Source organism: Pseudoalteromonas rubra, assembly GCF_000238295.3.
GTDB classification, from domain to species: domain Bacteria; phylum Pseudomonadota; class Gammaproteobacteria; order Enterobacterales; family Alteromonadaceae; genus Pseudoalteromonas; species Pseudoalteromonas rubra.
The window spans coordinates 115,343-230,685 of record NZ_AHCD03000020.1; the positions used below are offsets into that span (position 1 = coordinate 115,343).

At 49.8% G+C, this 115,343-nt stretch carries 96 protein-coding genes, 1 pseudogene and 1 riboswitch (2 of these 98 running past the window's edge); of the genes and pseudogenes, 52 read left to right on the top strand and 45 right to left on the bottom strand.

Annotation, left to right across the window (positions count from 1 at the left end; all coding sequences use genetic code 11):
• Positions 1-788, top strand: the 3' portion of a protein-coding gene (locus PRUB_RS00650; protein ID WP_010383394.1) for a TolB-like translocation protein. Its footprint begins 73 nt before the window's first position; only the last 788 of its 861 coding nucleotides appear in the window; its start codon lies beyond the left edge, outside the window; it ends in the stop codon at positions 786-788.
• A 110-nt stretch (positions 789-898) separates the two neighbouring features.
• The gene (locus PRUB_RS00655) at positions 899-1,051 is read left to right on the top strand and encodes a hypothetical protein (protein WP_155946254.1); all 153 of its coding nucleotides are present in this window, start codon (positions 899-901) and stop codon (positions 1,049-1,051) included.
• 64 nt (positions 1,052-1,115) lie between these two features.
• On the opposite strand, the gene PRUB_RS00660 is transcribed toward PRUB_RS00655, so the two are convergent.
• Together PRUB_RS00660 and PRUB_RS00665 are read right to left on the bottom strand one after the other, a co-directional pair.
• Positions 1,116-1,433: a putative quinol monooxygenase gene (locus PRUB_RS00660; RefSeq protein WP_010383391.1), complete on the bottom strand. Its 318-nt coding sequence runs from the start codon at positions 1,431-1,433 to the stop codon at positions 1,116-1,118.
• Positions 1,423-1,644, bottom strand: a complete 222-nt coding sequence (locus PRUB_RS00665; RefSeq protein WP_010383390.1) for a DUF2798 domain-containing protein — start codon at positions 1,642-1,644, stop codon at positions 1,423-1,425. The genes PRUB_RS00660 and PRUB_RS00665 overlap by 11 nt, the downstream gene beginning before the upstream one ends.
• Before the next feature lie 86 nt (positions 1,645-1,730).
• On the opposite strand from PRUB_RS00665, the gene PRUB_RS00670 reads away from it, so the two are divergent.
• Positions 1,731-2,585 carry a LysR family transcriptional regulator gene (locus PRUB_RS00670; RefSeq protein ID WP_010383389.1) on the top strand — a complete coding sequence of 285 codons (855 nt, stop codon included), beginning with the start codon at positions 1,731-1,733 and terminating at the stop codon, positions 2,583-2,585.
• A 161-nt stretch (positions 2,586-2,746) separates the two neighbouring features.
• Here PRUB_RS00670 and PRUB_RS00675 read toward each other — a convergent pair whose 3' ends face one another.
• Entirely contained in the window at positions 2,747-3,775 is a 1,029-nt protein-coding gene (locus PRUB_RS00675; protein ID WP_010383388.1) for a TonB family protein, read from the bottom strand.
• A 284-nt stretch (positions 3,776-4,059) separates the two neighbouring features.
• Between PRUB_RS00675 and PRUB_RS00680 the strand changes: the two genes are divergently transcribed.
• The 3 genes from PRUB_RS00680 (at position 4,060) to mutM (ending at position 7,084) form a co-directional block, all read left to right on the top strand.
• Positions 4,060-5,703, top strand: a complete 1,644-nt coding sequence (locus tag PRUB_RS00680) for a methyl-accepting chemotaxis protein (RefSeq protein WP_010383387.1) — start codon at positions 4,060-4,062, stop codon at positions 5,701-5,703.
• An 83-nt stretch (positions 5,704-5,786) separates the two neighbouring features.
• Positions 5,787-6,275 carry a hypothetical protein gene (locus PRUB_RS00685; RefSeq protein ID WP_010383385.1) on the top strand — a complete coding sequence of 163 codons (489 nt, stop codon included), beginning with the start codon at positions 5,787-5,789 and terminating at the stop codon, positions 6,273-6,275.
• Positions 6,275-7,084: a bifunctional DNA-formamidopyrimidine glycosylase/DNA-(apurinic or apyrimidinic site) lyase gene (gene mutM, locus PRUB_RS00690; RefSeq protein WP_010383384.1), complete on the top strand. Its 810-nt coding sequence runs from the start codon at positions 6,275-6,277 to the stop codon at positions 7,082-7,084. The genes PRUB_RS00685 and mutM overlap by 1 nt, the downstream gene beginning before the upstream one ends.
• Here mutM and PRUB_RS00695 read toward each other — a convergent pair.
• Positions 7,081-8,211 carry a M20 family metallopeptidase gene (locus PRUB_RS00695; protein WP_010383383.1) on the bottom strand — a complete coding sequence of 377 codons (1,131 nt, stop codon included), beginning with the start codon at positions 8,209-8,211 and terminating at the stop codon, positions 7,081-7,083. The genes mutM and PRUB_RS00695 overlap by 4 nt on opposite strands.
• A 189-nt stretch (positions 8,212-8,400) precedes the next feature.
• Between PRUB_RS00695 and PRUB_RS00700 the strand changes: the two genes are divergently transcribed.
• The 5 genes from PRUB_RS00700 to PRUB_RS00720 all read left to right on the top strand — a co-directional run bounded on the left by PRUB_RS00700 (position 8,401) and on the right by PRUB_RS00720 (position 16,444).
• Positions 8,401-9,348 (top strand): ATP-grasp domain-containing protein, encoded by a 948-nt coding sequence (locus PRUB_RS00700; protein WP_010383382.1) that lies wholly within the window; start codon positions 8,401-8,403, stop codon positions 9,346-9,348.
• A 58-nt stretch (positions 9,349-9,406) separates the two neighbouring features.
• Positions 9,407-10,801, top strand: coding sequence for an ATP-grasp domain-containing protein (locus tag PRUB_RS00705; RefSeq protein WP_010383381.1), 1,395 nt, complete (start codon positions 9,407-9,409; stop codon positions 10,799-10,801).
• 75 nt (positions 10,802-10,876) lie between these two features.
• Entirely contained in the window at positions 10,877-13,468 is a 2,592-nt protein-coding gene (locus tag PRUB_RS00710) for a M14 family zinc carboxypeptidase (RefSeq protein WP_010383378.1), read from the top strand.
• An 82-nt stretch (positions 13,469-13,550) separates the two neighbouring features.
• Positions 13,551-16,025, top strand: a complete 2,475-nt coding sequence (locus tag PRUB_RS00715; RefSeq protein ID WP_010383377.1) for a cation:proton antiporter domain-containing protein — start codon at positions 13,551-13,553, stop codon at positions 16,023-16,025.
• 245 nt (positions 16,026-16,270) lie between these two features.
• Entirely contained in the window at positions 16,271-16,444 is a 174-nt protein-coding gene (locus tag PRUB_RS00720) for a hypothetical protein (protein WP_155946253.1), read from the top strand.
• Between the two features lie 59 nt (positions 16,445-16,503).
• Here PRUB_RS00720 and PRUB_RS00725 read toward each other — a convergent pair whose 3' ends face one another.
• The 6 genes and pseudogenes from PRUB_RS00725 to PRUB_RS00760 all read right to left on the bottom strand — a co-directional run bounded on the left by PRUB_RS00725 (position 16,504) and on the right by PRUB_RS00760 (position 22,415).
• Positions 16,504-16,959: a DUF3299 domain-containing protein gene (locus PRUB_RS00725; RefSeq protein ID WP_237113831.1), complete on the bottom strand. Its 456-nt coding sequence runs from the start codon at positions 16,957-16,959 to the stop codon at positions 16,504-16,506.
• 52 nt (positions 16,960-17,011) lie between these two features.
• Positions 17,012-17,728 (bottom strand): annotated as a pseudogene (locus PRUB_RS00730) (ABC transporter permease); the annotation flags it as partial.
• A gap of 452 nt (positions 17,729-18,180) precedes the next feature.
• On the bottom strand, positions 18,181-18,636 hold the full coding sequence (locus PRUB_RS00740) for a DUF3299 domain-containing protein (protein ID WP_237113831.1): 456 nt from the start codon (positions 18,634-18,636) through the stop codon (positions 18,181-18,183).
• A 52-nt stretch (positions 18,637-18,688) separates the two neighbouring features.
• Positions 18,689-20,257: an ABC transporter permease gene (locus PRUB_RS26360; protein WP_242065207.1), complete on the bottom strand. Its 1,569-nt coding sequence runs from the start codon at positions 20,255-20,257 to the stop codon at positions 18,689-18,691.
• Complete coding sequence (locus tag PRUB_RS00755) at positions 20,155-21,732, bottom strand: ABC transporter permease (protein WP_242065201.1); 1,578 nt, start codon at positions 21,730-21,732, stop codon at positions 20,155-20,157. The genes PRUB_RS26360 and PRUB_RS00755 overlap by 103 nt, the downstream gene beginning before the upstream one ends.
• Positions 21,729-22,415 carry an ABC transporter ATP-binding protein gene (locus tag PRUB_RS00760; protein WP_010383374.1) on the bottom strand — a complete coding sequence of 229 codons (687 nt, stop codon included), beginning with the start codon at positions 22,413-22,415 and terminating at the stop codon, positions 21,729-21,731. The genes PRUB_RS00755 and PRUB_RS00760 overlap by 4 nt, the downstream gene beginning before the upstream one ends.
• A gap of 195 nt (positions 22,416-22,610) precedes the next feature.
• Between PRUB_RS00760 and PRUB_RS00765 the strand changes: the two genes are divergently transcribed.
• The 6 genes from PRUB_RS00765 to PRUB_RS00790 all read left to right on the top strand — a co-directional run bounded on the left by PRUB_RS00765 (position 22,611) and on the right by PRUB_RS00790 (position 29,392).
• Positions 22,611-23,714, top strand: a complete 1,104-nt coding sequence (locus PRUB_RS00765) for a phosphoribosylaminoimidazolesuccinocarboxamide synthase (protein WP_010383373.1) — start codon at positions 22,611-22,613, stop codon at positions 23,712-23,714.
• A 150-nt stretch (positions 23,715-23,864) separates the two neighbouring features.
• Positions 23,865-24,650, top strand: a complete 786-nt coding sequence (locus PRUB_RS00770) for a methylamine utilization protein (protein ID WP_010383372.1) — start codon at positions 23,865-23,867, stop codon at positions 24,648-24,650.
• Positions 24,640-26,955 carry a putative bifunctional diguanylate cyclase/phosphodiesterase gene (locus PRUB_RS00775; RefSeq protein WP_010383370.1) on the top strand — a complete coding sequence of 772 codons (2,316 nt, stop codon included), beginning with the start codon at positions 24,640-24,642 and terminating at the stop codon, positions 26,953-26,955. The genes PRUB_RS00770 and PRUB_RS00775 overlap by 11 nt, the downstream gene beginning before the upstream one ends.
• Positions 26,942-27,784, top strand: coding sequence for a DUF3034 family protein (locus PRUB_RS00780; protein ID WP_040644772.1), 843 nt, complete (start codon positions 26,942-26,944; stop codon positions 27,782-27,784). The genes PRUB_RS00775 and PRUB_RS00780 overlap by 14 nt, the downstream gene beginning before the upstream one ends.
• Positions 27,785-27,793: 9 nt before the next feature.
• A complete protein-coding gene (locus tag PRUB_RS00785) occupies positions 27,794-28,246 on the top strand; it encodes a group I truncated hemoglobin (protein ID WP_010383367.1) in 453 nt (150 codons plus the stop codon).
• Between the two features lie 501 nt (positions 28,247-28,747).
• Complete coding sequence (locus PRUB_RS00790; protein ID WP_010383366.1) at positions 28,748-29,392, top strand: hypothetical protein; 645 nt, start codon at positions 28,748-28,750, stop codon at positions 29,390-29,392.
• Between the two features lie 90 nt (positions 29,393-29,482).
• Here the strand turns inward: PRUB_RS00790 and PRUB_RS00795 are convergent, their stop codons facing one another.
• Entirely contained in the window at positions 29,483-30,292 is an 810-nt protein-coding gene (locus PRUB_RS00795) for an FkbM family methyltransferase (protein WP_010383365.1), read from the bottom strand.
• Positions 30,293-30,536: 244 nt separating this feature from the next.
• Positions 30,537-31,550, bottom strand: coding sequence for a glycosyltransferase family 9 protein (locus PRUB_RS00800; protein ID WP_010383364.1), 1,014 nt, complete (start codon positions 31,548-31,550; stop codon positions 30,537-30,539).
• Between the two features lie 517 nt (positions 31,551-32,067).
• On the opposite strand from PRUB_RS00800, the gene PRUB_RS00805 reads away from it, so the two are divergent.
• The gene (locus PRUB_RS00805) at positions 32,068-32,898 is read left to right on the top strand and encodes a sulfurtransferase (protein ID WP_010383362.1); all 831 of its coding nucleotides are present in this window, start codon (positions 32,068-32,070) and stop codon (positions 32,896-32,898) included.
• Between the two features lie 12 nt (positions 32,899-32,910).
• Here the strand turns inward: PRUB_RS00805 and PRUB_RS00810 are convergent, their stop codons facing one another.
• Positions 32,911-34,092, bottom strand: a complete 1,182-nt coding sequence (locus tag PRUB_RS00810; protein ID WP_010383361.1) for an ROK family transcriptional regulator — start codon at positions 34,090-34,092, stop codon at positions 32,911-32,913.
• Between the two features lie 294 nt (positions 34,093-34,386).
• On the opposite strand from PRUB_RS00810, the gene PRUB_RS00815 reads away from it, so the two are divergent.
• The 7 genes from PRUB_RS00815 (at position 34,387) to PRUB_RS00845 (ending at position 45,704) form a co-directional block, all read left to right on the top strand.
• Positions 34,387-35,472, top strand: a complete 1,086-nt coding sequence (locus tag PRUB_RS00815) for a substrate-binding domain-containing protein (RefSeq protein WP_242065202.1) — start codon at positions 34,387-34,389, stop codon at positions 35,470-35,472.
• An 8-nt stretch (positions 35,473-35,480) separates the two neighbouring features.
• A complete protein-coding gene (locus tag PRUB_RS00820; protein ID WP_010383359.1) occupies positions 35,481-36,449 on the top strand; it encodes an ABC transporter permease in 969 nt (322 codons plus the stop codon).
• Entirely contained in the window at positions 36,442-37,215 is a 774-nt protein-coding gene (locus PRUB_RS00825) for an ATP-binding cassette domain-containing protein (RefSeq protein ID WP_010383357.1), read from the top strand. Before PRUB_RS00820 ends, PRUB_RS00825 begins: the two co-directional genes overlap by 8 nt.
• A gap of 197 nt (positions 37,216-37,412) precedes the next feature.
• Positions 37,413-39,011, top strand: a complete 1,599-nt coding sequence (locus tag PRUB_RS00830; RefSeq protein WP_010383356.1) for a glycoside hydrolase family 3 protein — start codon at positions 37,413-37,415, stop codon at positions 39,009-39,011.
• Positions 39,012-39,177: 166 nt separating this feature from the next.
• Positions 39,178-41,088 carry a TonB-dependent receptor gene (locus tag PRUB_RS00835; protein WP_198452301.1) on the top strand — a complete coding sequence of 637 codons (1,911 nt, stop codon included), beginning with the start codon at positions 39,178-39,180 and terminating at the stop codon, positions 41,086-41,088.
• On the top strand, positions 41,030-42,988 hold the full coding sequence (locus PRUB_RS00840; RefSeq protein ID WP_242065208.1) for a TonB-dependent receptor: 1,959 nt from the start codon (positions 41,030-41,032) through the stop codon (positions 42,986-42,988). Before PRUB_RS00835 ends, PRUB_RS00840 begins: the two co-directional genes overlap by 59 nt.
• Positions 42,989-43,529: 541 nt before the next feature.
• Positions 43,530-45,704: a carbohydrate-binding protein gene (locus tag PRUB_RS00845; RefSeq protein ID WP_010383354.1), complete on the top strand. Its 2,175-nt coding sequence runs from the start codon at positions 43,530-43,532 to the stop codon at positions 45,702-45,704.
• A gap of 340 nt (positions 45,705-46,044) precedes the next feature.
• On the opposite strand, the gene PRUB_RS00850 is transcribed toward PRUB_RS00845, so the two are convergent.
• Positions 46,045-47,013: a class 1 fructose-bisphosphatase gene (locus tag PRUB_RS00850; protein ID WP_010383353.1), complete on the bottom strand. Its 969-nt coding sequence runs from the start codon at positions 47,011-47,013 to the stop codon at positions 46,045-46,047.
• 159 nt (positions 47,014-47,172) lie between these two features.
• On the opposite strand from PRUB_RS00850, the gene PRUB_RS00855 reads away from it, so the two are divergent.
• The gene (locus PRUB_RS00855; RefSeq protein WP_010383352.1) at positions 47,173-49,599 is read left to right on the top strand and encodes a zinc-dependent metalloprotease; all 2,427 of its coding nucleotides are present in this window, start codon (positions 47,173-47,175) and stop codon (positions 49,597-49,599) included.
• A 57-nt stretch (positions 49,600-49,656) separates the two neighbouring features.
• On the opposite strand, the gene PRUB_RS00860 is transcribed toward PRUB_RS00855, so the two are convergent.
• The 6 genes from PRUB_RS00860 to argE form a co-directional block, all read right to left on the bottom strand.
• Positions 49,657-50,634, bottom strand: coding sequence for a heme-binding protein (locus PRUB_RS00860; protein WP_010383351.1), 978 nt, complete (start codon positions 50,632-50,634; stop codon positions 49,657-49,659).
• A 170-nt stretch (positions 50,635-50,804) separates the two neighbouring features.
• Positions 50,805-52,778: an alkaline phosphatase family protein gene (locus PRUB_RS00865; RefSeq protein WP_010383350.1), complete on the bottom strand. Its 1,974-nt coding sequence runs from the start codon at positions 52,776-52,778 to the stop codon at positions 50,805-50,807.
• Between the two features lies 1 nt (position 52,779).
• A complete protein-coding gene (locus PRUB_RS00870; protein WP_010383349.1) occupies positions 52,780-53,868 on the bottom strand; it encodes a ferritin-like domain-containing protein in 1,089 nt (362 codons plus the stop codon).
• 13 nt (positions 53,869-53,881) lie between these two features.
• Positions 53,882-55,717, bottom strand: a complete 1,836-nt coding sequence (locus tag PRUB_RS00875; RefSeq protein WP_010383348.1) for a GMC family oxidoreductase — start codon at positions 55,715-55,717, stop codon at positions 53,882-53,884.
• 10 nt (positions 55,718-55,727) lie between these two features.
• Positions 55,728-56,216 carry a hypothetical protein gene (locus PRUB_RS00880; RefSeq protein WP_010383347.1) on the bottom strand — a complete coding sequence of 163 codons (489 nt, stop codon included), beginning with the start codon at positions 56,214-56,216 and terminating at the stop codon, positions 55,728-55,730.
• A gap of 413 nt (positions 56,217-56,629) precedes the next feature.
• Complete coding sequence (argE, locus tag PRUB_RS00885) at positions 56,630-57,793, bottom strand: acetylornithine deacetylase (protein WP_010383345.1); 1,164 nt, start codon at positions 57,791-57,793, stop codon at positions 56,630-56,632.
• 173 nt (positions 57,794-57,966) lie between these two features.
• Here argE and argC point away from each other — a divergent pair, with 173 nt between their 5' ends.
• The 6 genes from argC (at position 57,967) to PRUB_RS00915 (ending at position 64,594) form a co-directional block, all read left to right on the top strand.
• A complete protein-coding gene (gene argC / locus PRUB_RS00890) occupies positions 57,967-58,977 on the top strand; it encodes an N-acetyl-gamma-glutamyl-phosphate reductase (RefSeq protein ID WP_010383343.1) in 1,011 nt (336 codons plus the stop codon).
• Between the two features lie 3 nt (positions 58,978-58,980).
• Positions 58,981-59,763 carry an acetylglutamate kinase gene (gene argB / locus PRUB_RS00895; protein ID WP_010383341.1) on the top strand — a complete coding sequence of 261 codons (783 nt, stop codon included), beginning with the start codon at positions 58,981-58,983 and terminating at the stop codon, positions 59,761-59,763.
• Positions 59,764-59,771: 8 nt separating this feature from the next.
• Positions 59,772-60,692: an ornithine carbamoyltransferase gene (locus tag PRUB_RS00900; RefSeq protein WP_010383340.1), complete on the top strand. Its 921-nt coding sequence runs from the start codon at positions 59,772-59,774 to the stop codon at positions 60,690-60,692.
• A gap of 31 nt (positions 60,693-60,723) precedes the next feature.
• On the top strand, positions 60,724-61,938 hold the full coding sequence (locus PRUB_RS00905; protein ID WP_010383339.1) for an argininosuccinate synthase: 1,215 nt from the start codon (positions 60,724-60,726) through the stop codon (positions 61,936-61,938).
• Positions 61,939-61,962: 24 nt separating this feature from the next.
• Positions 61,963-63,828 (top strand): argininosuccinate lyase, encoded by a 1,866-nt coding sequence (gene argH, locus PRUB_RS00910; protein ID WP_010383338.1) that lies wholly within the window; start codon positions 61,963-61,965, stop codon positions 63,826-63,828.
• Between the two features lie 247 nt (positions 63,829-64,075).
• Positions 64,076-64,594, top strand: coding sequence for a hypothetical protein (locus PRUB_RS00915; RefSeq protein WP_052026417.1), 519 nt, complete (start codon positions 64,076-64,078; stop codon positions 64,592-64,594).
• Positions 64,595-64,643: 49 nt separating this feature from the next.
• Here the strand turns inward: PRUB_RS00915 and PRUB_RS00920 are convergent, their stop codons facing one another.
• Together PRUB_RS00920 and coaD are read right to left on the bottom strand one after the other, a co-directional pair.
• Positions 64,644-66,008, bottom strand: coding sequence for a capsule assembly Wzi family protein (locus tag PRUB_RS00920; protein WP_010383336.1), 1,365 nt, complete (start codon positions 66,006-66,008; stop codon positions 64,644-64,646).
• On the bottom strand, positions 66,005-66,487 hold the full coding sequence (gene coaD / locus PRUB_RS00925) for a pantetheine-phosphate adenylyltransferase (protein WP_010383335.1): 483 nt from the start codon (positions 66,485-66,487) through the stop codon (positions 66,005-66,007). The genes PRUB_RS00920 and coaD overlap by 4 nt, the downstream gene beginning before the upstream one ends.
• A gap of 176 nt (positions 66,488-66,663) precedes the next feature.
• Here coaD and PRUB_RS00930 point away from each other — a divergent pair, with 176 nt between their 5' ends.
• The gene (locus PRUB_RS00930; protein WP_010383334.1) at positions 66,664-67,320 is read left to right on the top strand and encodes a TetR/AcrR family transcriptional regulator; all 657 of its coding nucleotides are present in this window, start codon (positions 66,664-66,666) and stop codon (positions 67,318-67,320) included.
• A 125-nt stretch (positions 67,321-67,445) separates the two neighbouring features.
• The gene (thiI, locus tag PRUB_RS00935) at positions 67,446-68,903 is read left to right on the top strand and encodes a tRNA uracil 4-sulfurtransferase ThiI (protein WP_010383332.1); all 1,458 of its coding nucleotides are present in this window, start codon (positions 67,446-67,448) and stop codon (positions 68,901-68,903) included.
• A gap of 51 nt (positions 68,904-68,954) precedes the next feature.
• Here the strand turns inward: thiI and PRUB_RS00940 are convergent, their stop codons facing one another.
• From PRUB_RS00940 to PRUB_RS00970, 7 genes are all read right to left on the bottom strand, one after another.
• Positions 68,955-69,968: a twin-arginine translocation signal domain-containing protein gene (locus PRUB_RS00940; RefSeq protein WP_010383330.1), complete on the bottom strand. Its 1,014-nt coding sequence runs from the start codon at positions 69,966-69,968 to the stop codon at positions 68,955-68,957.
• Between the two features lie 3 nt (positions 69,969-69,971).
• Positions 69,972-70,904 carry a hypothetical protein gene (locus PRUB_RS00945; protein ID WP_010383326.1) on the bottom strand — a complete coding sequence of 311 codons (933 nt, stop codon included), beginning with the start codon at positions 70,902-70,904 and terminating at the stop codon, positions 69,972-69,974.
• Positions 70,905-70,974: 70 nt separating this feature from the next.
• The gene (locus PRUB_RS00950) at positions 70,975-72,669 is read right to left on the bottom strand and encodes a thiamine pyrophosphate-binding protein (protein ID WP_010383325.1); all 1,695 of its coding nucleotides are present in this window, start codon (positions 72,667-72,669) and stop codon (positions 70,975-70,977) included.
• Between the two features lie 17 nt (positions 72,670-72,686).
• On the bottom strand, positions 72,687-74,180 hold the full coding sequence (locus PRUB_RS00955; RefSeq protein WP_010383324.1) for a flavin monoamine oxidase family protein: 1,494 nt from the start codon (positions 74,178-74,180) through the stop codon (positions 72,687-72,689).
• Between the two features lie 24 nt (positions 74,181-74,204).
• Positions 74,205-75,035 (bottom strand): alpha/beta hydrolase, encoded by an 831-nt coding sequence (locus PRUB_RS00960; RefSeq protein ID WP_010383323.1) that lies wholly within the window; start codon positions 75,033-75,035, stop codon positions 74,205-74,207.
• A 588-nt stretch (positions 75,036-75,623) separates the two neighbouring features.
• Positions 75,624-76,538, bottom strand: coding sequence for a ketopantoate reductase family protein (locus PRUB_RS00965; RefSeq protein ID WP_010383322.1), 915 nt, complete (start codon positions 76,536-76,538; stop codon positions 75,624-75,626).
• The gene (locus PRUB_RS00970) at positions 76,531-76,884 is read right to left on the bottom strand and encodes a VanZ family protein (RefSeq protein ID WP_010383321.1); all 354 of its coding nucleotides are present in this window, start codon (positions 76,882-76,884) and stop codon (positions 76,531-76,533) included. The genes PRUB_RS00965 and PRUB_RS00970 overlap by 8 nt, the downstream gene beginning before the upstream one ends.
• A 169-nt stretch (positions 76,885-77,053) precedes the next feature.
• Here PRUB_RS00970 and PRUB_RS00975 point away from each other — a divergent pair, with 169 nt between their 5' ends.
• Positions 77,054-77,536, top strand: coding sequence for a YajQ family cyclic di-GMP-binding protein (locus PRUB_RS00975; RefSeq protein WP_010383320.1), 483 nt, complete (start codon positions 77,054-77,056; stop codon positions 77,534-77,536).
• A gap of 105 nt (positions 77,537-77,641) precedes the next feature.
• A riboswitch (cobalamin riboswitch) is annotated at positions 77,642-77,823 on the top strand.
• A gap of 38 nt (positions 77,824-77,861) precedes the next feature.
• Positions 77,862-79,733 carry a TonB-dependent receptor domain-containing protein gene (locus PRUB_RS00980; protein WP_010383319.1) on the top strand — a complete coding sequence of 624 codons (1,872 nt, stop codon included), beginning with the start codon at positions 77,862-77,864 and terminating at the stop codon, positions 79,731-79,733.
• 59 nt (positions 79,734-79,792) lie between these two features.
• Here PRUB_RS00980 and msrA read toward each other — a convergent pair whose 3' ends face one another.
• The 3 genes from msrA to PRUB_RS00995 are packed head-to-tail and all read right to left on the bottom strand — an operon-like array spanning position 79,793 to position 84,489.
• The gene (msrA, locus tag PRUB_RS00985; protein WP_010383318.1) at positions 79,793-80,326 is read right to left on the bottom strand and encodes a peptide-methionine (S)-S-oxide reductase MsrA; all 534 of its coding nucleotides are present in this window, start codon (positions 80,324-80,326) and stop codon (positions 79,793-79,795) included.
• The gene (locus tag PRUB_RS00990; protein WP_010383316.1) at positions 80,326-83,436 is read right to left on the bottom strand and encodes an efflux RND transporter permease subunit; all 3,111 of its coding nucleotides are present in this window, start codon (positions 83,434-83,436) and stop codon (positions 80,326-80,328) included. The genes msrA and PRUB_RS00990 overlap by 1 nt, the downstream gene beginning before the upstream one ends.
• Positions 83,437-83,439: 3 nt before the next feature.
• A complete protein-coding gene (locus PRUB_RS00995) occupies positions 83,440-84,489 on the bottom strand; it encodes an efflux RND transporter periplasmic adaptor subunit (RefSeq protein ID WP_010383315.1) in 1,050 nt (349 codons plus the stop codon).
• A 245-nt stretch (positions 84,490-84,734) separates the two neighbouring features.
• On the opposite strand from PRUB_RS00995, the gene PRUB_RS01000 reads away from it, so the two are divergent.
• The 5 genes from PRUB_RS01000 (at position 84,735) to PRUB_RS01020 (ending at position 89,064) form a co-directional block, all read left to right on the top strand.
• Positions 84,735-85,451, top strand: coding sequence for a DUF2982 domain-containing protein (locus tag PRUB_RS01000; protein ID WP_010383313.1), 717 nt, complete (start codon positions 84,735-84,737; stop codon positions 85,449-85,451).
• 12 nt (positions 85,452-85,463) lie between these two features.
• Positions 85,464-85,796, top strand: a complete 333-nt coding sequence (locus tag PRUB_RS01005) for a hypothetical protein (protein ID WP_010383311.1) — start codon at positions 85,464-85,466, stop codon at positions 85,794-85,796.
• A gap of 141 nt (positions 85,797-85,937) precedes the next feature.
• Positions 85,938-87,623 carry an Lcl C-terminal domain-containing protein gene (locus PRUB_RS01010; protein ID WP_010383310.1) on the top strand — a complete coding sequence of 562 codons (1,686 nt, stop codon included), beginning with the start codon at positions 85,938-85,940 and terminating at the stop codon, positions 87,621-87,623.
• Complete coding sequence (locus PRUB_RS01015; RefSeq protein ID WP_010383307.1) at positions 87,623-88,162, top strand: Lcl C-terminal domain-containing protein; 540 nt, start codon at positions 87,623-87,625, stop codon at positions 88,160-88,162. The genes PRUB_RS01010 and PRUB_RS01015 overlap by 1 nt, the downstream gene beginning before the upstream one ends.
• A gap of 167 nt (positions 88,163-88,329) precedes the next feature.
• On the top strand, positions 88,330-89,064 hold the full coding sequence (locus PRUB_RS01020) for a YggN family protein (RefSeq protein ID WP_052026416.1): 735 nt from the start codon (positions 88,330-88,332) through the stop codon (positions 89,062-89,064).
• On the opposite strand, the gene PRUB_RS01025 is transcribed toward PRUB_RS01020, so the two are convergent.
• Genes PRUB_RS01025 through PRUB_RS01055 form a run of 7 tightly spaced genes read right to left on the bottom strand, consistent with a single transcriptional unit; the run spans position 89,051 to position 94,190 of the window.
• Positions 89,051-89,893, bottom strand: coding sequence for an amidohydrolase family protein (locus PRUB_RS01025; protein ID WP_010383303.1), 843 nt, complete (start codon positions 89,891-89,893; stop codon positions 89,051-89,053). The genes PRUB_RS01020 and PRUB_RS01025 overlap by 14 nt on opposite strands.
• A complete protein-coding gene (locus tag PRUB_RS01030) occupies positions 89,890-90,618 on the bottom strand; it encodes an SDR family NAD(P)-dependent oxidoreductase (protein ID WP_010383302.1) in 729 nt (242 codons plus the stop codon). Before PRUB_RS01030 ends, PRUB_RS01025 begins: the two co-directional genes overlap by 4 nt.
• 9 nt (positions 90,619-90,627) lie before the next feature.
• Complete coding sequence (locus tag PRUB_RS01035; protein WP_010383301.1) at positions 90,628-91,122, bottom strand: FKBP-type peptidyl-prolyl cis-trans isomerase; 495 nt, start codon at positions 91,120-91,122, stop codon at positions 90,628-90,630.
• Positions 91,123-91,163: 41 nt separating this feature from the next.
• Positions 91,164-92,657, bottom strand: coding sequence for a transglycosylase SLT domain-containing protein (locus PRUB_RS01040; RefSeq protein ID WP_242065203.1), 1,494 nt, complete (start codon positions 92,655-92,657; stop codon positions 91,164-91,166).
• A gap of 49 nt (positions 92,658-92,706) precedes the next feature.
• Entirely contained in the window at positions 92,707-93,675 is a 969-nt protein-coding gene (locus tag PRUB_RS01045; RefSeq protein WP_010383299.1) for an MBL fold metallo-hydrolase, read from the bottom strand.
• Positions 93,676-93,963: a cell division protein ZapA gene (locus PRUB_RS01050; RefSeq protein ID WP_010383298.1), complete on the bottom strand. Its 288-nt coding sequence runs from the start codon at positions 93,961-93,963 to the stop codon at positions 93,676-93,678.
• A complete protein-coding gene (locus PRUB_RS01055; protein ID WP_010383296.1) occupies positions 93,963-94,190 on the bottom strand; it encodes a cell division protein ZapB in 228 nt (75 codons plus the stop codon). Before PRUB_RS01055 ends, PRUB_RS01050 begins: the two co-directional genes overlap by 1 nt.
• A 223-nt stretch (positions 94,191-94,413) precedes the next feature.
• On the opposite strand from PRUB_RS01055, the gene PRUB_RS01060 reads away from it, so the two are divergent.
• The gene (locus PRUB_RS01060) at positions 94,414-95,250 is read left to right on the top strand and encodes a 23S rRNA (adenine(2030)-N(6))-methyltransferase RlmJ (protein WP_010383295.1); all 837 of its coding nucleotides are present in this window, start codon (positions 94,414-94,416) and stop codon (positions 95,248-95,250) included.
• A 3-nt stretch (positions 95,251-95,253) separates the two neighbouring features.
• On the opposite strand, the gene PRUB_RS01065 is transcribed toward PRUB_RS01060, so the two are convergent.
• A complete protein-coding gene (locus PRUB_RS01065; protein ID WP_010383294.1) occupies positions 95,254-96,057 on the bottom strand; it encodes a substrate-binding periplasmic protein in 804 nt (267 codons plus the stop codon).
• A 149-nt stretch (positions 96,058-96,206) separates the two neighbouring features.
• Between PRUB_RS01065 and PRUB_RS01070 the strand changes: the two genes are divergently transcribed.
• Positions 96,207-97,484 carry an EAL and HDOD domain-containing protein gene (locus PRUB_RS01070; protein WP_040644771.1) on the top strand — a complete coding sequence of 426 codons (1,278 nt, stop codon included), beginning with the start codon at positions 96,207-96,209 and terminating at the stop codon, positions 97,482-97,484.
• Between the two features lie 25 nt (positions 97,485-97,509).
• On the opposite strand, the gene PRUB_RS01075 is transcribed toward PRUB_RS01070, so the two are convergent.
• The 3 genes from PRUB_RS01075 to PRUB_RS01085 form a co-directional block, all read right to left on the bottom strand.
• Complete coding sequence (locus tag PRUB_RS01075) at positions 97,510-98,997, bottom strand: Ppx/GppA phosphatase family protein (protein WP_010383292.1); 1,488 nt, start codon at positions 98,995-98,997, stop codon at positions 97,510-97,512.
• A 10-nt stretch (positions 98,998-99,007) separates the two neighbouring features.
• Positions 99,008-101,095 (bottom strand): polyphosphate kinase 1, encoded by a 2,088-nt coding sequence (gene ppk1, locus PRUB_RS01080; protein WP_010383291.1) that lies wholly within the window; start codon positions 101,093-101,095, stop codon positions 99,008-99,010.
• A 209-nt stretch (positions 101,096-101,304) separates the two neighbouring features.
• A complete protein-coding gene (locus PRUB_RS01085; RefSeq protein WP_010383290.1) occupies positions 101,305-101,808 on the bottom strand; it encodes a glycine cleavage system transcriptional repressor in 504 nt (167 codons plus the stop codon).
• 453 nt (positions 101,809-102,261) lie between these two features.
• On the opposite strand from PRUB_RS01085, the gene PRUB_RS01090 reads away from it, so the two are divergent.
• From PRUB_RS01090 to PRUB_RS01125, 8 genes are all read left to right on the top strand, one after another.
• Positions 102,262-104,496: an ABC transporter permease subunit gene (locus tag PRUB_RS01090; RefSeq protein ID WP_010383289.1), complete on the top strand. Its 2,235-nt coding sequence runs from the start codon at positions 102,262-102,264 to the stop codon at positions 104,494-104,496.
• Between the two features lie 15 nt (positions 104,497-104,511).
• Entirely contained in the window at positions 104,512-106,161 is a 1,650-nt protein-coding gene (pstA, locus tag PRUB_RS01095; RefSeq protein WP_198452302.1) for a phosphate ABC transporter permease PstA, read from the top strand.
• Positions 106,162-106,190: 29 nt separating this feature from the next.
• Positions 106,191-107,018 carry a phosphate ABC transporter ATP-binding protein PstB gene (pstB, locus tag PRUB_RS01100; protein WP_010383287.1) on the top strand — a complete coding sequence of 276 codons (828 nt, stop codon included), beginning with the start codon at positions 106,191-106,193 and terminating at the stop codon, positions 107,016-107,018.
• A gap of 86 nt (positions 107,019-107,104) precedes the next feature.
• A complete protein-coding gene (gene phoU / locus PRUB_RS01105) occupies positions 107,105-107,806 on the top strand; it encodes a phosphate signaling complex protein PhoU (protein ID WP_010383285.1) in 702 nt (233 codons plus the stop codon).
• A 94-nt stretch (positions 107,807-107,900) separates the two neighbouring features.
• On the top strand, positions 107,901-108,053 hold the full coding sequence (locus PRUB_RS01110; protein WP_155946234.1) for a hypothetical protein: 153 nt from the start codon (positions 107,901-107,903) through the stop codon (positions 108,051-108,053).
• A 303-nt stretch (positions 108,054-108,356) separates the two neighbouring features.
• Positions 108,357-109,034 (top strand): TIGR00153 family protein, encoded by a 678-nt coding sequence (locus PRUB_RS01115; RefSeq protein ID WP_010383283.1) that lies wholly within the window; start codon positions 108,357-108,359, stop codon positions 109,032-109,034.
• Between the two features lie 50 nt (positions 109,035-109,084).
• Positions 109,085-110,353, top strand: a complete 1,269-nt coding sequence (locus tag PRUB_RS01120; protein WP_010383282.1) for an inorganic phosphate transporter — start codon at positions 109,085-109,087, stop codon at positions 110,351-110,353.
• 77 nt (positions 110,354-110,430) lie between these two features.
• Positions 110,431-111,351, top strand: coding sequence for a hydrogen peroxide-inducible genes activator (locus PRUB_RS01125; protein ID WP_010383281.1), 921 nt, complete (start codon positions 110,431-110,433; stop codon positions 111,349-111,351).
• A gap of 67 nt (positions 111,352-111,418) precedes the next feature.
• On the opposite strand, the gene PRUB_RS26365 is transcribed toward PRUB_RS01125, so the two are convergent.
• Together PRUB_RS26365 and PRUB_RS01130 are read right to left on the bottom strand one after the other, a co-directional pair.
• The gene (locus PRUB_RS26365; RefSeq protein WP_010383280.1) at positions 111,419-111,622 is read right to left on the bottom strand and encodes a hypothetical protein; all 204 of its coding nucleotides are present in this window, start codon (positions 111,620-111,622) and stop codon (positions 111,419-111,421) included.
• A 164-nt stretch (positions 111,623-111,786) separates the two neighbouring features.
• A complete protein-coding gene (locus PRUB_RS01130) occupies positions 111,787-114,297 on the bottom strand; it encodes a GGDEF/EAL domain-containing response regulator (RefSeq protein WP_010383279.1) in 2,511 nt (836 codons plus the stop codon).
• Between the two features lie 267 nt (positions 114,298-114,564).
• Here PRUB_RS01130 and queA point away from each other — a divergent pair, with 267 nt between their 5' ends.
• Positions 114,565-115,343, top strand: partial view of a tRNA preQ1(34) S-adenosylmethionine ribosyltransferase-isomerase QueA gene (gene queA, locus PRUB_RS01135; protein ID WP_010383278.1) — the 5' portion only. It continues 262 nt past the right edge of the window; 779 of the gene's 1,041 nt are visible here — the first part of the coding sequence; its start codon is at positions 114,565-114,567; its stop codon lies off the right edge, out of view.

Sequence of the window (115,343 nt, forward strand, 5' to 3'; positions counted from 1 at the left end):
TATCTGATGTGCTGACAGGCCCCTACTTGGGTCAAGAAAAGCCAGGCACGACGCCACAAGTCTTCGCCCCGGGTGCCGTCTCCACACAGCATCGTGACTACAATGCGTTCTTTTCACCCGACATGACGGAGTTTTATTTTACCCGCAGGGATAACCATACGGGGAGGTGGACGTTAATATCCTACATCCAACGCGACAATCAGTGGCACGAGCTGGTGGTGGGTCCACGGGTGGGGCGTCCGTTTTTAGCGCCTGACGGGAAAACCATGCACCTGGGAAAATACTATATGACGCGCACAGCCTGTGGCTGGGGGTCGTTGCAGGTATTGGGCCCAATGTTCGACAAGGACGACTGGGGGATTATGCGTCTGACATCATCCAGCAATGGCACGTATATACTGGATGATTACAAGAGTGGTGATGTGATCCGCGTCTCTGAGGTTGTCAACGGAAAGCGCCAGCCGCCGAAGGCTTTGGGTCCCGAGGTGAATACGGGTAAATATAATGCACATCCGTTTATAGCGCCTGATGACTCGTACATTATTTGGGATGGCCAGAGAGACTCCGGATATGGAGAGAGTGATTTGTATGTCAGTTTCCGTCAAAAAGACGGTAGCTGGGGTGAGGCTATCAACCTGGGGGATAAAGTGAATACGTCCGGCCGGGAAGCATCAGCCAGCGTGACCCCGGACGGTAAATATCTCTTTTTCAATCGTGATGCGGGCGATGAAGAAGGGGATGTCTACTGGGTTGATGCTCAGGTCATTGAGGTGCTCAGGCCTCAATAAGATCCCGGCGGAGTAGGATATGTTTGTTCTTTTTTTGTACCATTTTGCTCAGGCCTGTGTTAAATCTGGATGGCCCTCTGAGGCACTAACATTAAGATTAAGGACAGAATATGAAACTGAAATTAAATAAAAAAGCAGTGAAAACCTTACAGAGCAAAGGGTTAAATACAGAGCAGACACAAGCGATCGCGGGCGCTGGCAATCAGGCCAGTGTTGATATTTGCTGGACACACCCGGCCTATGCCGCTTGTCGAATGCACTAAGTTGTAGATGCGATGAATTAACTAAAATGCCCGCGATTTGCGGGCATTTTAACGTGCGTTATACCTAGGCTTCTGTCAAAAAGTGCAGTTCCGGAGGACACGTTAACGCATCCTGATATAGTCGATATACCGCCTGGGTGTACGGCTGGCGGTGATGCAAATCAAATGCGCTTTGCCGGGCAAATCGTTCTATCAGGATCAGCTGAGTGTGCGTTGTGTTTTCATACAATTCAAAGCGCTGGCACCCGGGCTCCTGTCGAGTTATTTCCATGATCTCTTCTATCGCAGACTTACAGTTTTGGTAGTAGGCGGCTTTTGGATTAATATAAGCAACCAAATTGATTGCCTCGTTGTTCGGGGTGTGTTCAGTGTCATTTGACATGGTTTCGCTCCAGAATAAAGTGAGTGAGGGAGTGGATTGGCCCGCTGAGCAGATAAGCCGTGACTAAAGCAATGGGCCAGGCATGAACAAACGCCCTGAACCAGTGCTGCAAAAATCCGGGCGCTACACCCAGATTGACATAGGTGACCCAGCCCGACATCAGTGTCGACAGGCAAAATGAAAATAAAGTCGTGAATATCAGTTTTCGCATCGCGTTCCTCCGTTTCATACCCATCATAGCGGGCGCGAGCAGAAGCGGAATGTCAGAATAAGCAAGCTAAGATTAAGGAAAACCACATGCTCGATGATCTGCTGCTCTTTGTTGAAGTGGCTCGCCGGGGCAGCTTTGCGAAAGCAGCTGATGCGTTAAGTCTCAGCGCACCAACCATTTCTAAACGGATTGCCGCGTTGGAAGCTCGGCTTGGTTATAGTCTGTTGAATCGCTCAGCACGCGGTGTGTTAGCCACATCTCATGGCCAGGCCGTCTATGAAAAAATGGCCCCGTCGTTGCTGGCCCTGCAAGCTGACTGCACCGCGTTGTTAAGCCCGCAAGTCAGTGCATTTCACTTATTGTGTCCGCAGAATTTGATCAATGGCCCTTTATATCCTGTGGTTGAGTCTTTTCAGCGCACCCATCCGGACCTTGTGTTGCACATTGAACCGGACAATACTAATGTGTTGCTGAGCCAGAAGCGTTTCGATGTGATTATTCGGGTAGGCACATTGCAGGACTCCAACTGCTATCACACGCGTATCGGCGAGATTGCACTAAAGTGTGTGGTGCCTGAGCAGGCTAAAGAAACGAGCACCTTGTTCATGCCATTTAAAAAGGAACAAATTCCGGATTCTCCACTGTGGCGCGATCTATTGTCCCGCTTTGACCAGTTCTCTTACGTGGGAGACATCACGTTAGCCAGGCAAATGGTTGCATCCGGCCTCGGAGCGGCCGTCTTGCCGATGACAGAAGTCGCTGAACTGGACAAACCGTTTTGCTATGTGGGCGAGTGGCAACATATGCGCCCGGTCTATGCATTGTGGGCCAACGTACAGCAACCGGCCCCTCTTACGCAGGCGTTTATTACTTTGTTGCGTCAGGCGAGTCAGTGCTCAGCTGTGCTTCGGGGTAATCTGGTTGATGTGGTGAGCAAATAAGTTTTTATCGGTTTGATAAAAGAGAAAACGCGCACTTAAAGTGCGCGTTTATCAGTGCCGTCGCGAAGGGGGTAGTTTGGTACACCGTACCGCGAACCCTTCATCTTATAAAACGAGCGGTCTGGATATCCGGATCACTCATTTTTCATTTTTTGTCAAATTTACAGATAAAGTCCAAAGCGGGCATCACCCTCTTCGCGATAGGTGATTTGAGTATCTGTTTCACCTTGCACTGCCAGATAGCAGCTCCCGAAAGCTTCAGGAACTTGATAGTTTTTCACCGGCAGCTCGTTAAAGCGCTGATAGCCATTTTGACAGTACAAAGCGACAGTGCTCAGGCTACCTTCTGCACTGAATGAAATGGTGCTGCGGTTAAGCGTATGGCGCCAGGTGCGTAATTCAGCCAGTTTGGCAGTGACCGTAATGACTGGGTTGGCGTCAATTTGTTCCTGCAGCTGCGCACTAAACTCATTGATAGTTTGCTTAGACAGCTGTTTATTTTTGATCCCTCGCATGTTGAGCAGGGTGGCAAACGCATTACCGTATTGCTTCTGATAGACTTCCAGGTTCATCAGGCTTTGCATCGACATCAATGCCAAATCTGGCGTAAGAAAGTGATGTAGGTGTACAGCTTCTCTCAGGTGATATTCGTACTGGTGCCAGTCTTGTACGTTGTAGAAATAGGCGCTCAATAACCAGGCGCTATAGGCACGTTCTGTGAGGTTTTTAGTGTGATCCTCAACCAGGCTATCGAGTGCGGGTTTGGCTTTGGTCATTTGGTTACTGACCACTAATGCCTTTGCCTCGTCAAAATACTTGCTAAACACAGTGGAGACATTGTCGTTGGTGTATTGCTCAAACACCTTATTGAATCTGATCGGTAACTGACTGGCAGAAGAGATTGTCTCTCCACCCAGCCGGGCAGGTTGATAAGTGCGTATTGTCAAAGCTGATTTAGCTCTGTGAACAGACTTGGTAGAAGAGGCTTCGACCAGTGTATGTATGGGTTTGCCGTTCGGGTCTACCATGTAGTCGACAAAAGCCCAGTGTTCGCGTCGACTGCCCTCTATCGCTTCTGAAGGGCGTATTGAACTACCGTCTTCAATTAATTTGGCCGACACAAATCGCGCATCAGCGAATACGGGTGAGGAGAGTAGGCCTGCAAACAGGCAAAGTAGTGCTTTATTCATTGTGAGTATTCCAATTTCTGGCTCCGACAACCATATCAGAGCATTGCGCCTAAATAAGTCGATTAAGCGCGAAGCGAAAATTATACACGTGTCATCCGTGCGTGATAAGGGCAACTCGTGGGTGAGTCCCTGATATGGTTTCAAATGAATATGACTGTTGTATGTCTGTGGCTAAAGCAACCTGCTGTTTTTTCCATCATAGTAATTCGTTTTATCCGCTTTACAGCTTCATTTCCTGCGACTAACTTTGAACTTTCAGTATGTTGCTATCATGGAGGCACAATATGGTGCAGTGGTTAATGGGATTGTCGGTCAAGAGCCGATTAGTGGTCGGGTTTGGTATTGCGCTGGCATTATTGGTCGTGATGACCATTATTGGCAGTAATCGCGTAGCATTTATCGATCAGACGCTCACAGAGATCACGGACGTCAATTCGGTGAAGCAACGTTATGCAATTAACTTCCGAGGCAGTGTGCACGACAGGGCGATTGCTATTCGGGATGTTGCGATTGCCAGAAGTGCTTCCGAAATAGCTGAATATGAAAGGGAAATCGAACAGCTTGCCCGTTTCTATCAGGATTCAGACGCAAAAATGACGCAAATGATCAATTCAGGCGGGCACTTTAGTGCTCAGGAACGTGAGATCCTGACTCGAATAAAGCGCATAGAAGCTCGGACATTGCCGCTTATCCGCACCATACTGAGCAATAAAAAAGCAGGCCAGAGCGTCGATGCTCTGGTACTGGATGAAGCGCGCCCGGCCTTTATCAGCTGGCTCAATGTGATCAACGAGTTTATTGATTACCAGGAGCAGCAAAATCAAACGTTGACTCCCGCAGCGCGTGAAGCCGCGGGTGGATTTTCCCAGCTTATGTTGTGGTTTACCTTTATTGCCGTGGCCATCAGTGTGCTGGTGGGTTGGGCGATAGAGCGCAGTTTCCAGCGCTCACTTGGCGGTGAGCCTCAAGATGCGGCGGCTGCGGTGACGCGGATCGCAGGGGGCGATCTGACTATGCAGATTGACACCGACTATCCCGATAGCATGCTGGATTCTGTCTGTCGAATGTCTGGTGAATTAACGCGGATTGTCACCAGCATTAAAGAGGTGTCTGAGCAGCTTTCTGTGCAGGCCAGCGCCGTGACAGGCGCATCGGGTGAGATTTATGATGCCGCGCAGCATCAGGCAGAAGCCACCAGCAATACGGCACAGATGCTCGACTCGTTGCGGGAAAATATGATGCGGGTAAGTGACATTGCCAAGCAAACGGAAGAAAATTCAACACAAACGGTGGCTTTTGCTGATCAGGGACGCCAGGCCATTCGTAATACATCTGATGCAATGGATACTATAGCCCAGACGGTTGATGGCACAGTATCGCAGATCCAAAAGCTGGCAGAGCAGACCAAACAGATAGGTGGCATCGCCAATGTGATCAGTGGTATCTCTGAGCAGACCAACTTGCTGGCACTGAACGCTGCCATAGAAGCGGCACGAGCCGGTGAATCAGGACGCGGGTTTGCGGTGGTGGCAGATGAAGTCAGGCAGCTGGCACGCAGAACCTTTGAAGCGACGGATCAGATAGAGACCATGATCCGGGAAGTGCAAAGCGAGACCGCTGCCACGGTTGCTGCGATGGAAAAGACGCAGCCTCAGGTAGAGCATGGCCGTACACTGACGTTTGAAGCCACAGAGTTACTAGAACAAATAGATAATCAGGCACAAAATTCACTGTCTCAGGTGGGCGAAGTGGCCAGTGTTGCACAGCAACAAGCATCGGCCATTAATGACGTGGCATCGAATATGGAAGAGATCACTCTGGCAGCTCAGGATGCGATGAGCGCTTTGAATGACAATAAACAGGCCACTGGAAAACTGTCGGAAATGTCTGGTGTATTGAGTAAAAACATCGGCTTCTTTCGGATCTGAGTGTACTTACCAGATTGTGCAGGATATGATCCAGAGTCTCATCAGCCCGCCGTGTTGCGGGGTAAGCAAGCCGTGGAGTAGTTATGCGTTTGAGCCGTAAAGCATGGAATAATGTGGTGATCTTCTCTATGTTGATCATGATCTTTTTCCTTAACGGCATACATCAGAAAATTAATCCGCCAGCGGAAGAGCGCGGGAGTATGCCGCTTTTTGAACAGCAAAGCTTCGTACTGGCACTGGGTTTTCCTGGCTATAAGATTGAGCGTATAGGTACATCCTGGCGACTCAGTGCCGATGCTCAGGCCGATTGGCAGGCGCAACCGAGCACCTTAGAGGCGTTGATCACCCAGTGGCAGGAAAGCGAGCTGACTGTCACTGACAATCCAGGCCTGCCAGCGAGCGCCGCAGTGAGTGTGGCTCAGTTCTGGCTGGCTGGCAGTGAACTGCCGCTCAGCTTTCAGCTGTATCACCAGCAACAAAGCTATTATCTTTTTGCCAGACAACCACAGCGTTGGTTTAGTGTCAGTAAAGCACAGGCGCAACAGCTATTTGCCCCAATTGAGTTGAAGTAATGCCAGAATTACCAGAAGTCGAAGTCAGCCGTTTAGGCATTGAACCCCATATCCTGAGTCAGGGTGTCAGTAAAGTTATTGTGCACCAGCGTCAGTTGCGCTGGCCGGTCCCTGAGCAGGTAAGCCTGTTAGAAGGGCAAGTCATCAGTGCCGTGAAGCGGCGGGCAAAATATTTATTGCTGGAAAGCCCGTTGGGCACGGCCATCTTACACCTCGGCATGTCGGGCAACCTGCGCGTTGTGGCGCAGGATACGCCGTTAAAAAAGCACGATCACATTGAATTTCATTTTACCAATGGGCTGGCATTGCGCCTGAATGACCCGCGGCGTTTTGGCGCCTGCCTGTGGCAAGGGGCCGCTGAGGAACACAGCGTATTTGCAAAACTGGGACCGGAGCCGCTTACGGAAGCGTTTACCGCCGATCACTTGTATGCAGCCAGTCGTGGAAAAAAGGTGGCAATCAAACAGTTCATTATGGACAATCATGTCGTCGTCGGGGTGGGTAATATCTACGCCAATGAATCTTTGTTTAAGGCCGGGATCCACCCTAAACGGGAAGCCGGTAAAGTGTCATTGCAGCGCTACCAGCGCTTAACTCCCATCATTAAGGAGACCCTAGCGAGTGCCATAAAACAAGGTGGCACCACCCTGAAGGATTTTGCGCAAAGTGACGGTAAACCGGGCTACTTTGCGCAAGAGTTACTGGTCTATGGACGCAAGGGCGAACCTTGTGTCAGCTGCGAAACAACCCTGAAGGAGATCCGCCTGGGTCAACGCAGCACCGTATATTGCCCACAGTGCCAGCGTTAATCGTTGTCGCTTAGTGCAGCTTCTGGCTCGGCCTGATAGCACAGGCTGGCCAGGATCTGTGTTACTTGTTCAATACGCAGTGCAAAGCTGGACTTCAGTGCCCGCTCATGGATGGTGTGATCGCCATCGCCGTAGGGCCCAAAACCATCCAGGGTAGGCGTCCCAGTTGCGGCTGCGGTGTTTGCGTCGGATACCCCACCGCGATGTTCCACTGGCAATTCGTATCCCAGGATCTCATTGATCTCAGACAGTAAAGCGGATTGTTCATCCGTTGGTGCCATCACACCGCGTTGCAACCCGCCCTCTAACTTAACGGATACACCGGTCACTTCAATGGCCAGACAAATGTTCTCTATGCCTTCGAGTAAGCGTTGCTGTTCAGAAGCTTTGGTGAAGCGGGCTTCAACGACCATAGTGGCGGACGGTGAAATGGTATTGGCACCAATGCCACCCTGGATTTTGCCCACATTGACCGTGCTGCCTCGTTTCAGGTCGGTCAGGGCGGACATTTCCATTAACATGTTTGCCAGTGCGAAGTTGGCATCAATGCCATCACGATAGTGGTTACCTGCATGGGCTGCTTTGCCGCTAATGGTGATGGTAAAGGTCGCAATGCCTTTGCGGGCCACAACCAGTTCATGATTTTTACCAGCAGCTTCAAAGACCAGGCAGGCATCATATTGCTTGGTGATTTTTGTCGTCAGCGCTTTGCTGTCATCGCTGCCAATTTCTTCATCGCTGACCAGCAACCAGTCAATGTTATGGAGCTTGCCATATGTGCGTTTAAGCTGGCGCAATGCGTTCAGTGCAACCCAGTTGCCGCCTTTCATATCACAGACACCGGGGCCATAAACACACTCTTCGTCCTGGCTAAATTCGACAAAAGTTTCTGGCGGATACACAGTGTCCAGATGGCCCAGCAACAGGATCTGTTTGCCTGCGCCTCTGGGGGCGCGCAATAACAGATGATCGCCAATATGCTCCCTTTGATATCGAGTCAGTGTGTAGCCCAGAGGGGCGGCCAGTTCAATCATCTGCTCGCCGTGTGCATCGACACCCGGTTTGTGTTTACTGTAAGAATTACAACGAATTAAAGACGCGAGCTCATTAAAGTCAAGACTATCCATAACAGGTCCCTGCGGTAATTTTGGGCCCATCGTGGCGATTTTCGATGACAGTTGGGTGACGGAATTATGAACAGTTTTTGGATCCCGGGAGGTACAGAGGAACGATCAAAAATCTGTCACACAGTGCCCTGTAGAATAGCCTTCCTGACCAAATTTTATGCACCTGTTCAAGGACCAAGGAGACACTTTATGACACGCTCTGTTGCGGCGCCGCACGTTGGCATCTGGATGTACGAAAATGGTGGAGGGCGCGAGATTGAGCAGCGCCTGGTTCACGCTCTGGCTGAGCGCGGGATCCAAACCAGCACCGGGCTCAATTTACGAGATGCCCGGGCAAAAGATGGCCAGATAACCTGTAATGGTGTCGTGATGGAACAGCTGGATACGTTTTTGAGTTACAACGCCGGCCAGCAAACCCAGTTTCAGGTGTATCTCTATCAGGCGCTGAGCCAGGCCATTCCCACGCTAAACAACTATGATGCGTTTGCGCTTGCCGAAGACAAATTTCGCACCTCACACCTACTCAACAGCCAGGGGATCTGCACCGCGGACTATCGTCTGTGCCATAAAAACGACATGGATGGGTTAAAGCACGCACTCAGAGACTTTGGTGGCAAGCTGATTTACAAGCCCACTGATGGCTGGGGTGGCGTTGGCATTGTCAAAATCGACAGTGAGCAGGCGCTGGACATGTTGTTGCCATTTCTGAGTCGTACCGACTTACGTTACTTTTATGTTGAGCGGTTCATTGACTACGATAATACCGACTTCCGTATCGATGTGGTGGATGGCAAATTTGTCGGCTGTTATGGCCGTAAAGCGCCCAAGGATGACTGGAAAACCAATATCACCAGTGGTGGCTCTGTGTTTGTCCGTGAACCCGACGACGAAGTGGTCGATCTGGCGATCCGCGCCGCGAACACATTAGGTCTGGAGATAGCGGGTGTTGATCTGATCTACGATCGGGAGCGGGAAGAATATGTGGTGCTGGAAGTGAATACCATACCGGCTTTCGCAACACCTGAGCAAGAAGCGCTGGGGATCAATTTTAACCAGGCCAAGATCGACGCCATGGTGGATTTGATTGAGCGCACTGCGACTCAAAAGCATGCCCTGCATACGCACAAAGTGGCCTGATGGCCATATTACTGACCCATTTTACTAACCCATTAATTTTGCCAAGGTGGCCCGAGCAATGACTGCAAAACCCAAACTCCCAAAGATTGGACTTCTCTATCTGGATTACGTGTTACGTTTTTTTGATAAATCCAACTTCAAAGGTTGGCCAGATAAAATCGAAACTGTGGTATATCACTGGGGCAATGACAAAGCGCGCTTTATTGCCGAAGTGAAGCAAAAGCAAATTGATGTGCTGATTGGCAATATACCCGCAACTGCCTATGAAACGTTCCGCGAAATTGCCCGTGCATTGCCGCATGTACGCTTTTTGCCCTCGCTGGACAGTCAGTTTTCTAATAAATCAAAAGAGAACGTGACGCATTTTTGTCGTAAGTACAAGTTACCGGCACCGCATACGGAAATCTTTTACGTACCTGAAAAAGCAAAGCGTTATCTCAGCCAGGCCACGTACCCTAAGATCATCAAGCGCTCGTATGGTCCGTCAAATTACGGCGGCTACTTTGTGCATAAAGTCGATAACTACGACGAAGCGATGGCATTACTGACAGAGAAAAAATACTACCCGGCTTATGTACAAGACTTTGTGCCGATGGAAGCTGATATTCGCGTTATGCTGGTGGGTCACAAACCCGTATGTGCTTTCTGGCGTCGTCCTCCTGAAGGAGAGTGGTTAACCAACACCAGCCAGGGTGGCAGCATGGATTATCAGGCAGTCCCTAAGTCGGTACTTAAGCTGGCGACCGCCGCCTCAAAAGCAGCCAACGCGGAATACTGGGCCTGTGATATTGCGCTGGGCAAAGATGGCAAGTTACGCATTTTAGAATGTGCCACGGCATTTGCTGCGTTCCCTTATATTCGAGATTGGATAGGCCAGTATCTGATGTGGCTGCTCTCGGATGGTCACTTCCGCAAGCCAACGATCCCGCTGTATAACTGGGAAGAGCTTGGCAAAATTGATTCACGTCTGCTGCGCACGATGCGCCATATCGGCTTTTCCAGTTACACACCAAGTCAGGACTGTGGCGAGGTATTTCATGGTATGGATGAGCAGCATTTTCCTATCCTGGATACCCAGTACCAGCGCCTTGAAGAGTGGCCAAGTGAGATCTGGAATTTGCAGGACAACTTTGTGTTGCACGCTAAATCGGCCGCAGCCAAAGCCTGCCAGCCTATTCCTGGCAGTGATGAGCATGCTGGTCTGGAGCTGAATAGTTATCCCGCGCCTGTGTTCGATGATGCTCAGATCCGGGAGATCCTGGCACAGGTGAAAGGCATTGGCGACAAGATGATCGATGAGATCATGTCGACCTTTGGTGCACATGGCGTCGTTGAAGCGCTAAACACTGAGCCGCAACAACTTTGTGTGGTGAAAAACCTTAAGGACAAAAAATTAGAAAAGATCGTCGCACACTGGCAACAAGTCATGCCGTCTGGAATGACCACACATTAGTGTTTCTTGCTGTACCGGATCAGGCAGGCCTGATCCGGGTTATAGCTTTTCGTTTTCCGCAACTGAGCAACCGCTATGAAAATCCAATACGCGTCCTATCAGGACACCATAGAGTTCCTGCAAAGCGCCATGAGCGCGCATCCCCATTTGATCCGTTTACAGAGCATAGGTGAAACCTGGGAAGGCCGACCGATCATGCTGGTGACCATCTCGCTGGATGTCACCTACGCCGACGATAAACCGGCGTTACTGTATACCGGATCAATTCATGCGCGGGAGTGGATTGGCAATGAGTTGGCGGTGAAGTTTGTTCAGTATGTGATTGATAACTATCGTTTCAACCCGAAGCTACAAAATGCTTTGACCCGTAATACTTTGTATATGGTGCCGTGCCTGAATCCGGATGGCTTTGAGTATTCCCGCAACCACTTCTCATTCTGGCGCAAGAATCGGCGTAACAATGGTGATGGGACGTTTGGGGTGGACTTAAACCGCAATTTCGATGCGAAGTTTATGCGTAATCAGAACACAGGATCGAATACCTATGGCGGGCCTCACGCGTTTTCTGAGCCAGAAACCTGTGCTATTCGTGATTTTGTAGAAAGCCACGAGAACATTCGTATCGCACTGGATTATCACTCCCAGGGCAATGTGTTTTTTCCGGCACATAAGTTCAATCATGAAGTAGAAATCGAAGGGACCGACTTGAATGTGCTGTGCGCTAATATGAACCACGAAATCAAAAAGGTGACTGGTCGCCAGTACGGGATCCATCGGGGCAAACCGCCAGCTCAGCTGATCCACGGCAGTGGCCGTGAGTACTATTATCGCAAGGGGATCATTGCCACCGTGGTGGAAGTGGGCACGCGTAACATTCCGGATTATATGAAAAATATGTCCGAGAGTGTGGCCGAGAATATTCCAGCCGTACAATATGCGCTGAGTGAGGCGATCAATTACTCGCCGTTGGCACCCAAGCGAGTGGCAGGCTTTACCATCAAATCCGTGGCCCATGACAGTGTTGAGCTGGAATGGCAATATGAGGATCGTGATGATATCTATTTTGAAGTCTATCGCAGTCAGCATAACAAAAACCCATGTGGTGAAGAGACCTTAGTCGCCATTACTAAAACGCTGAGCTTTACGGATAGTCAGCTGCTCAGCGGACACAGTTATTTTTACAACATTCGTGCCGTGGACAAGGTGACTAAGATAAAGTCGCCATTCAGCCCGGAGCTGCGGCTGAAAACCCGTCTGGCACGAACTGAAAGTGCCCGTACTTTGTTCCCTGCTCGTGAGTCGGTGGGCTACTTATCGCAAAATAATCAGGTCAAAAATAAAGAACACTTTGGTTATAACTCTATGTTTATTGGGGTTGATAAGAAACGTGGTGTCAGCATGGGCGTGGTGCAGTTTGATCTCAGCAGTATCAACGCAGGATCGCAGATCTTAAGCGCCCAGTTCTTTATATATCCTATGAACCGGGTAGCAGCCAAAATTGAAAAATATGGTGAGTGGTCGGTGGCGATCCTTGATGCTGAGCAGATTGAAGACATCTATGACTACGCTGCCATTGCAGAGGCTAAGCCTTTGCATACGCTGGGGCAAACCATTGAGTCTGACAAACTGACTCAGGGGATCTGGCTGAAATGGCAATTTAATGGCGTTGAGCGTAGCTTGCTGGCCAAACTCTTAAAACAGCAGCGTCTGTTACTGCGGTTGCAGGGCCCTAAAAAATTGCCGCTGGGCAAAGACTCTCAGGTGATGCAGTTTGATATCGGCTATGGGCCATTTGGTAGCGGTTTACATTATCGGCCCAATCTGGAGCTGGTTTATCAGTTGCCCGAACAGCAACTGGTCCTGAGTCCATTGGCCTGTAATACCATTTATAAAGACAAGGTGGTGGCCGAAAAATTGGCATCCGGGTTCGATACCGAAGGCGATATTGTGTACGGACAGATGTCGTTTGACTTAAATGTGGACTTGCCTGTGGAGCGTACCGTGTTTACTAATGCCTGTCTGACGGTGCGCTCGTGCAATTCCATCGCATCTGCGCGGGATGTGCGCTTTACCATAGAGTTGGTGGAATTGCGGGACGTGGATTATCAACACGTTAAGCAACGTCAGAAAATAGAGTATATCGGCTATGAGGTCAGCAATGAGCAACTCAGAGAGCGCGCCGAGCATCACTTTATTTTCGACAGCTATAGCTTGCAGGAGCTGGAGCGTTTACATCAGGCACAGACACCCTTTTACTTTATTATTCGCGCTACGGCGGAGTCGCAGGCAACGGATGCACTGGTAAACTGGACCAACTGTCAGGATCAGCAACCCGCTCAGCTGAAAATAGATTACATTGCGCGACGCAAACATCCGGTGGCCGCACCACATAATCTACAAACTCAGGTCGAAAACGGCGTAGTGAAACTGACCTGGGACAATGCAGAGGATGAAGATCTGGTGGGCTTTTTCGTGGTACGCAACCGCTTCCATCCGCCACGTTCCCCATTTGATGGCGTAAAGCTATATGGCGGTCGGGACAACTATACCCTGGATAATTTTGGTACGCCGGATATTGCTAAGTATTATGCGGTGTTTAGCTATGATGATGTGCCCAATTACTCGCAGCCGGTGACGATTTACTATCCGGGCAAAACTGAGGGCTGAGTTTTTTGCCCATAAACTAACAGGGCCAGTCTGAGTGGACTAAGCTTACTGCATTCTGAGCGCATCGGTTAAGGTGGCTGGTATGCAGTTTGAGTCTGGCATTCTGGTCCTGGTATTTTTGATTTTGGCCCTGTTTATTGGGGCGCTGACCCGTCATGTCCTGAAAAATACCCAGATCCCCTATACCGTAGCGTTGCTGGTGATTGGGATCTGTATTGGCCTGGCACAGCGTGGCGATGTCTTTAGTGGTGACACTCAGATGGTCGGCGATACCTTAACCCTGGTTGCCGACATCGACCCGCACCTGTTTTTATTTTTATTCCTGCCGACACTTATCTTTGAGAGCGCTTTTGCGATGGAAGTGCATTTGTTCCGCCGCATGTTTACCCAGATAGCTATTTTAGCCGTGCCTGGCCTGATGCTGGCCATCTGGCTGACGGCCGAATTATTACATATGAGCGTGCCCGAGCACTGGCAATGGAGCTGGGCCATGTGCCTGATGTTCGGTGCCCTGATCAGTGCTACCGATCCGGTTGCTGTGGTGGCTTTACTGAAGGAAGTGAGTTCGCGTAAACGCCTCGAAACCCTGATTGAGGGCGAGTCTTTGCTCAATGATGGTACCGCCATCGTGTTTTTCAGTTTGTTCTATGTCTGGGTGCTTGCCAGCAGCGGCGGAGAGGGAGCCATGATGGCTTCACCGGTGCAAGCTGTCGGGCAGTTTGCCGGTGTGGTACTGGTCGGTTTGGCGATAGGTCTGGTACTGGGTGGGTTATGTATTATGTGGATCGATCGGGTGTTTAACGATCCTATGATAGAGATCACGCTGACCATCGCGGCAGCATATTCAGCCTTTTTTATCTCCGAGTCGTTTCATGTTTCCGGCGTGGTGGCTGTGGTGACGCTGGCACTGGTGCTGGCCAGTGTGGGGCGGACTCGGATCAGCCCCGAGGTGGCGGGGTTTTTACATCACTTTTGGGAAATGATGGCGCACATTGCCAATACCTGTATTTTTCTGCTGGTGGGGATCCTGGTGGCCATTCGGGTGCCGCTGGATGATCTACAGGCGTGGCAAACACTGGGTATTTTGTACGTCGGGATCATGCTGATCCGCGCGACATCCATCACTGTGTTTACGCCATTGTTGAGCCGCATAGGGGTCGGTATTACCTTCGAAAAAGCCAGTGTCTTATGTTGGGGCGGGTTGCGAGGGGCTGTATCTCTGGCGCTGGCTTTGACGGTGGCAGCGAGCGAGGCGATCCCAAAGGAGATCAGTGATCGCATGTTGTTTTTATGTGCCGGGATTGTGGTCCTGACGATTTTAATCAATGGCGGCACTATGGGCATGTTGCTGAAGTTCCTGCGCCTCGACAGTCTGCCCCCGGCCAAACAAGCCACGGTCGACAAAGCCAATCAGCAAGTGGCCAATACCCTGCAAACCATGCTGCCGACTATGATGGATAGCCCCTTCTTGCGCGGGGCTGACTGGCAACAGGTGAAAGCCCAGGTCAAGCTCGGAGCTATGGCGCAAACCGATCCGGATGCGCCGATCGACCAGGCGGATTTAGACACGGCTTTTTTGCGCCGCTTACTGGAAACCGAACGCAAACATTACTGGACTCAGTTTGAGCAAGGCACATTGGGAAAACGGGCAACCAATTTGCTGGTTGAAGCGGTTGAACTGGCGCTGGATGGTGAGCCCTGCATTGGTCAGCGTGATAGCTTGCTGGCAACCTGGCAAGTACCCGGCTGGCTGGAGCGAATGCGGGGTATAGCCTGGTTAGAGCGGACGTTATTACGATTATACTTTGAGCGTCTGGTGGTGGGGTATGATGTGGCCAGGGGCTTTATTCAGGCGCAGGAAGCGCTGGAAAGTCATATTGATACCTTATCGCCGAACGCCCAGATAGCGGCACAGGTGCGCCAGCAGGTGCAGGATAACATGGCTCAGACCATCGCACGCATCAATGAGCTACAGGAAACGTTTCCGGATATAGTGCAGGCGCTTCAGTCACAGGCTGCAACCCGGCTACTGCTGAACCGTGAGCGTGCTGTGATTAAAGAGCAGCTCAAGCTGGCAGTGCTCGACAAACCCGAAGCCAGCCGGTTGCTGGAAGACGTCGAAAAGCGTATGGCGGCGCTGCAACAGGCATCGATTTTTCGCCAGACGGAGGCGGCACAATTGGATCAGCAGATCCCCTGGTTACACGGCGTCACACAGAGCACCCGTGAACAAATTAGCAGTTGTCAGGAGCGCGGTATTTACGATGTGGGTCAGGTGCTGATAAGACAAGGTAAATCGCTGAGTAAACTGGGTGTGATTTACCGGGGCAGTGTGCGAGAAGTGGTTGCGGGTGGACAGGGCAATAGCCAGGTTGTTGTCAGGGGGCCGGGCGAGACGCTCGGCATAACGGCTTTATTAACGGGCTCATCTGCCCTGGATTATCTGGCTGAAACGCCCTGTGAAGTGGTGTGGATCCCAGTTGATAAACTGAAAACACTGATGCAGGAAGACCCCAAATTGATGCATATCCTCTGCCAGCAATTGGCACTGTGGTAGCTTTGCATTTGGCTAAAATATATGCAATGGTGGTAGGGTGCTAAAAAGCACGTCTTTCAAAATAATACCAATTTCACTTAATACCTGGTCTATTTGAAGGAGCAAATAGGACGCTAACAGCGTTAAAAATTTCTCATTTAGAACAACTAAATAGCAAAATTTTTGCCTTGTTATCGACCCTATTTTCTCGCCTCAAAATAGATCACTTAATTAAGCAAATTGGTATAACAATAAGGAAATACACTATGAAATTAAAATTAAACAAAAAATCGATGAAGCAGTTGGGTGGCCAGGCGCGTTCACTGGATGGTGCACAAACACCGCAGGTTGCCGGTGGCGTAAGGTATACTGAGCGCGACTCGTGTAACACGGTTGCCGTTATATGCGATACCTATCATTTCAGAAGCTGTCTTTGCTAAGGCTGGACTGGCTATCTAGTGGCTCATCATTGAGCCACTTTCAGACAGATAACCTACGTTTATAATTCAAACGGCGCGACGCCAACCGCGTCCATCTTATAACCGGTTTGCGCCAGATCACCCTTCCAGGTTGCGACCTTCATAGTACCCGTTACAGTAATTGCATCATACAGGCTGTCGATGGGCACCCCATTCTTGATTTTGACATGTACAATCTGGTTGGGCGGTGGGGGTGGTACATGAATACATGCCCCGAAGTAAGGCACCAGTAAGAACTCAGTGATCACTTCACTGTCTCCTTCAAGCGGCACTACAAACCCGGGCAAGCTCACTTGCTTACCATCTAAGCTTTTCACGACCGGGGCATCAAGATCCGGCTGTACCCAGTTTTGCTGATCGCCATCATGACTGGCCGCGGCGTCCTGATTGCTGATTTGGACATGGCCTTTTGGGATCAGATCATCCCAGAAAATTTCTTTAGGCGGTGCTGCCTGTGCCTGCACGCAAAACAGCATCAGCGTTGTGCATAGCCAGAAAATAGTGCGTAATGGTGTCATTCAAAACCTCTTATAGCTTAATGCTCATGCCATCGCTGAGCGAATAGAAATAGGCCCGGGTTGCAGGCAATATGCCCATCAGTGTGCCGGCCGCCATAATAACGCCGATCAACATGAGTTCATAGTGACTGAGCAGTGAAATGCTCAGGCTAATCCCGAACTGACTTTGTAGCGTACCTTGTGCCAGTGCAATCAGGGCGTAAAACAAGGCAATGCCTAATGTGCAGCCTGCTGCAGTAATTAAGATAGCCTCGCTGCTCATTAGAGTGAAAATGTGTCGTGGTCGCGCGCCCACAGAGCGCAAAATGGCCAGTTCTCGGCGGCGCTGGTTGAGCGTCGCCAACAAGGTGGTCAGCATGCCCAGCAGGCTGATCAAAACCACCACGGCAGAAAACAGTAGCAGGATCTTTTCTACCAGGCCCAGCATGCGCCACAGCTCACGTAATGTGACGCCGGGCATGATGGCCAGCAGCGGCTCTGCTTTGTAATTATTGATATTCCGGCGGATCTGCAAGGTGTATAACGGGGAGTCCAGCCCCATTAAAAATGCCGTGATCTGTTTGGGTTCACCAATCAGATCGCCATGCAGATCTGCGGGTGCTGGTACCGCAACTGCGATGGTGTCGGGCTTATCGTGTCCGTGACCGTGGTCATGGCTGTCATGGTGCTTATGTTCATCTGCATGGTCGTGGTCATGGCTGTCATGGTGCTTATGTTCATCTGCATGGTCGTGGTCATGGCTGTCATGGTGCTTATGTTCATCTGCATGGTCGTGGTCATGGCTGTCATGGTGCTTATGTTCATCTGCATGGTCGTGGTCATGGCTGTCATGGTGCTTATGTTCATCTGCATGGTCGTGGTCATGGCTGTCATGGTGCTTATGTTCATCTGCATGGTCGTGGTCATGGCTGTCATGGTGCTTATGTTCATAATAAGGAAATACACTATGAAATTAAAATTAAACAAAAAATCGATGAAGCAGTTGGGTGGCCAGGCGCGTTCACTGGATGGTGCACAAACACCGCAGGTTGCCGGTGGCGTAAGGTATACTGAGCGCGACTCGTGTAACACGGTTGCCGTTATATGCGATACCTATCATTTCAGAAGCTGTCTTTGCTAAGGCTGGACTGGCTATCTAGTGGCTCATCATTGAGCCACTTTCAGACAGATAACCTACGTTTATAATTCAAACGGCGCGACGCCAACCGCGTCCATCTTATAACCGGTTTGCGCCAGATCACCCTTCCAGGTTGCGACCTTCATAGTACCCGTTACAGTAATTGCATCATACAGGCTGTCGATGGGCACCCCATTCTTGATTTTGACATGTACAATCTGGTTGGGCGGTGGGGGTGGTACATGAATACATGCCCCGAAGTAAGGCACCAGTAAGAACTCAGTGATCACTTCACTGTCTCCTTCAAGCGGCACTACAAACCCGGGCAAGCTCACTTGCTTACCATCTAAGCTTTTCACGACCGGGGCATCAAGATCCGGCTGTACCCAGTTTTGCTGATCGCCATCATGACTGGCCGCGGCGTCCTGATTGCTGATTTGGACATGGCCTTTTGGGATCAGATCATCCCAGAAAATTTCTTTAGGCGGTGCTGCCTGTGCCTGCACGCAAAACAGCATCAGCGTTGTGCATAGCCAGAAAATAGTGCGTAATGGTGTCATTCAAAACCTCTTATAGCTTAATGCTCATGCCATCGCTGAGCGAATAGAAATAGGCCCGGGTTGCAGGCAATATGCCCATCAGTGTGCCGGCCGCCATAATAACGCCGATCAACATGAGTTCATAGTGACTGAGCAGTGAAATGCTCAGGCTAATCCCGAACTGACTTTGTAGCGTACCTTGTGCCAGTGCAATCAGGGCGTAAAACAAGGCAATGCCTAATGTGCAGCCTGCTGCAGTAATTAAGATAGCCTCGCTGCTCATTAGAGTGAAAATGTGTCGTGGTCGCGCGCCCACAGAGCGCAAAATGGCCAGTTCTCGGCGGCGCTGGTTGAGCGTCGCCAACAAGGTGGTCAGCATGCCCAGCAGGCTGATCAAAACCACCACGGCAGAAAACAGTAGCAGGATCTTTTCTACCAGGCCCAGCATGCGCCACAGCTCACGTAATGTGACGCCGGGCATGATGGCCAGCAGCGGCTCTGCTTTGTAATTATTGATATTCCGGCGGATCTGCAAGGTGTATAACGGGGAGTCCAGCCCCATTAAAAATGCCGTGATCTGTTTGGGTTCACCAATCAGATCGCCATGCAGATCTGCGGGTGCTGGTACCGCAACTGCGATGGTGTCGGGCTTATCGTGTCCGTGACCGTGGTCATGGCTGTCATGGTGCTTATGTTCATCTGCATGGTCGTGGTCATGGCTGTCATGGTGCTTATGTTCATCTGCATGGTCGTGGTCATGGCTGTCATGGTGCTTATGTTCATCTGCATGGTCGTGGTCATGGCTGTCATGGTGCTTATGTTCATCTGCATGGTCGTGGTCATGGCTGTCATGGTGCTTATGTTCATCTGCATGGTCGTGGTCATGGCTGTCATGGTGCTTATGTTCATCTGCATGGTCGTGGTCATGGCTGTCATGGTGCTTATGTTCATCTGCATGGTCGTGGTCATGGCTGTCATGGTGCTTATGTTCATCTGCATGGTCGTGGTCATGGCTGTCATGGTGCTTATGTTCATCTGCATGGTCGTGGTCATGGCTGTCATGGTGCTTATGTTCATCTGCATGGTCGTGGTCATGGCTGTCATGGTGCTTATGTTCATCTGCATGGTCGTGGTCATGGCTGTCATGGTGCTTATGTTCATCTGCATGGTCGTGGTCATGGCTGTCATGGTGCTTATGTTCATCTGCATGGTCGTGGTCATGGCTGTCATGGTGCTTATGTTCATCTGCATGGCCGTGGTCATGACTGTCATTGTGGTCATGTTCATCTGCATGATCATGCGTGTGTCCAGCTGGCTGTTTTGGTTTACCTATCATGCGGGGGGTTGATTTAGGCTGGCTATGCATGGCCTCGATGGCCGCCAGTGGCACATGCACGGTTTTATCGACCGGTGTGCCGGTCGGTGCCAGGATCCCAACTATGGTCATCGGATTATCATCGTGGTGATGGAAGCTGGTATTGCCCATACCGTGTGAAATCACAATTTGCTGACCAAGCTGGTAATGCATTTTTTGGGCGACGTCACTGCCCAGCACCACTTCCTGCGCATTAACAAAAGCGCGGCCTGCGGCGAATGCCAGCGTTTGTTTCTTACCATAGCGAAAGTGTTCAAAGTAAGCGCTGTCGGTGCCCAGTACTGCATGACAATAACGCCGATCAACATGAGTTCATAGTGACTGAGCAGTGAAATGCTCAGGCTAATCCCGAACTGACTTTGTAGCGTACCTTGTGCCAGTGCAATCAGGGCGTAAAACAAGGCAATGCCTAATGTGCAGCCTGCTGCAGTAATTAAGATAGCCTCGCTGCTCATTAGAGTGAAAATGTGTCGTGGTCGCGCGCCCACAGAGCGCAAAATGGCCAGTTCTCGGCGGCGCTGGTTGAGCGTCGCCAACAAGGTGGTCAGCATGCCCAGCAGGCTGATCAAAACCACCACGGCAGAAAACAGTAGCAGGATCTTTTCTACCAGGCCCAGCATGCGCCACAGCTCACGTAATGTGACGCCGGGCATGATGGCCAGCAGCGGCTCTGCTTTGTAATTATTGATATTCCGGCGGATCTGCAAGGTGTATAACGGGGAGTCCAGCCCCATTAAAAATGCCGTGATCTGTTTGGGTTCACCAATCAGATCGCCATGCAGATCTGCGGGTGCTGGTACCGCAACTGCGATGGTGTCGGGCTTATCGTGTCCGTGACCGTGGTCATGGCTGTCATGGTGCTTATGTTCATCTACATGGCCGTGGTCATGGCTGTCATGGTGCTTATGTTCATCTGCATGGTCGTGGTCATGGCTGTCATGGTGCTTATGTTCATCTGCATGGCCGTGGTCATGACTGTCATTGTGGTCATGTTCATCTGCATGATCATGCGTGTGTCCAGCTGGCTGTTTTGGTTTACCTATCATGCGGGGGGTTGATTTAGGCTGGCTATGCATGGCCTCGATGGCCGCCAGTGGCACATGCACGGTTTTATCGACCGGTGTGCCGGTCGGTGCCAGGATCCCAACTATGGTCATCGGATTATCATCGTGGTGATGGAAGCTGGTATTGCCCATACCGTGTGAAATCACAATTTGCTGACCAAGCTGGTAATGCATTTTTTGGGCGACGTCACTGCCCAGCACCACTTCCTGCGCATTAACAAAAGCGCGGCCTGCGGCGAATGCCAGCGTTTGTTTCTTACCATAGCGAAAGTGTTCAAAGTAAGCGCTGTCGGTGCCCAGTACTGCATGACCTTTGTGGCTGTCGCCCAGGCTGATGGGAATAGTCCAGCTCACACCTCGCTGAGCTTTTATGTCCTGATAGCTGTCCCAGCTCACACTGTTATTGGCATGACCGATGCGAAAGACACTGGAGAGCAGCAGCTGGATGTCGCCACTGCGGGCTCCGACGATAAGATCGGTACCTGATACGGTATTGCTAAAGCTGCTTTTCGCTTCCTGACGCACCCTTTCAATGGTCAGCAGTAGCATCACACTGATGGCAATGGTGAACAGGGTCAGCAGCACGCTGGCTTTGCGGTTGAGCATACTTTTGCTCGCCAGACTGATTAATCTCATTGGCTTGCTCCGTTTAATTCAACCAGACTCAGGTGTTTGTCGAACAAAGGAGCCAGGCTGCTGTCATGACTGACGAATAAAATGGTTGCGCCATATTGGCTGGCTTCTTTGAATAACAACTCGATAAAGGTATTGCGATTGTCGGCGTCCAGTGCGGAGGTGGGCTCGTCAGCAATGATCAACTCAGGCTGACCGATAAAGGCCCGGGCTGCGGCAACGCGCTGTTGCTGGCCAATACTCAGCTGAGCCACTGAACGTGACATAATGCTGGCATCCAGGCCAAGTTCCTGTAACAACAGTTCGGCCTGCTGAGCCAGGGTTTTGCCCGACGTCTTAATACGGTCGGTACGGCTGCGGGAAAAATGGCAGCCGAGCATGACATTTTCAACCGGACTCAGGTAAGGCAGTAAATTGAAGTTCTGAAAGATTGTGCCGATGTGATCGGCTCTGAATTTGTCTCTGGCGGCATCGCTGAGCTGTGCCAGATCACTGTTAAGCAAGCGGATGCTGCCGGCTTCTGGCTTGTTAATTCCGCTCAGCAGTCCCAGCAGCGTTGATTTACCACTGCCGCTTGGGCCATGTAAAAAGACCCGCTCACCGGCGGCGACTTCAAGTTTGGGTATGTTGAGGGTGGCGTCGGCGGCACCGGGCCAGCGAAAAATCAGGTCGTTAATCTCTAACATAGTCTCACATCAATGGCGGATCACGCCCGCATCATAAAATACTTGCGCCGTAAGCTAAACCCACCTGCGGCATATCGCCGTTCAGTGCGGTAAAGCAATTGTGATTTGTTGGCTGCTCGACTATCATACACCGCTCTAACCCCCTCTGTATTTTGCGTCCTTTAGCAAGACGCAGCCGTTCTCTATGGAGATACAATGAGTAGCTACAAAGTTCTAGACGTCAATGACGATCTACCCATTCGCACCAAAGGTGCTGTGCACAGTGGTAAAGTACGTTCAGTTTATTGGTTAACCGACCAGGACAGTGCCCGTTTGATCGAAGAAAAAGGCTATGATGTGCCTGCCGGGACAGAGCTGGCGATCATGGTGATCTCGGATCGCATCTCGGCCTTTGACTGCATCTGGCAGGGCGAAAATGGCCTCAACGGTGTACCGGGCAAAGGTATCGCACTGAACAGTGTCGCCGCCCATTGGTTTAAACTATTCGATGAAGCGGGTCTGGCTGGTAATCACATTGTGGATATACCTCATCCATACGTGTGGATCGTGCGTAAAGCCAGCACCGTGCGCGTCGAAGCCATCGCCCGCCAATATATCACCGGCAGCATGTGGCGCGATTACAGCAAAGGTGTGCGCGAGTTCTGTGGGATCAGTTTGCCAGAAGGCCTGACTGCGCATCAAAAGCTTGATGATGTGCTGATCACGCCGTCAACAAAAGGGATCATTCGTGGCCTGCCAGATGTGCCGGAAGTCGATGATGTGAATATCACACGCCGCAATATCACGGATAACCTGGATGCGTTTAACTTTAAGTCAGACGCCGATGTGGCTCGCTATGAGCAGCTGCTGAGCGAGGGCTTTGCGTTGATCTCTAAAGAGCTGGCCAAGCTGGATCAAATCTTTGTGGACACCAAATTTGAATTTGGTTACGTAGAAGATAAAGATGGCAGCGAACGTTTGATCTACATTGATGAGGTAGGCACGCCGGATTCATCACGGATCTGGGATGGCCCGGCATACCGTGACGGTAAAATTGTGGAAAACTCTAAAGAGGGCTTCCGCCAGTTATTGATCAACAATGTACCGGACAGCGATGTTTTGCTGAACAAAGACCGCATGAGCGAGCGCGAACAGCTGGCTGCCAGTTATAAGTTGCCAGAGCAGGTGATGATGTCGGTGTCAGATACGTATGTGGGCATCGCCAGTAAAATTGTTGGCCAACAGCTTAGTATTCCTCAGAACCCACGTGATGAGGTGATTGCCGTACTGGATAAAGAGTATGGTCTGATCGACGCCTGAGCCGTCTGAAAAACATAAAAAAAGCGGCGATAAGCCGCTTTTTTTATGGCTGTTTAACCGCCGGATGCAGGCGTGAATGTGTATTCGTCCTTGCTTTTCTTTTCAGCGTCACTTTTACTTAAGGTAAGCAAGTGGCTCAGGCAAATTTCCATGAACGTCAGCGGGCATAACCCGGTAAGGATCGCACAAGGGCACCTGATCGTGATCAGGCGAGCGCTGGGGTGTGCACGAAAGATAGTTGGCCTGCGTATTTTTGCCTGGCCAGTGTACGCTTGGATACTTGCCGGCTTAGGTGGTCCTGTTTATGGGGCTGATAATGCACTCGACAATGGGGCTGGTAAGGGTGTCGGTAACGGATCCGGTAACGGGTACACTCTTCAATTGCGTGATCAGCACGGTGCACCCTTATCCGATGTGGTGGTTGAAGTGGTTGCCCCCTTACGTGCGGGCCAGGTGCAGCAAGTCGCCGTAATGGATCAGGTCAATAAGCAATTCCACCCCAGACTACTGACCATAATGCAGGGTCAGGCGGTGAGCTTTCCCAACAGTGATGATATTCGTCATCATGTCTATTCTTTTTCTGAGACCAAGCGTTTTGAGCTTAAATTATATGCGGGTACACCTATTCAACCGATACGATTTGAACAACCGGGTGTCGTTGTTCTAGGATGTAATATTCATGATTCAATGGTGGGCTATATCTATGTTTCTCAATCAAAAGACGTGCTTACCAGCGATCAATCGGGCACAGTGCAGTTACCTGCTTATGCGCAGCAAGTGGCTATCTGGCATGCATTACAAACACAGGATATCGACACTCGCAGGATAGTGACGGTGACAGAATTACAACAATCCGGGTCTGCTATTGTAGAAACACAGGCACCGGCACCCAGAAACACATTCTCAGAGATGTTTAAGGATCATCATGGGCACTAGTTTTAAAAATCGTATTATCGCCTTGTGCGTCGGGTTGGTACTGCTGACAGCGGTTGCCAGCTTAGCCAGCTTCTGGTGGTCTACCAGCCAGTTCAATGAGCGCAAGGTGCAGCAGGATATTCAGACGGCGCAAAATGTCTATCAGCAATATCTCAGTGCCAAAGAGCGTTTGCTGGTGACCGCCGCGACGGTACTGACGCAAGATTTTGGCTTTAAACAGGCGGTTGCAACACGCGATGCACCGACCATTGAAAGCGTGCTGTTTAATCATAGTCAGCGTATCGATGCTGATCTGATGTTGCTGCTGGACGTGCGCGGTCAGCTGATCTCTGCCAATCAGGCCGAAATTGAGCTGGCTGAAGATCTGCGCCCGTTGCTCAGAGAGTTGTTAAATCATACCGAACAGTCTGCTTTTGTCAGCCTGGATAAGCAATTGTATCAGGCGATTATTTTGCCCGTGAAGGCACCGCGTACCATTGCTTTTGCGATTGTTGGCTTTGCGGTTGATACGGAAGTAGCAGGGCAGCTACGTGAGCTGACCGGGATGGAAATGAGCTTTATTGGCCATGGTGAACAGATCAAGGCCAGCTCGTTGCGTTTACCCGAATCCCAGGATCTGTTCGCGTATCTGCATGAGCAAAAAATCACCCGCTGGCTGAGCGAGTTTCCGGTTTATATTAATGCGGAGGTTGCTTTGCCCGCGTTAAACTCTTCTCCGGTTAGCCTGGTATTAAGTGCTGATATGACCAAAGACTATCAGGAGTTCGATCAGCTGGTGTTAACCATTATTTTGTCGTCCTGTGTGACTATGTTGTTTGGCTTTGTGGCCAGTGGCTTTTTAGCACGGAACCTGGCTACCCCGTTACAGCAGCTAACGGTGATGGCGCGTCGATTTGCTCTGGGTGACTACGAAGCCACCGTACACGAGTCACGACCGACTAAAGAGATCTGTCAGCTGGTGGATGCTTTTCATGAAATGGGTGATGACATCCAGGCGCGGGAAAAACAAATTCGCTATCAGGCCAGCCACGATGGTCTGACACGCTTTTACAATCGCGCAGCCGCCATGGAGAAGCTTACCCGCTTGTTGCAAGATGGTCGCGTTTATTACCTGCTGGTTGTGGACATAAAAGGCCTCAGACACATTAACGATAAGCTGGGTCCGCGTGTGGGTGACAGCTGTATTCAGGCCGTTGCACAGCGGATTGAACAAATCGGTGCCTGTTTTGAAGGACTGAATGCCCGGCTCGGTGGAGATGAGTTTTTAACTGTGCTGGCGGCCAAAGAGGACAGTTCAATGGAAGGTTGTGTCGCTGGGTTTCTGAGTGCGCTGAATCAGCCTTACCAGGTACAGAAACTGGAGATCAACCTGCGTTTTAGTGTGGGGGTGGTCCATTACCCCGAGCAGGCAGACGATCCGGAAGATCTGGTACGTCGTGCTTTGATTGCAGCAGACAACGCGGCGCAGCAGGGCAGTAATTCGGTGTATTTTTACCAAACCGGTGAAGACGAAGCCTACCTGGAGCGCTTGTTGATCATTGATGAGCTCAAAGCCGCACTGCAAAGTGACGACGGCCAGCTGTTTATGACCTATCAGCCTAAGCTCAACATGCACAGTCAGCAGGTCGATAAGGTGGAATCACTGATCCGCTGGCAGCGGCGCAATGGCGAGTGGGTCTCGCCTGAATTTTTTATTGATTTGGCAGAGCAGTCTGGCCTGATCGTTGAGCTGACTCAGTGGGTGCTTAAAACGGTGGTGGCGCAGGTCGCTAACTGGGTCGAGCAGGGGATCACCATGAAAGCGGCCATCAATGTGTCGGCACAGGATATTGCGGATCCCGATTTTGTGCCCCACCTGGAAGCCATGCTGGATCGCTATCAGATATCGCCTTCCTTGATCACCATAGAGCTGACAGAGCGGGATATGATCGAGAACGAAGAGAAAGGGATTGCTGCGCTTAAAGTACTCAAAGAGATTGGCGTACATATTTCTCTGGACGATTACGGTGTCGGTCAGACTTCATTGGGTCGCTTAAAAATGCTACCGATTGATGAGCTCAAGCTGGATAAAGTGTTTATTCTGAAGCTGGCCGAAACGCATCAGGATCAGTGTATTGTGCGTTCCACCATCAGCCTGGGTCATCAACTTGGTTTCTCTGTGGTTGCTGAAGGGGTAGAAGATAAAGCGTCTTTGGAGCTGCTCAAAGAAATGGGCTGTGATTATGCTCAGGGGTATTATTTGAGTAAACCACTGAAGGCGGAGCTGTTGACACAATGGCTTGGCCAGTATCATGAAGCGGGTTAATCCGTGTTTAGTGGTTTTGTCAGGTTGCGCATTAGGAATAAGTGCCACCTGCATGGCTGGTTCCGGTAAGTTACTGGCCACACCCGGTGTTTCTCAGGTAGAAGGCAGCGCAGGTGGGGGCATTGTGCCCTGGGCTCAGCTGGCAGGGTATGCCAGTGACGAGCAATGGAGTCTTGGCGGCTTTTGCAGCCGCGCCAGCGTCGATGATTACCGACTGGATGTGTGCGGTATTCAGGCCAACCTGTTTGACCGCGTAGAGCTGAGTTATGCTGAGCAAACTTTTGCCGTACCAGCACTCAATACTGAGATCGAGCAGTCGGTAAGCGGCGTTAAAGTGCGTCTGTATGGGGATATCGTCTACAGTGCCTGGCCACAGGTGAGCCTAGGTATGCAGCACAAATCACTCAAAGATGATGCCGTTGCCGCTTTGCTCGGCGCCGAGGACGACAGCGGCACCGATATCTATCTGGCTGCCAGCAAGCTGCACCTGGGAGCACTGGGTGGCTTGAACGCATTTTGGAATATCACGGCGCGCCATACCGAAGCCAATCAACTTGGTCTGTTGGGCTATGGTTCTCAGCAAGGCAGTGAACGCATTTACCTCGAAGCCAGTGCGGCCATTTTTCTCAGCCAAAACCTGGCGCTCGGTTACGAGTACCGAGAAAAACCCGACAACCTGGGGCTTGGCGAGCAGGCGTGGCGGGATGTGTTTGTCGCCTGGTTTATCAATAAACAGGTCAATATCACCGCGGCCTGGCTGGATTTGGGCAGCATTGCCGGTCAGCCGGATCAGACTGGCTGGTATGTCTCTGTCACCGGATACTTTTAAGGAGGCGTGATGTTGAATGGAGTAAAGCGCAACGCTCGTCACTCTCTGTCCGCGCTCGTTATCATATTGGCCAGTCTATCTCTGATGGGCTGTCAGACCAGCGTTAAGCCAACCCTGTTTCAGCAGATTGGCGGTCAAGCCGGGCTTGAACGCCTGGTCGATTTGTTCATTCAGCAGATAGGGCGTGATAAAGCCATTCTGCCTTATTTTGCCAAAGCCAATGTGAGCCATTTTCGCCAAGGCTTTATCACGCATTTGTGCGACACCCTGGATGGGCCCTGTGAGTATCAGGGCGACTCTATGGTACAAATCCATACTGGCATGCAGATCACTGAAGCTGATTTTAACCGTGTGGTTGAGTTGCTGATCAACGTCATGATCGAAGCAGGCATTGCGCATACCACACAAAATCAGATCCTGGCCAGGCTGGCACCGCTACGTGGTGAGGTGATAAAGATCTGAGTGTACCTCTATTTGTGCTTACCAGAATCTGGGGTCTCCGTAAAATTGCGCTAAAAGTGCTATGCCAATCCCTGCCTTACTTCGTTGTTACAACACGCACAGCGTAGATAAAAGCTGTTCATCATCCACTTAAGAACTGAATGCCATGAGTGTGTTGTGGATTTTAGCTTTTACACTGCATTTTTCTCCATCTTGGTTTCGACGTTTAAACTGACTTTTTAATTTTTGTATGAAGCAATAAATTAAGCCGAAAATGACGGTTTTTGGAATAATAGAGGGTGACTTGTTTCTGGTTTTTACTCTTTTATTTTAATTATTTTATTTTAATTATTATTTCAGATTTAATTGTTGTTTATTTGTTTTTATTTTGCTTATCTCATTGTTGTTATTTGTGTTTTTGTTGTGTTGTTTTTGTTTTAAAATTGTCTTTACTTTGTAAATTGTGATTTGTAGAGTTGGCCTGCACTATTTAGTGCCTTAACGAAATAAAAGGATATTAATATGAATCTTAAAAAAGTAGCTGTGTCTTTGTTGATTGGTTGTGGATTTGCAATGACTGCCACAGCACAACCTGCTGAAGAATTTGTGACTGTAAGCAACGGCTCAAAATATAATTTTAGAATTGGTTTACAGGCATTGGATGACGCTGGCAGAGATCCGGGCAGAGTTGAATATACTAAATATTTATCTGCTGGTTCAAATGTACAATCTGAGTGGGCAGTTGACAGAGACGCCTATGATCCTGATGCGTTAAAACTTCACCTTTCCATACTGAATCATCTTCCCTCGGATCGAGATTTCCGTATTGCTATTCAGGCTGCAGACCGCGGTGGTCGCGGAGATTTTGGTTACTGGCAATATACGCCCTGGGCGAGTGAAGGTGGCGGTTGGTCAGGCATGGCATTTGATACTGACCGGTTTGACCCGGATGCATTCCGTATTCGAATCGAAACGCGTACCTGGAGTGGTAGCCACTCATTCAGTGATTTTCGTATCGGTCTGAGAGTATCTGATCGTGGAGGTCGTGAAGTGGGTAATGCGACTTACACACCTTGGGCTTCTTATGGTGGTGGCTGGACTGGCCTGGCTACGGACAACGATGCATATGATTTTGATGGTTTTGAAGTAAATCTGGAAGTGCGCTAGACCAGAGTACTTCAAAGTAGATAATATTAGCTCAACAATAATATTATAAGTTATTGTTGAGCTTTTTTAATTGTTGTGTTTTTTGATTTTCTATTTAAAGGCAATATTATAATCCGGTTTTTTCGGGTTGTTTGGGAAGTCCAGCCCCTCTACAGGGTAGCTGTGTTGAGAAGGCGCTGGATCTGACATCAGGCTTTTATTGATAAAGGTGATTTCCACCGTCTCAGGAAAATCAATCGCGTCGACGTATTTGCCGTAGTTGTTACCATGAATATGCACGACATGGAAATACTCAGACATCGCTGTAATAAAATCATTGAATTGCGTCGTTTTTGTATCCAAGTGATGAAACTCTGCCGCCACCACATTGATCCTGTTGGCATGTTTACACAGGTCTTTGATAATCTGATATTCAGCCCCCTCAATATCCATTTTCAGGAAAACGGTATCTTGGTGATCGCCACAGTGGTGCTCGATTAACTCATCCAGGCTGATATCCAGCTGACCTGATGTTTCGCTGACACGGCGTTGTAAATGGCTATTTTTACCACGGAAGAAGCTGTAAAAGAACACACAGTTTAATAAACGGGTCCAGTACTTCTGGCGTTTGTCATGGCGGAGTAGCAGCGTATTGATCAGCGATTTGACGCTATTTTGCAGGGTTTTGCGTACAATGAAGTTAAGCCCAACAGTATAATCTACGCCAACAACCCGGCAGTCCGGGTTAAGCGCCTGGAACTCTTTATCAAACCGCCAGTCATCATTGATGCCCAGTGAGAGTAACACGTTAGTGTCTTTGATATGGGTTTTGGGGATGACATAGCCCCCGTCAAATTGGTTACCCATACGGATAAGATCCGCGCTGTGTTTAGGGTGCAGTTCTTTCTTTTTGATTTTCATGCAGACATTCCAGTAATTTATTATTACGTACTCGGCTTTATCTTCTGCTTTATGAAAACATTTTTATATTAAAGTTCACCTATGTTTTTATTATTTTAATTATTTGTTTCAGTGTGTTTGAGGAGCGTGTTGACAGCTCATTTTTGTTCTGGGAGAATTTTTTAGATTGTTGATTTTTATGTTTTTTCTTTTGTAAGTCCCCTTCATCACCCTTGGAATAGGCAATGAAGGAGGTGTATGCTTATTAACTTTTTGGTTTTTCGAGCAGTGCAATATACTGACGTGCAATCATTTCGGGGCTGATATCATTGATGATCTCATGCTCGATCATGCTGGTTGATGGACTTTCCAAAGCTATGAGGTTGTTTTGTAATGGCCTTACAATAGACCAGGGGGAAGTCCCTAACCCGACCAGGGCCAGACAAGGTACGTTACAGGCAGCTGCAATATGCATAGGACCTGAGTCTATGGAGATCATGATATCCATCGCGGCGATCGTATCAACTAATTCTCCAAGCGTGGTTTTGCCGGCCAGATTCGTGGCAGGAACCTTATTCTCTGTCAACGCTTGAGATAAACGGACTGCGTCTTCTGATTCAGATGGATCCCCCAGAATGTAAAAGTGAGTTTCTGCAGATTTTGCTATGCATGTGAGGGCATCGACACTTTTTGCGACGTCATAGTGCCGGGTCCCTTTGTTCTTACCGCCGACGTAGACCGCTGTTTTGTGAACGTGCCTCGGTAGCGCTATGGTGCGCGGTGATAAAGAGGGTAAGTCAAAGTGAGAAAAGGGACGATTATGAACGTCATTTACTAGTCGGCAGTACCGATGAATATAATGATGACATTCGTTGAGCTTTAGGGCATGGCTGAGCAGCGGTTTACGGCCATTCTGTGCATAACCAACAATGAGCGGTATGTGAGCCAATTTCGCAAGTAACGCTTCACGTATTGATCCTCTGAACAACACCGCCATAGCATACTTCGTCTTTCTCAGTGTACGTGCAAAAGAAAACATCCCCTGCTTGTGTTCTTTGCAATAGCGATTATCTGCAATTAACTCAATATTGTAATGTTCTGCGCGTTCAAGGACTTCAAGCATATAAGGACGCGCCAGCAGATGTATCGAATGCTCCGGATATAGCGACCTGAGCATAGCAATTGCTGGCAAAGTATTGATGGCATCACCGATAAATTTAGGTAAAACCACCAGTATCGGGCCATGTACCTTGTCTTGTGTGATTGTTTTCGAGGACATAACGTTATAAATAATCAACGGATTTTTTCGAGTATAACCTGTCTAAAAAGGGATATCACCACTGTGTGTTTCTGAGTGAAGCTATGCGCCGTGCTTCGCTAAGTCGTGTGTGTGTTTTCTACGGGTAAAGTTCAGAGCGATAGCGTGTGCGCTGGTTAAAAAAGTCGAGGCTAGGGTAGTTGTTGGGCACTATTAGAGTTTTGATTTTTATAAGGAAAGTAAAGTTTGTTTATGAACAAGTACTTGCTCGGTTGTGTTTCATTATTGCTCTGCAACACAGCGGTGCAGGTCCTGCAGGCAGTGTTTATTGGGAAGCGCAGTCGAAAGGACCAAAGATGGAGCGGGTTATTAAGTGGAAGATGGACTCAACGGTTCGCTTTCTAATCAACAGGTTCATGTAGGGCTGATGTCTATGAGGCAGAGCTCAGCTGGCTCTGATCAATCTTGCATTGTTTCTGCTATATTTCCCATCTAATATTAATGGCAATCAAGATCAATCAAAACACTGTGTTAACAAATGAAAAACATCAAAAGTTGTCACTGGTTACTGAAAAACCTCAATCGCGTCACTGTGCTTGATTGCGGCATGCTCAAACCAGGAGCAAAAGGAAAATATGTGCCATCGGGGATCATTGCCGGGGCAAAACGGTTTGATATCAGCCATGCCTTTAGCGATGCCAATGGGGCGTGCCCCAATACGATGTGTAATGCAGCGCAATTTCAGCATGGCGTCAGGGCGTTGGGAGTTAACCAGCAGGATATTGTGGTTGTGTACGACAATTTTGCGTTGTTCAGTGCAGCCCGGGCCTGGTGGATGTTTAAGGCTATGGGGTTTGAGCAGGTTTATGTGCTGGACGGGGGCTTAGTCAAGTGGCTTGAGCTGGGCCTACCTGTTGCCACTGAGTATGCGCACAGCAGCGAGCCCGGAGATTTCGTTGCTGACCCCCAAAGCGGTTACTTCATTGATAAGCATGCGGTGTTGGCGGGGATAGATAGCGCTGAAGTGTTACTTCTGGATGCTCGCAGCCCGGCGCGGTTTAGCGGTCAGGAACAAGAACCCAGAGTCGGGATGCGCAGTGGCCATATTCCGGGGAGTGTGAATGTCCATTATGCGAGCGTACTGGATGACAGCGGATTAATTAAACCTAAAGCGCAGTTACGGACATTATTAGCGGACGCCGGGGTCTCTAATCAGGCCTTACAATTTAGCTGTGGCTCCGGAGTGACAGCGTGTATTTTGGCTATGATTGCGGATGAATGTGGGTTTTACCCTTTATCCGTTTATGACGGTTCCTGGAGTGAATGGGGGCAAGACGCAAGTCTGCCTGTTGCCACTTGCCCCGCATAAGACTTTGCCAGTCTAGTAAACCAGCTCCTGGAGTTCGCTGGGCTGGTTAATGGCAGGAAAGTACAAGGTCTGCATGTTCTTGGCGCTGAGCGCACTGTGCAGCGGCAAGGTCGCAATGCCCTTGAGGGCAATGTTGGCAACGTCCGGGGTTTTGACCAGCCGCACCACCTGGCGTTCACCAAACTGCGCAATGGATGGAATGAACGGGCGCAATTCAGACGTGAGTTTATCAAGCAGCCAGTCATTGATGTCACCGCCTAAAATGATGGTCTGCGTATTCAGCAGGGATTCAATGCTGTGGATCGCTATCCGCATTGGCTCCGCAGCCTGTTCGAGCCAGCGCTCTATTACCGGGTGTTCCTGTAGCTGGTGATGCAGCTCTTCGGTGCTGCAACCTGGGCGTCCGAGGCTATTTTTTAGGGCGCTTAACGAGGCAAAGTCGTTCAGTCGACCCAGCTCAGCGGTGTCATCATCTGTTTCTGGGGTCACAAACAGCTCACCCAATGCGCCGGTCAGGCCATTCTGGCCGAGCAGGATCCGTCGATCGTATACCACTGCCGACTCTACCTGATTGCCCAGGTGTACATAGACAAAGCTGTCCAGCAGCCTGGCTTCGCCAAACAGCATCTGAAAACTGGCGCAGGCAGAGGCCGTTGTTTCCAGTGCCACGGGCACGCCCAGCGTATCGGCCAGTTGTTGCTGAAGTTCCCGGTTGTGAGCAAAAATCTCGACGCCCTTGAGATGGCTCAGTTGAACCGACAGGCCGCAACCAAGCACCTGAGAGACGCTCAGGTTGGCGACGGTCAACAGGGTGTCTATCAGATATTTGGCCTTGTCGAGCAGGGTATCACCCGCGTCAAGGTGGGTATGCAGTCGGTTGAGCAGCTCACCGTTGAGATAAAACAGGCCGACTTCCAGCTCGCGGTCAACGATGCGTATTGCCAGTGTGTATGCGGCCTTTTTATTCAGAACCAGCATCTTTGAAGGCTTACCTGCGCCTTCTGATTTTTTTATACCGGTTTCTTCAACAAGTTGAACGCTCAGCAGTTCTTCCACCATGTTGGTAATAGTTTGCTTGGTCAACTGAGTATTGCGGGCAATCTCAACACGGGAGATTGGCCCTTGAGTGACAATCTGAGAGAGTACAAGACGCAAATTTATCGATTTATTCTGTTTTGCGTTGGAGCCTTTCAATGTGTTCGCCTTACTATTTGAATCTAATTTGGGGGCTTTATCATGATATTGCCCCAGTCAATGTGCCGTATGTACCTGCTTACACAACACATTATCCCTGAACTAAGCCGATCATCTTACTCGATCATGAGGCTAAACCGAATAAAAAATAATTAGTCAAACTAATTGACATAAACGGTTTGTTGGCTGAATATGACTATAAATACAACAAAACTGATCCTAAATGCCAGTATAAAAATGGCAGTTAGGGCGTTCGCAAGCGCGAATTTTAATAATCAACAGCAGGATCTACCTATGTCTACAGGAACTCAGATGAATGGCCACCGCCGTCGGACGTGGTTTAGCGGGATGTTTGCCGCTGCTGCGCTCTGCGCAACGTCGATGAGCTGGGCGGCACAAAGTATTGACTGGAGCAAAGCGGCAAAATCCAGTGATATCCACCTGACAGAGCAGCAGAGTGAGCAAATTAAATCAAAAGATTTGACTGCAGCGCTTGTTTGGCATGGGGCCAGTCCCTGGGTGGCAGCGGTATCGCGCGGTGCACGTGCCGAATTTGAAAAGTTAGGCATTAAAGTGGTGGCTGCGACTGACGCGCAGTTTGACCCTGCGAAACAAGTGGCCGATCTCGAGAACATTGCCGCATTGAAGCCCGATATTATTCTTTCGCTCAGCGTCGATGGGGTCAGTACCAAACAAAGCTATGCCAAAGCCATTGAGCGTGGTGCCAAACTGGTATTACTGAGCAACCCCATCCCGGGATTTGAGCAAGGCAAAGACTTTGTCGGTATTGTGACGGATGACATGTTTGGGATGGGTAAAGCGGCGGCTGATCTGACGGCCGATGCGTTGGGAGATAAAGGTAAGATTGGCATGATTTACCACGATGCCAGCTACTTTATCACCAATAATCGTGATAATGCATACCGCAAGGGCCTGAAAGCTTACCCCGGATTAAATGTGGTCATTGAGCGGGGCTTCATCAAAGAGCATGAAACCAGCAATGTCGCAGCGGCGATGGTATTGCAGCATCCTGAGCTGGAGGCCATTTATGTGTCCTGGGATGCCGCCGCGGAAGGGGTGGTGGAAGCACTGCGTTCTTTAGGCCGACGCGATATTAAAGTGATCACCCACGACCTGGGTGTGAACAACCTGCTGGATATGGCGATGGGTGGCAATGTGCATGGCACTATTGCAGACAGGCCATTCGACATCGGGCAGACCATGGCCCGGCTCGGTGCTGCTTCTACCCTGGGTTTACCGGCGCCACACTTTACCTTAGTGCCGTTTGACACCGTTAAGCGAGATAATATTGCTGAGATCTGGCAGCGCGCCTTTCAGTCGCCCCTGCCAAGACTCCTGAATTTAGCGTTAAAACAATAAGGAATACCATGAGCGTTAATCAACTACCTATGCAGCAACTCAAGTTGCTGGCTGTGAAACGAGAGTTTTTTATCTACTACATATTCCTTGCAGTGATGCTGATTTTTGCAGTCGCACTGCATGATACGGGCTTTTTTAGTCTGACTAACTTTATGAACATCGTGCGTCAAACGGCACCGATCACCGTGATGGCGGTGGGGCTTACCTTTGCGCTGGCGGTGGGTCATATTGACTTATCGATAGGCTCTGTGGTGGCTTTATCTGCCCTGGTGGGCGCCCTGCTGTTGCAACATGTGGGTATTCCTCTGGCCGTGCTGGGAGCACTCAGTGTGGGTTTGATCGTCGGCCTGATCAACGGTTTGCTGATTGAGCGTTTGCAGGTGTCATCTTTGTTGATCACCCTGGGCACTATGGGCGTGATCACCGGTCTGTCGCGCCAGCTGACGAACCTGGAGTCGGTGCCAATCATAGATCAAACTTTCACCGCGTTTTTTGGTGCTGGTGAAGTATTTGGCATTCCTTCTTTATTCATCTGGACCCTGGTGATAGCGGCACTAGGCTATGTGGTCCTGACTAAGCTTGCCTTTGGTAAGCACTTACTTGCAGTGGGCGGTAGCCCTAAAGCGGCTCTGGCGATGGGGATTAAAGTGACTCAGGTGCGCATTTATGCTCTGGTCATTTCCTCGATGGCGGCTGCGCTGGCCGGACTCTTGTATGCCGGTCGTTTACATGGCGCGCGTTATACCCTGGGTGAGGCAGATCTGCTGACCGTCATTGCAGCAGTCGCGATTGGCGGTACCAGCCTGTTTGGTGGCCGCGCGTGTATTATCGGCGCCATTCTGGGGTCCTGGTTAATGGGCATGATCAACAACGGTCTGATCTTGTCTGGTTTTTCCACAAACGAACAAATGATCGCGCGCGGCGCCATCTTGATTGTGGCAGTGGCAATTGGTGTCAAGGAGTTGAAAAATGGTTAGAAGTGCATTGGATCAAATCGCCCTCGAAGTGAGGGATGTACATAAGCGTTTTGGTGGTGTACATGCGCTTAAAGGCGTGAGCTTTACCATCAACAAAGGCGAAGTTGTGGGATTGCTCGGCGATAATGGTGCAGGTAAATCTACCCTGGTGCGCTGTATCTCCGGGATCCACCCGCCAGATGAAGGAGCCATTCTGGTCAATGGTCAGCCGGTGCATATCGACTCTCCTTTGGCATCACGTGAAGCGGGAATCGAAACGGTGTTTCAGGACCTGGCCATGGTGCCGGAGTTCGATATCACAGAAAACCTGTTCCTTAACCGAGAGATCCGCCATAAGAATCCAATCTTACGCCGACTTGGCTGGCTGGATAAAAAAGCCATGGAGAAGCGTGCGAAGAAAGCCCTGAACCGACTGAACAGTCGTATCCCCAGTTATCAGGAGCAGATCCATCGCCTGTCTGGTGGTCAGCGTCAGGCTGTTGCCATTGCTCGTGCAGTGAACTGGGGAGCCGACATTGTGATCATGGATGAGCCGACGGCAGCGCTGGGGGTTGAGCAGAGTGCGCAGGTCAATGAACTGATCAATGTGATCAGCTCTCAGGGGGTTGCCGTCCTGCTGATCAGTCACAACATGCAGCATGTGGTCGAAACCTGTGATCGTGCAGTGGTGTTGTATCAGGGGCAGTCAGTGGCAGATGTGTCGGTCAGCGATGTGACCAAAGAAGACTTGGTCGGGCTGATCACGGGCGCTAAATCCGCCGCCTAACACCGTGTCTGTCCGGGCTCATGCCTGGCCAATAAGCTGAAGGTGAATGCGTATTGCTCCGCCTCCTGCTCAGGCTAGGTATATAAACGGATCAGTTTCACCCGCGAGGTGCCAGACAGGCGCTTCCTTATCTGAACGAATAATAAATCGGTGCCGTGGCGCTGAGGGCTTTGTTTTGCCAAAAATCAGAGGGCAGTATGGATATTGAAAAGAAAGTAGCACAGCTTATCGACACACTTTCTATCGAAGAAAAGGTTGGACAGCTGTTTGTTCTGGCATTTGCCGGAGAAGATCGTGATTACGCAAAGACGCTGGTCAAGGAACGGCATATTGGGGGTTTTTACATTACCGATGATAATGCTGCTAACCCGACCAGTGCAGCGCAGCTAGCCCGTGAGTTACAGCATGAGGCGGCATTGAGAGCCTGCGATGCGCCTTTACTGTTGGCCGTGGATCAGGAAGGCTCCTGGGGGATCCTGACTCAGTATACCGATCTGGGACCGGGTAACCTGGGTCTGGGTAAAGCGGACAACACGGCGCTGACGGCAGACATGTATCAGGTCTTTGCCGAGCAGATGCAGGAAGTTGGCTACAACACGCTGCTGTCACCCTGTGCGGATGTGAATGCCAACCCGGATAATCCGATCATTGGTTTACGCGCCTTTGGTGAGCAGACCCATCATGTTGCCCGCCATGTTGCTGCCGCGGTACGTGGCGTACAGCGAAGTGGTAGCCTGAGTTGTGCCAAACATTTTCCCGGCCACGGCGATACTCACAATGATTCGCACCAGACCCTGCCTGTGGTTGATAAGTCTTTGCAGCAATTGATGCGCGAAGATCTGCTGCCTTTTAAAGCGGCGATTGAGTCTGGCGTGCCGCTGATCATGACCAGTCATATCAGCTACCCGCAAATAGATGCCGACTATCCGGCGACCTTATCGTCCACTATTTTGCAGGGCGTATTGCGCCAGCAGTTAGGGTTTAACGGCATTATTATCACCGACAGCATGAATATGTGGTCCATGCGTAAGAACTATGCGCCAGAAGAAGCGGCCATCCTGGCATTGCAGGCAGGCGCCAACCTGGTGATGCTCAGTGAAGAGCACTACGAAAACAGCACCACGCCCTACAAAGCTATTCAGGCACAAACCATTGATGGTGTGATCGCTGCGGTTAAACAGGGCAGTTTAAGTGAATCGGTTATCGATGCCCGCTTGCAGCAGGTACTGGCATTTAAATATCAGCACTTTGCTACCTCATCGCAAACAACCGCCAGTGTGCTGGAAAGCGCCAATGAGCTGGCACGCGAGGCGGCAAGTTCGGCCGTTCGGGTATTACGTAATGACGACCAGCACTGGCCACTCGAAGACCGCGCATTTACGCTGGCATTTGCCGCTGATCCCAAAGGGTACGACAACATTGTCAATAGCCGGGGGATCGGTCCTAACGATCCGAACTCAGCCCGGGATGTGATCCTTGAAACGCTGGCAGAGCGCGGGCGGGAATATCGACTCTGGCAGCATGAGCAATTTATGGCTGCGCTGCAGGCTCCCACCGAACCGCTGGCTGAGCCCTTAGTGTTGATCACTGAAGATTACCCCTTACCGGGAGAAAGCTTCGATGTGGCAGACCAGCAGCAACGTGTGCAGCAGGCACTACAAAAATGGCCTGGCAGGGTCATTGTGGTCGCCATGCGTTCTGACTACGAATTATCGCAATATGCTGATCTATCAACTTATGTTTGTGCTTACTCGAGCAGGGCCGTGAGTGCCCGGGTTATCGCAGAGCAACTTTAAAAAGATCAGCAAAACGAAATAATAAGTGCTTGACAATTAGTCAAAATGATTTAATAAATACTTAGTATATCAATTTTACTAATAAAAAATGACAGTTTGATAATAACACAAGCCAGTCGACTCACTGGGAATGAACGGCTTGGGAAAAGGCAAAGGGGAGAAGAGCATGAAAAATCAGGGCTCAAAGGTAAAAACCAAGTATCTGAATAACTATCTGAAATCCAGTTACGTGGCAGTATGTGTAGCAACAGCGTTGTCGGGTATGTCGTTCGGTGCTGCGGCTGAGGAACAAGATGGTGCGAATCGGGCAATCGAAACCATTGAAGTAAGAGGGATCAGACGCAGCCTCACGGAGGCGCTGAACACTAAGCGTTTTGCGAACTCTGTTGTCGACTCAATTTCGGCTGAAGACATAGGTAAATTCCCGGATAAAAACATCGGTGATGCGATGCAGCGTATTCCGGGTGTGACTGTGGTCAGAACCTTTGGTGAGGTCAGCGGTGTGACAGTGCGTGGTACTGCGCCTGAGCACAGCATGGTGTTGCTGAATGGCCAGAACGTGGCCAGTGTTGGCTGGTTTGACCTGGGTGGTGTGAACCGTAGCTTTAACTTTGAAATGCTCGCGTCAGAACAAATCTCCGGTATGGATGTGTATAAGTCAGTTGAGTCGGATATCAACGAGGGCGCTATGGGTGGTACGGTTAACCTTAAAACCCGCAAGCCCCTGGATATGGACTCAGGTACCGTATTTGCTTCCGTAGAAAACGCCTATCATGGTAACGCCAAAGAGTGGTCGCCGGCATACTCTGGTCTGGCAAGCTGGAAAAACGAGCAGGAAAACTTTGGTATCCTGGTCGCCTATTCAAATGAAGAGTCGAAAGTATATCGTGAAACCTTGTCCACATTTGGTCCTCCTGGTGCAACGACACTCGAAGACAGCAATGGTGTGCTGAGAAAAACGTCTTGTTGTGCGGCCTCTATTCTGTTCGATGAAGACAGAGAGCGAAGCAGTAGCCAGATCAGTGTTCAGTATGCGCCGAGCGACGCGCTGACACTTGGCCTGGATTACAATTTGTTTGAACTGGAAAACGACCACATTAACTCGGCCCTATTCACCATCATGGATTACGGTACCTTGCAGGGAGATTCGGTCAGAGTGAATGAGCAAGGGATTGTTACCGCAGCAACGGTCACAGCCTCAGGCCCGGGTCGCGCCCCTCTGTTCAACAACACGGTATTGCGTACACCAGACATGCAAACGGATGTTATTAACTTTACTGCGAATTATCAGGCAGATACCTGGTCTGCCGACTTTGTCCTTGGTCAGTCAACCGCCCAAGGCCGAATTGGCCAGACAAGTACCTGGTGGGGTGATATCAGTGAGCGTGCCAATTCAGGCTTTTCTTATGATGTGAGTGGCCCGCTAGAGCTCATTCCGGTCAACCCGGACTATATGAGCAGTCATGATAATTTTGAACTGTTCCATGAATATACCTATATCAATTATGAACGCGATAATGAGATAGATTATATTCAGGCTGATTTTACCTTTGAGCTGGATTCACCTGTGATGACCTCAATCCAGGCTGGCATTAAGTTCCAAGAACAAGTGTTCTCATACCAGGAAAATAACCAGGATCTGAATGTTGACGCCATCCGTGAAGGGGGTGAACGACTGACACTTGGCGACTTTAACGGTGGTTTTGTGTCGGGCCTGCATAGTGCCGAAGGGCGTGCAGGTAGCTTGTCTGGTTTTCCAATTGGTACTCGCGGGTTGTGGGATTATGCGCGTAGCAATGCGCCGGGCACTGTCACAGTGAAAGATGCCTTCTCTATTGAAGAGGACATTGCCGCTGCGTACGTAAAAGCCAACTTCTCAGGAGAAGGCTTCCGCGGTAACTTAGGCTTGCGTATAGTCGAAACCGATATTCTCTCCAAAGGTGAAATCAATGGGGTGAAGGGAGAAGTCGATAAAAGTTATACGAAACGCCAAAGAGTGGTCGCCGGCATACTCTGGTCTGGCAAGCTGGAAAAACGAGCAGGAAAACTTTGGTATCCTGGTCGCCTATTCAAATGAAGAGTCGAAAGTATATCGTGAAACCTTGTCCACATTTGGTCCTCCTGGTGCAACGACACTCGAAGACAGCAATGGTGTGCTGAGAAAAACGTCTTGTTGTGCGGCCTCTATTCTGTTCGATGAAGACAGAGAGCGAAGCAGTAGCCAGATCAGTGTTCAGTATGCGCCGAGCGACGCGCTGACACTTGGCCTGGATTACAATTTGTTTGAACTGGAAAACGACCACATTAACTCGGCCCTATTCACCATCATGGATTACGGTACCTTGCAGGGAGATTCGGTCAGAGTGAATGAGCAAGGGATTGTTACCGCAGCAACGGTCACAGCCTCAGGCCCGGGTCGCGCCCCTCTGTTCAACAACACGGTATTGCGTACACCAGACATGCAAACGGATGTTATTAACTTTACTGCGAATTATCAGGCAGATACCTGGTCTGCCGACTTTGTCCTTGGTCAGTCAACCGCCCAAGGCCGAATTGGCCAGACAAGTACCTGGTGGGGTGATATCAGTGAGCGTGCCAATTCAGGCTTTTCTTATGATGTGAGTGGCCCGCTAGAGCTCATTCCGGTCAACCCGGACTATATGAGCAGTCATGATAATTTTGAACTGTTCCATGAATATACCTATATCAATTATGAACGCGATAATGAGATAGATTATATTCAGGCTGATTTTACCTTTGAGCTGGATTCACCTGTGATGACCTCAATCCAGGCTGGCATTAAGTTCCAAGAACAAGTGTTCTCATACCAGGAAAATAACCAGGATCTGAATGTTGACGCCATCCGTGAAGGGGGTGAACGACTGACACTTGGCGACTTTAACGGTGGTTTTGTGTCGGGCCTGCATAGTGCCGAAGGGCGTGCAGGTAGCTTGTCTGGTTTTCCAATTGGTACTCGCGGGTTGTGGGATTATGCGCGTAGCAATGCGCCGGGCACTGTCACAGTGAAAGATGCCTTCTCTATTGAAGAGGACATTGCCGCTGCGTACGTAAAAGCCAACTTCTCAGGAGAAGGCTTCCGCGGTAACTTAGGCTTGCGTATAGTCGAAACCGATATTCTCTCCAAAGGTGAAATCAATGGGGTGAAGGGAGAAGTCGATAAAAGTTATACGAATTATCTTCCCAGCCTGAACCTGGCGATCGATCTGAGCGAAGACATGATCTTCCGATTTGCGGCGGGATCAACGGTATCACGACCAGACTATGACGACATGAAAGTCGCGGACATTATTTCAGAGAGCTTTAAAACAGCGAACGTCGGTAGCCCGGACCTGGACCCGTATAAGTCAGACCAATATGACATGGGTATCGAGTGGTACTTCAACCCGTCTTCCGTGTTAGGTGCGACCTTGTTTGTGAAGAACATCAGTGACTATATTGAGCAAACGACCGCTGCTGAGTTCTATCCCGGATGTGGTGAAGGGTGTCTGGTGACCCGCTCGCGTAACGTCGGTACAGCCGATGTACGTGGTATTGAATTACAGTATCAGCATGCGTTTGAAAACGGCTTTGGTATACAGGCAAACTACACCTATACCGATAGCAGCCGCACTGACTCGACGGGTAAGGAAATGCCCATTGAAGAAGTATCACAAAACTCCTATAACCTGTCGGGTTACTACGAAAACGACTTGTTCAGTGTCCGCCTCGCCTACAACTACCGTGATGACTGGGTACGCCAGTATAACGGCAGTAGCCTGGATAGCCTGAACGATGCGTACGACCAGGTTGATGCTTCTGTGGTATGGCATGTCACGGACAACGTTGATGTGTCATTTGAAGCGATTAACCTGCTCAATGAGGCGCTGGTGCTAAGACAGCCAACAGCAGGCAATATCGTCCACGCTGTCGATGAGTTTGGTACGCGTTACTTTGTGGGTGCCAGCGTTCGCTTCTAATACTGACCTTCCGCATGGCCCCCCATGCTGTGCGGCCTCAGAATAAGGGAAGTTCCCGCTTCCTTTAGGCCAGTTCGGTTTTAACTGGTCAATCCGCGCATCACCTGGCAAGGAAGATTGCCCAGGTGTGCGGATAAGGGGACATACACTCAATGCCCAGGCACTGTTTGCCGGGCAGGTGCGATGTGCCCACACTTCTACTCGGTTAAGGCAAGTTTGCCCGGCTTGCCTTATTTCACCTGTTGTTACCTGTTCCTACGCATGAAACTTTATTGCAATAAATTTTGTAAAAATGATTGACTTATTATTTTGCGAACGCTAGCTTGTATATTAGTTGAGCAAATAGAAATGCCTGTTTTGTAGATTCAGCAAGATAGGTTAGCTCACTGCTTCAGCGATATAAACCCGGTGTGGATAATTAATGCGGGTTTATTGGTAGGCGGCTTAGGGTTGGGTCGCGGATGTTCATTAAAATTGTTGCTCTGATCGGGTTGATATTGCTGGATTTGTTTCGATTAAAAAAATAATGAGGAAACACCTAATGAAATTGAAAATGACAGGATGTGCAGTAGCCGTAATCTTAAGTTGTTCTGCGTCAGCGGGAACAGGCGTACAGGACTTTTTGGATAGCTTAAGAAACTTCGAATCGGGTATTAACCCTGCTCTGGCAGATTTTTACCTTGAGAACCTGAATAACCCGGTTTACAAGTATGCCAAAGTGTCAGCGCCAGGTCGTATGGTACGTGATTGCTCAACAGGCAGCATGATCCCGGAAGATACCACCATTAATCAGTTCTTCACTAAGCTGGGCATTGACGGCATCTATAACTCACAAACTCCGTATAGTGCTGAGATGTTCAAAACCATGCAGTATAACTCGATGAATGCTTGGGGTTTCGTGGGCTATCAGCTCGGTGAAGCGGTACTGATCGATGCCGGTTACTATAGCCCGAAAGTAGTGACAGTGGATGGTAAGGAATACGACAGTTTCTATGTGTTTGTGGAAGACAGCACCTGGATTGGCTGTAAAACGGAAGCCCTGGTTGAGATCGTCGGCTCAGGCGGTAACCAAATCCAGGCAACGGATGTGAACCGCTGGGAAGGGACCTTTGTTGGTAAGAATGGCGTCAACTCGTTTGCTGATCTGCTGATCCCGGATAATCAGGAACTGGTGATGCGTGATGCTATGCGGTTTAACTATGGCGTGATGACGCAGTTGCTGACCGATGCCAACATGACCTGGGAGCAGGCACTGGCGAAGAGCTGGCCTGGTACAGACGACAATGGTAACGCCATCACAGTACAAGCCACCATGTCTGGCCTGCTGGCTGCGGCACACTTACGTGGTGCCTGGGGTACAGCACGCTTGCTTACCAAGGATGAGATCACCTGTGATGAACTGGGTACCTGTATCACCAAATATGTACATAAGTTTGGTGGCTACAACACCATTTTCGACACGCCAGCAGATGACGTTATCGAAGGATCTAAATACGACGAAAAGCTCTCCGCTGGTTGGGGCAACGATTTAGTATTGCCTGGCGGTGGTGCAGACACCATTGAACTGCATGAGCAAAGCGGCTCAGTGACCACAGTACGTGACTTCACTGTTGGCGAAGATCGCATCATCCTGCGTGACTGGCAGGCTGCTGCGCCACTGAGTAACCTGTCTGTGTCAGACGTACCTGCGGGTGTTGAATTAGCGTTTGCTGGTCAGCGTGTGGTACTGGAAGGCGTATCGGCTGCGGCTGTGAACGTTAATACCGAAGCGGTGATCGCCCAGTCGGATATCTATGAAATTGCGTGGTCTGGTAAGCAAACCGTGACGGGCTTTAATCCTCAGCTGGATAAGATCCGTGGCACCGCAGGAATTGGCTTTAAGCACCTGAAAGCGTACGAAACAGACACTGCTTTGGTCGTCGGTGTACAGGCTAAAGATGGTGGTATTTACAGCTCGGTTGAGCTGGTCGGTCTGACAGTGGCTGATCTGACGCCTGAGATGTTTGATAACGTCACCGGTGGTTATGACCGCCTGGGCTTCATCGTGCCGCTGAACAGCCAGAACTGGGGCTGGAATATGGCGCTGACAGTGAACAGCTTTGACCCGGCAAAAACCGTGATCAGCATGCCACTGTTCAACTACACCTTCTCTATGCTGGTGCTAACGCAGGAAGGTGCAGATACAGTGATCACGCTGGATGAGACCGCATCAAAAGGCGATCAGAAGCGTCTGGTACTGAAAAACACCGATGTGAACAGCCTCAGCGCTGCAAACTTCGATTACGTATCGGGTAACTTTGTCGATGCAGTGATTGACGTGCCGGTATTCTACGATATCACGGCAACGGTTGTGGGCACAGGTGGTAGCATTTCACCAGCGCCGGATGCAAGCGGTGTGATCAGCGGCAAAGGCAACACCGATTTTACCCTGACCTTTGTACCAGACAGCGGTTACCGTGTCGCCACACTGAAAGTCGATGGCGTGAGCGTGACAGCGCAGTCAAGCTACACTTTCCCGGCACTGTCTGCTGCACACAGCGTACAGGTGACCTTTGAACCTGGCAATTCTTGCCCGGCACCCTGGAATGAAACTCAGGTATACACCGGCGGTGATCAGGTGACCTTTGGCGGTAAAACCTATGAAGCGAAGTGGTGGACTCAGGGCAACAACCCGGCCTCACTGGGCCCATGGAAAGAAATTGCCAATTGTCAGTAATGACACGTTAGCACGGTTTGATTAAGAGCAAGCCATGGCACGCGCAAGCGGCCATGGCTTTTTTTGTTCTGTGTGGCAAGGTTACAGGGAATCTGGCTGGGGTGGGGGCGTCATTTCGTGGAGATCTTCGGTGATCAGCCATTGCGGCAGATAATAGTGTGCTTGCGTCATTGTGCTTCCATGCTGCTCAGCATTCGTTTTAGGCCCAGTTTACCAAAGCGTATAAGGGGCTTGTGCAAAGCCGGCTGCAAGAGCAGGTTAAGATGAGATAATAGGTGAGAAACAAAAACGCCATGGCGAGCTCACCATGGCGTATAAACTGTGTAGCCAGATAAAGGGATTATTTATGATACCCAAGACAGGCTTCGACTTCGTTTTTCGAGCCTAAGATCACCGCCACGCGCTGGTGGATATGCTCCGGGTCGATATCCAGAATGCGTTGCTCGCCGGTATGGGCCAGACCGCCGGCTTGCTCTACCAGCATCGCCATCGGGTTGGCTTCGTACATCAGACGCAGCTTGTATGGCTTTTCCGGGTTTTTGGTGTCGGCCGGGTAAGTAAACAGGCCGCCGCGACATAGTACGCGGTGTACATCACCTACCATGGCAGCAATCCAGCGCATGTTGAAGTTTTTACCGCGCGGGCCGGTGTCGCCTGCCAGCAGGTCGTTGATGTAGTTTTGCATGGCCGGTTGCCAGTGACGCTGGTTTGATGCGTTGATGGCAAACTCCTGAGTGTCGGCCGGTACTTTGGCAAACTCTTCGGTCAGCAGGAAACTGCCGTGGGTTTTATCCAGCGTGAAGATACGCGTGCCTTTACCTGTGGTCAGTGCCAGTGTAGTGCACGGGCCATACAACACGTAGCCTGCGGCAATTTGCTTGTGGCCCGGCTGCATAAAGATAGCCGGATCAGCCGGATCCGCATCTTCCGGGGCTTCCATGATAGAGAAGATGGTGCCTACCAGTGAATTGATGTCGGTATTAGAAGAACCGTCCAGTGGATCGAATGCGACAATAAATTTGGCATCCGGGCTGCCCGCAACCGTGCCTTCTTCTTCTTCTGAGGCAATGGCTTTTACATAGCCAGATTCCAGCAGAATGTCTTTGAGTAGCTGGTTAGACAGTACGTCGAGTTTCTTCTGAGTTTCGCCCTGAATGTTTTCATCCAGCGTTGAGCCCAGCACGCCTGACAGCGCGCCCTGACCTACGCGGAAAGAGATTTCTTTACAGGCAGCCAGAATGGTTCGGATCAGAGAAACCAGTTCACGGGAACAGCCGTCTTCAATTAACACCGGTGGAAGTCTACGCATAAATTTTAGTCCTGATAACGGTTATGTTGCAGCCCTGATAGAGTGAGAGAGCAGGCCACAAACAGCGCTGAATTTTGTCCTAAATAACTGTATTTTGTATACGATTTAATATACAAATGAGGTACCAGTCATCTAACCTAACACAACAAAGATAAGAAAATGCGAAAAACACGCTTTGCACCTCACATGCTCTCGGCTTTGCTGCTGGCTATGATACCCCAAGCGCACGCTGCAATTAAGTCTATTGATGAATTTACTGACAAACTCAACCATTTCCCTGGGTTTTATGCGTTCTACAGCGACCCTGCCAGTGGCAAAATTTACTTGGATGTGGATAAACTCTCGCAGCCGTTCTTACTCCAGCACAGTCTGCCGTACGGTGTCGGATCCAACGACATTGGCTTAGATCGCGGCCAGCTGGGCAGTACTTACCTGGTGCAGTTTGAGCGCTTTGGTGACAAGGTGATGCTGCGCGCACTGAATACCTATTTTCGTGCCAGTGCCGATAATCCGGCGGAGCAGCAAAGCGTTAAAGAGGCGTTTGCCTCCAGCATTTTAAATGGCTTTAAAGTAGTGGCCGAAGACGATGATAGTGTACTGATCGATTACACCCCTTATCTGTTATCGGATGTGCATGGCGTGTCGCGGACGCTGGCGGCGCGCAAGCAGGGTAGTTACAGCCTCGATGCCAGCCGCAGCGCGACTTATATGCCACGCTCCAAGGCCTTTATGAAAAATACCGAGCTGGAAGCGGTACTGACCTTTAAGGGCAGCAAGCCTGGTGAGTATGTGAAGCAGGCGACGGCCAATCCCTATGCGGTGACAGTCCATCAGCACCACTCGCTGATTGAGCTGCCGGATGACAATTATCAGCCCCGCGCATTCCATCCGCAATCGGGTTACTGGAGCATTGAGCATAAGGATTACTCAGCGCCGCTGAGCGAGTCTATGTATGTGCGTTATATTCCGCGTCACCGTTTAAACAAGAAAGACCCGACTGCAAAAATTTCTGAACCGGTCGAGCCGATTGTATATTACCTGGATCCGGGCGTGCCGGAGCCGGTGAAGACCGCACTACTGGATGGTGCGCGCTGGTGGGATCAGGCCTTTGCAGCGGCGGGTTACAAAAATGCCTTTCAGGTTAAAGTGCTGCCGGAAAATGCCGATCCTATGGACATTCGTTACAACGTGATCCAGTGGGTCCACCGCGCGACCCGCGGCTGGTCATATGGGGCATCGGTGATAGACCCGCGTACCGGCGAGATCATTAAAGGTCATGTCACCCTGGGCTCATTGCGTGTGCGCCAGGACATTCTGATTGCCGAAGCCTTAGCTGCGCCATTTGTAAAAGGTGATGAAGTGACGGAGCGCCTGCATGCCATGGCGCTGGACCGTATTCGTCAGCTCAGTGCTCACGAGATTGGCCACACGCTGGGGATTGCCCATAACTTCTCTGCGTCTGTGAAAGACCGTGCTTCTGTGATGGACTATCCGCATCCGCTGGTGGGTATGAACGATCAGGGTGAGCTGGACATCAGCAAAGGCTACGCATCAGGCATGGGGGAGTGGGATACCCAGGTGATCAAGTATGGCTACAGCGACTTTACCGCAGTGGATGAAGCTCAGGGGCTGGCTGCTATTCTGGCAGAGAACAAGAATAAAGGACTGGAGTTTATCTCGGATGCCGATGCCCGTCCTAAAGGCGGTGCACACCCGACTGCCCACCTGTGGGATAACGGTGGAGACCCGGCAGCTGAATTAACGCGGGTGCTGGATATTCGTCGTAAGGCGCTTGCCCGTTTTGGCCTGAATAACATCAAAACCGGTGAGGCGTTATCTCAGCTAGAAGAAAAGCTGGTGCCGCTGTACTTGTTCCATCGTTATCAGGTGGAATCGGCAGTGAAACTGATCGGTGGTGTAGACTACGACTATGAAGTGCGTGGCGCGCAAACTGCCAAAGGCGCACAAGTGGTAGGTAAGGCACAGCAGCAGGCAGCGCTCTCGGCCCTGCTGGATACCTTGTCTCCTGAGCAACTGATGATCCCGGAATCGGTGCTGGCGCTGATCCCGCCTAAAGCCTATGGCGAGTATAAAACCCGTGAAAGCATCAAAGGCCGAACTGGTCTGACACTGGATGCGATGGCGTTGCCAGAAGTGGCGGCTCAACATACCCTGAGTTTATTGCTGAACCCGCAGCGGCTAAATCGATTGGCGCAGCAGGGGGCGCGTAATCATGCCAACCTGAACAGCGACGATCTGCTGAACACGGTTTATCAGCATGTTTTTCAGCCGAAAGCGGAGTCGGGCATGGCAACGAAACTGGCGCAGCGTGTGCAGTTTTTAACAGCCTACCGCCTGGCAGAGCTGGGTAGCAGCGATAAGCTGGCACCGGAAGTCCAGGCTCAGTTGCGTTACTATCTGAGTCAGCTGGTTGAGCAATACAGTGACGACTCTCTGTTTGGTGGCAGCAGCAAGGCTGATGCATTCGACACCTATCTGGCGGATTTAGTGGCGCAGTATCTGGAAAGTGGTCAATGGCCATCAGGCTTTAAAGCCCTGCCGATGCCGCCAGGCTCGCCTATCTAATCTTGCAAAAAAGAAAACCGGACTGATGTCAGTCCGGTTTTTTTATACCTGCTGCACTTAGGCCTTTTTGACTAAGGTATTGGTAGTGATGTGCGGGAAGGTGACGAGCTGGCTCTGAATGGGGATCTCCATGGTGATATTTTGCGAGTACTGAAGCTGAGTGAAATTATCACTGCCATCGAGTGATTCCAGCCAATAGCTGATGGCGTAACGGCTGACGTTGGCGTGTTGCTGTTCAAAGCCTATGTTGGTAACCGGAATGCCGGAGTGCTCGGTATCGACTTCCAGTAAAATGAATTTCTTCGGTGGGGATACTTCCAATGCATTATTCAGCGGTTGATTGGGGTTCAGGGTAAAGTCCGGATTCAGGTTGCCAACACTTTTGGTGCTGTACTGATCGGTGCTGACATCATGGGGCAGGCCCATGGGGAGCACGTCACTTTTGCTCAGCATCGGAATGGTGGGCACACCTGTGCCTGACTGAAAATGCCCGCTGGCCAGAATGGAGTTACCATGTGGTACCGACATTTGCTTGATAAAGTCATAGGCTTGTGTGGGCGGTACACTGTTAGGTACGGTTTCAGTACCGATCCCCGGCTTTTCCCCGTTGCCATAAGGCCCCAGAAGTTGTTTTCGATCGGTCAGGAATAGCAGTGAGCCATTTTCGGCATGCACCAGCTGATCTTTTGCCGGGCCATCGGCAAAGTAGACACGTTGCTCGTAAAACAGGGTGTTGGCAACTTGCGTGCCTAAGCCACCGCGGTTGGGGGCCGTGCCGTGAATAGCCGAAAAGGTTAATTCTTCATAGTAAGCAAAGTTTTTCAGGATATAGCTGGCTTCCTGAGGCAGTGGCATCAGGCAGTAAGAAAACGGTTTGTCCGTTCCCCCCATGCCAGAGTTACCCAAAGGTTGATTGGTCCAGGTGCCGATCAAGTGTTGTAGCGGGCCTAGTTCTGTTGTCGGCGCTGGCGGGTTTTCCTGTGCCGGATCGATCAGCAAAGGTTTTGAAAGATCAGGGGGCGTTACGTCAGTCATGATGGTTTCCTCATTAATTGCTACTGGCATTCCATGGGGTATCCCAAAGTGCCATAGGCTTGATCCCTACAGTGACTGCTCGAAGGCGGCGGGATCCCTGGCTGCCTTCGTCTGTACTTATTGATTCATCTTAATTTGATCGTCATTGTCAGTGTGTCGCTGTATGACCTTTAAGTAGTGCGACAATCTGTCGATAAGTAAGCGGCCACATGGGCCCGCAACTGCTGGTCATGGCTACTCAGATAGAAGCACCAAAGCTGGTCCTGATAGCGCGCAGCACACAATGGAGTGCCTGGGTCGCGATGGGCGTTGTTGAGCATCTGTTGCTCACTCCAGCCTGCTTCGGCCATGGTGCCATAGCCGTTGCTGGTGGTATCGGCTTTGGCTGGGTCGTAGGAGACAGCCTGTTGACTGGTGAGCACACCTGGAATAGAAAAGCAGGCGCTCAGCAGCTGCTGGCTGTTAGGGGCATTGTGAAACAAGTGGATCACGCCATCGAGCGTCGCTGCGGCGAGGTTGCCTTCACTTTGGTAACTGTGTTCCTGCGGCTCTGGCTCATCAGGCGTTAATTTACTAGGGGCCTGGGAGAAATGGCCAATGCCAAACCCATTGGTCGACCACTGGTGACTCACTGCATTGTCTTGTGGTCCCGCATAGGTGCTGTTACTGACATCGGTGACATTAAATTCTGCACTGTTATAGCTCAGACAGGCCAGCGCCTGACCATTGCCTTCGCGATATATCAGCAGGGTATTGCTGCCCAATGAGGCTAAAGTGAATGGGCCTGTGGGTTTGCACACCAGTGGTTGTGGCTTAGGTTGCCACTGTTGCTGGGCATAACGCTGTGCTTGCATGCAGTCCTGCTGATCGCGATACACCAGTAACAGATCGTGACTCTCTGGCAACACCTGTAATGCCAGGGCTGATATGCATTCATTGCTGGGAGCAGGCAAGGTTTGCCAGCCCTGATTAGTTGTGAGGATGTGCAGGGTAATACGTAAGTCCATATCACGATATCCCAGCACCAGTGTATTGCCCTGCGCACTGAGCTGAAGTTGATCTTTGCAGTCCGTCTGAAGCTGTAATGGCGTTGACCAGCTATGGCCGTCAAAGCTGGTACAGTGCAACTGACCGGGCTGATCATGTCGTGTATAGAAGAGGTAGAGTTGCTCACCCAAGCTGGCGGCTTGCAGATCGCAGATCTGTTCCAGGTGTGGCAAGGACTGAGCCCGTTGCCAGTGCAGCGATTCATCCCACAAAAAGCGGAAATAGTTCGCATGGCAGTCATTCTTGCCCAGCGTACCGAGTGAAAAGTTCTCTTCAATGGTCCGCAACAAAGAGTAATGGTTGTACCCTTCGTGTTGCTGTGAGGGCGTCAGGGTATCGCCCAGTAACACCGTATAAATCTGATTCGGCCCGTCGTAGTAATATTTATATTTCTGGCTGGTGTCATAATCCGACTCAAAATCGGCCTCGTCGTAGGTAACGACCACCAGGGTGTTGTCGGGGAGCTTGCTATCCGGGCCGGGGAAATTAATCGAGGCAAAAAACGACTTCAACCAGTCTGCTTGCTGATCCACCAGCACGGGGGCGCGTTCGCCTTTGAGGTCATTGTCTTTGGTGCCAAGCAAATAATGCCCATCGTGCCACATGTTAGGTGTAAACCAGGCAAACTCGGGCAAGTTATCGTTGAGTAAATCCTGGTAGAACTGTGCCTCATTGCCAATTTTCTGCCAGCGCGCTTCGCTGTCGAGAATACGGGCAAATGACGAAAAGGGGTCGTGCTTGAGTACATACGGATAGCTGTCTATGGGTGTGAAGTTGTTTGCTTTCCAGGGCGTCCAGCCCGCCACATAGCTTTCCATGTAGGCACGCCAGTCGAGGTTTTGCGCTGAGTCTTCTATCAGGTCAACTAAGGTGCGTTGCGGCAATCTGGGTGGCACTTCATCGTCGGTCACATTGCACAGCTCACCCGCGAGTGAGGCGATATAATTGGTTTGCGACGGGTGCATCACGCCAAAACTGTTGGTCAGCTCAATGCCCTGTGCGGCGAGGTTGCGCATGTAAGGGTTATTCATCACATAACCGCGATACTGGTTTTCAAACATGATCACAATAATGTGATCGAAGCGTCTTGTGGTCATATCAGCATGCTCCCGGGCGTTTATCTATGGGGATGTAGCGCCAGGTCGGGGCTGCGTGATGACCGCTGCCATCAGGCAGTGGCACGCGCATCATATTCTGGGCTTTTTCTTTGAGTCCAAACATAGTGCCTACCGCAGCAACCAATATGTCAGGCTGGCCATTGAAGGCAAGGTGAAGTTGATCCAGTAGCAGGCTCAGGGTCAGGTTAAATTCCGTATCTAGTCGTGCGATGGCCTCGAAGGGTTGATAGTTTTCTGTCTGAGGGTTTTTCAGAATCGGATAAACCTGCCGATAATCAATGGGAATAGCGGGGCCAGTTGGTCCCGAGTCGGGCGTATTTCCTTGTACATAGCGATAACCCAGCAGTAATTCATTGAAGCGATAATAGTGAGACAGCTCACGGGGTTGCATGAAGAGCTGATGGTCGCCGCTGTCTATGCCTGTGGTTTCCCCAAGCGGGAAAGGTTGCTCTGGGTTCCAGTGCTTTTCTGGTATGCCTTCACCCTGGGCAACAATGGCATTGAGTGCAAAATTGGCCGAGTCCAGATCGGTGATTGGCGTGATCTCTCCGCCGCCGCCATAGTAATACTTATGCGCGATTTGCTTGTCATGGCAATCAGCAGGGAACAGTGCTGGGCCATAGCGGTTATGCAGAGTTTCTAAGCCGTTTTCAATGCCGACATAAAATTCGCCTATGGTGATATCCCCCGCTTTTGCCAGATCGGCGGGCATTTCAATTTTGAGGAAGTTTCGCAGTGCCGCCGGGCTGAACTTTTGCAGGTCTGCTTCAAACCAGGTCTCACCGTCAGGCAGTCTCGTCGGAAAGGTGGGCAGAAACTCCGGACTGTTAATGGCCGGACTACCTCCGGTGGCGATCAACAGGTTTGCGGCATTGGTCAGGTGGAACATTTCCTCCATGACGACAGAGCGGATCACGGTATAAGCGCACTGGTTGGTGCCTTCCTTTATGGAGTATAAGGCGCTGAGGTAGACTGGTAATGTGGAGAACTCCAGTTCAATGGCCAGTTGCAGATCATGATGCAGCTGTTCGAGCGTTTCTATTGGGCGTTTTTGCAGTTTGTGATACATGGCTGGTCCCTCATTAATACTGGTCGAGTGCGTTTAACACATTGTCAGCAGCCCAGAAGGTCAGCGCTGCCATAGTTAACGTTGGGTTGCTGGTCGCAATGGTGGGCATATTGCCGCAGCCAACCAGGTAGAGGTTGGGGTGATCCCAGCTGCGCTGGTCGCGATTAACCACTGAGTCTTTCGGGTTATCGCCCATCAGGTGTGTGCCAACGAGATGTCCGGCACCATTGTAGACATAGCCCTTGCCCTGATATTGCACATAACCCGGATCGCTGCTTTTGTACTGGGTGAAGGGTTCCACACCGAGCCGCTGGAAAATGGCATCCGACACTTCTTTGGCCTGTGCCATCCCGGCGCGGGTGTAGTCTGTCACTTTGTAATGGATCACGGGTCGGTAGTTGCCCAGCTGATCCCGGTATTGATCGTCTATGGTGACACGGTTATTGGGATCCGGTAACTGCTCGACCAAAAAGCCAAAGCGGAACATGCGCGGGTATTCTTCTGCGATTTTGTGACGTAGCGCCGGGCCAAACAATCCTTGCTTGTCGATCAGATCAGGCACTGTGGCAATGGGCGCGCCTTCCGGCCAGCTCCAGCCCCAGTTGCCTATCTCAATACGAAATGCGGCTTGATCGGCACGAAATGCGCCACCGCGCAGCGATGGGATCCCGGACGTTGAGCCAGGTCCCCGGAATGCGCCAATTTTGCACGGCATCAGACCCCAGGTCAGCATAGTCGGATGGTCCATCAGGTTGCGGCCGACCTGATCACTGGAGTTAGCGACATTGGAGGCCAACAGGAGCTTGGCATTTTCGACGGCATGGGCAGCGAGGACCACGATTTTGCCTGTCACGGCTTTATCTTCGAAAGCCGCAGAATCTGTAGAGTGGTAGCGCTTGTAGTGCACTTTGGAGATGTTCTGGGTGTTGTCATCTACGGCCAGGTGATAGGCCACTGCTTGTGTTTCTATGGTCACATTGCCGGTCTGTTTGGCCTGTTCCAGCGTTTTCAAGGCAGAATACTTAGCCTGAATAGGACAAATGGGCACACAGTTTGAGTTACCTGCGCAGCGCTGGCCAAGGTCAGGATTACCGACAGCCCCCACCGGGCGATAATCACCGCGTGGCATGCCGTTGCGCCCTTGTGGTGTGGCGACCACATCAATGGGGTAGGTTTGATTCTCAATGTTAACCTGCATACCCTGCAGTCCTTTGGCAAGGTACTGGTCGAGAAAACTCTGTGGTATTTGCTCCATCGGGTAATTGTAATTTTCTTCAAATGGTAACTGCACACTGGGATTGTCAATTTGATGATAGTTTTGCACGTCGGCATTTGCCGAGACCCCGATATGCTGCTCTGCTATTTCGTACCAGGGTTGTAATTCCTGATAGCTGATTGGCCAATCCCGGCCGCGACCGAACCGGCTTTGTAGTTCAAAGTCTTCAGGCAGCATACGCAAACAGGTACCAAGCCAGTGCAAAGTTGTACCACCTTCGCTGCGGGTATAGGTGCTGGCAAAGGGATCCGGGCCATATTGGACAAAATACCCATGGTCGCTAACGGGTTTATCGAGCGGTGGCTTCTGAATATCTGTCACTAAGGGTTGAGGGGCATTGGGATTATTGGGGTAGGGGGCATTGGGGATCTTGGCCATGGCAGTAAAAAAGCGTTCCATGTAGGATTCATAACCCTGCTCTTTACCCTGATCGAAGAAACGTCCGTCAGTGCCTGTACCGGCTTCCAGGATCAACACGTGTTTGCCTTGTTCACCCAGCTGTTTAGCCATAATGGCACCTGCAATACCGGCACCGACGATGACGACGTCGTAGTCGTTATGATGATGTGTCATGTTTGGCTCCTTAATCTAGGTTATGTGTTTTTGCTGAGTGCCCGGGGAAGGCCCAGGTACCATATCCAGGCTGCTTAGCACCCATAGGGTGACTGCCCAGCGCATTCCAGACCAGGCCCTGAATATAGGCGTTGCTCGAGATCACATAGTCTTCAACGGGTTGCTTATCGGCGCTGAAATCATCAACCCCATAGAGGGCATTCCAGTCAGCTGGCAACTGATACCAGATGGAGAGGTACCACATTTTGATGATGTTTCTGGCGACGGGCCCGAGTTTGGCGCTATTCCAGATCTGGTCGTAAAAGCGCGCCTGACTGGCATCATTGTCGAGTGCACCAATCAGCTCTGCCTGAGCGTAAAGTGCCTCAATTACGTCCTGGCGGACCCATTTACTGAGTGTCTGACAGTAAACAGAGCCGACGCCCGTGCCTTGTAACTCGACTTCCTGGTAGCCAGTTAGTGCGGCACTGAGGCGATAAAAGTCGCTCAGTCTGTACATAAGTTTGCCCCTGATAGTGTAATGAGAAAAATCTGCGAGCGGCACGCATCAGAGGAAGGAAACAAACATAACTGGCAGCCATATGCCAGCCGAGACGAACACGGCTAAACACATAGCAGATGCTAGCTGGATTGTGATGATAAGAGAGTAGCTTACACATCTTTTGCCCCTTCCTTGTCAGTAGACCGATACTGCGGCGTCCTGTGCTGACAGTCGATGGCCCCGAACGGCCCAAGGTGCATCCATGGCGGACAACACCGCGCAATGAACACACCTTTCACGGATGGCGACCTGCTGCGCTTGACGGGGCGCATACTGACAGGCCGTTACCGATCTTGTGTTACATCTGTTCAGGTATAGTGGGTGGTTGAGTTTTGTGCAAATTACACCTTATTACACGGGCAATGATTGGCTTAGCTAAAGCACTGTTGGCGGATTAACTCCGTCAGAATTTGCTGACTGGGTTTGATTTTTTCCATCGCGAGATATTCATCTGGCTGATGTGCCTGAGCAATGGAGCCTGGTCCCATGACAATGGTCTCGCATCCAAGCTGCTGTAAAAAGGGTGCTTCTGTACAATAATTCACGGCAACGGCCTGCTGACCTGAAATTTTTTCAGCCAGTTTCACCAGTGCACAATCCCGGGTGCCATGAAACGCGGGAATGGGATCGTGCAGATCTATGACAGATACGCTGTTTGGATAGCGTTCATTGATGGGCGCAACAGCCCGCATTAACAAGGCCTGTAGCTCGGTAATGCTGAGTCCGGGCAGTGGCCGCAGGTCGATATGTAACTCGCAACAGCCGCAAATTCGGTTGGCATTGTCACCCCCATGAATATGACCTAAATTCAAGGTCGGGTAGGGAATGACGAAATCAGAGAGTGAATATTTATTCTTTAAATCTTCTTTTAGCTGTAACAGATTGGTAATCACTTGCTGCATGACTTCAATGGCATTGAGACCCCGGTCCGGATCGGAGCTATGACCAGAGCGGCCAGTGATCCGAATGGCCGAAGACATGTGTCCTTTGTGCGTATAAACCGGCACCATATCGGTTGGTTCACCGATAATACAGCGTGCCGGTTTGAGGTTCGTGTGGCGCGCAACTTCTTGTGCACCTGCCATGGTGATCTCTTCATCGGCGGTGGCCAGGAGCATCACCGGGGCACTTTGCTGTGCTTCTTGCAGCTCCTCCAGTGCTTTCAACACAAAAGCAAAAAAGCCTTTCATATCAATGCTGCCTAAGCCATACAAGCGGTTGTCTTTTTCACTGAGCTGGAAAGGGTCAAAATTCCAGCGACTGTCGTCAAAGGGCACCGTATCTGTGTGTCCGGCCAGCATCAGGCCCCCTGCTTGCTCTGCCATACCAGACGGGCACTTGCGGGCGAGCAGATTGAATTTACCCGGTGCGCTGTGTAGCTCTGTGATTTCGGTGCTAAAGCCCAGCTGTTCACACCAATGTGCTAGCAGCTCAATGACTGCGCGGTTACTTTGATTAAGGCTGGGATCGAGCGCACTGACAGAGGGGCGAGCGATGAGCTCGCTGTACATGGTTTTAAAGTCGGGAAGTGGCATTTATTTATCCTAAAATATTTATTCAAACCTGTTGCATAAAAATCTATATGTATGTAAGGTGAATATCAATTCATTTTTTTAGCATAAATATAGAGGGTGCAACAATGCGACGATAACATCATCAATAGCAGATTTATATGGTCTTTGTGTTTACTAATTTATAAGAGTTATCGATGTTTAACGTAGCAATTGTTGGCGCCAGCGGATATAGCGGCGCAGAGTTGGCCAGTTTGGTGGCCCGTCATCCGGGTTTGCACCTCAGCGGCTGTTATGTGTCCGCACAGAGTTTAGATAAAGGGAAGTATCTGAGTGAGTTATACCCTGAGCACACAGGTTTACTTGATGTCTCCCTGCTCCCTTTGACGGATGAGACGTTTGCAGACATAGCCGACAGTGATGTCGACTATGTCTGCCTTTGTACCGATCACAAGGTAAGCGTTGAGCTTGCCCAGACTTTTCTTGCCATGGGTAAAAAGGTCTTCGACCTGTCCGGGGCTTACCGACTCAAAAATAGCGCAGACTACGAACAATATTATGGCTTTAGCCATCCGTATTCGCAGTGGCTGGACAAAGCACAGTATGGCCTGGTGGAATGGTACGGCGACGCAGTGAGTGAGGCACAGCTGGTGGCGGTGCCTGGTTGTTATCCTACCGCTGCATTAAATGCGCTGAAACCTCTTAAACAGGCCGATTTACTGAGCGATGACACCATTATTATTAATGCGGTCTCAGGCGTCACGGGTGCCGGGCGTAAAGCCAGCCTCACAACGCATTTTTGTGAAGTTTCTCTGGCGCCTTATGGGTTGTTCAATCACAGACATACGCCTGAAATTGAGCGCTATCTTGCGCATCCCGTGTTGTTTACACCACACCTGGGAAATTTCCCCCGTGGGATCCTCGAAACCATTTATGTCTCGCTCAAGCCGGGTGTATCTGACCATCAGGTGGCTCAGGCTTATCAGGTGCTGGCAGATGAGCCGCTGATCCGGCTTAAAGGTGCTGCCCTGCCTTCTATCAAAGGCGTGGCCAACCGGGCTTTTGTTGATATTGGCTGGCAGCAACAGGGCCAACAACTGATTGTCACAGTGGCCATTGATAATTTATTGAAAGGTGCGGCAGGACAGGCGCTGCAATGTATGAATCTGGCCAGTCAGTATCCGCATGAACAAGGGTTGATGGGGTAATTCATGACAGATAAAAGAACCTGGGTGATCAAACTCGGTGGTGCCGTGCTGAATTCCGAGCACGCCGCGCATGATTTATTTATCGCGCTGAAATCACTGGCTCAGCAAGGTGGCACAGATAACTTTGTAGTGGTTCATGGTGGTGGAGCATTAGTCGACAGCTGGCTCAGCGATGCCGGGTTTGCGACCGCTAAACATCAGGGGTTGCGGATCAGCCCCAAAGCGCAGATGCCATACATAGTCGGTGCACTTGCTGGGTGCGCAAACAAACAGTTGATGGCCCAGGCAATCACAGCGGGCCTGATGCCGGTTGGGATCAGTTTATACGAAGCCGGCCTGCTGACTACACAGAAACTCAAGGCGTTGGGGCAGGTTGGCACCTGTGAAGCAGCGCACGAAAGCCTGATCCCTGAGCTGCTGGCTGGCGGTAGAATTCCCTTAGTCAGTTCGATTGGCATTGGCGCAGACGGTGCGCTGTTTAATGTCAATGCGGATGAAGCAGCCGCAGCACTGGCACATCAGCTCGGTGGTGAGCTGATATTTATGACGGATGTTGAAGCTGTGCTGGACGGCGCAGGTCAGCCATTAGCGCAACTTAACAGTGACCAGATAGAACAACTGATAGCACAGAAGGTGATTGTGGGCGGGATGGAGGTCAAAGTTAAGACCAGTCTTCACGCTGCCCGACATTTACGACGTGGGGTGTATATCTCAAGCTGGCAGAAGCCAGATAACCTGCTTGCCCTGATTGAGGGGCAGCACGTCGGAACCCATATTCTACCTTAGGAAACCTTATGTCGAGTCACTTTATTACTGGTCTGGAGTTGGATAAAAGCCAGATCCTAAAACTGCTTGCGCTTGCAAGTGACATCAAACAACAGCCGCAGGAATTTGCCCACGCACTGGCGGGTAAATCCGTGGTCACTTTATTTGAAAAGCCCAGCCTCAGAACCCGTTTGTCATTTGATATTGGGATCAACAAACTCGGAGGACACGCCGTTTATCTCGATCAGCAAAACGGTGCCATGGGCAGCCGTGAGTCTGTGCAGGATTTTGCATTGAATATCGCCACCTGGGCAGATGCACTGGTCGCTCGTGTTTCGTCTCACCACACTTTAGAGGTGCTGGCTGAATACTCTGATATCCCGGTGGTGAACAGTCTCTGTGATTTGTATCACCCTTGCCAGGCTCTGGCTGACTTTTTGACGTTACAGGAGGTGTTTGGCGATGTCAGCCAGATCAAGCTGGCCTACTTGGGTGAAGGCAATAATGTTTGCCAGTCATTATTATTGCTGGCCGCGACTCTGGGGGCCGATTTTGTTGCGGTTTGTCCCAAAGGACATTCTCCTGATGCCCAGATTGTTAAGCAGGCAGAGCAAATTGCGGCGGTAAACGGGGCATCGGTGCTGATCAGCGATCGTATCGAAGCAGCGGCAGGTGCCAATGTGTTGTACACAGATACCTGGGTGTCTATGGGGAGTGATACCTCACTGGAACAGGCGAAAGCGACCTTTATGCCGTATCAGCTCAATCAAACATTACTCGAACAGACCGGGGCCAGCACGGTACTGCATTGTCAGCCTGCTCACCGTGGCTATGAGATCACGTCAGAGGTGATGGACGGGCCTAAAGCACGGATCCTGCAACAGGCAGAAAACCGTATGCACGCACAAAATGCCCTGTTACTCGCGCTCATGAACAAACAGATCGTCTGAGCCAATCGATTTAAGTATTAAGGTAAATATTATGAAAAACATTAAAAAAGTAGTGCTGGCTTATTCCGGTGGTCTGGATACTTCAGCGATTGTGCCTTGGTTGAAAGAAAACTATGGCTGTGAAGTAGTCGCGTTTGTGGCCGATGTGGGCCAGGGGGATGAGGAGCTTCAGGGCGTTGAAGAGAAAGCGCTGGCATCAGGCGCCAGCGAATGTCACATCGTTGATCTGAAAGCTGAACTGGTCAGCGAGTATATTTATCCTACTTTGCAAAGTGGTGCGGTGTACGAAGGCACCTATTTGCTGGGTACTTCTATGGCTCGTCCTATTATTGCTAAGGCACAGGTAGAGATTGCCCGCAAAGTGGGCGCGGATGCGCTGTCTCACGGCTGCACGGGCAAGGGCAATGATCAGGTGCGGTTTGAATCCTGTTTTGCTGCATTGGCACCGGATCTGGCAGTGATCGCGCCTTGGCGTGAGTGGTCTTTGTCTAGCCGTGAGTCTTTGCTGGATTATCTGGCTGAACGCAACATACCGTGCGCTGCTTCTGCAACTAAGATTTATAGCCGTGATGCCAATGCCTGGCATATTTCTCATGAGGGCGGCGAACTGGAAGATCCCTGGAATCAACCGAGCGATCAGGTCTGGACCTGGACGGCCTCGCCTGAGCAGGCCCCTAATGAAGCTGAGCTGGTGAGTGTGCAAATCGAGTCTGGGCAGGTGGTGGCGGTCAATGGTCAAGCCCTTACTCCCTATCACTGTTTGCTCACGCTCAATGAAATTGCCGCTAAACATGGCGTAGGGCGAATTGATATTGTCGAAAACCGCCTGGTGGGCATGAAGTCACGTGGTTGTTATGAAACGCCCGGAGGCACTGTGATGGTGGCTGCATTACAGGCCATTGATGAGCTGGTGTTGGACAAAGCGAGCCGAAAATGGAAAGAAACGGTCGCCAATGAGTTTGCTCATCTGGTGTATGACGGTCGCTGGTTTACGCCATTGAAAGATTCTTTGCTGGCTGCGGCGCAGTCTCTGGCTCAGGTCGCAACGGGTGAAGTAGTACTGAAACTCTACAAAGGGCAGGTCAGTGCAGTGCAAAAACGTTCTGTGAACAGCTTATACAGTGAGGACTTTGCGACCTTTGGAGAAGATGATGTTTATGATCAGTCTCATGCCGAAGGCTTTATTCGCCTGTTCTCTTTGTCCAGCCGTATTGCGGCACTGAACAAACACAAGTCGGTCAAGTAAAGGTAATCAGAGGAGTAAAGTAACATGGCATTGTGGGGTGGACGCTTTTCGTCTGGGCCGGATGAGGCCTTCAAACAATTTAATGATTCCTTGCCGTTCGATTATCAGCTGGCGGAGCAAGATATTGTTGGCTCGATTGCCTGGGCAGGGGCACTCAAACAGGTTCAGGTCCTGACAGGCGATGAGCATGCCCAACTGGTTGCGGCGTTGCAGACGTTACTCGAGGAAGCCAGTGCTGATCCGCATGCTATTGCTACAGCCGGGTATGAGGACATTCATTCTTATGTTGAGGCGCGGCTGATTGAAAAAGTCGGCGATCTGGGTAAAAAGTTGCACACGGGCCGTAGTCGTAATGATCAGGTGGCCACCGATTTTCGCTTATGGTGCCGTGACAGTGGTTACAAAATCCTGGACGCACTGACGATGTTAAAAACGGCTTTCGTTGCATTGGCAGAGCGTGAGCTGGGTACTATTTTACCTGGTTATACCCACTTGCAGCGGGCACAACCTGTGCTGTTCAGTCACTGGTGCATGGCCTATGTGGAAATGCTGGAGCGCGATACGTCGCGCCTGCAAGATGCCATAACACGGTTGAATGAATGTCCACTTGGCAGCGGGGCGCTGGCAGGCACAGCCTATGCCATCGACAGAGAACGACTGGCTGCTGAGTTGGAGTTCAACTGTGCCACCCGCAATAGCTTAGATGCCGTGTCAGACAGGGACTTTGTCCTGGAGCTGTTGAGTTGTGCCTCGATCTCTATGCTGCACCTGTCACGTCTGGCCGAGGATATGATTTTTTATAATTCCGGCGAGGCGGGCTTTATTGACCTCGGTGACAATGTGACATCCGGCTCCTCGTTAATGCCGCAGAAGAAAAACCCTGATGCGTTAGAGCTTATCCGGGGCAAAACGGGGCGTGTGTTCGGGGCCTTCAGCGCTATGATGATGACGTTGAAAGCCTTGCCACTGGCTTATAACAAGGATATGCAGGAAGACAAAGAAGGGGTGTTTGACGCCATGCCAACCTGGCTGGCGGCACTGCATATGGCGCAGTCTTGTATTGAAAGTGTGAAAGTGAACGCTGATAAAACCAAACAGGCGGCACAGGGAGGACATGCTAATGCCACAGAGCTGGCCGACTATCTGGTTGCGAAAGGGATCCCGTTCCGCGAAGGTCATCATATCGTGGGGCAACTGGTCCAGCTGGCGCTGAGTGAACAAAAAAACCTTGAAGATCTTAGTCTGGCACAATTTCAGTCTGTGTGTACGCACATTGAGCAGGATGTATATCCGGTATTGCAACTCGATGCCTGTATTGCAGCGCGCAGCGCGAAAGGGGGGACGTCAGTCACTCAGGTTTCTGCGGCTATCAGCTCAGCGAAAAAAAAACAGCAAATCACGGTACGTGATGCCTCTTTGAATGATGTAGAGGCCATCGCGGGGTTGATCCAGTACTGGGCTAAAGTAGGCGAAAACCTGCCTCGTGCCAAAAGCGATATGATCCACAGTATCAATGAATTTGCTGTGACTGAAGTCGATGGCAAGGTCACCGGCTGCGCATCGCTTTATATTTACGATACGGGGTTGGCTGAGATCCGCTCCCTGGGCGTCGATCCGACGATCCCTGTGAAAGGCCAGGGGCAGCTGCTTGTATCGCACCTGCTGGCCAAAGCCAAACGCCTGGCGTTAAAGCGGGTGATTGTACTGACCCGGGTGCCAGGTTTTTTTGACAAGCAAGGATTCAGTGGATGTAATAAAGACAGCCTGCCCGAAAAAGTCATGAAAGACTGTGAACTGTGCTTGCGCAAAAACAACTGCGATGAAGTCGCCATGGAATACATGTTACAGGCTGCGGAACCTGCACGCATACCTTGTCAGTTTGTGGCCTGAGTACACGGTTACTGCTTCAGTGAAAGTGCCCTGTTGGGCACTTTTGTCATTTCTGGGTCTGTGTTAGTCATGACGCGCAAAGTCTTCGCACGGGGCTGGTCAAAGTGTGGCGGTGTTTGCTAGAGTAACGTCACACAATAAGAGTTTGAAATACATAACGAAGTCTTATACCAATTTCACTTAATTAAGCAAATTGATATTGAATGACTTGGTCTATGTTCGAACAAACCACAACACAGCGATATTTATGATATTTGATTATTTTGGCCTAAGTACCGGTGCCATGGTGCTTTGGGGTTTTTATATGGCTTTTTTGCTCAGTGCCGGGCTGGCAATACTGGGTATCAACATAAACAAGCAAGTTCTGTCTGCCTCTTTGATCCTGTCACTGTCCTACAGTCTGAGTGACCTTTTTATGTCTATCGACATGGTTGCCAGTGATTTTATCTACTGGGCGAGTTATGACGTCCTGACCGTGGTGGCTCTGTTTATTGCCCGCTACAGGTGGTTCAGACATGCACCGCTGCAACCTGCTTTCTTCTATTGCGTGCTGGCGCTCAGCATCAATGCCGCGATGTTTTTCATGATGTACGTGGACTCCTATCTGCTGGGTACCAGGGACCCCTGGTTGTTGTGGTACATCTATTCCTGGACAGTGATCAGTGCAGACTTTGTGATGGTGGGCGCTCTGATAACGAATCGTGATTTTTTAGCCCTGTATCGATTGTTTTATCCGCAACCATATACGGTGCAAAAGGCAGTATGATCCATCTGGGTAGAGTGGGTGCCGCCCGAACAGTTCGGGCGGTAAAAGTTTAGAATCGATACTCCCAGCTGACGGATGCTGATGTTTCGTTGTGCGAACCTGTGGCACCTTTATCACGCCAGTGCGCCAGATCCAGTTTTAGCAAGCCGTTAAACAGACCTTGCTGATAGCCAACCTGGAGCAAATCCCGGTCGATATTGAGGGTGTCAAATTCTAGCCGTTTTATCTTGGCATATCCGCCGTAACCGCCCATACCGTAGTAGTTTGCACCTAAGCTAATGGAGGTTGCCTGTGGGCCCATATGTGCTCCCAGCCAGCGATCGCGTTCACGGTAATCAGCCCCTTCGCCTGCCGTTGCAAAGTGACACTGAAAACTGGCTTGCTGTGCCTGACAATCCGTTTCGGTATCACTGTATTCAAGGTAAGATTTTATGCGATAGTCCGATGTACCCCAAAAGGTTTCAGCTCCCAAGGTGAAAGCGCCATTATCGGGTAACGCGCCCTGATCATTGTCGCCACTCACTTCACCATAAAAAGCAACGGGCATGCCCGCGATGCGAGCGGCGTATTTGACATCAATGCTGCTCAGGCGCTGTTGATCCTGAGTTTCATCCAGTGGGTCTGTTCGGTATACGAAATCACTGGCTGTGGTGGCATAGGAGACTTCCAGCCCCGGTAAGGGAAAAGCTGACACTCTGATCCCCCAAAAATCTTTTTCGTTGTCGACAGCCAACTGCGGACGTTGTTTTGCCGCGATAGCGGTGATCTGCCAGGGACCGATAAAAGATAAAAAGCTTGGGCCGCTGTAATTGGTATTAGCACGGCTGATGCGGAGTGCTTTCATCGGTGCCGCGTTGTTAGAGAGTAACAAGGCGTTTTCATTGCCAGGGCCCCACCAATAATCAAGTCGCTCAGCGCTAAACGCCCAGTCACCCAGCAGCACTGCCAGGTGGCTGCCATGATGATTGACATGTTTACCGTCTTGCGGGTTGTCGGCGTAGTTAACTTGTACCCGGGCACTGACATTACTGCCTGTGATCTGACCATAACTGCTAATCCCGCTACGAGATCGGGTTTGCTGACCAAATCCTGCCGGCATTGTTTGCTCATCACCGTAGTGTGTGACTAGGCCCGAGCGGGTGTCTTGCTTTGCCTGTTCCAGAGCATGCTTTACGTGTTGCAGCGCAAACTGCGCGTCTTCGGGTAACTGATTTGGGTCGGCTTTGGCCAGATCGTCTACCAGGCCATTCCACATCAAGGGGTATTGGTTAACCGGACGTTGAATAACGCCAGTGCTGACGAGCAGGTCAATCGAGTGTTTAAGGTGGCTTTGCCCGGCATCAATCCAGGGGGAAGAGAATGCAGACGCTGAGGCAAGTGCCAGGCCGCTTAACATAAAACAGGAAGGCTTCATCCGTGTAACTTTTCCTCTAGAGCTTGAGCCACCAATGGGCTGACAAATTCACTGACATCACCATGATGCAAAGCCACTTCTTTGACCAAAGTGGAAGAGATAAAAGAGTTTTTCTCAGAGGGCGTCAGAAACACACTTTCCAATTCAGGAAACAAACGACGGTTCATGTTTGCCAGCTGAAACTCATAATCAAAATCAGAAACCGCTCTGATCCCGCGGATAAGTACATTGGCTTGTTGCTGACGGGCAAGGTCGACTAACAGCCCGGTAAAGCCAATGACTTTAACGTTGTCATGCTCCGCAAGTACCTCTTTTGCTAGAGCAACACGTTCATCCAACGTAAAACAGGGTTTTTTGTTTGGGTTATGTGCAATGGCTAAAATGACAGTGTCGAACATTTTGGCCGCGCGTTTGATTAAATCGGCGTGTCCGTTGGTTAGCGGATCAAAGGTGCCCGGATATAAAGCGGTTACTTGCATGTCTGGATCATAAAAGTTCAAATTCGCTCTATATTATCAAGCTTACGGCACAATATCACTGGTCTGATTTCAAAATGAAAATTTAATGTTATTCCTATTTAGTGCTATTTTCACTGGGCGTTATAACCGAAAGGTCAATATCGCTTCATTAATTACGTGTTATCAGAGAACCGAATATGAATACCAAGGAAAAAATTATTCGTACTAGTATCGCCTTGTTTAATTTACATGGCGAGCGAACAATCACCACCAACCACATCGCTTCTAATATGGGGATCAGTCCTGGTAATTTGTATTACCACTTTAAAAATAAAGAAGACATTATTCGTAATATTTTTGCGCTGTATAGTGAGCACCTGAGTACCCACTTTAAGCCATTGGCAGCCCATGATGAGCCTGTTGAGCAGTTAACTCAGTACCTTGACTCGCTGTTTGAGTTAATGTGGCGCTACCATTTCTTCTACGATAACCTCAATGATATTTTGGTGCGCGACGATGTCCTTAAAAAAGACTATATTGCGTTTCAGGCGCGATTGTTTGAGCAGGTAAAAGCGGTCGTGATTGGTCTGCGAGAGGCCGAAGTCATCGCGATCAGTAATGAAGATGCCAATGAGCTGGCTCACATGTTGAAAATGGTGGTGAGCTTTTGGACGCCCTATGTTAAAGCGCGCAGAATGACCGGAGTGCTGGAGCAGCAGGATATTTATAATGGTATTGTAAAGGTCCTGATGTTGTTTAAACCCTACGCGACCTCACTGAGCCGGGACAAAATTCAACACTTGCAGCAGCATTATCAGACAATGGCGGATGCATCTTTACCCAGCATAGCCTGACTCCACAGACCAGAAAAGCTGGTTATCCTCTGTATATTTCCTAGTCTTTAATAAGTCTGCTATAATCGCGCGCCCGTTGTCGGCGCGCCAATTGCGCATTCATGTCCAAACCAAGAGTGACTTCTATGTTTAAATTTATCGTCAAATTGCACCCCGAAATCGTGATCAAAAGTAAATCGGTTCGCAAACGCTTTACTATGGTACTCGAACGAAACATCAAACTGGTGCTGAGCCGCTTTGACGAAAAAGTGACGGTAAAAAATAACTGGGACAACATCACCGTGGTCACGCACAGCGAAGATCCTAAGATCCGCAAAGCGTTTATCAGTGGTTTGGGCCGTATTCCAGGCATAGTGCAGTTTCTTGAAGTGCAGGAAACCACTTTTGAAACGCTGGACGACATTTATCAAACCGCACTGCCTTTGGTGGGCCCGCAAATCGAAAATAAGACGTTTTGCGTTCGGGTGAAACGCCAGGGGGATCACGACTTTACCTCCAGTGATGTAGAAAGATATGTCGGTGGTGGTCTGAACCAGAATGTGCAGGGTGCACGGGTGCAACTGCGCAAGCCTGAGGTCACGGTTAAAATCGAAGTAAAAGGCGATCGCGCTTATATTGTTACAACCAAACATTTAGGCATGGGTGGTTTCCCACTGCCAACACAAGAAGATGTATTGTCCCTGATGTCAGGTGGCTTTGACTCGGGTGTGGCCAGTTACCAGATGATCCGTAAAGGGGCGAGAACTCATTTCCTGTTCTTTAATCTGGGTGGTGCGGCGCATGAGATTGGTGTAAAGCAGGTGAGTCACTACTTGTGGAAGCAATACAGCTCAACGCACAAGGTGCGCTTCATCACAGTGGACTTTGAGCCGGTGGTGGCCGAGATCCTGGAGAACATCGAAAGCAGCCAGATGGGCGTCGTGCTCAAACGTATGATGATGCGAGCCGGTTCAGCTGTCGCTGAACGTTTTGGTATTCAGGCACTGGTAACCGGTGAGTGTATTGGTCAGGTGTCGAGTCAAACGCTGGCAAACCTGAACGTAATTGATCGTGTCACCGAAACGCTGATCTTACGTCCTCTGATCCAATATGATAAAGAAGAGATTATTCGTATTGCGCGCCAGATTGGTACTTGCGAAATGGCGGAGTCAATGCCTGAGTACTGTGGTGTGATCTCGAAAAAGCCGACGGTTAAAGCCAAGCTTGAAAAAATCGAAGCTGAAGAAAGTAAGTTCGACTTTGAGGTGCTGGATACCGTAGTGGAAAATGCCATCGTGAAAGACATCCGCGAGATTGAGGCAGAGGCTAAAGAAGAGGTTAAAGAAGCGGAAAATGTCAGCGAGCTGCCTGCGGGTGCCGTGGTGGTTGATATTCGTTCCCCGGAAGAGGAAGACGCGGATCCGCTTGAACTGGAGGGGATTGAAGTGATCCACCTGCCATTTTTCCGCCTGGCGACAAAGTTTGGCGATTTACCACAGGATAAAGATTACTACCTTTATTGTAACAAAGGCGTGATGAGCCAGTTGCAGGCCCTGATCCTGCACGAAAATGGCTTTGCCAACGTCAGAGTATACCGCCCATAAGGGTTACTCCCACAGCTGTGGCTGAGTAAGTGTGCTCAGCCACACCATATTTTATCCCAGCGTTATTTTTTTCAACGCCACACCGGAACGGCTCAGAGCTGATTCAACCAGCCGGATAGTTAAAGGATCACGGCTGCTGCCTTGTTGCATCCAGACTAGTGACTGGGCAGTACGCGCTGTGACCTGTGTCTCATCGTGTAGCGCACTGAGGTAATGGCGCGCGAACACTGCCTGACTGGTCATATCATTAGAGATATTCAGGATCCCCGGATGGACACATTTTTCCTCGCACTGTGCAGTATCTGTGGTTGTGATAAATCGCGTTGCGTTGTTCGCCACTAGCCTGACTTTGGCAAACACTGCGCGGTTTAGCACGGAGATTTTGGTGACATCATCCAGTTGCCCGGCGTAATGGGCCAGTCCATCGGCAGCCAACAGGGTTTGTGCAATGGCATGCTCAGGTATGACAGGCTGACCATGTTGATCGGTCAGTTGGCCCAGATACACAATATGATCGGCATGTTTTGCGCTGCGCAAGACGTGTAGATCAGGCAAAGCCTGTGGGAGCGTCAATGTCTCCCAGTGCGTATTACCCAGGGTATTAACAAAATGCTCTGGTTTAAATGCCTTGCCCAGTGCTTTACTTGCTGAGACCATCAGTGACGAGGTCGGTTGGAGGTCGTGTTCACTGCGATAAGCAATGGTGATTTGCTGCGCCTTCACCCCTTGTGCCAGCAGGTGCTTCAGGCTTGCATGCAGGAGTTTACTGTCGACGCTGTAAGGAAATGGTTTATCCGACACGACGCCCAGGACTATCAAAACCTGATGTCCTGTTCGGATCGGCAAATCCAGCGTGTCTGCCAATGCCATGTATTGATCTTGCATATGTGCTTGTTCTTGCAAGCCGGCATTTTTCAGTGTGGCCGTGGCGACGACGCCCTGATGCACATCAATGGTGTTTTGCCAGGCAAAAGTTGGCGCGCTGGTTGCCAGCGCGCCCAGTCCCAGTCCGGTCCCTTTTAAAAAGGAACGCCTGGACACAGTGGTGTGTTGCTGATTTTTCATAGATTAAGAAACCTTTTGATAGAGAGCCAGGTATTCAGGAAGCGCCTGGTGCGAGTTCAGCGTATGCATGTCGGCCAGTTTGAACCCATATTGCGCCATTTCCCGGTGCCATGTTGTCGCAGATAATAGTCGTGCCCGCTGCGCCGCAGCTTGCTGCCAGGGTTGCCCTTCAAACAGATTGGTCCAGTCATTCAGCACTGCCGCAAAGTGTTGTTGCACCGGTTTTTGTACGTCATAGAGGCGCATGGCAAGGTGACCGCCGGAAGTCATTTGCCGACTTACCCCTGACATCATCCGGGTAAACATCTCCTGGCTGTAACAGTGTGGGCCGTCATAAATGGCTGCCAGTTGCAAATGGGTGTCTTTGCTTAGCACCAGTGCATGTTGAGTTACTTCAGTGGTCGTAGCGATACTAATCACATCTGAACGCGCGATGGGGCTGTAATTTGCGGGCATAGTCCGGGTCACGGTTAATTTAGTGCCGCTCACCTGTGGCAACTGAGCAATGGGATCAAAGCTGCTGTTGGGTAAGCCAAAACTAATGTAGCCATTTACCGGTGCTGCTGTGATGAGATCCTGTAGTGACTCAATACACTGGGTTTGACGATCCTGATAGCGATGCATGTTGATCAGGCTCAGGTTCATTGAGTCCTGCGTCACCAGTTCATTAAGGCGCGTATAGATGGCGTGCTCACTGTCTAATTGCGCGATACATTGGATCGCCTGTGTATGGATCTCGGCATCCTGATAAAGGTGTAATTGCTGAGCCAGAATGGGCAGCAATTCAGTCAGCCGGTTTTTGTCCAGGTAGAGTGCATGATAGCTATTCTCCTGATTCAACAAAGCCCTGACTAACGGAGAGGCTGCAACCTGACAACCAGTCAGTCCTGCAAGTGCGAAACTGCTTTTTAAAAACGTACGCCGCGACAATGTCATCCTTATACCCTTGTGCTGAAGAGGCGTAAGCGCCTCTTGAAACGATTAAACGAATAAATATCTGATTGGTTTAGATACCTAAGAAAGCACGGTTCTCGGCCGGGAGGTCTTTCATTGGGATCTGTGCTGCAATGACGCAGGGTTGGTCCGGGCGAGCATGCGCGTGACGCAGTGCTCCCAGCAGATCATCATAACTGGTGACTCTGAGACCGATCCCGCCATTGTAAACATGTGGCATGTTTTCGTACTTCCAGCCGTTGAGCATCACGTAGTCCAGCGGTGCTTTGTTCGGCTCAGTAAAGAAAGTGCCGTCGATCAGGAACTGCTCAATGGCATACGAACCGTTGTCGATGATCACTATGATGCCAGGTATCTGATTCTGGACGAATGACGAGAAGGCTTGCGACACCATTTGGAAGCCGCCATCACCTGTCACTATCAGTGGCCGTTTGCCAGTTGCAAAGTAAGCACCGATTGCGGCGGGTGTGCCCTGACCGATTGACAACCAAATGGGGTTTGACAGGAAGCATTGGGTATCCAGTAGCGGAATATCTGCTCCGGGGAAACTGGCCAGACAGGTGTCCAGGCTGATGTAATAAGGATCGGGTTGCTCTGTCAGGAAGTCACCAATCGCAGCAAAGATCCCATCGTGACCGAGCGTGCCATTATAAGGGTCATCGCCCAGTTTGGATTGCCATTGCGCACGACGATCCTGATACGTTTGCCCAGCGACGGTAGGGATTTGGCGATCTGTGCGAGTCAATTCAGGCAGCTGGTTCAGTGACTCTAAAGAGGCGCCCAGTGACAGTTTTGGCAACACCTCGGTCCCTATCATGGCTTTGTTGAATGCAACACGAAGCAGCTTGTCGCCCAGTGAGGTGACCATGTAGCGATGATCAATGCCGAATAAACATCCGAGTGCAATGACGCAATCTGACGATTCAACGCCCTGGGTTACAGTAGAAGGTGCCAGATCGCTATCATACACGCCGCAGAACAGCGGATGAGACTCACTGACCAGGGATTTGGACAGTAAAGTGGTATAAAACGGCAAGTTTTGTGCTTCAACAAATCGCATGGCCTCATCGATCAGGCCAAAACGCACCAGCTCTGCCCCTAACAGGACGACCGGGTTGCTTGCCTGAGCAAGTTTGTCGGCAACGGCTTGTGTGAATGGCCGTGCACCTCGCTTAAAGCGCTTCGGACTGTAAGCCAGATTAGGAGAAAAATGACCAATCGGCTGTTTCCAGAGATCCTGTGGGATTTCGATGTAAACCGGACCTGAGCGTTCAATGGCCATGATCAACAAACGATCGATGCGGTCTGCTGCGCCTTCCAGAGTGCGGATTTCCGCTGCGCCCAGAGTCAGCTTGCGAAACACTTTCAGGTCGGTTTTGCCAAATCCGGTTGAATGGGAGAAGAGGACGTCATATTCAGCTTCCAGACGCAGATCCTTGTCTGTCGGGCCGCCATTGATCACGGCCAGTGGTACGCGTTCAGTGAGGGCACTGGCAATACCGTTTGCCATACTGAGCGTACCAACACCATATGCGACTGATACCGCACCGATTGCCCCTTGTCTGCCGTAACCATCAGCAGCATAGCCGGCTTCCAGCTCGTTGACTGTATTAACAAACTGCATATCCGGGTCGGCTACCAGACTATCAATAAAGTCTGAGCATGAGGTGCCGGGCACCCCAAATACGTGGTAACAACCAAGTTGCTTTAGTCTGAGCGTAATAAACTCAGCAACAGTGTAAGACATGTTCTTTCCTTATTTAATTATGCTTTCTGACTTATGTACTGGACGGCTTCCAGCGCCGATACCAGGGCACCCTGGATCCATGAGTGATAAAGGGAGCAATGTTCCCCGGCGAAACATAAGCGCTGTTCAGGCTCACTCATCAGTGCGTAATAATCCTGATGATCTCTGGGGTTAAAAAAGGCGTAAGCGCCTGCTGAATGGGTGTGGTTCGTCCAGCTCCAGCGCAGCACACTCAAAATATCGTCGCGTTCGATATAGGGGTGTACTTTTTTCAACTCAGTGAAAATAAATTCTTTAAGCTCGAAGTTGTTCAGAGTGTCTACCCGACGCGCATGTTGGCCCCAGGTGTAAGATGCCAGTAAATAACTCGGAGAGCGTGATACCTGTGGGTCTTTGCGTTGCGCGTTGTCTGCCGGGAACCAGGTATGGCCCAGGCCCACATCATAGATGGTGCTGCCGCCATAAATGCCTTCGTTGAGTTCCCAGAAACGGTTTTTCGTTCGGATCAGCACTTTGGTCGCCGAGTCATAATTGACCTGTGCAAATGCCCGGGACTTGAGCGGGTTGATGGACTGATTAAAGTCTACTTTGCCGAGTACACCAAAGGGCAATGTACAAATGGCAAAGTCTGAACGCAGTGTGTGTTTAGAGCGATCTCTGAGTTGGTAAGTGACAGCAACGCCACTGGCCTGGTTGTCTATGGCGATTACCCGCGCACCCGCTTTAAACTGCACGCCATGCTGGATCTTTTCGAACAGCTTGCGAGGCAGTAAGTCGGTGCCCCCAATGACTTCGTCGAAGCCATCAAACCAGACGCGCTCCAGCTCTTCCCTGAGGTGCTCAGAAAAGGACGTTTGCATCAGTGTGGATACGCCATAAATGGCGCTGACATATTCCAGTGCATCGAGGCTTAAGCCGGCTGCAACGAACGCGTCTTTTAATGACATGTCATCCAGTGCTTTGAGCCTTTCGCTATCTAACGTTCTGTTATAAAGCGCCTTTTTTTCATCACTACTGAGTGAATTGAGGACCTCAGTGACCGCGATTTCCCACATGTTGTCAGCAGACATTTTTTGCTCTGCCGGACTGAGGGCAAAATGCTGTTTTAACTGCTCGAACCCAGCTTCACTACGGGGGACTTTTTGACCTCGGATCATGGCAAAGGTCTTGTCATTTTCCTGAACGAAATGGCGCATTTTCAGTCCCATTTCACGGATGTAATGACGAGTCAGGTGATGCTCAGTCGGGATCCGCATTGCGCCCAGCTCCGCGTATAACTTGTCAGACTCTCGCAGTGTTCTGACACGTCCGCCAATGTGACTGGGGTCGGCTTCTAACAGAGTGACTTTTGCCCCCAGTCTGAGCAGCTCATAGGCCGCGCTGAGGCCTGCGACACCGGCACCAATGATGGTCACAGTCGGTTGCGAGGCAAGGCTGTTGTCTTGCAATGCCCGCACGCTATTGTGCACAACCATTGGATCGGGAATATTGTTTGAAATACCTTTTTGCATACTTTTCAATCCTTGTTTGCGTGTTTAAAGTTGCAAGGCCTGAGTGATGACTTCAGCCAGTTCAAGTGGTTTGGTGAGCATCGGCAAATGGCCGGAATCCAGGCTATAGGTCTGCGTAATACCGATGGATTCAGCAATTTTCTTTTGCGAGGACAGGGAAATAATTTTGTCCTGAGTGGCAAAAACATAGGCTTTGTTAATGGGGACCAGCGTGCTTTTGCTCAGCATCACTTTGCCATCTCCGGTGATGGCTGGCTCATCGACTGAGTTGTCCAGTACAAATTGTTGCTGGGTTTTGCTGTGCGTTTCAGTGAACGCAGATAAATAGGCTGACTTGTCGGAAATCTTCATCCAGCCATCTTCATACGTGATACCGGAAAAATATTGGTCTTCGTCCTGTTTGCTTAGCAAGGCAAAAGGCTTTGCGCCTTCTATCGGTGCAACGGCGCTGACGTAGACGATGTCGCTGATATTGACATCACTGCATAGCGTGATGGCTTTGTGGACCACGGCACCGCCTTGGCTATGTGCAACCAGTGCCAGTGGCTGGGGATACGACCGTAAATCTGTGCACAAACTTTGAGCTGCATGATCTAAGGTGATGGATTTAGGATCTATGGTGGTTTTGCGCCCGGGTAAGTCAACGACATAGTTGTTGATCCCCTGTTTTGTCAGTTGAGATTGTACTGTTGACCAGGCGGTTCCTTTCGAATGCGCACCATGAATAAATATGACTGATTTTTTTAGAGCGTCTGTCTCTTGAGCAAGAGATTGCACAGGTGCTTGTTGAGAAATGCTATTACAGCCACTCAAAATAATAGCACTGCACAGCGGCAACCAAACCTTTGAGTTCATATTAAATCCTTCTTGAGTAAAGTAAAGGCTGTTGAAATCGCGGGCATGGTAGCAAAAAAATTTCCCAATATTAAGTACGGTTTATACTGTGTTTTCTTGTTGTTTACATTTTATAAACCTTTGAATTGCGCATTCTGTTTCGAATGCTGATTGAATGGGTGAATAAATAGTGTGTTTTTTCGGGTGATTATTCAGGTTGGGGCAGGCGTTTTAGAATAGACTTTTGTCTAATCGATAAGAAAAAATATTTCATGTTTACCGTGTCCATAGCTTGGCCAGATACTAAATTAGTCTCCATTATCGAACCATTTACATGCTTTTTATTCACACGCATCATTTGACACTGAATAATTCATGCATGGTGTGTAGCGTGACAAATGTGTCATTTTATCGCTTAACGTGCGCTGTCAGCCTGGGTGTGCATAAAGTGACAGCGCATCATGACAGACGATTGTTGTAAAAACTGCAGAAAATCTAAATAAAAATCATTCTCTAAAAATTTTAATTTTATGCGTCTGGGGGGCTTTTTGGGCGCTCCGGTGACTTTTTACAGAATAAAGTTGTGAAAATTGCGCACTGTAGAAGCACTTAATACGAATTATTGATGGGGTATAGTGACTGTACCTGCTTGAGCAGGCGAGCATTGTGCGGGGCTGTGATCCCTAATTGTTTTGCCAGCTCGGTGACATAGCCACACATAGCATCAATTTCCGTGCGTCTGTGGTTACTGACATCCTGAGCCATCGAAGAAAAGTTGTCTGCGGTTAGTGTCATGACCTGATAAGCGCGGGCCAGCTCTTCGCTGAGTTTCAGCGGTACACCAATGCGATTGGCAACAGTGCAGGCTTCGTTTAGCACAGACAATATCTGACTGGCGTAGCAAGGTGCACGCAGACGTCCATTTTTGAGTCCGGTAAGGGCGCTGAGTGGATTGATGGCCAAGTTGACACATAGCTTTTGCCATCGCAACAGCTGAATATCATAGGCCAGCTCTGCATCTTGTATTGCAGGTTCAACAAGATCTTTAAACACCCTTTGCGCGCGCTTTTGTGCCACTGGATTACAGGGCCCAAACAGGCTTTTGCCAGGGCCGGTATATTCAACGGTGGTGCTGTCAGGTTTCCACCCACCCATACTGGTAGAAAGAAAAAACAATCCCTGCCGGGCGTCAAGTATATCGGTGATAGGCGTCAGCGCCTGGATCCCGTTGTGGCTCAAAATGACATTGGCATCCTGGGTAAGGTGAGGTGTCAGTGACACGAAGGCGTCAGTAAGCTGATAGGATTTAACCGGAATAATACACAGTGAAACAGGCGTTTGTTGTAGCGCCAGAGCTTGCCAGGTCACGCATTTAACGGCCAGTTGCTGGCGCTGTAGATGTGTTTGGAAAAATACCGCCTCAGTGGGCGTTCGGGTGATCAGGGTAACCTGGTGGGTGTTTGCCAGTTTTTCGGCAAGTAACAGACCAACAGCCCCCTTGCCGACAATAAACAGCTCAGCCATAGGATTTGCCTGTTTTGCGACAATAAATCCAATAGCCGACAAAGTAGCTGACAGCGCCCGCAAGATCGGCAATAAAATCTCCCCAGGAGGCTTGGCGATAGGGGAGTGAGTCCTGCATCCACTCAATGCCTGCACCGTAGAGCGTTAGCAGCACGAGATGAAACCAGATCTTAAAGCGAAACGCATGGTGAGAGAAAAACGCCAGTATGAAAAACACCCCAAAGTGGGCGACTTTATCGGCGTGTTCAAATCTAACAATTTGATTGGTTTGGATCTCTTTGGCAAACAAAAAAGTGCACACAGCTAAAGAGAGTAATAACAGGCATTGATAAAGTCGACGCGCCACAAATACTTCCAAATCATTAGGGTTGAAAAATCCAGTATATCATTGAAATCTGAAAATGGGATGAAGCTGGGCAATTCCGTTCCGAATTATCAAACGCGTGTTCAGAGGGTAGTCGCGCCGTGGCCCTTGGGTTGCTATAATCCGGAAAAACATTATCCAGGAGCTAGATATGCCTTCTTTTGACATTGTGTCTGAAATTGATATGACTGAGGCGAGAAACACCGTTGATAACGCCGATCGTGAACTGAGCACGCGTTTTGATTTTCGTGGTGTGGAAGCCTCATTTGAGCTGAACGACGAAGTGATCACGCTGAAAAGTGAGTCTGAACAGCAGGTGATGCAATTGTTCGATATGCTGGTTGGGAAAGCCGCAAAACGTGGTCTGGACGTTGCCAGTTTTGAGCTTAAAAATGTCGAAAAGTCGGGTAAGTACGTGTCACGTAAAGTGATGCTGAAGCAAGGCATCGACAAAGATATGGCAAAGAAAGTGGTCAAGGCCATCAAAGACTCGAAGATTAAGGTGCAGGCTTCAATTCAGGGCGAAACGGTACGTGTAACTGGTAAAAAGCGTGATGATTTGCAAGAAACCATGCAGTTGATCCGCGGTGCCGAGCTTGGTCAGCCTTTCCAGTTTAAAAACTTCCGGGATTAATCACGTAAGTTGAACCCTTCTTGTGTTTAGCATGCTAAAGAACAATAAACGTGTTTAGCATGCTAGACGTCCGTTGCTTTTTATCCTCAGATCTCCGACAATAGCGCCAATTTTTCAGGGTGTCAGATCAGGAGCCTGGAGCCTCTTAAAGATCTGAATAATCGGGAAGCTGGTGCATGCCACAGGAACAGGCATTAGTCCGGCACTGCCCCCGCAACGGTGAACTTATCGTAACTAAGAGGTTGTGATAAGTAAGTCCGGAAACCGGCCCTGAAGCACACTCAATAGTTGTAATTCACGCGGTGGGCGTGGATCAGGGGAACCCATGTTTAAAAAATCTACTTTAACCACGGCCATGCTGGCCGTGCTGCCTTTCTCTGTGTTGTCTGCGCAAGACATTGAACATATCACGATTACAGCGAACAAGTTTGAACAAGCCAGTGTGGATACATTGACCTCTGTGGCGGTGGTTGAGCGTGCTGAAATTGAGCGTGCTAATGTGCGTGATGTGCCCACCTTGCTTAACAATTTAGCAGGCATTGATGTGGTGCGCAGCGGTGGTTATGGCCAGAAGACCAGTGTCTTCGTACGTGGTGCTGCTACTAAATATACCTTAGTGTTGGTGGATGGTGTGCGGATCAGTGACGCCAACTCGGGTGATGTGTCTTTTACGAATATTCCGGTAAACAGCATTGAGCGCATTGAAGTACTCAAAGGCGCACGTGCGGCCATTTATGGCTCTGACGCAGTCGCCGGGGTGATCAACATCATTACCCGTGAACAGAAGGGCCATCAACTGGCACTGACTTCGGGCAGCCGTAACTATGGCGGCGCTCAGTTGGCTGGCCAATTTGAGGCAGATAAGCTGACAGTGCATTATCACTTTGGTTATGAGAGCACAGATGGTTATGACGTGACAGCCAAAGATCCCGCAGCACCGCGCTCTAAAGAGCATGACAGTGATGCCTATGACAACACCAACATGGGCTTTAAACTGGGTTACGACCTGGCGCAATACGGCCAACTTGCACTCTATGCACAGCACAGTGAGGGAGAAGCGGATTACGACTCATCATTTGGCAATGATGCCTACAAGTTTGATAATTACACCACTAAGCTGGCGTGGCAGAAGCAATCGGACGTATTGACCCAGGAAGCATCTATCAGTCTGGCCCAGGAAGAAAATACCCAGTTCCTGTCGGTTGTACCAGAGGGCACACAACCTCCCCCTAATGATGTTTACAGCACCAAGCGGGATGAAATTGAATACCGCATTCGCTACAAAATGGCGCCATCTGTTCAGTTGATGGGCGGTGTGAGTCGCCTGAATGAGGACTTATCTTCATCAAGCGCGCAATTCTCGATTGCAGAGCGTGATAATACCGCTGTGTTTGCGGCTGCTTTTTACGATGACAAGCGCTGGTTACTGAATGCTGTCGTGCGCAGTGATGACTATGAACATCACGGACGTGCGAATACGTATACGGCTGATGTTGGCTTCAGAGCATCCGATATCGTCACCTTTAGGGTAAATCATGGCACTGCATTTCGTGCTCCCAGTCTGACCAATGCGTTTGTCAAAGACAGCCCTTGGTATCTGCCTAATATCGAAATTAAGCCGGAAGAAGGTACCTACAATGAGTTAGGGATGACAGTGGATACGGCCTCGGTACGCTATGATGTGGCCATCTTCGATAACCGCATTGATAACCTGATCAGCAATGAGTTTGACGCGCAAACAAACAAGTACATTCCTGCCAATGTGGGCCGTGCACACATGAAAGGAATTGAGCTAAGTGCACAGTTTTCAGCGCTGGGCCTGGAGCATGCAGCCAATCTGACTTTGCTGAATGCCAGAGACAAAGAAAAGCGCGAAGACTTGCCTCGTCGTCCTGGCAAAGCGTTTAACTATGTCCTGTCTAAGCAGTGGGATAAGCTGGATGTGAGACTGGCGATGCAATATCGTGATAAGCGTCCGTCGATCAGCTACTTTGATACCGATCTGCCGTCTTACACTGTCTTTAATCTCAGTGCCAATTATCAATTGCTTGAGCCCGTTGCACTGACTCTGAGACTGGAAAACCTGACTGATAAGGAATACTTCACCTCAGTGGCCAGTAAAACAGCCGACGGTACCTTGTTGCCTTATGAGCCGCCGGGCAGACAGATTTACGTGGGCACCCGGATCACCTTCTAATATAGAAGGGGCATAAAAAAGGAGGCTTAGCCTCCTTTTTTTGATCTAAAGCACTGAACTCACGAGTCGAGATGCTCAGCAAACTTATCAGCGAATGCGGCTAGTTTGGGTGCTATCATCACGCTACAGTAACCCTGGTTGGGGTTATTGGTGTAGTAATCCTGATGATACTGTTCTGCCGGGTAAAAGTGCGTATGGGCCGTCACTTCGGTTACTATCGGCGCACTCAGAGAGGGGGTTAATTGCTCAATATAGTGCTGAGTTAAGGCCCGTTGCTCTTCTGAATGATAAAACACTACGCTGCGATACTGAGTGCCAATGTCATTGCCCTGACGATTCAGCTGGGTTGGGTCATGGAGCGCAAAGAACATCGCTAATAAAGTTGAAAAATCGATCTGCTGAGGATCAAAGCTGATCTGGACCACTTCAGCATGACCGCTTTGGCCGGTGCAGATCTGCTCGTAGCTGGGGTTGTCGGTGTGGCCGCCAGCATAGCCAGAGGCCACGTGCGTAACGCCTTTGACGCTGCGAAAGGCGGCGTCGATACACCAAAAACAGCCTCCACCAAAGGTGGTAATACACTGATTCATCATTAAATCTCCCGTTCCTGTTGTGTTTGAGGGTGGGCATCATGTTGTTCAAGCAGCTTGTCGCTGGTGGCCTGGGGTGACTGAGTACGGCGTGCAAGCATACTGTATGCACAGGGGATCACAAACAGGGTTAAGATGGTTGCGACACTGACCCCGGCAAATACCACTACCCCGATCACCATACGGCTTTCTGAGCCCGGACCCGACGCCAGCACCAGTGGGATGGCGCTCATCACGGTCGTCAGTGAGGTCATAATAATGGGTCTGAGTCGCTGTACAGCAGCATCAATAATGGCCTGTTCGAATGCAACCCCTTTGTCTCTTAGCTGGTTGGCAAACTCAACGATCAGAATACCATTTTTAGCACTGAGGCCAATCAGCATGACAATGCCTATCTGACTGTAAATATTCAGTGAGCTGTCAGTGGCGTACAGACCAAACATGGCACCCACCAGGCCCAGTGGCACTGTCAGCATGATCACCAGAGGGTGAACAAAGCTTTCAAACTGCGCAGCCAGCACCAGGAAAGTTACGGTCAGGGCCAAAATAAAGACATAGGTCATGGCCGATGCACCTTCATAAAACAGCTGGGATTCGCCCTTGTAGTCGATGGCTCCGTCAATGTCATTTTCTTCTGCGGCGACCTGATTCAGGAAGTCCAGCGCCTGCTCCAGCGTGTAGCCAGGTGCCAGGTTAGCCGTGATGGTGATTGCACGCATTCTATTGTAACGATTCAGGCGAGAGGCTGTGGCTTCTTCACGAATGGTGATCAGGCTATCCAGTGGTACCAGCTGATCGCTCCGCGAAGTAACATAAATGTCAGCAATGTCATGGGGGGCGCTTAAATCGGCCTTAGTTCCTTTGAGGATCACATCGTATTCCTCACCGCGATCTATGAAGGTGGTTACACGGCGCTGGCCCAGCATGGTTTCAAGCGTGCGACCAATGTCACTGACTGAGACGCCCAGATCGGCGGCCTTTAGCTTGTCGATACTGATCAAAAATTGTGGAAAGGTCTCTTTATAATCGTGGTCGAGTCTGACCAGGCCCTGGTTGGTGCGTGCACGTTTTAGGATACGATCCCGCCAGTCGACCAGCTCGTCGTAGTCATTGCCTTGCAACACGAACTCGATGGGACGAGACTGACCCCCACCACCTATGCCACGACGCATGATGGCAAAGGCGCGCACATCGGTGACATCACGCATTTTACCGCTTATTTCACCCATGACTTCCCAGGTTGAACGTTTACGTTCGTCCCAATCCGGCATGCCCACAATCGCGACGCCGCCACGGCCTCCCCAGCCAGGCACCCTGACCAGCACGCGGCTCAGCTCTTCCTGTTCAACATAAGGCAATAAGCGCTGCTCAATTTCCGCCATATTGGCAGCGTTATTTTCATAACTGGCCCCTTCAGGACCATTCATCATGATGAAGAAGGTGCCGCGGTCTTCTTTGGGCGTTAGTTCTGAGGGGATCTGCTGGAACAGCGCAAAGCTGGCAAAACCGGCCAGTGCAAGGGTCAGCAGCAGGCTATAGCGACGGGTGATGTTGTCGCTGATCACATTGCGATAGCCAGACTCGAGGCGGCTAAACTGTCTGTCCATCCACTGCGAGAATTTGCTTTCTTTATTGCTGGCCTTCAATACTTTAGAACACAAGGCCGGTGACAAGGTGAGTGCTGTGATACTCGAGAAAATCACCGCCGCACTGACGGCTAAGGCAAACTCGGTAAACAAGGCTCCAATGCGTCCTTCCATAAATACCAGCGGGACGAACACCGCCACTAACACGAGTGTGGTAGCGATGATAGCAAATCCGACCTCGCGGGCGCCCCGGTAGGCGGCCAGCAATCTGGGTTCTCCCAGTTCGATCCGGCGATGGATGTTTTCCAGCATCACAATGGCATCATCAACCACCAGGCCGATGGCGAGTACCAGTGCCAGCAGGGTGAGTAGATTGATGGAATATCCCATGGCGAATAGGAAGGTAAAGGTCGCGATCAGTGCAATCGGCACCGTGATGGCTGGGATCAGAGTGGCGCGAATGTTTCCGAGGAACAGAAATATCACCAATACCACGAGGCCCATGGCTATGCCCAGAGTACGGTACACTTCGATGATGGACTCGCGAATAAACACCGATGAGTCATAGCTGTCCTGAATGGTGGTCCCTTCAGGCAGGTTACGCTTGATTTTTTCCAGCTCTTTGCGGGCATTGTCGACCACATCCAGGGTATTGGCCTTAGCTTGTTTGACAATGCCCAGGCCTATCATGTTTTTGCCGTTACCACGGAAGGTGCTTTCCACATCGGCCGCTTCGAGGCGCACATCGGCGACTTCACCCAGCCTTACCAGGTAGCCCTGTGCACCGCGTTTGATCACCAGGTTGTCAAAGTCTTCCTGAGTTTTGTAGCTACGTGCAATACGCACCGCGAAGTCACGATCCAGAGACTCAATTTCCCCGGCGGGAAGCTCGACATTTTCGTTACGCAATACCTGCTCAATGTCGCTGGCGGTGATGTCCCGGGCTGCCATAGCACGCCGATCCAGCCAGATCTTCATGGCATATTTACGTTCACCACCGATACGCACGTTTGAAACACCATCAACCACCGCCAGTCTGTCAACGATAAAGCGCTGAGCGTAATCGGAGAGTTGCAATGTATCCATGGTCTCACTATTAAGCACAAACCAGGCTATCGGACTTTCATCGCTGTTCGATTTGGACACCTCTGGTGGGCGGACCTGCTCGGGGAGTCGGTCCAGTGCACGTGATACTCGTTCTCGCACGTCATTGGCTGCGGCGTCAATATTTCGGTCTATGTTGAATTCAATGGTGATGTTCGAGCGGCCATTGCGGCTTGAAGACGTGATACTTTTAATGCCTTCAATGCCTGAAATGCGATTTTCCAGTACCTGAGTGATCTTGGTTTCAACCACTTCGGCAGACGCGCCGGTGTAATCGGTGCTGACACTGACTATGGGGGTTTCGATATCTGGATATTCGCGCAGCGGCAACATGGTAAAGGCCACTAAACCAAAGGTGAGCAGCAGCAAATTGATTACGATGGCAAAAACGGGCCGCTTTACGGCTGTATCTGTGATCCGCACGATTTACCCCTTAACCACAACGGCACTGCCGTTACGAATTTTGGTGGTGCCTTCGGTGATCACTTGCTGGCCTGCAGACAGGCCATCGACAGCAACCCAGCCCTGGAAACGAGATAGCACACTAACTTGTTGTTGTTTGGCTTTGCCTTCACTGATGGTATAGATGAAATGCTTATCTTGCCTTGGGATCAGGCTCTTCTCCGGCACCATGAGCGCGTTAAGCTCACCCAAAAACAGTGATACATGGAGCAACATACCGGGTCTGAGCTGGTCTTGCGGGTTGTCAAAGCTGGCTGTGACACGAATACTGCGAGTGCTGTCATCAATACGGGGGTCGATATGTGTAATGATGCCTTCAAATGTTTTGTCTGGGTACGCATCACTGGCGGCCGATGCACGCATCTTAAGCTGGAGCTGTGCCAGATACTTTTCCGGGACCTGAAAATCGACTTTGATGACGCTGATATCATCCAGTGTCGCCAGCACACTGTTGTTATCAACAAAACTGCCTACAGACACCAAACGTTGACCCAGTATACCGTTGAATGGGGCATAAATGGCCATTTCGGCGAGTTTAGTCCGTGCTGTTTTCAGCTGAATTTCCAGCGCATCGACGACGGCATGCTGGCTGTCGAGCTGGGAGCGGGCTGCGGACTGGGTTTTGGCCAATTCTGTCAAGCGTGTTAACTGACGGTGTTCTTCTTTGAGGTTGACTTCTAACTCTTGCACTGCCAATTGTTCTTTAAGATCTTGCAGTTGGGCAAGTTTATCGCCACGCTTCACTCTGTCTCCATCATCAAAATACAACGCACTAATGTAGTCGCTTTGTGCGCTGGTGACATTCAGAGCGTGATTGGCGCGTGCTGAGCCAATGGCATTAATTGTAATATCCCGGCTCTGTTTTTCTATCGTGACAGCGGCTACTTGAGTTGGCGCGCCAGAAAATGATTTACTATTACCATTACTGGCAGGCAAATAGAGATAGCCGCAAAGGGCAATAAGCACTAAAATTATAAAAGGAAAGAGGGCTTTACCCGATTGACTGGCGCGCATAATTGATTCTCGTTGACTGCGGGGCTTTAGTGTACAAAAATTCCAAATAGAGCAAATCGTCGAACGTCCTGTATATTTGTGCGTTAACCGAAAAGCGAGTTGTCAGGTTCGTTAAATGTGGAATTTTGTACCCAAAAAATAAGGCGTTATGAAAAAATCCAAGCCATGCCCAAGATGTTTGAAAATACGTAAAATGGTGTTCTGGGGGATCATTATGTACGGTTTTTATTTGTGGTTTTATAGTTATGGTTGAGCCGGTCAGATTACGTGCGTTGGCTAATCGCCACAGCATTGAGTTTATGCTGGTTGGTGCAATAGCGCTGATTATTATCATGGTGTTTGTCACCTTACGGGCGACGCCGATCTCTGTGCTAGAAATTGCACTGGCGAGTGCCGCGATTGTTGCGATTATGCTGGGCTTCCTGAAAAGCCAGCAACCTTATTATAGTATTGAAATGAGCCCCGGGCAGCTGGTGTATCACCACAAATTTGGTGAACTCTTACTTGAGCATAGTAATTTTCATTCCAGTGGGGTGCCAAGTGTCACTCAAGGAGTTGAAACGCTTGAGTTAAATGTCGTAGGTATTAAACTAAAGGATATTGATGTATTTTTATCCCACCTGACGCCCAGGTTGGCTGGAAAATTACTGATAGAACAGCGGAATATTTTTTTACAAGCTGTTAAAATACATTGCAGTAATGGCAATTGCCCATCAGAATGGCTGATAGAAGAGGCGAGTTACACCTCAGAAAACGGTCAGCATTATTCTGGATTAATGGCGATGTTTGCAAACCGGATGCAAAACTTTAAGACGCTGACAGGCTACGATTTAATGTTGCCTGCCAATGTACTGGACAGGGATATCTGGCAATTTGCCACTGTCATGAATCGTTGGAAGTTAACACCCGAAGAGGTGGTCAAGAACTTGCATAGTGAGTTGGCTACCTCAGCAATGAAGTAACAGGATAAATACATGAGCTTTGATAAAGCTTTTATTAAAAGTGGTCGTAATACCCTTATCCATAAAGAGAAAAAGCTCGATTTAGTGATCGTGAATGGAGAGAATCACCCAAAAATTAAGGTGACTCCTACCGGGTTAGTGCCGTTCAAAGAAGAACTGCCAAGAAACCGTCGCGAAGCTAAAGAGCGTTACTTAGAGGTAGTTCACGTGGCCAGCGTGGATGTGTTCGGTGAAGTAAAGAGGCTGTTGTTTATTCAGGCGCTTGATGGGCGTGAATATAAGGTAGATTACAGCAAGATAGGCACGAAATTGTTTGTTCGTATCCACCAGGATAGTTACCTCTAAGCTTTTCAATGTTCACCACTTTGCACGCACAGCAGGGACAAGTCTCGGCTAGTGCGCACACACCCCTGGCATAGTCCAACTATTTTGTTGGCAGTGAATACATCACTGTACAACGAATAAGTAACTTTTTTAGGAGTTACCATGCTGAAGAAATCAGTACTGGCTTTGGGGCTTACAAGTGTCTTAAGTGCATGCGGCGGGGGCTCTGATGGTGATGAAAATCCGACAATCAGCGTGAGCGTTAACGCCGGCTCGGACATCACAGTCAATGAAAAGACAGAATTTACACTCAAACCTTTGGGTTCTCCTTCCGGTGGTGTGTTTAGCTGGCAGATTGTTTCTGGTCCGGCTTTGGAAGGCTTTCCGCAAGAGGGAGAAGAGCTGGCGGTCACTGCGCCAGATGTAAAGGGAGACAGCGAAATAGAGCTCAAGGTGAGCTATATGGCGCCTGATGGCACGTCGGCCAGTGACACCCTGATCGTGAAGGTGCTGTCAGTTAATTTACTACCAAGCGCCAAAATTACCCAAATTGCACCTGAAGACGGCACCGCAAAATATGCCGATACCATTACCTTGTCTGCGGCAGAATCCAGCGATAATGACGAAAACGGCAGCATAGTGGCGTACCAATGGGAAATGCTCGAAGGGCCCGCCACAGTTAAAGCTGAACGCACCGATCAGGTTACGCTGAGCTTTGTTCACCCCCTATTGGCTGAAGCCGATACCGTAAAGTGGCAACTTACTGTGACAGATGACGAAGGTGCCAGCGCAACTTCAAGTACGCAGCTCTCGTTGGTGGCCAATGATGAATTAGTACTGGCTAATGCCGGTAGCGATCAGCAAGTTCAGGAGCTCGACACCGTAACGCTTGATGCCAGCAAAAGTGTCACTGTTGATGGTCAGTTTTCTTGTCTGTGGCAGCAGGTGAGCAATGGCAGTACAGTGACGCTGGCTGATGAGCAAGCTTGTAAAACCACTTTTATGGCGCCGCTAAAAAGTGGCAATCAGGCCACCTCAATTGATTTTAAAGTGACGGTAACCGACAGTGCACAGCGCACTGGTTCAGATACGGTGAACATTGAAATTCTGCCCAAACCCCTGGGCAAGTTGAATGATACCGGGACCGTTAAGTGTTATAACAACAGTGAAGAGATCAGCTGCGGGGACTCCGATTTCCCTGGTCAAGACGCCGAGCTCGGACGTGACGCCGTGGTGCAGTTTCTACCTAAAAGTGGCCAGGGTAACCAGGCCTTCGACTTTACCAAATTCAGTGCGGAATTTGAGCCGTTGACAGCCGATGCCACAGACTTCAGCTGCGTACTGGACAACGTGACAGGCCTGATCTGGGAGGTCAAAGAGGTCACCGCAGGGGTATTGCCCAATACCAGTGAACGCAATGCGCAAAACCATTATACCTGGTATCTCTCTGAAGGGGCTAATGTCACGCCGGGTGCAGCAAACTCAACGTGTCCACAGGACACACACTGTGGTGTACAAGCTTTGATTGATGCCGTTAATGACGCCAGCTTCTGTGGTGGTAATAACTGGCGTTTACCGACCTATATGGAACTGGCTAATTTACTGGATCACAATAGCAGTGGTGATTACTTACTCGACCCCGACTATTTTCCTAATGTTCCGGCTGAAGTTTTGTTAGGCCACCAGTATTACTGGACTACGCAAACCAGTGTAGATGGCACCGATGGCAAAGATGATAATCTGGTCAGGGCGCTCGTCATAGATATGAAAACGGGTAATGATGTTACACGTAACAAGTCACAGACTGCCTATGTCAGGCTGGTCCGTCGTTACGGGGAGGATGACTGATGAATAAAGTGATTCTAACTATCGTCGCGCTGGGTGCTGTGGGCGTCAGTCAGGTAGCCAATGCGTCGCAAATTTGTGCTTCTGAGGGGCCTGTGCCAGACACCACGCCGTCAGATCAGTTTGTGGTCAATGCTGATGGTACCGTATGTGATAAACAAACTAACTTGATGTGGCAACGCTGTACGTTTGGACAAGTGTACAATAGTGAGAGTAGTAGCTGCGATAACGTTGCACAGGAGTTAAGCTGGCAACAGGCATTGCAAACTGCCAGTGCCCAGGAATTTGCAGGTTACAGTGACTGGCACTTACCGAATGTGAAGGAGCTTGCCAGTATCGTTGAGCATCGCTGCGTGAAACCCTCCATTAATGAAACCATTTTTCTCGAGACACTGGAAAAAAATTACTGGTCCAGTACCACCGTCGAAGGGACACCTGCGAATGCCTGGTTGTTTTCTTTTGGTGATGGCAAGGTCAGCAATGTGTTTAACAAAAGCGCTCAGGCCTATGTCAGGTTGGCCAGATATGCTTTCTGTGAATAGCGGATGCGGTTAATCGTCCTGTGTTCATGCCGTTAGGCGCAAAAATTGGCCAGTCCAGCCGCAAACAGGTGGGTTGGCCGCATTAAATTTGCTACGCTCACGTTATCTTAAAGTGGAGGTAGCACGTGTTCTCCCTACGTATAATACAATTCCTATTACTACCCGTAATGTGTCTGATGTCCACATCGCTTCTGGCTGCCGGAAAGTGTGATGTTGAGCTGGGCCATGGTCTGATCATCACAGACTCAGAGATCCGGATTGTGGATAAGAACCAGACCCGGGTACAGATCAATAATGACAATCAGCTGCTGATCAAAGGAAAGTGGATCCGCTTGAGTGATCAGGATACGCAACTGTTGAACGAGTATGCGCTTGGGATCCGTGACACTGTGCCGGAACTGGTCAACCTGGCTACAGATGGCGTGAATTTGGGGTTGAGTGCGATAGAGCAGGTGGTTGAGGGGATGTCAGACAACGACCCTGAGGTGTTAAAAACCCAGCTGCAATATGTTGAACGTGCCCTGATGGATAAGTTTAAGCGGGGCGAGGACTTCTACTTTATTGCCCCTCAGTCGCTGTCTAAAATTGATGACTTTTTCACCAAAGAGATCAGCGAGCGTATTCACTCTGCTGTACACGGCTCTTTGGGGGCAATTTTAGTGTCGGTGGGGGATGCATTCAAAGCCCGGGAAGGCAATATCGAAGATCGTTTCAGTGATATGGGTCAGCGTATGGAGATCATTTCCAGTGAGATTGATAAATCTCTGAAAAAGAAGGCCTATCAGCTGGAAGAAAAAGCCGATGAATACTGTGAGTGCCTGAATGCACTGGATAAAACAGAAACCCGTCTGCAAAGTATCGTGCCCAGTCTGGCGGCCTACGATTTAGTTAAGATCCGTTAAATCCATACCAGTGTCTGGCATTGGCATAACTGAGCTGGTGCCATAGTTGCTCATCGTGCTGGCACAAGGCCTGGTAGCATTGCCAAACCGCTTCATAACTATGTTGGATCAGACACACCGGATGGTTTGACGCAAACATCACCCGCTCGTGGCCAAACAGGGCCAATAAGCTGTCTAATTGGGCTTGCAATGGCATGGGCTGGTTCAGCAATTCGTGCCCGGAAAATTTGATGGCGCAGTGCGGCAGTTGTGACAGCTTTTTGGCATTGTCCTGCCAATTATCGCCCAGACCAACCAAGCCGCTGTGATTGAGGACAATCCGCAGCTGTGGCAGTTGGTGCGCAATGTCATACAAACGTTGCGCCACGTCCTGGCGGGTGAGCTCAAACTGGGCTTCAAAGTGCAACCCACACTCACTGAGGTAAGCCAGATTATCGGCTACCTGGGGGTTGAGCAGGCGCCCGGCATCCTGACCTTCAGTAATATCCCGAATGGCAACCAGATTAGGGTGTTTCAGAGCGTCCAATTGGGTGCGAAAGTGTTTGGCCGGGGCATCTATCTGCGCGTAGCTCACCGCTTTGTAGCGCGGGGCTGGTAATATCTCAGCCAGCCAGTCGAGCTCGCGCCGGGGCTGGTCGTTATCAAACCCCGCCTCGATATGCACGCACCCCTCGAGGCTAAAACCGCTGAGGTTAAATAGCGCATCGGGGAGGTGGTCCTGGCGGATCAAATCCAGGTTTGGCCAGGGCGGCGGGGAGTGCTTCAGCCAGTGATATTGACCCTGCTGGAGTGAAAAGAAATGGAGGTGCGGGTCAATAATCTTATTCATCGTGCTGTATATCCGCCGTCTATGGTTTGCAAACTGCCAGTAATAAAGCTGGCGTCGGAACTGAGTAAAAACGCCACCAGCGCAGCGACTTCATCCGCCTGACCGAGTCGGCCCAATGGCTGAAGCGCGGCTTCCTCGGCAACAATCGCTTGTTTATCCGCACCACTTTTGTCGCAGTAACGGTCGATGGCCTGGTGAAATAATGGCGTTTCTATGGTGCCCGGACATACTGCGTTTGCACGAATATTGTAGCTGGCATAATCCAGTGCGGTGGTTTTCGCCATGGAGGCTAACGCCGCCTTGGTCAGGTTATATGCAAAAGAGTTAGGTTTGCCAACCAGCGCCTGATCTGAAGAGATCAAAACGATACTGCCATCGCCTTGTGTCTTCATGGTTGGCAGTACAGCCTGAATGGCGCTGTATGCGCCTTTGACATTCAGTGCAAAAAGCTGATCCAGGGTGTCTTCATCAGTATCCTCTATCGTGGCACTGAGATGCTTACCAGCATTCGAGACCAGCGCGTCAACACGCCCGGTGGTGGCAACAATCTCAGCAATGGTGCGGCGAACTGCGTCGACGTCACTGACGTCACAGTGACGATAGTCACCATGCGGTGCGCTTTGAATGTCCAGATTAAAAACCTGATAACCCTGATTGAGCAGGCGTTCGGCAATGGCTTTACCAATGCCGACGCTGCCACCGGTTACAATGGCAACTTTTTGCATATGTATTCCTTAATGGTTGTGACCGCAACCGCCTTCGGCATGCGCATGACCATGTGCGATTTCTTCGGCTGTTGCTTCGCGCACAGACAGAATTTCGATGTTAAATGTCAGTGTTTTACCCGCAAACGGATGGTTCAGATCGCAATCTGCATTGAAGCGGCCCACTTTGATGATTTGCACCTGGTGGCGACCCTGATTTGATTCAACGATCGCTGTCATACCTGGCTTCCAGACTTTGTTGTTGCCCAGACCTTGCAGGTGTTTGATTGGGATACGCTGAGTCAGCCCTTCCTGGTACTCGCCATAGGCGTCTTTTGGCTCCAGCGTCAGGGTCAGTTTATCGCCCGTGGCTTTGCCTTCCAGTCCAGCTTCCAGCCCAGGCAACATGCCTTCTGCACCGTGCAGGTAAACCAGCGCGTCTTGTCCGGTGCTGGTTTCCAGTTGCTCATCTGCTTCGCTCAGCGTGTAGTGGAACTCAACCACCGTATTTTTTGCGATCTGCATAGTAATCTCTTTATTTTCGTAGTGTTGTAGTGACAGGCATTCTACGGATCGCGTTTCGGCTTGACCAGTGTTTTTAACTCATCAAGGTAATCTTTAGAGGCATCAGTGCCGGCACCTGCTGGCGGGGTAGCGGCTGCTTCAACTGGCAGGTGCAGGATAAGGGTATCGCCGGGAGAAAGCAGGCTTTGCGTAGTCAGCTGATTCCAGTCGAGCAGATCTTTCATCGGTACCTGGTACTGACGGCTGACAGCCCACAAAGAGTCTCCGTCCTGGATCACATGATGCTTTTCATAGGTTGCCACTTTTGCGGGTCGTTGTTGCTGCAGATAGGGGCTAATCTCATAATCCACTGTCAGATCGTCCTTTGCATGGGCTCTGTGAATAAGGAGCATTTCGCCAACCCGGATCAGGTCCCGGGTTTTGTTGTTGAGCTGTTTAAGCTGCGCCACACTGGTATTGTGGCGTCTCGCGATGCCATACAAGGTATCATTGAGCTTAACCTGATAATGCGTACTGAACTGGCGACGATAGAAGTCAGTGGCAAACAACTGTTGCTGATCCATGGGCAACAGGACTTTAAATGGCCCATTGGTGGGGCTTTGATGGCGCAGATACCCAGGATTGAGCTGGTGTAGCCGTTGCTTATCAATATCGAGCAGACCGGCAAGAATGCCAAAATTAAATGGCTGCCCGACATCCAATACCGTTGTTTGTGCCTGATTCGCTAAACTGGGGCGTTGTAGCCCGGTCTGGGGATGTTGTAACAGGTAGCTCAGCGCCAGCAGCTTGGGGACATAGTCGGCGGTTTCTCTGGGCAACTTGAGGTGCCAGAAGTGGCTACTGCGATTGTGCTTTTGGTTGTAGCGAATGGCCGCTTTGACGCGTCCCTCGCCACTATTATAGGCCGCCAACGCATGTAACCAGTTGCCGTTAAACCTTTGTCGCAGATACTGCAAATAGTCGAGTGCAGCGTCGGTCGCAGCTAATACGTCCTGCCGGCCATCATACCAGTCGTTGCTTTGTAACCCGAAGTGATAAGCGGTGGCATCGACCAACTGCCAGACACCGACAGCACCCTGTGAAGAGCGGGCAGTGGGTCGAAAGTCACTTTCGACGAAGGGCAATAAAGCGAGTTCCATCGGTAACTTACGTTGTTCTACTTTTTTCACTATGTGGTAGAGATAAGGGGCTGCTCGCTCATTGACACTTAACAAATAATTAGGCTGTGACAGGTACCATTCGACACGCTTTTGCAGCCGTGCATTGGGTGAGATATCAAAGCTCAAATTCGCCGCGATGTATTGCCACAGCTCCTGGTATTCTTGTGGCTGCTCGGTGATAGCTGGCAAGGGGGGCGGAGTTTCCGGTTGTGTTGTAACAACGGGTGCTGTTGCCTGGGCTGGCTGATTTAATACCTCAGTGATCTCAGTTGGGGTTGCGTGCTGAGGTGCTGTGCTGAGACATGCCGTCAGCAGCATTGAGCATAATACGATGACACCGCAGCGTAACGGGCTAAATACGCGCCACCAAGACATAGAAAAATCGGCCTGAAATTCTCATAAGCTTCACTATACTGGCTGACGATTATTTATTCAAAGCCTTCTTGTGGCTGAGTACTTTAATAGCCTGTGTAAAATGTTGCGTCAGTTGCACTTCATTGTAGGCCTGGTTCTGGTACAGGGTGATAACTCGCTGCGGCATCAGCGTGTTGTTTTGGGCCAGTTGTTTTTGTGCCAGATCCATAAATGTGATTGGCAGTGCCAGTTGTGGTGCTTTGTAGGGCTTACCAAATGCGGGCATGATCCATTTTAATGCGGGCATGCTTTGCATGGCTTGTAAACTGCGTTGCCAGGTGGCGTGGCGCACATAGGGAAGCAGGTTTGCACTGTGTCCGGCAAACAGTGCACCGTGCTGCGCACTGAATACACTGAGGTCATGGCCACTTTGGCCCTGAAATTGGGTAAGTTGGAGTGTCAGTCCGCCGAGCTCAAGTACTCGGGGCTGCACTGATTGGGCTGTCAGGGCGATACTTTGGAGTGTTTGCCAGCGGGCTAGCCGTTGCTTGGCCAGCGCCACGCGCTTTTGCCATGGTTGCTGTTGCTCTGCAGGGAGTTTACTGAGCCGCTGTTCACTGAGCTCGATGCTTTTCGCAAAGTTGGCGAGCTGTGTGTCGAGTGCTGTGCGCAGCGTGCGCTCGTTCAGCTGCGGGGCGTCTGGCAGGTGAACGCTGGCATCCGGAAAGGCCTGTTTAAGCAAAGCCAGCCCGGTGAGCTGGTGCGTCTCGCTTGACGTCGCAATAAGATGACAGAGCGGGGTCGTGAGGCGTGCTTTAAGTTCATTGATCAGCTGCTCCAGTGCAACAAAATCGCCGTGGCTGTCAATTAAGGCACTACAGGTCTTGCCTTCGATTAACGCCATATTGGGCAAGATATTGCGCGCTTTGGCTTCGGGGGCTATGAGTGTGATCTGAGGGGAAACCGTGTGCCAGCTGGCGGCGATGACGGGGGACGTCAGTGTTAACAGGAAAATGAAAACAGAGAGCAGGCGAAACACCTAATTGCTCTCTACTTGGGTACTGATACGTTGTGTGAGTTGCTGCAGCGTTTGCTGGGCTTGTTGGGTATCACTTTGCAGTGCGAGCAACTCATGACACAAGTGCAATGCAGCAAGCAACAGGGCGTTGTGATCGCTGCGCACGGTGTCGCGTTGACGCATTTCGTCAACCCGGCCATTTAGCAGGTCGACGGCGTCAATCAGCGCTTGTTGTTGTCCTGGCGTACAGGAAAACTGGTGGCTTTTTCCCAGCAGGGTGACGGTGACCTGTTCGGGCGACTCTGACATTAGCCTGCCTGACTAGCACTCTGTAGTTTTTCTAGCAGCCCGCTCAGTGTTGAGCTGGTTTCTTTTTGTTTTTCTTCGCTTTCTAGCACTTCCAGCTGAAGTGTCTCATTTTCGTCAATTAGCTTGCTGTTTTGTTCTTTCAGTGAGTTTACCTGTTCGGTCAATGTATTGTTTTGTGCAATAAGTTGATCAATCAGTTGCTCGAGTTGAGGGAGAATTTCTTTCATATTAAATGCGCTCATTATCACTGTGTTTATGTCATGCAAATGTAAAGCAAAGTGGGCTGCAAAGCTAGTGATTAGGGCAGGTTATGCTGATTTTTGTCTCGTTTTGAGCGATAATGACAAATACTAACTATTTTGTTCATTTATGGTTCAGCTGCAGAGGGAACAACGGGCCTCTTCAGGCGCCTGTGCGATGAACAATGCCCACCTAAATTAGGAACGGACAATGCTCAGTTATCGACATTCATTTCATGCAGGTAACCCTGCCGATGTCATTAAACACTTGGTACTGGCACAAGTGCTGGAATACATGACACGCAAAGACAAGCCTTTTGACTACATAGATACGCATTCAGGTGCCGGGCTGTTTGAACTGGCGGCCAAAGATGCACAAAAGACACAAGAGTATTTACAGGGCATTGCCAAGTTGTGGGCGTATGCCGGTCAGGTCGATGCCATTCGCGATTATGTGGATGTCGTCAAGTCGCTGAACCAGGACACGCTGGCGTATTACCCTGGGTCACCGAAAGTCGCTGAGCAGTTTTTGCGTAAACAGGATAAAGGCTGGTTTTTCGAGCTCCATCCGCAGGATCTGAAGCTGCTGGAAAAAAATACCGGGCATAAGCGTTCTTTGCGTGTGAAAGGCGAAGATGGCTTTAAAGGCCTGATGGGACTGGTACCGCCTCAATCTCGTCGTGCCTGTGTGCTGATGGACCCGCCGTATGAAATAAAGTCGGATTATGAGGTGGCTGCTCGCTCAATCATCAAAGCGCATAAACGTTTTGCGTCAGGTACTTATATGATTTGGTATCCTGTGGTAGAGCGAGCCCGGATCGATCATATGGAGCAAACCCTGATTGAATCCGGGGTACGGAATATTCAGCTGTTTGAGCTGGCCACTGAAGCCGATACTGAAGAGCGGGGTATGACGGCGTCAGGCATGATAGTCATCAATCCACCCTGGACCCTTAAAGCGACGATGGATGAAGTGCTGCCTGAGCTTGTTCAGCACCTGTCTTCAGAAACGGGGTTTTTCCGTAGCGAACAGCTGGTGGCAGAATAATTTCTACTCGTTGTCCGGTACCTGCTCGCTGGCAATGCGTTGCAGGTAATCGGTTTCGATCCGGGTGATTTGCCCGGTGTCGCGCAATGTCTGGATCGCCCTGTTGAGCACAGGTAACAGGTGAGCGTGTTCAGCACGCAGGCGAATGTGCAAGGTACCCTGTGAATGCAGTTGGTTAAAATGCAGCGTCACTTTATCCTGAGCAGACCAATATTGAGCGGGCAGATCGCCTATAATGGCCATATCGATCCGCCCTTTTTTTAGCGCCTGGAGCAGGGCGCGTTCCGATTCAAAGTCAGCCCGGACAAACTCATCGTCATCATGGTAATAATAACCTCGTACTGTGCCCACCATGCGACCCGCTAAACTGTTTACCGGGGTCGTGGCGGCACGTGTCACCACATACTCACGAATGAGCAGCATGGCGTCAGAGAAAACAAACTGCGGATCCGTGAGCTGTGATGCTTTTAGCCAGGCCGGGCTGATCAGGTCAAAGTCAATTTTGCCTGATTCCAGGTAGCGGTTAGTACGCTTGGCGGGTAACACGATATTTTCGCCCGCAAGTGCCGACTGTGTGAGGATCCGTGTCACTAAATCAGGCAGTATGCCTGGGTGCTGTGGGTCGTTGGTGAAGTAGGGGTAGAAGGTGCCTGAGCCACTGATACTGTATTTCAAGGTGACCGCTTCGCGGGTGGCGGGTGTGTCAGTGTGCTGGTCAACAGGCGCAGCGATGACGTCCTGGCCAGATAAAAGCCACGAAGTAAGTAAAAGCAGGATGCAAAAAGGCGAAATAAGTGTAAAACTCATAAGACCTATGATAGTAAAAGAGAGGCTGTCCCGGCAACTGCCTGATGCACACTTTCATGTTCTCCAAAGTAGTGAGGAAATAATTTGCTCAGGGGCGTGAGTTTTCATATGCTGGGACAATGGAAGCCTTTAAAGTACAAGAGTTAAGGATGTTAATGAGCGGTCATATTGCCAAGTCAAAAAAAGACGCGGTGCAATATATTGCACGCCAGGCCATTTTCAATCGTGAACAGAGCGTGGCTGCCTATGAATTGTTGTATCGGGACTCACATAATAATGCCTTTCCAATCGGGGTCAGTGATGGCCAAGCGACAGGACGGTTGTTTTTTAACTCTCTGCTTTTTATTGGTGTAGAACGGCTTGCCGCAGGCGTGCCTGCATTTATCAACTTATCAGATGAAACCTTACTTCAGGAGCTTCCTAAGTTACTTCGGCCGCAGGGGCTCGTGATTGAAATCGTTGAACGTTCAACCAATCTGGACGAACTGGTGATGACAGTCACTAAACTGAAAAAGTTAGGATATCGCTTTGCGTTAGATGATTACGACGGTGACGAGCGCTGGGAAGTCTTGTTGCCTTTGATGGATTATATCAAGATCGAAGTACTTGAGCCGGTGATTAAAACCACTATGATGCTGAAAAAGCTCAAGCGACGTTTTCCCACTACCAAAGTGATTGTTGAGCGTATTGAAACCCTGGAGCACTACAGTTTTATTAAAAGTGCCGGGGCTGATTACTTTCAGGGCTTCTTCTTTGCGGTGCCCGAAATGCTCAATCACGGTAATGTCGAGCCCTCGAAACTGGTGGTGCTTGATTTATTACGTTGTACGGCCAAAAAATCCCTGTGTTTCAAAGAAATCCAGCAAAGAATTGCCAAAGATCTCAGCCTGACAGCGCGGGTGCTAAAACTGGCCAATGCCAAAGCCGGGGAAGATAAAATTGAGATCCGCTCGATTGCCCAGGCGGTGGTCTATCTGGGGGAGGATGCGATCCGCCAGTTCGTCAAAGTACTGGCTTTAAGTGAGCTGGGGGCAGATAAGCCCAGTGAACTGACTAAGCTTGGCTTGGCACGGGCGAAGTTTCTTGAACAATTCTTGCTGCCAGGCGGCGATGAAATGGCACAACAAGGCTACCTGATTGGTCTGATGTCGGTGCTAGATGCGGTGCTGGATGTTGAGTTATCGGTTATTGTCGATGAGTTTTCACTGGATCCCGATCTCAGCAGTGCGTTATTGAGCTACAAAGGCTTGATAGGGGGGGCATTACGCCTGGCGATTGAAGTTGAGCGCAATAATATTCAGGAAGCTGAGCTGATCCTCAATGCGATCCGCCCGGCGTCCAGTCTTGAACTTCTCTTCTCACTGGCGTTGGACAGCCGCGTCTATGCTGATGAAATTTACGCTGTGGTAAAAGAAGAAGTCGCCTGAGCCCGCAGAGCGGGCGTAGATCGGGTTAGCCCACGGAGGGGAACATCAGCGTCATATTGAGGGTTTTCCAATAGGCTTGTTCCTGTTGAAGATCTGCCACAAACAGCGAATGTTGGGCGAGCCAGTCAGGCTCGAATGTAAGCAGTAAGCTGTCGTCCATCGCCTCTAGCGTGAATTTGGCAACCTGATCGATTTGTCGTTTCTGGTGTACCAGGATAGCCAGTCGCAGTAAGGTCAGCAGCCGGGCGAAATGGGTCAGATCGGCCTCGACCATAGTTGACAGTTCAGCGCGTTTGATTTTCTTACGATGAAAACGGATCAGGGTGCCCAGCAGCTGCTGTTGCTCCTGAGTAAAACCGGGCAGCTGTGCATTGAGGACGATATAAGCGCTGTGTTTGTGGATCCCTGAAGAGTTAATCGCTAATCCCACTTCGTGTAATCTGGCAGCCCAGCGTAGCATTTGCAGGTCGAATTCACTGAGTGCCCAGCTCTGGCGTGCCATGTCGACCATCTGATTAAGTGTCTCGCAGATATGTTCAGCATGTTGCTTATCAACGGCATAATGATCACCGACTGCACTGATGGTGCGGGTGCGAATATCAAACTCATCATTTTGCGCCATCTCCTGTAGCAGACCCTCACGCAATGAGTTATCGCAATAGGTGAGCTCGTCAATATTGAGCTGTCTGAATGCTCCGATCAGAATCGCCAGGCCGCCGGCGATGCTGGCATAACGCTCATCGGGTAACGCCTTCAGGTTGAGTGTTTGGGGTGAGTCAGCCTCAATCAGGCGTTGTTTTATCTGCTCCAGCACAGCCAGGGTCAGAGTATCCTGGGCAAATAGCTCCTGGGCAATGGCACATAAGGTTTTGATGGTGCCGGAGGTGCCGATACAGGTTTGCCAACCGGCTTTACGGTAGCTGGCGGAGATGGCCTCAATGTTTTGTTCTGCTTTAATTTCGGCTTTGGCAAAGCGTTTGGCTGTCATTTTCAGGTCTTGAAAATACCCGTTACTGAGTGTGACGCAGCCGATATTACGACTGGTGAGTAATTTGTGATCCAGGTGCTTGCCAATGATAAGTTCGGTGCTGCCACCACCAATGTCAATGACCAGGCGGTTGTCCTCACTATGAATGTGGTTTGCTACACCCTGATAGATAAGGCGGGCTTCTTCCTGACCAGAAATGACATTGATTTTAAAAGGAAATACTTTTTTTGCTCGGGCCAGAAAGTCGCGTATATTGCGACAATTGCGCAGCGTGTAGGTCGCGACAACCTGTACGCTGTGCTTATCGAAATCCTGTAAAGTGGCAGCAAATTGTTGCAGTACATGCAGCGCCCGCTCAATGGCTTCTTCGCTTAAGTTGAACTGTTCGTCCAGACCAGCGGCCAGAAACACACGCTGCTTTTCTTTGTGCAACAATTGCAGACGACCATCGACCTCCCGCGCGACGACTAAATGAAAACTGTTCGAGCCTAAATCAACGGCCGCGATGGAAGGGTATGTGGTCATAAAGCTGCCCTTATGTATTGGATTGATTACTTTCCCACTTTTTCAGATGGTCATAGATAGCTATCTGGGAGCGGATCTTCTTCTTATTACCGCGACGAACATAGAGATTCTTCTGTTCGCTGTCAATGATCCGAGCTTTGGCCCTGTCCTTGAATTGCAGCTCAAGAATATCGATGATCAGTTGCTTGAGTGATTCATCATAGATAGGCGCACCCACTTCAACCCGGTGATCCAGGTTTCGGGTCATCCAGTCGGCAGAAGAAATGTAGACCTGTGGGTCACCGGCATTTTCAAAGACCATCACCCTGGGATGTTCTAAAAAGCGGTCGACAATACTGATCACTTTGATGTTCTCACTAAAGCGGGGTAATCCAGGTACCAGGGCACACATGCCGCGAATGATCATGCGGACTTTCACGCCTGCCATCGACGCATTGTACAAGGCGTCTATGAGCTCTTTGTCTACCAGGTTATTAACCTTGACGGTGATCTTGGCCGTTTTACCTGCCTGAGCATTTTTGCTTTCCTGATTAATCAGAGCCAGAATTTTCTCTCGTGCATTGAGCGGAGAAATCATCAGGTGCTTAAAGTTAAAGGGCCGGTAGCTGCTTTCGATAAACTTGAACACGTCGTCACACTCATCACAGATCTCAGGGTGTTTTGTGAATAAGCTAAAGTCGGTGTAAATACGCGCTGTTTTTTCATGGAAGTTACCGGTTCCGATGTGCGCGTACTTCACTATCTGGCCCTTCTCTTTGCGATGTACCACGCACAGTTTACTGTGTACTTTTAGTGCCGGGATCCCGACCATGACCTTGATGCCATAGTCGCTGAGCATTTTCGCCCATTCAATGTTGTTTTGTTCATCAAAGCGGGCTTTGAGCTCAACCATCACGGTGACTTTTTTACCGTTCTTGGCAGCATTGATCAGCGAAGACATCAATCTTGAGCGAGATGCGACACGATAAATATTGACCTTGATCTGAGTCACTTTGGGATCAAAGGCGGCTTGACGCACATATTCAAGCATGTGATTGAACGTGTGATAGGGATAATAAAGCAAAATATCTTGTTTTGAGATCGCCCGAAAGATGCTTTGGTGTGCGTTGAAGGCTTCACTTTGCAGAGGTGGCAGAGGTTTATTTTCCAGATAGCCACGGCCGACGTTAGGAAAGCCGATGAAATCGCGGAAATTCCGGTATGGACCGCCCGGGTTCAGGGTATCCTGACTGGTCACGCCAAGGCGTTTTTTCATCACCTTGAGTATTTCTTCTGGCATTGCTTCGTCATAGGTCAGGCGCACCGGCTCGGCATATAGACGCTGCTTGAGACCCTTTGACATTTTATCCAGCAGACCTTCTTCAATTTCGTCGTCGAGGTTGTACTCGGCATCCCGGGTCAGTTTTATCTCATAACCTTCAATGCTGTCAAAACTCAGAAAGTTTCTGAACACCTCGTTAAGGAAGAAGCGTACGACTTCATCGAGCATGACAATGGTTTTGTGACGACGGGTTTTTTCCGGTGGCAACAGAATAAAGCGTTCCAGGCGATCTGTGGGAAGCTCAAGCAAAGCGTGATGTTGCTTGTCACCGCGCATTTCGACAAACAGATAGGTTAACGCATCATTGATGTGATCAGAGTAATCCTTGCTCTCGCTAAGCAAAATCGGACACATGTGCTGTAGCACTTGATCCTGAAAATACTTTGCCAGCCACTGTTGGTGAAAATCCGACAGCTCAGCTGGTTTTTTGATATGAATGTTGTGCTCGTTCAGGTCAATCAGGATCTGATCATAAATGTGTGAGAACTTTTTGCCCAGTTCCAGTACTTTCTTGTTCATCTGGTTGAGCAGGGCTTCGTCTTCGTCAAAGTCCGTATCGGGCAGGTTACTTAATAAGATACGACGTTTTACGTCGGCAACACGGACACGGAAAAACTCATCTAAGTTATTGGAAAATATGCCTAAGAATCTGATCCGTTCAATAATTGGATTACTTTTGTCTTTGGCTTCCTGAAGCACACGCTCGTTAAAAGAGAGCCAGCTCAGCTCCTTGGCAAAGTAGCTGATGGTAATGGGATCGTTAGATAATGCCTGCATCTTTCTGTCCATGGTAATTTAAAGCTGCGCGTAGAATATGTCGGTAGTGTGACACTTATATGACATGCGCTGTCATGTCACCAAATTATCAACAAAGTGTAGACCAAACTGCCTGGTTTGCTTTGTTTGATATCAAAGTGTCTGTACATTAAAAGAACAAAGGGAGAATGGCCGGTAAGGTACAGTAATGACCTTACCGGATAACGCCGTTAAGGTTGTTCGACGTCCACGATCAGATCGCTGGTGATCGCTTCAAGCGCTTCGACAACGTTGTCTTTTAGCATGCCAGCAGGCAAGCTGACGGTGGCAAATGCGCTAAATATCGGTACTCCCCAATTTGGTGCGCTCTGTTGTTTAGAGTTAAGGTGGGTAATATTCGCCCCCTTATGTCGGATCACAGCTGCCAGCTCCTGTACAATGCCAGGTCTGTCATTGCCTGTGATCACCAGATTTAATGTTTCCGGCTCCGTGCTGTCGGTTTGTTCGCCATTGGCAATCCGCACCTCCAGCTCCGGGATATCAAGTACGGCGTTTTGCAGCTCTTGCAAGTGTTCCTCTGCTACTTCAACCTGTACTATCCCTGCAAACTGTCCGGCGAAGTGACTTAAGTTACTGGTTAGCCAGTTACCGTGATGGTTAAGAATGGTTGAGGAAACCCTTTCAACGAGACCTGGTTGGTCCTTGCCTATAAGTGTTAGTACTAACTGCTTCATATCACATGTCTCTTATTATTGGTGGCTCGGTATCTAAGCCCTGAATGAAAGCGAATAATCGCTCTATAAGCCTAGTAAATGAAACTTATTTGTCTACTTCCGATAATGGATACAATGTAAAAAAATGCAAAAATCACCGGTGTCACTGTAATCCAGACCTTACTTCGGGTGTTAAGTTCCTTTGACAGCAAGTAATACCATTATTTCCCGACGCCCCGTGCGGTGCCTTTCTGACTGTATGGGAGATTTTTTTCGAGGCAATATCGGGACTTTGGTGTAAAGTTGGGGACGGTTTGGCTGTGGTTTGATGCGGTCAGACTGAGAAAGTACGCCAAGGACAGTACAGAATCACAGCCAGTCTGTAAAAGCGGGCAGACTTGGATTGAGGTGTAACACAACTGTCATCTTGATGAAATATAATGCGCCGCAGTTTGATTATGAAAGGGTATTTTGATGACTTCCAATCCGCAAAAACCATCCTTTAAAACGGATAGAAGCCGTCTCTTAAAGGACCGCTTTGCCCAGTTTGGCATTACCTCAGGTGGGGTAATGGTATTGGTCGCTTTGCTATTGATATTCTTCTATTTGCTTTATGTAGTACAGCCTATCTTCGAATCCGCTAAGGTCGAAAAACGGGTTGATATTGCATTGTCTGCCGAGAAGCGCTACTTCGCGCTGGGTGTAGAAGAGCAAACAGAGATTGCGTATCTGCTGGACAACACCGGTCAGGTTGATTTTTATCAGGTAAAAGGCGACAACACGGGCGCGCTGCTGAGCACTTTGCAAACACAGCTTGATGGCCAGATCACCAGCTTCGCGAAAAGCGCACCATTTTTAGGCCAGTACGCGTACGGCCTTGATAATGGTGAGGTGCAAATCCTTAAGCCCAATTTTGTGGTGACTTTTCCGGGTAATCAGCGTGTGATGAAGCCACGTCTGGGTTATCCGCTGGATGGTCAACAGTTGTTGGTTGATGAACAGCGCCAGGCACTGAAAAAGTTTGCCTTCAGTCATTACGAAGACAAAACTGCCGTGGTTGCACTGACAGCCGACAAGCGTGTGATCTTCGCATCGTTTGCGGCCGAAGAAAATATGTTCTCGGGTGAAATGGAATGGCAGGTAACGCGCACAGAATTACCTATTGAAGGTCGCATTGACGATTTGCTTATTTCGCCAGACACAACGCGTACTTTTGTACGTTCTGCAAATCAGATTTATATCTTTGACACCCGCTTTGCGGACGATGTGAAGCAATTCCAGTTATTGGCTGCCAACGAAGAAAATGCCAACCTGGTCAGCATGGCGTTGCTGGCAGGTGCCAACTCGCTGATGCTGGCAAACGACAATGGCGAAGTGTCGCAGTGGTTTGAAGTGAACACGGACGATGGCCGTGAGTTTGCCAAAATTCGTGCTTTTGACAGCGATAAGAGTAAGCACATGACAGTGCACAGTGAGTTTTATCGTCGTACTTTCTTTACCACCACAGAGCAAGGTGAGCTGGGTGTTTACTATACCACCAGTGAAGCCGAGTTATGGCGCGGTAAAGTGGCCGAGCAGGCCATTGATGCCTTCGCGATTTCACCGCGTGCCAATGCAGCGCTATTGCTAACCGGCAATCAGGTGAGTGTGTTTGAGATCCACAATGAGCACCCGGAAGTAACCTGGTCGGCATTGTGGCAGGAAGTTTGGTATGAAGGTTACCCGGAGCCAGCGTATACCTGGCAGTCCACGTCTGCCAGTGATGACTTCGAATCTAAATTCTCATTGGTGCCGATTTCGTTCGGTACGATTAAGGCGGCGTTTTATGCCATGCTGTTTGCGGTTCCTATTGCCCTGTCTGCGGCGATTTATACTGCTTACTTTATGTCGAGCGAGTTGCGTCGTGTGGTGAAGCCAACGGTTGAAATCATGGAAGCACTGCCTACCGTTATTTTGGGTTTCCTGGCAGGTCTGTGGTTAGCGCCGCTGATCGAAAGCCACTTACCAGCGATTGTCGCTTTACTGTTATTGCTGCCACTGGCCATTTTGGCAACTGCACTGGGCTGGACCAAACTACCTAAAGTCATCCGCCACTTTGTGCCTGATGGCTGGCATTCAATCTTGCTGATCCCGGTTGTCCTGCTGGTTGGCTGGGTGTCATTTGCCATGAGCGATGTGATTGAAGGGTGGATGTTCGGTGGTAACGTACGCCAGTATCTGACTAACGAACTGGGCCTGACCTTTGATCAGCGTAACTCTCTGGTTGTGGGTATTGCAATGGGCTTTGCGGTTATCCCGACGATTTTCTCAATTGCTGAAGATGCGGTATTTAGCGTACCTAAACACCTTTCCAATGGCTCTCTGGCATTGGGGGCAACCCAGTGGCAAACCTTAGTTCGTGTTGTGCTACTGACTGCCAGTCCGGGTATCTTCTCTGCAGTGATGATGGGCCTCGGTCGTGCCGTGGGTGAGACCATGATTGTACTGATGGCGACGGGTAATACACCGATTATGGATTGGAGTATCTTCCAGGGGATGCGTACTTTGGCGGCGAACATTGCGGTAGAAATGCCTGAATCGGAAGTGGGCAGTTCACACTATCGGATCCTGTTCCTAGCAGCCTTTGTATTGTTTATTTTTACTTTCGTATTTAACACGATGGCTGAGTTTGTACGTCAGCAGCTGCGTGAAAAATATAGCTCAATGTAACTGGAGTGAGATGACATGGTAAGACAGTGGTTTAAGTCAGGATCTCCGTGGATCTGGATGACAGGTGGTGCGGTCAGCATCAGTTTGATCTCGGTACTGGGTCTGCTTGCAATGATTGCGTGGAAAGGGCTGAGCTTTTTCTGGCCTTCCGAAGTGGTGGAAATGCACCTGCAAGGCTCGGTTCAGAAACAAACCGTCATTGGTGAAATCTACGACAGAGAGTTAGTGCCTAAATCTCGACTGGAAGCGACGGGCCTGGATTTTTCTAATCACCCAGGCGAGTACATCGAGCGCTTATTGGTAAAAACGGGTAACCGTGAGTACGTTGAGCTGGATTTCCGTTGGATCCTGTCCACCGATATCCAAAGTCAGTCAAAACCGGCGCAGCTAGCGGTCTTTGAACGTACTAAAAATGGTAACTTCTACGGCTACGTTGAGCGTGTTATTCGCGACGGTCAGGTTGTCACTGACAACCCGGTAGAAGCCCTGGAAGAGATGGTTGAACGTGCTGTAGATCTGAACGATGAGGCACTTGACCTGCAAAATGGTGAAATTGGCCACATTAACTATGAGCTGGAGCGTTTGCGTCTTAAAGAGCGTGCCTATCAGCTGGATAATGAACTGACGCCTGAAATCATCGCAGACCTGGAAGCACAGCGTGCTGCGCTGCGTGAAGAATACAAAGTGCTAGAGAAAACGCTGTTTGAACTGCGTAATGGTGCCAAACGCGATGAAGTGGTTGTGCGTGACATGCGTGGTGAGGAAGTAACACTGCCTTTATACCAGGTATTAGATTTCTGGTTCCCGAACGACATGGGTTTCTTTGCTAAACTGGGTCACTATATGTCGCAAATTGGTAAGTTCATCAGCGATGACCCACGTGAAGCGAATACTGAGGGCGGGGTATTCCCGGCCATCTTTGGCACTGTGTTCATGGTTATGCTGATGGCAGTAATCGTGACCCCATTTGGTGTGGTTGCCGCGATTTATCTGCACGAGTATGCGGCTAAAAACGCGGTGACTAAGATGATCCGCATCGCGGTAATCAACCTGGCGGGTGTTCCGTCTATCGTATACGGCGTATTCGGCTTAGGTTTCTTCGTCTATATGCTGGGTGGCTCACTTGATGCCCTGTTTTATCCTGAAGCAGCACCGAGTCCGGTATTTGGTACACCTGGTGTGATCTGGTCAGCACTGACGCTGGCAATCCTGACGTTGCCAGTGGTGATTGTTTCGACTGAAGAGGGTCTATCACGTATCCCAAGCACAGTACGTCACGGTTCACTGGCACTGGGCGCGACCAAAGCCGAGACCTTATGGCGTATTATTATTCCTATGGCCAGCCCGGCAATTATGACCGGTCTGATCCTGGCGGTTGCCCGTGCAGCCGGTGAGGTTGCACCGCTGATGCTGGTGGGTGTAGTGAAAATGGCTCCGACCTTGCCGCTGGATGGTAACTTCCCGTATATTCACCTTGACCGGAAGTTTATGCACCTGGGTTTCCATATTTATGATGTGGGCTTCCAGAGCCCGAATGTAGAAGCGGCCCGTCCTTTGGTGTATGCGACCGCCTTCTTACTGGTGACCGTGATCATTGCACTGAACATCACTGCAATTGGGATCCGTAACCACCTACGTGAAAAATTCAGAGCTTTAGAGCACTAATAGTAAAGTATTTAAATAGGTAAACATTTATGATTACAGTAGCGCCACAGGTAAATAATGCAGATACCAGCAAGAAGTTGGATCTGGAAAACTTGAGCCCGGAACTAACCGCGTTAGAGATCAAAAACCTTGACCTTTACTATGGTGACAAACAGGCTCTGAGCAATATCAACATGTTGATCCCTCGCGGTCAGGTAACGGCGTTTATCGGTCCATCGGGTTGTGGTAAATCGACGCTATTGCGTTGTATCAATCGCATGAATGATCTGGTCGACACGTGTCGTATCGAGGGCGAAATTAACCTCAATGGCACCAACATTTATGATAAAAGTGTTGATGTAGCGGCTCTGCGCCGTAATGTCGGCATGGTATTCCAGCGTCCAAACCCATTCCCTAAGTCTATTTACGAGAATGTGGTTTACGGTCTACGCTTACAGGGTGTAAAAGACAAACGTAAGCTGGATGAAGTGGTAGAGCGCTCATTGCGTGGTGCTGCTTTATGGGATGAAGTGAAAGATCGTTTGCACGACAGTGCATTTGGTCTGTCGGGTGGTCAGCAGCAGCGTCTGGTTATTGCACGTTCAATTGCGATTGAGCCAGAGGTATTATTGCTGGATGAACCCACCTCGGCACTGGACCCTATCTCGACTTTGGTTATTGAAGAGCTGATCAACGACCTGAAAGAAAAGTACACCGTGGTGATCGTTACTCACAACATGCAGCAGGCGGCGCGGGTATCCGATCAAACAGCCTTTATGTATATGGGTGAGCTGATCGAATATTCAGATACTAATACTCTGTTTACAACACCGACTAAGAAGAAAACCGAAGACTATATCACAGGTCGTTACGGTTAAATCATCTGGCTCTGCACACTGTGGAATCAGCGCAAGCGCCGCGATAGCGGCGTTTACCGAGTGTTGAAACAAATTAGGAACTGACTATGGAACATAATATTAATAAGCATATCTCTGGCCGCTTTAATGAAGAGCTGGAGAACGTTCGTAACCATGTATTGAGTATGGGCGGACTGGTTGAGCAACAGCTAAATCTGGCTCTTGATGCGGTAGCTCATTGTGATGAAACTAAGGCACGCAAAGTCAGCGAGAATGACTATCAAGTGAATGCCATGGAAGTGAGCATTGACGAAGAGTGTACGCGTATTATTGCAAAGCGTCAGCCGGCAGCCAGTGACTTGCGTTTGGTTGTTGCCATTGCGAAAACCATTGCCGATCTGGAACGAATTGGCGATGAAGCGGAACGCATTGCGAAAGTAGCACTGGACTCTTTCACCAAAGATCAGCAAGACTTACTGGTGAATGTTGAAAATATGGGCCGCCTGGTTTCTCAGATGCTACACGATGTGCTGGATGCTTTTGCCCGAATGGATGCGCAGCGTGCATTTGAGGTACATAAAGAAGACGCCAAAGTAGATCGTGAATATGAAGCGCTGACGCGTCAGATCATGACTTACATGATGGAAGATCCGCGTTCAATTCCTAAAATTATGGACCTGATCTGGTCGGTTCGTTCATTGGAACGCATCGGTGATCGTTGTCAGAATATTGCAGAATACGTAATTTATTTCGTTAATGGCAAAGATATTCGCCATACTTCTCAGGAAGACATCGAAAAGTCACTGTAGTACTAAAAATAAGCAAGTCCCAATAGTAGACACTGTGTTGTTTTTTATTTATAACTGTTTGCGAGCAAAAAGTAATCAATAGAAGGAATGAACTATGAAACTAGCTCTGAACAAAAAAAGTATGAAACAACTTGCGATGAACAGTAAGTCACTCAATGACAAAATGACGCCCCAGGTTGCCGGGGGAGTCGGGCCCATGCACACGGAGTTAACGTGCTATCAGGATTGCTTTGTAAAAGAAGTATGATCTGGTTCGGGCATGAACATGAGCGAGCTATTTGCTCGCTTTGTTCGAGTTAATTCTGCCCGGAGCTGCATATAAACAACAAAATTATGCAATCTCTATATAGGCTTTATCTGACTATTTTTTCTATGTTTATTGTAGAGTTAAGCAAACAGGTGGCTGCTGTATCAACGTGACAACCTTACTGTTTGTTAAACGTCATTGTGCCGTTAATCAGAACTTCACACGAAAAAGCGTTCACAATTTGGCTTAATACTGTAAAATTGCGCCCTGCACATGCATATTAATATGATTTAAGGGTCAGTTATGCCTAGTAATGCATTTTTAGGAGTGTTCGCAAAGTCTCCTATTAAGCCGATTGAAGAGCACATAAAGATCGTCCATCAAGCCAGTGAAACCTTGATCCCGTTCTTTAATCATGCCTTCAAAGGGGAATGGACCGAGGCCGATGCGCTTCGTGTGCAGATCCGTAACCTGGAAAGAGAAGCAGATACATTAAAACGTGAAGTGCGCCTGCACTTGCCACGTGGTCTGTTTATGCCAGTAGAACGTACAGATTTACTGGAACTCATTACCCACCAAGACAAGATCGCCAACAAAGCCAAAGATATCGCTGGACGCGTAATTGGTCGCGAACTGGAGATCCCTGAATCAATTCAAGCCGACTTTTTGGCGTATCTGACACGCTGTGTAGATGCGACCAAACAAGCCTCAGAAGCCATTAACGAATTCGATGAACTGCTGGAAACTGGTTTCCGTGGTCGCGAAGTTGCACTGGTCGAAAAAATGCTCGTTGAACTAGATGCCATCGAGGAAGATACCGATGAGATGCAGATCCGTATTCGTATGGGATTACGCAGCATTGAAAGTGAACTCAATCCGATTGATGTGATGTTCTTATACAAGATCATCGAGTGGGTTGGTGAGCTGGCAGACATTGCTGAGCGCGTAGGTTCACGACTGGAGCTGATGCTGGCGCGTTAAGCGTGCATCACCTGCCTTCACACAATTAGTTAAGAATTTAAGGTTTTACAATGGATATCATTGCATCCTATGGCACGCTATTGATCATTATAGCGGCCGCAGTTGGTTTCTTTATGGCCTATGGTATTGGTGCGAACGACGTAGCCAATGCAATGGGTACATCGGTTGGTTCTAAAGCACTGACCATCAAGCAGGCGATCATCATCGCGATGATTTTTGAATTTGCCGGTGCCTACCTGGCCGGTGGTGAGGTAACGTCAACGATCCGCAAGGGGATCATCGATTCAACTCCATTTATGGACGTACCTGAACTGATGGTACTGGGCATGATTTCGGCCCTGTTTGCCGCAGGTACCTGGTTATTACTGGCTTCAATGCTAGGCTGGCCAGTGTCAACCACGCACTCTATCATTGGTGCCATCATCGGTTTTGCACTAGTCGCAGTGGGCAGCGAAGCCATTCAGTGGGGTAAAGTCGCAGGTATCGTGGGCAGCTGGATTGTCACCCCTGCCATCTCTGGCTTTATTGCGTACCTGATCTTTATGAGTGCGCAGAAGCTGATTTTTGACACAGACAAACCGCTGGAAAACGCGAAGCGCTATGTGCCTGTGTACATGGGTCTGGCTGGTTTCGTGATGTCACTGGTTACTATTAAAAAGGGCCTGAAGCACATCGGTGTTGACCTGGGTGCAGTAGAAGGGTACGCATTGGCTATCGGTATTGCCGTGATTGTTGGCTTGATTGGTAAAATGGCCATCAACCGCCTGAAGATTGATCCGAATGCGGATAAGCAAATGCACTTCAACAACGTTGAAAAAGTGTTTGCTATCCTGATGGTATTAACAGCGTGTTGTATGGCGTTCGCGCATGGTTCGAACGACGTTGCCAACGCGATTGGTCCTTTGGCTGCGGTTGTAAACATCGTTGAGCACAACGGTGAAATTGCCAAGAAAGCAGCACTGGCCTGGTGGATTTTGCCACTGGGTGGTTTAGGTATCGTGGTCGGTCTGGCTGTATTGGGTAAAAAAGTGATTAAGACCATTGGTGAAGGTATTACGCACCTGACACCAAGCCGTGGTTTCGCTGCTGAACTGGCTGCGGCATCGACCGTAGTAATTGCATCGGGCACTGGCCTGCCAATCTCAACCACACAAACCTTAGTCGGTGCGGTACTGGGTGTTGGTATGGCACGCGGTATTGCCGCTCTGAACATGGGTGTGATCAGAAACATTGTGGTTTCGTGGGTTATCACGTTGCCAGTTGGCGCTGCCCTTGCTATTGTTATATTCTACATTCTGAGAAGCGCGTTCGGCGTTTAACAGAAAGGACAGACTTTTAGCTTGAAAAGATCTCAATGCCTTTGGTGTTGGGGTCTTTTTATTTGTGGGTATAAAAAGTGAATAACTTACCAAGCATTAAACAGTTACAGTATTTAATTGCCGTACATCAGCACCAGCATTTTGGTCGTGCCGCGGAGGCTTGTTTTATTGGCCAGTCAACCCTGAGCAGTGCCATTCAGAATCTGGAGGAAACGCTGGGGTGCCAACTGATAGAGCGTGAAAACCGCAGCCTGATGTTTACGGATGTGGGTGAAGAGGTCGTCGAGCGTGCTAAGCGTATTATTGGTGATACCATTAGTGTGGTGGAGTTGACTAAGAGCTTTAAGCACCCGCTGTCCGGTAAACTGGTTTTGGGGATCATTCCTACAATTGCCAGCTTTATTGCCGCGCCCCTATATCGCTTTTGTAAAGACGCTTTCCCTGAGTTACAACTGGTTCTGGTAGAGGACACCAGCGATCGCTTACTCGACAAACTGGAGCAAGGCCATATCGATATGGGCATGCTGGCACTGCCCTACCGGACAGAGAAATTTCATACTCAAGTGATAGCCAGGGACCATTTCTCTTTGGTCCGTCATCTCGACTATCAGGTACCCGAGCAGCTGGATGATTTCAATGTGTTGCCCGAGCAAAGCGTTTTTTTACTGGAGCGGGAACACTGTAAGACCGATCATGCGCTTAGTGCGTGTCATCTCAATCGCAGTGCGTGTATTAACCCGTTTGAAGCTGCCAATCTGCATACCTTGCTGAGCATGGTCGAATATCAAAACGGCGTGACCTTTTTGCCACAGATGGCACTCAACGCCGGGATCTTGGAAGGTAAACCTATGGTTGCTACGGCACCGCAACCCGATGCCTATCGCGAGATTGGCTTGCTATGGCGCAAAACTACCGGACGTATTCGTGACTTTCGTTTGTTTAGTGACAAAGCGGGCGAGTTTGTTGCACAGCATTGTAACGAAGCGAAAAACTCGTAACAAAAGCACGAAGGGCTGTTGCCCTTCATGTCAGACGTTCAGTGCTGAAATGGGCCGTGAAGTGCGATTATGACTCCAAAGAACCCAACTGGCGGCTTGATTTGAGGTCAGGTAAGAATAACAAATAAACCCATACCACCAGGTTAAAGTAAGGCACTAAGCCCAGTAAGGTAAAAAATAGTTTAGGGTATCCTTTGTGGCTTGCGCTTCGGTAACATTGTACGGCGATTACAACGTATATGAGCAACAATATAATAGACAGCTGTACCATTGCGATTCCTCCATTTCCATAGCCAGACGTGTCCAAATCCGTTGAATGTCTTGTAAATACCTGTGTTTCATGTATTTAAAGTGACACGTCAAAATGTACGCTTAATTATAGATGAGAATTACCCAATCGGCAGCTAATTTTTAGCCGAATTTTGTACAAAAAGACTAGCAGGCTGTTTTCTCAGATAAAATAGTTTGCAGCACGGCAGTAAGTTGTTCGACTGGCAATGGGCGCGAAATATAGTAGCCCTGACCATAATCAATACCAATCTCTTTGAGTGCATCAAAAATCTCTTTACTCTCTACATATTCAGCCACTGAGCGCTTATCCAGCGAGTGGCTGATGTCATTCACGGCTTTTACCAGTGCCAGATCTATGGGGTCATTGAGCATGTCGCGCACAAACGAACCGTCAATCTTAACATGTTGAGCTGGCAGCTGTTTTAAGTAGCTGAAGGTACTGAATCCAGTGCCGAAATCATCAATAGAGAAGTGGCAGCCGAGCTCATTAAGTTTGGCAATCATCGCCTGTGTGGCGCTGAGGTTGTTGATACTGGCTGACTCAGTGATCTCAAAAATGATTGCGCTGGCCGCGACCTGAAACTCCGCCAGACAAGACTGAATATGAGGTAATAGGCGTTCATCGAGGAAAGATTGCGCGGATAAATTGACTGAGACCTGATGTAATTCGGGATGGCTGGCAATGGCGCGAATGCACTCTCGGATCACACATTGATCCATCAGGTAGGTATCGTTTAACAACTCCAGTGCCGGGATAAACTGGTTTGGGTAAACCAGGTTGTCGTCTATACGTAGTCGCAATAAAGCCTCGAAATAGGCCACCTGATTGCGTTTAAAGTCCCAAATTGGCTGGTAGTGCAGTTCAATGTGATTATTTTGCAGGGCCTGACGAACATTATGTCCCCATTCCAGGCCGGTTTGCAAGGTGCTGTTTTGCGCATCTTCTTTGCTGTAACAGTGAACCAGGTTACGGCCTAAGTTTTTCGCAATATACAGCGCGATGTCGGCTTGTTTAAGGCATTCACTAGGATCACTGTTCTGATGTGTGATCTGTGCTAAACCAATCGAACAGCTAATGGTATAACTGGCTTCCTCAGAATGAAATTGATGATGCTCAATCGCACTACAGACACTCTCAGCCAGCATATGTGCATCCAGAAGAGGAGTATGTTTCAGTAAAATCGCGAACTCGTCACCCCCAATACGGAAGATCAGGTGCTCATCCGCAATGTGCTCACCAAACAGTTGCGCAACCTCTTTGAGCACAATGTCACCTTGCTGGTGCCCTTTGCTGTCATTAATGATTTTAAAGTGGTCCAGGTCAATATAGATCAACGCATGCTCAAGCTGTGCGTCTTGCTTAGCCTGTTCACAGAATTGGTTTAATTGCTGATCGAAGTAGTAGCGGTTATGGAGTCCTGTCAGGGTATCGTGTAAGGCAAGGTGGCGTAACTGAAGTTCAGCCTGCTTGCGCTCGTGAATATTGTCTATGGTTGCTGTAATGGTGGCCGTACTGGTGACGTTTTTTATCAGCTGAAAACGACATTCAACCCAGATTGGGCAGTGGTTACTTTGCATCACCTGTAGTTCAAGTAGCGCTGATTGTTGCTCGCCTTGCTGGACCTTGGTCAGGACGGTCGCCAGTTTTTCCCGGTGCTCAGTCAGTACGTAGTCGAACATGCTAGTATGCATGCTGGCCTTGAGTTTGTGGCCCACCAGCTGCTCCCAGGCCGGATTTAAAAAGCGGATCACGCCTGCCGTGTCCAGCTCCATCACCACGGTATTGAGATGCAGCAAAATGCGCTGGTGTGCCGAGAACAAGTCTTTGTATCGTCGCTCACTGCGACTCAGTTGCTCGACTTTTTCGGCAAATTCGGCGTAACTCACCATAAAGTCTTCACGACGGGCCGCGTGGTCGCACACTTTGCTGAGTAAAGACAGATCATAAGGTGCCCGGACAAAATCGGTGACGCCCAGCAAGAGCAGTTGTTCGGCATAGTCGGCATCACGGTTGTCTATGATGGTTACAATGGCCTGACTGGGTTTGTGCTGCAAAATATTGGCGACCAGCTCCTTACCTGAGTCACTGTGTGTTGCCGTGGCATCCAGCAAGACAATGGCAAACTCATTTTGCAAAAACTGTGACAGTGCCCCATTGGTGGTGGTGACGTGGGTGGTTGTAAAGTTCAGGGACAAATGCTGACAGATCTCATCGGCACGGGTTTGATCCGGCTCGAGCAATAACAGGTTTAAACGACTGCTTTTTTCCAGATGTGTAGATAACACATTTGCCAATACCTGAGGCAGTACATCCTGACGCTCCAGAGGCAATACCGCATCTATGCTGTAACTGCGTGCTGTGGTTTCGGCAATACGCTCACAATAGGTGGGAGGTGTCAGCACTATCGGGGTATTCTTCGGCGTTTTTAATAGTCCGGAGCGCACCATACGAGAAAATCGCCAGCCATCAATTTTTCCGACATTCAGTCCGGTAATGATCAAATCTACGGCTTGTTGCTTTAATACACCCAGTGCCGCTTGCGTATCACTGTGCTCAACGATGCGAAAGACATTCAGCGAGGACAAGGTTTTGACGATCAGCTGGCGCTCTTGTTGATCTGCATTAACCAGCAATAGTGTGAGTTGCTTTGCCATGGTGTTACTGCCTTAAACCCATGAAATAAGTAAACAAGTTTTTGCCCTTTCAGTCAGTGATATGTCTCGCTCTGCGCACCTGATACGTGCCCGGAAATGCGTGGGGCACAATGCGGCACGTTTTAGCTGCGAAATTTCGTACAATAGCGACTAGATTAAAGCTATTTTTCTATACTGACAAGCGTTACATAGTTTTACCTCAACACTTGATTTAGCGTAGGCGGATCACTAGACTTGGCGCCTATTTGCATTAATTTGAGGTCTTCTATGCGCGTTGCTGACTTTAGTTTTGAACTCCCTGATGAGCTGATCGCTCGCCACCCTAAAAAAGAACGCTCCAGCAGTCGTTTGTTGACACTGGATGGCAACACTGGTGATTTACAGCACAAAGTGTTCAAGGATATTGTCGATTTGATCAATCCGGAAGATCTCATTATTTTCAATAATACCAAAGTGATCCCGGCACGTATGTTCGGTCAAAAAGCCACAGGTGGTAAACTGGAAGTATTGGTTGAGCGCGTATTGGATGAGCGCAGTGTACTGGCACACGTACGAGCCAGCAAATCGCCCAAAGAAGGCGCAGAGATATTACTTGAAGGCAAAGCCAAAGCCACTATGGTTGCCCGTCATGGGGAGTTATTTGAGCTGAAATTCCACGGCGATGCGTCGGTGTTGTCGATTCTGGACGAAATTGGTCACATGCCGTTGCCTCCTTATATTGACCGTCCGGACGAAGAAGAAGACAAAGAGCGCTATCAGACTGTGTATGGTGAGAAGCCGGGCGCTGTTGCAGCGCCGACCGCAGGTCTGCATTTTGACGATGCGCTGATGACCCAGTTAAAAGACAAAGGCGTTGAGATGGCGTTTGTGACGCTTCACGTGGGGGCTGGGACCTTCCAGCCTGTGCGTGTGGATGATGTGAATGATCACCAGATGCACTCTGAGTATATTGAGGTACCTCAGGAAGTCGTTGATGCGATTGCGGCTGCACGTCAGCGTGGCGGTCGGGTTATTGCGATTGGCACGACCTCGGTGCGTTCACTGGA

What these genes read in the sequence shown, in the direction of transcription:
- PRUB_RS00655 (WP_155946254.1), top strand. Translation starts at nt 899, where the DNA reads ATGAAACTGAAATTAAATAAAAAAGCAGTGAAAACCTTACAGAGCAAA.
- PRUB_RS00660 (WP_010383391.1), bottom strand. Translation starts at nt 1,433, where the DNA reads ATGTCAAATGACACTGAACACACCCCGAACAACGAGGCAATCAATTTG.
- PRUB_RS00665 (WP_010383390.1), bottom strand. Translation starts at nt 1,644, where the DNA reads ATGCGAAAACTGATATTCACGACTTTATTTTCATTTTGCCTGTCGACA.
- PRUB_RS00670 (WP_010383389.1), top strand. Translation starts at nt 1,731, where the DNA reads ATGCTCGATGATCTGCTGCTCTTTGTTGAAGTGGCTCGCCGGGGCAGC.
- PRUB_RS00675 (WP_010383388.1), bottom strand. Translation starts at nt 3,775, where the DNA reads ATGAATAAAGCACTACTTTGCCTGTTTGCAGGCCTACTCTCCTCACCC.
- PRUB_RS00680 (WP_010383387.1), top strand. Translation starts at nt 4,060, where the DNA reads ATGGTGCAGTGGTTAATGGGATTGTCGGTCAAGAGCCGATTAGTGGTC.
- PRUB_RS00685 (WP_010383385.1), top strand. Translation starts at nt 5,787, where the DNA reads ATGCGTTTGAGCCGTAAAGCATGGAATAATGTGGTGATCTTCTCTATG.
- mutM (WP_010383384.1), top strand. Translation starts at nt 6,275, where the DNA reads ATGCCAGAATTACCAGAAGTCGAAGTCAGCCGTTTAGGCATTGAACCC.
- PRUB_RS00695 (WP_010383383.1), bottom strand. Translation starts at nt 8,211, where the DNA reads ATGGATAGTCTTGACTTTAATGAGCTCGCGTCTTTAATTCGTTGTAAT.
- PRUB_RS00700 (WP_010383382.1), top strand. Translation starts at nt 8,401, where the DNA reads ATGACACGCTCTGTTGCGGCGCCGCACGTTGGCATCTGGATGTACGAA.
- PRUB_RS00705 (WP_010383381.1), top strand. Translation starts at nt 9,407, where the DNA reads ATGACTGCAAAACCCAAACTCCCAAAGATTGGACTTCTCTATCTGGAT.
- PRUB_RS00710 (WP_010383378.1), top strand. Translation starts at nt 10,877, where the DNA reads ATGAAAATCCAATACGCGTCCTATCAGGACACCATAGAGTTCCTGCAA.
- PRUB_RS00715 (WP_010383377.1), top strand. Translation starts at nt 13,551, where the DNA reads ATGCAGTTTGAGTCTGGCATTCTGGTCCTGGTATTTTTGATTTTGGCC.
- PRUB_RS00720 (WP_155946253.1), top strand. Translation starts at nt 16,271, where the DNA reads ATGAAATTAAAATTAAACAAAAAATCGATGAAGCAGTTGGGTGGCCAG.
- PRUB_RS00725 (WP_237113831.1), bottom strand. Translation starts at nt 16,959, where the DNA reads ATGCTGTTTTGCGTGCAGGCACAGGCAGCACCGCCTAAAGAAATTTTC.
- PRUB_RS00740 (WP_237113831.1), bottom strand. Translation starts at nt 18,636, where the DNA reads ATGCTGTTTTGCGTGCAGGCACAGGCAGCACCGCCTAAAGAAATTTTC.
- PRUB_RS00755 (WP_242065201.1), bottom strand. Translation starts at nt 21,732, where the DNA reads ATGAGATTAATCAGTCTGGCGAGCAAAAGTATGCTCAACCGCAAAGCC.
- PRUB_RS00760 (WP_010383374.1), bottom strand. Translation starts at nt 22,415, where the DNA reads ATGTTAGAGATTAACGACCTGATTTTTCGCTGGCCCGGTGCCGCCGAC.
- PRUB_RS00765 (WP_010383373.1), top strand. Translation starts at nt 22,611, where the DNA reads ATGAGTAGCTACAAAGTTCTAGACGTCAATGACGATCTACCCATTCGC.
- PRUB_RS00770 (WP_010383372.1), top strand. Translation starts at nt 23,865, where the DNA reads ATGAACGTCAGCGGGCATAACCCGGTAAGGATCGCACAAGGGCACCTG.
- PRUB_RS00775 (WP_010383370.1), top strand. Translation starts at nt 24,640, where the DNA reads ATGGGCACTAGTTTTAAAAATCGTATTATCGCCTTGTGCGTCGGGTTG.
- PRUB_RS00780 (WP_040644772.1), top strand. Translation starts at nt 26,942, where the DNA reads ATGAAGCGGGTTAATCCGTGTTTAGTGGTTTTGTCAGGTTGCGCATTA.
- PRUB_RS00785 (WP_010383367.1), top strand. Translation starts at nt 27,794, where the DNA reads ATGTTGAATGGAGTAAAGCGCAACGCTCGTCACTCTCTGTCCGCGCTC.
- PRUB_RS00790 (WP_010383366.1), top strand. Translation starts at nt 28,748, where the DNA reads ATGAATCTTAAAAAAGTAGCTGTGTCTTTGTTGATTGGTTGTGGATTT.
- PRUB_RS00795 (WP_010383365.1), bottom strand. Translation starts at nt 30,292, where the DNA reads ATGAAAATCAAAAAGAAAGAACTGCACCCTAAACACAGCGCGGATCTT.
- PRUB_RS00800 (WP_010383364.1), bottom strand. Translation starts at nt 31,550, where the DNA reads ATGTCCTCGAAAACAATCACACAAGACAAGGTACATGGCCCGATACTG.
- PRUB_RS00805 (WP_010383362.1), top strand. Translation starts at nt 32,068, where the DNA reads ATGAAAAACATCAAAAGTTGTCACTGGTTACTGAAAAACCTCAATCGC.
- PRUB_RS00815 (WP_242065202.1), top strand. Translation starts at nt 34,387, where the DNA reads ATGTCTACAGGAACTCAGATGAATGGCCACCGCCGTCGGACGTGGTTT.
- PRUB_RS00820 (WP_010383359.1), top strand. Translation starts at nt 35,481, where the DNA reads ATGAGCGTTAATCAACTACCTATGCAGCAACTCAAGTTGCTGGCTGTG.
- PRUB_RS00825 (WP_010383357.1), top strand. Translation starts at nt 36,442, where the DNA reads ATGGTTAGAAGTGCATTGGATCAAATCGCCCTCGAAGTGAGGGATGTA.
- PRUB_RS00830 (WP_010383356.1), top strand. Translation starts at nt 37,413, where the DNA reads ATGGATATTGAAAAGAAAGTAGCACAGCTTATCGACACACTTTCTATC.
- PRUB_RS00835 (WP_198452301.1), top strand. Translation starts at nt 39,178, where the DNA reads ATGAAAAATCAGGGCTCAAAGGTAAAAACCAAGTATCTGAATAACTAT.
- PRUB_RS00845 (WP_010383354.1), top strand. Translation starts at nt 43,530, where the DNA reads ATGAAATTGAAAATGACAGGATGTGCAGTAGCCGTAATCTTAAGTTGT.
- PRUB_RS00850 (WP_010383353.1), bottom strand. Translation starts at nt 47,013, where the DNA reads ATGCGTAGACTTCCACCGGTGTTAATTGAAGACGGCTGTTCCCGTGAA.
- PRUB_RS00855 (WP_010383352.1), top strand. Translation starts at nt 47,173, where the DNA reads ATGCGAAAAACACGCTTTGCACCTCACATGCTCTCGGCTTTGCTGCTG.
- PRUB_RS00860 (WP_010383351.1), bottom strand. Translation starts at nt 50,634, where the DNA reads ATGACTGACGTAACGCCCCCTGATCTTTCAAAACCTTTGCTGATCGAT.
- PRUB_RS00865 (WP_010383350.1), bottom strand. Translation starts at nt 52,778, where the DNA reads ATGACCACAAGACGCTTCGATCACATTATTGTGATCATGTTTGAAAAC.
- PRUB_RS00870 (WP_010383349.1), bottom strand. Translation starts at nt 53,868, where the DNA reads ATGTATCACAAACTGCAAAAACGCCCAATAGAAACGCTCGAACAGCTG.
- PRUB_RS00875 (WP_010383348.1), bottom strand. Translation starts at nt 55,717, where the DNA reads ATGACACATCATCATAACGACTACGACGTCGTCATCGTCGGTGCCGGT.
- PRUB_RS00880 (WP_010383347.1), bottom strand. Translation starts at nt 56,216, where the DNA reads ATGTACAGACTGAGCGACTTTTATCGCCTCAGTGCCGCACTAACTGGC.
- argE (WP_010383345.1), bottom strand. Translation starts at nt 57,793, where the DNA reads ATGCCACTTCCCGACTTTAAAACCATGTACAGCGAGCTCATCGCTCGC.
- argC (WP_010383343.1), top strand. Translation starts at nt 57,967, where the DNA reads ATGTTTAACGTAGCAATTGTTGGCGCCAGCGGATATAGCGGCGCAGAG.
- argB (WP_010383341.1), top strand. Translation starts at nt 58,981, where the DNA reads ATGACAGATAAAAGAACCTGGGTGATCAAACTCGGTGGTGCCGTGCTG.
- PRUB_RS00900 (WP_010383340.1), top strand. Translation starts at nt 59,772, where the DNA reads ATGTCGAGTCACTTTATTACTGGTCTGGAGTTGGATAAAAGCCAGATC.
- PRUB_RS00905 (WP_010383339.1), top strand. Translation starts at nt 60,724, where the DNA reads ATGAAAAACATTAAAAAAGTAGTGCTGGCTTATTCCGGTGGTCTGGAT.
- argH (WP_010383338.1), top strand. Translation starts at nt 61,963, where the DNA reads ATGGCATTGTGGGGTGGACGCTTTTCGTCTGGGCCGGATGAGGCCTTC.
- PRUB_RS00915 (WP_052026417.1), top strand. Translation starts at nt 64,076, where the DNA reads ATGATATTTGATTATTTTGGCCTAAGTACCGGTGCCATGGTGCTTTGG.
- PRUB_RS00920 (WP_010383336.1), bottom strand. Translation starts at nt 66,008, where the DNA reads ATGAAGCCTTCCTGTTTTATGTTAAGCGGCCTGGCACTTGCCTCAGCG.
- coaD (WP_010383335.1), bottom strand. Translation starts at nt 66,487, where the DNA reads ATGCAAGTAACCGCTTTATATCCGGGCACCTTTGATCCGCTAACCAAC.
- PRUB_RS00930 (WP_010383334.1), top strand. Translation starts at nt 66,664, where the DNA reads ATGAATACCAAGGAAAAAATTATTCGTACTAGTATCGCCTTGTTTAAT.
- thiI (WP_010383332.1), top strand. Translation starts at nt 67,446, where the DNA reads ATGTTTAAATTTATCGTCAAATTGCACCCCGAAATCGTGATCAAAAGT.
- PRUB_RS00940 (WP_010383330.1), bottom strand. Translation starts at nt 69,968, where the DNA reads ATGAAAAATCAGCAACACACCACTGTGTCCAGGCGTTCCTTTTTAAAA.
- PRUB_RS00945 (WP_010383326.1), bottom strand. Translation starts at nt 70,904, where the DNA reads ATGACATTGTCGCGGCGTACGTTTTTAAAAAGCAGTTTCGCACTTGCA.
- PRUB_RS00950 (WP_010383325.1), bottom strand. Translation starts at nt 72,669, where the DNA reads ATGTCTTACACTGTTGCTGAGTTTATTACGCTCAGACTAAAGCAACTT.
- PRUB_RS00955 (WP_010383324.1), bottom strand. Translation starts at nt 74,180, where the DNA reads ATGCAAAAAGGTATTTCAAACAATATTCCCGATCCAATGGTTGTGCAC.
- PRUB_RS00960 (WP_010383323.1), bottom strand. Translation starts at nt 75,035, where the DNA reads ATGAACTCAAAGGTTTGGTTGCCGCTGTGCAGTGCTATTATTTTGAGT.
- PRUB_RS00965 (WP_010383322.1), bottom strand. Translation starts at nt 76,538, where the DNA reads ATGGCTGAGCTGTTTATTGTCGGCAAGGGGGCTGTTGGTCTGTTACTT.
- PRUB_RS00975 (WP_010383320.1), top strand. Translation starts at nt 77,054, where the DNA reads ATGCCTTCTTTTGACATTGTGTCTGAAATTGATATGACTGAGGCGAGA.
- PRUB_RS00980 (WP_010383319.1), top strand. Translation starts at nt 77,862, where the DNA reads ATGTTTAAAAAATCTACTTTAACCACGGCCATGCTGGCCGTGCTGCCT.
- msrA (WP_010383318.1), bottom strand. Translation starts at nt 80,326, where the DNA reads ATGATGAATCAGTGTATTACCACCTTTGGTGGAGGCTGTTTTTGGTGT.
- PRUB_RS00995 (WP_010383315.1), bottom strand. Translation starts at nt 84,489, where the DNA reads ATGCGCGCCAGTCAATCGGGTAAAGCCCTCTTTCCTTTTATAATTTTA.
- PRUB_RS01000 (WP_010383313.1), top strand. Translation starts at nt 84,735, where the DNA reads ATGGTTGAGCCGGTCAGATTACGTGCGTTGGCTAATCGCCACAGCATT.
- PRUB_RS01005 (WP_010383311.1), top strand. Translation starts at nt 85,464, where the DNA reads ATGAGCTTTGATAAAGCTTTTATTAAAAGTGGTCGTAATACCCTTATC.
- PRUB_RS01010 (WP_010383310.1), top strand. Translation starts at nt 85,938, where the DNA reads ATGCTGAAGAAATCAGTACTGGCTTTGGGGCTTACAAGTGTCTTAAGT.
- PRUB_RS01015 (WP_010383307.1), top strand. Translation starts at nt 87,623, where the DNA reads ATGAATAAAGTGATTCTAACTATCGTCGCGCTGGGTGCTGTGGGCGTC.
- PRUB_RS01020 (WP_052026416.1), top strand. Translation starts at nt 88,330, where the DNA reads ATGTGTCTGATGTCCACATCGCTTCTGGCTGCCGGAAAGTGTGATGTT.
- PRUB_RS01025 (WP_010383303.1), bottom strand. Translation starts at nt 89,893, where the DNA reads ATGAATAAGATTATTGACCCGCACCTCCATTTCTTTTCACTCCAGCAG.
- PRUB_RS01030 (WP_010383302.1), bottom strand. Translation starts at nt 90,618, where the DNA reads ATGCAAAAAGTTGCCATTGTAACCGGTGGCAGCGTCGGCATTGGTAAA.
- PRUB_RS01035 (WP_010383301.1), bottom strand. Translation starts at nt 91,122, where the DNA reads ATGCAGATCGCAAAAAATACGGTGGTTGAGTTCCACTACACGCTGAGC.
- PRUB_RS01040 (WP_242065203.1), bottom strand. Translation starts at nt 92,657, where the DNA reads ATGTCTTGGTGGCGCGTATTTAGCCCGTTACGCTGCGGTGTCATCGTA.
- PRUB_RS01050 (WP_010383298.1), bottom strand. Translation starts at nt 93,963, where the DNA reads ATGTCAGAGTCGCCCGAACAGGTCACCGTCACCCTGCTGGGAAAAAGC.
- PRUB_RS01055 (WP_010383296.1), bottom strand. Translation starts at nt 94,190, where the DNA reads ATGAAAGAAATTCTCCCTCAACTCGAGCAACTGATTGATCAACTTATT.
- PRUB_RS01060 (WP_010383295.1), top strand. Translation starts at nt 94,414, where the DNA reads ATGCTCAGTTATCGACATTCATTTCATGCAGGTAACCCTGCCGATGTC.
- PRUB_RS01065 (WP_010383294.1), bottom strand. Translation starts at nt 96,057, where the DNA reads ATGAGTTTTACACTTATTTCGCCTTTTTGCATCCTGCTTTTACTTACT.
- PRUB_RS01070 (WP_040644771.1), top strand. Translation starts at nt 96,207, where the DNA reads ATGTTAATGAGCGGTCATATTGCCAAGTCAAAAAAAGACGCGGTGCAA.
- PRUB_RS01075 (WP_010383292.1), bottom strand. Translation starts at nt 98,997, where the DNA reads ATGACCACATACCCTTCCATCGCGGCCGTTGATTTAGGCTCGAACAGT.
- ppk1 (WP_010383291.1), bottom strand. Translation starts at nt 101,095, where the DNA reads ATGCAGGCATTATCTAACGATCCCATTACCATCAGCTACTTTGCCAAG.
- PRUB_RS01085 (WP_010383290.1), bottom strand. Translation starts at nt 101,808, where the DNA reads ATGAAGCAGTTAGTACTAACACTTATAGGCAAGGACCAACCAGGTCTC.
- PRUB_RS01090 (WP_010383289.1), top strand. Translation starts at nt 102,262, where the DNA reads ATGACTTCCAATCCGCAAAAACCATCCTTTAAAACGGATAGAAGCCGT.
- pstA (WP_198452302.1), top strand. Translation starts at nt 104,512, where the DNA reads ATGGTAAGACAGTGGTTTAAGTCAGGATCTCCGTGGATCTGGATGACA.
- pstB (WP_010383287.1), top strand. Translation starts at nt 106,191, where the DNA reads ATGATTACAGTAGCGCCACAGGTAAATAATGCAGATACCAGCAAGAAG.
- phoU (WP_010383285.1), top strand. Translation starts at nt 107,105, where the DNA reads ATGGAACATAATATTAATAAGCATATCTCTGGCCGCTTTAATGAAGAG.
- PRUB_RS01110 (WP_155946234.1), top strand. Translation starts at nt 107,901, where the DNA reads ATGAAACTAGCTCTGAACAAAAAAAGTATGAAACAACTTGCGATGAAC.
- PRUB_RS01115 (WP_010383283.1), top strand. Translation starts at nt 108,357, where the DNA reads ATGCCTAGTAATGCATTTTTAGGAGTGTTCGCAAAGTCTCCTATTAAG.
- PRUB_RS01120 (WP_010383282.1), top strand. Translation starts at nt 109,085, where the DNA reads ATGGATATCATTGCATCCTATGGCACGCTATTGATCATTATAGCGGCC.
- PRUB_RS26365 (WP_010383280.1), bottom strand. Translation starts at nt 111,622, where the DNA reads ATGGTACAGCTGTCTATTATATTGTTGCTCATATACGTTGTAATCGCC.
- PRUB_RS01130 (WP_010383279.1), bottom strand. Translation starts at nt 114,297, where the DNA reads ATGGCAAAGCAACTCACACTATTGCTGGTTAATGCAGATCAACAAGAG.